The sequence below is a fragment of the Longitalea arenae genome, from assembly GCF_016924755.1.
Classification (GTDB): Bacteria; Bacteroidota; Bacteroidia; order Chitinophagales; family Chitinophagaceae; genus Niastella; species Niastella arenae.
The window spans coordinates 57,402-172,744 of the sequence record NZ_JAFFJX010000013.1; the positions used below are offsets into that span (position 1 = coordinate 57,402).

General features: G+C 45.1%; 87 protein-coding genes and 1 CRISPR repeat array (2 of these 88 cut by a window edge). Of the genes, 39 read left to right on the forward strand and 48 right to left on the reverse strand.

Features of this window, described 5'->3' with window-relative positions:
* The 7 genes from JT717_RS21635 to JT717_RS21665 form a co-directional block, all read right to left on the reverse strand.
* On the reverse strand, positions 1 to 554 hold the beginning of the coding sequence (locus JT717_RS21635; RefSeq protein ID WP_240348340.1) for a S9 family peptidase. 1,648 nt of this gene lie to the left of the window's left edge; the window shows 554 of its 2,202 coding nt (coding positions 1–554); its start codon is at positions 552 to 554; the stop codon falls past the left edge of the window.
* A 160-nt stretch (positions 555 to 714) separates the two neighbouring features.
* Complete coding sequence (locus tag JT717_RS21640) at positions 715 to 3,603, reverse strand: T9SS type A sorting domain-containing protein (RefSeq protein ID WP_205513125.1); 2,889 nt, start codon at positions 3,601 to 3,603, stop codon at positions 715 to 717.
* A 252-nt stretch (positions 3,604 to 3,855) separates the two neighbouring features.
* A complete protein-coding gene (locus tag JT717_RS21645; RefSeq protein WP_205513126.1) occupies positions 3,856 to 7,104 on the reverse strand; it encodes a T9SS type A sorting domain-containing protein in 3,249 nt (1,082 codons plus the stop codon).
* Between the two features lie 311 nt (positions 7,105 to 7,415).
* Entirely contained in the window at positions 7,416 to 9,563 is a 2,148-nt protein-coding gene (gene fusA / locus JT717_RS21650; RefSeq protein ID WP_205513127.1) for an elongation factor G, read from the reverse strand.
* Positions 9,564 to 9,755: 192 nt separating this feature from the next.
* Positions 9,756 to 10,562, reverse strand: a complete 807-nt coding sequence (locus JT717_RS21655) for a M57 family metalloprotease (RefSeq protein WP_205513128.1) — start codon at positions 10,560 to 10,562, stop codon at positions 9,756 to 9,758.
* A 242-nt stretch (positions 10,563 to 10,804) separates the two neighbouring features.
* The gene (locus tag JT717_RS21660) at positions 10,805 to 11,599 is read right to left on the reverse strand and encodes a M57 family metalloprotease (protein WP_205513129.1); all 795 of its coding nucleotides are present in this window, start codon (positions 11,597 to 11,599) and stop codon (positions 10,805 to 10,807) included.
* A gap of 72 nt (positions 11,600 to 11,671) precedes the next feature.
* On the reverse strand, positions 11,672 to 11,845 hold the full coding sequence (locus tag JT717_RS21665) for a hypothetical protein (RefSeq protein ID WP_205513130.1): 174 nt from the start codon (positions 11,843 to 11,845) through the stop codon (positions 11,672 to 11,674).
* Positions 11,846 to 11,874: 29 nt separating this feature from the next.
* On the opposite strand from JT717_RS21665, the gene JT717_RS21670 reads away from it, so the two are divergent.
* Positions 11,875 to 14,496 (forward strand): S8 family peptidase, encoded by a 2,622-nt coding sequence (locus JT717_RS21670; protein WP_205513131.1) that lies wholly within the window; start codon positions 11,875 to 11,877, stop codon positions 14,494 to 14,496.
* A 116-nt stretch (positions 14,497 to 14,612) separates the two neighbouring features.
* Here the strand turns inward: JT717_RS21670 and rpsG are convergent, their stop codons facing one another.
* The 3 genes from rpsG to JT717_RS21685 all read right to left on the reverse strand — a co-directional run bounded on the left by rpsG (position 14,613) and on the right by JT717_RS21685 (position 16,771).
* Entirely contained in the window at positions 14,613 to 15,080 is a 468-nt protein-coding gene (rpsG, locus tag JT717_RS21675) for a 30S ribosomal protein S7 (protein WP_205513132.1), read from the reverse strand.
* Between the two features lie 29 nt (positions 15,081 to 15,109).
* A complete protein-coding gene (gene rpsL / locus JT717_RS21680; RefSeq protein WP_014220863.1) occupies positions 15,110 to 15,490 on the reverse strand; it encodes a 30S ribosomal protein S12 in 381 nt (126 codons plus the stop codon).
* 216 nt (positions 15,491 to 15,706) lie between these two features.
* Complete coding sequence (locus JT717_RS21685; protein ID WP_205513133.1) at positions 15,707 to 16,771, reverse strand: branched-chain amino acid aminotransferase; 1,065 nt, start codon at positions 16,769 to 16,771, stop codon at positions 15,707 to 15,709.
* A gap of 129 nt (positions 16,772 to 16,900) precedes the next feature.
* On the opposite strand from JT717_RS21685, the gene JT717_RS21690 reads away from it, so the two are divergent.
* From JT717_RS21690 to JT717_RS21710, 5 genes are all read left to right on the forward strand, one after another.
* Positions 16,901 to 17,518: a hypothetical protein gene (locus tag JT717_RS21690; protein ID WP_205513134.1), complete on the forward strand. Its 618-nt coding sequence runs from the start codon at positions 16,901 to 16,903 to the stop codon at positions 17,516 to 17,518.
* A 70-nt stretch (positions 17,519 to 17,588) separates the two neighbouring features.
* Entirely contained in the window at positions 17,589 to 18,179 is a 591-nt protein-coding gene (gene rdgB, locus JT717_RS21695; protein ID WP_205513135.1) for an RdgB/HAM1 family non-canonical purine NTP pyrophosphatase, read from the forward strand.
* A 27-nt stretch (positions 18,180 to 18,206) separates the two neighbouring features.
* Complete coding sequence (locus tag JT717_RS21700; RefSeq protein WP_205513136.1) at positions 18,207 to 18,785, forward strand: RNA polymerase sigma factor; 579 nt, start codon at positions 18,207 to 18,209, stop codon at positions 18,783 to 18,785.
* A gap of 1 nt (position 18,786) precedes the next feature.
* Complete coding sequence (locus JT717_RS21705; RefSeq protein ID WP_205513137.1) at positions 18,787 to 19,836, forward strand: hypothetical protein; 1,050 nt, start codon at positions 18,787 to 18,789, stop codon at positions 19,834 to 19,836.
* A gap of 132 nt (positions 19,837 to 19,968) precedes the next feature.
* Positions 19,969 to 20,400, forward strand: coding sequence for an acyl-CoA thioesterase (locus JT717_RS21710; RefSeq protein WP_205513138.1), 432 nt, complete (start codon positions 19,969 to 19,971; stop codon positions 20,398 to 20,400).
* 241 nt (positions 20,401 to 20,641) lie between these two features.
* Here JT717_RS21710 and JT717_RS21715 read toward each other — a convergent pair whose 3' ends face one another.
* The 3 genes from JT717_RS21715 to JT717_RS21725 all read right to left on the reverse strand — a co-directional run bounded on the left by JT717_RS21715 (position 20,642) and on the right by JT717_RS21725 (position 23,982).
* The gene (locus JT717_RS21715) at positions 20,642 to 21,379 is read right to left on the reverse strand and encodes a shikimate dehydrogenase family protein (protein ID WP_205513139.1); all 738 of its coding nucleotides are present in this window, start codon (positions 21,377 to 21,379) and stop codon (positions 20,642 to 20,644) included.
* 188 nt (positions 21,380 to 21,567) lie between these two features.
* On the reverse strand, positions 21,568 to 22,341 hold the full coding sequence (locus JT717_RS21720; protein WP_205513140.1) for a phosphosulfolactate synthase: 774 nt from the start codon (positions 22,339 to 22,341) through the stop codon (positions 21,568 to 21,570).
* A 225-nt stretch (positions 22,342 to 22,566) separates the two neighbouring features.
* Positions 22,567 to 23,982, reverse strand: a complete 1,416-nt coding sequence (locus tag JT717_RS21725; RefSeq protein ID WP_205513141.1) for a tetratricopeptide repeat protein — start codon at positions 23,980 to 23,982, stop codon at positions 22,567 to 22,569.
* 374 nt (positions 23,983 to 24,356) lie between these two features.
* Between JT717_RS21725 and JT717_RS21730 the strand changes: the two genes are divergently transcribed.
* Positions 24,357 to 24,710 (forward strand): hypothetical protein, encoded by a 354-nt coding sequence (locus JT717_RS21730; RefSeq protein ID WP_205513142.1) that lies wholly within the window; start codon positions 24,357 to 24,359, stop codon positions 24,708 to 24,710.
* 7 nt (positions 24,711 to 24,717) lie between these two features.
* On the opposite strand, the gene JT717_RS21735 is transcribed toward JT717_RS21730, so the two are convergent.
* The 7 genes from JT717_RS21735 to purL form a co-directional block, all read right to left on the reverse strand.
* On the reverse strand, positions 24,718 to 25,383 hold the full coding sequence (locus JT717_RS21735; protein WP_205513143.1) for a hypothetical protein: 666 nt from the start codon (positions 25,381 to 25,383) through the stop codon (positions 24,718 to 24,720).
* Positions 25,384 to 25,753: 370 nt separating this feature from the next.
* The gene (gene yidC / locus JT717_RS21740; RefSeq protein ID WP_240348343.1) at positions 25,754 to 27,580 is read right to left on the reverse strand and encodes a membrane protein insertase YidC; all 1,827 of its coding nucleotides are present in this window, start codon (positions 27,578 to 27,580) and stop codon (positions 25,754 to 25,756) included.
* 382 nt (positions 27,581 to 27,962) lie between these two features.
* A complete protein-coding gene (pyrG, locus tag JT717_RS21745) occupies positions 27,963 to 29,612 on the reverse strand; it encodes a CTP synthase (RefSeq protein ID WP_205513145.1) in 1,650 nt (549 codons plus the stop codon).
* 290 nt (positions 29,613 to 29,902) lie between these two features.
* Positions 29,903 to 30,070 carry a hypothetical protein gene (locus JT717_RS21750; RefSeq protein ID WP_205513146.1) on the reverse strand — a complete coding sequence of 56 codons (168 nt, stop codon included), beginning with the start codon at positions 30,068 to 30,070 and terminating at the stop codon, positions 29,903 to 29,905.
* A gap of 236 nt (positions 30,071 to 30,306) precedes the next feature.
* Complete coding sequence (gene proC / locus JT717_RS21755) at positions 30,307 to 31,110, reverse strand: pyrroline-5-carboxylate reductase (protein ID WP_205513147.1); 804 nt, start codon at positions 31,108 to 31,110, stop codon at positions 30,307 to 30,309.
* A 67-nt stretch (positions 31,111 to 31,177) separates the two neighbouring features.
* The gene (rfaD, locus tag JT717_RS21760; RefSeq protein ID WP_205513148.1) at positions 31,178 to 32,176 is read right to left on the reverse strand and encodes an ADP-glyceromanno-heptose 6-epimerase; all 999 of its coding nucleotides are present in this window, start codon (positions 32,174 to 32,176) and stop codon (positions 31,178 to 31,180) included.
* A gap of 150 nt (positions 32,177 to 32,326) precedes the next feature.
* Complete coding sequence (purL, locus tag JT717_RS21765) at positions 32,327 to 34,561, reverse strand: phosphoribosylformylglycinamidine synthase subunit PurL (protein ID WP_205513149.1); 2,235 nt, start codon at positions 34,559 to 34,561, stop codon at positions 32,327 to 32,329.
* Between the two features lie 354 nt (positions 34,562 to 34,915).
* Between purL and JT717_RS21770 the strand changes: the two genes are divergently transcribed.
* Entirely contained in the window at positions 34,916 to 35,830 is a 915-nt protein-coding gene (locus JT717_RS21770; protein ID WP_205513150.1) for a glycosyltransferase family protein, read from the forward strand.
* A 162-nt stretch (positions 35,831 to 35,992) separates the two neighbouring features.
* Here the strand turns inward: JT717_RS21770 and JT717_RS21775 are convergent, their stop codons facing one another.
* Entirely contained in the window at positions 35,993 to 37,138 is a 1,146-nt protein-coding gene (locus JT717_RS21775) for a glycosyltransferase family 4 protein (RefSeq protein ID WP_205513151.1), read from the reverse strand.
* Between the two features lie 136 nt (positions 37,139 to 37,274).
* Here JT717_RS21775 and JT717_RS21780 point away from each other — a divergent pair, with 136 nt between their 5' ends.
* Together JT717_RS21780 and JT717_RS21785 are read left to right on the forward strand one after the other, a co-directional pair.
* Positions 37,275 to 38,534, forward strand: a complete 1,260-nt coding sequence (locus JT717_RS21780; protein ID WP_205513152.1) for a hypothetical protein — start codon at positions 37,275 to 37,277, stop codon at positions 38,532 to 38,534.
* 151 nt (positions 38,535 to 38,685) lie between these two features.
* Positions 38,686 to 40,881 (forward strand): glutamine synthetase III family protein, encoded by a 2,196-nt coding sequence (locus JT717_RS21785; RefSeq protein WP_205513153.1) that lies wholly within the window; start codon positions 38,686 to 38,688, stop codon positions 40,879 to 40,881.
* A gap of 283 nt (positions 40,882 to 41,164) precedes the next feature.
* Here the strand turns inward: JT717_RS21785 and JT717_RS21790 are convergent, their stop codons facing one another.
* Positions 41,165 to 41,779: a hypothetical protein gene (locus tag JT717_RS21790; RefSeq protein ID WP_205513154.1), complete on the reverse strand. Its 615-nt coding sequence runs from the start codon at positions 41,777 to 41,779 to the stop codon at positions 41,165 to 41,167.
* 971 nt (positions 41,780 to 42,750) lie between these two features.
* Between JT717_RS21790 and JT717_RS21795 the strand changes: the two genes are divergently transcribed.
* The 6 genes from JT717_RS21795 to JT717_RS21820 all read left to right on the forward strand — a co-directional run bounded on the left by JT717_RS21795 (position 42,751) and on the right by JT717_RS21820 (position 52,712).
* Positions 42,751 to 43,224, forward strand: a complete 474-nt coding sequence (locus JT717_RS21795; protein WP_205513155.1) for an NUDIX hydrolase — start codon at positions 42,751 to 42,753, stop codon at positions 43,222 to 43,224.
* Between the two features lie 418 nt (positions 43,225 to 43,642).
* Positions 43,643 to 47,845, forward strand: a complete 4,203-nt coding sequence (gene cas9 / locus JT717_RS21800; protein WP_205513156.1) for a type II CRISPR RNA-guided endonuclease Cas9 — start codon at positions 43,643 to 43,645, stop codon at positions 47,843 to 47,845.
* Positions 47,846 to 48,036: 191 nt separating this feature from the next.
* A complete protein-coding gene (gene cas1 / locus JT717_RS21805) occupies positions 48,037 to 48,933 on the forward strand; it encodes a type II CRISPR-associated endonuclease Cas1 (protein WP_205513157.1) in 897 nt (298 codons plus the stop codon).
* A gap of 80 nt (positions 48,934 to 49,013) precedes the next feature.
* Positions 49,014 to 49,319: a CRISPR-associated endonuclease Cas2 gene (cas2, locus tag JT717_RS21810; RefSeq protein WP_205513158.1), complete on the forward strand. Its 306-nt coding sequence runs from the start codon at positions 49,014 to 49,016 to the stop codon at positions 49,317 to 49,319.
* Positions 49,320 to 49,419: 100 nt separating this feature from the next.
* A CRISPR array of direct repeats spans positions 49,420 to 51,590; the repeat unit is 46 nt; unit sequence GCTGTCGCTGATCTAAAGTACCGAATAAATGAAAGTAAATCACAGC.
* 287 nt (positions 51,591 to 51,877) lie between these two features.
* On the forward strand, positions 51,878 to 52,312 hold the full coding sequence (locus JT717_RS21815) for a hypothetical protein (RefSeq protein ID WP_205513159.1): 435 nt from the start codon (positions 51,878 to 51,880) through the stop codon (positions 52,310 to 52,312).
* A gap of 199 nt (positions 52,313 to 52,511) precedes the next feature.
* A complete protein-coding gene (locus tag JT717_RS21820) occupies positions 52,512 to 52,712 on the forward strand; it encodes a hypothetical protein (RefSeq protein WP_205513160.1) in 201 nt (66 codons plus the stop codon).
* Positions 52,713 to 52,790: 78 nt separating this feature from the next.
* Here JT717_RS21820 and JT717_RS21825 read toward each other — a convergent pair whose 3' ends face one another.
* The 3 genes from JT717_RS21825 to JT717_RS21835 form a co-directional block, all read right to left on the reverse strand.
* Entirely contained in the window at positions 52,791 to 54,263 is a 1,473-nt protein-coding gene (locus tag JT717_RS21825) for a T9SS type A sorting domain-containing protein (protein ID WP_205513161.1), read from the reverse strand.
* A 486-nt stretch (positions 54,264 to 54,749) separates the two neighbouring features.
* Positions 54,750 to 55,439: a (d)CMP kinase gene (cmk, locus tag JT717_RS21830; protein WP_205513162.1), complete on the reverse strand. Its 690-nt coding sequence runs from the start codon at positions 55,437 to 55,439 to the stop codon at positions 54,750 to 54,752.
* A 432-nt stretch (positions 55,440 to 55,871) separates the two neighbouring features.
* Entirely contained in the window at positions 55,872 to 58,400 is a 2,529-nt protein-coding gene (locus JT717_RS21835) for an ATP-dependent Clp protease ATP-binding subunit (protein WP_205513163.1), read from the reverse strand.
* Between the two features lie 109 nt (positions 58,401 to 58,509).
* Here JT717_RS21835 and JT717_RS21840 point away from each other — a divergent pair, with 109 nt between their 5' ends.
* The 4 genes from JT717_RS21840 (at position 58,510) to JT717_RS21855 (ending at position 61,726) form a co-directional block, all read left to right on the forward strand.
* A complete protein-coding gene (locus tag JT717_RS21840; RefSeq protein WP_205513164.1) occupies positions 58,510 to 58,884 on the forward strand; it encodes an STAS domain-containing protein in 375 nt (124 codons plus the stop codon).
* 473 nt (positions 58,885 to 59,357) lie between these two features.
* A complete protein-coding gene (locus JT717_RS21845; protein ID WP_205513165.1) occupies positions 59,358 to 60,035 on the forward strand; it encodes a 2-C-methyl-D-erythritol 4-phosphate cytidylyltransferase in 678 nt (225 codons plus the stop codon).
* Positions 60,035 to 60,871, forward strand: a complete 837-nt coding sequence (locus JT717_RS21850) for an FkbM family methyltransferase (RefSeq protein WP_205513166.1) — start codon at positions 60,035 to 60,037, stop codon at positions 60,869 to 60,871. The genes JT717_RS21845 and JT717_RS21850 overlap by 1 nt, the downstream gene beginning before the upstream one ends.
* Before the next feature lie 90 nt (positions 60,872 to 60,961).
* Entirely contained in the window at positions 60,962 to 61,726 is a 765-nt protein-coding gene (locus JT717_RS21855; RefSeq protein ID WP_205513167.1) for a class I SAM-dependent methyltransferase, read from the forward strand.
* A 9-nt stretch (positions 61,727 to 61,735) separates the two neighbouring features.
* On the opposite strand, the gene JT717_RS21860 is transcribed toward JT717_RS21855, so the two are convergent.
* From JT717_RS21860 to JT717_RS21910, 11 genes are all read right to left on the reverse strand, one after another.
* Complete coding sequence (locus JT717_RS21860) at positions 61,736 to 62,644, reverse strand: GNAT family N-acetyltransferase (RefSeq protein WP_205513168.1); 909 nt, start codon at positions 62,642 to 62,644, stop codon at positions 61,736 to 61,738.
* Positions 62,645 to 62,752: 108 nt separating this feature from the next.
* Complete coding sequence (locus tag JT717_RS21865) at positions 62,753 to 65,839, reverse strand: M1 family metallopeptidase (protein WP_205513169.1); 3,087 nt, start codon at positions 65,837 to 65,839, stop codon at positions 62,753 to 62,755.
* Positions 65,840 to 65,944: 105 nt separating this feature from the next.
* Positions 65,945 to 67,525 (reverse strand): M1 family metallopeptidase, encoded by a 1,581-nt coding sequence (locus tag JT717_RS21870; protein WP_205513170.1) that lies wholly within the window; start codon positions 67,523 to 67,525, stop codon positions 65,945 to 65,947.
* Between the two features lie 138 nt (positions 67,526 to 67,663).
* Positions 67,664 to 69,076, reverse strand: coding sequence for a sugar transferase (locus tag JT717_RS21875; protein ID WP_205513171.1), 1,413 nt, complete (start codon positions 69,074 to 69,076; stop codon positions 67,664 to 67,666).
* Positions 69,077 to 69,084: 8 nt separating this feature from the next.
* Positions 69,085 to 70,059 (reverse strand): Gfo/Idh/MocA family protein, encoded by a 975-nt coding sequence (locus JT717_RS21880; protein WP_205513172.1) that lies wholly within the window; start codon positions 70,057 to 70,059, stop codon positions 69,085 to 69,087.
* A gap of 513 nt (positions 70,060 to 70,572) precedes the next feature.
* Complete coding sequence (locus tag JT717_RS21885) at positions 70,573 to 71,328, reverse strand: murein L,D-transpeptidase catalytic domain family protein (RefSeq protein ID WP_205513173.1); 756 nt, start codon at positions 71,326 to 71,328, stop codon at positions 70,573 to 70,575.
* Between the two features lie 526 nt (positions 71,329 to 71,854).
* A complete protein-coding gene (locus JT717_RS21890; RefSeq protein WP_205513174.1) occupies positions 71,855 to 72,250 on the reverse strand; it encodes a hypothetical protein in 396 nt (131 codons plus the stop codon).
* Positions 72,250 to 72,723 (reverse strand): Panacea domain-containing protein, encoded by a 474-nt coding sequence (locus JT717_RS21895; RefSeq protein ID WP_205513175.1) that lies wholly within the window; start codon positions 72,721 to 72,723, stop codon positions 72,250 to 72,252. The genes JT717_RS21890 and JT717_RS21895 overlap by 1 nt, the downstream gene beginning before the upstream one ends.
* 179 nt (positions 72,724 to 72,902) lie before the next feature.
* The gene (locus JT717_RS21900) at positions 72,903 to 73,610 is read right to left on the reverse strand and encodes a LytR/AlgR family response regulator transcription factor (RefSeq protein WP_205513176.1); all 708 of its coding nucleotides are present in this window, start codon (positions 73,608 to 73,610) and stop codon (positions 72,903 to 72,905) included.
* Positions 73,611 to 73,621: 11 nt separating this feature from the next.
* Positions 73,622 to 73,966, reverse strand: a complete 345-nt coding sequence (locus JT717_RS21905) for a DUF4907 domain-containing protein (protein WP_205513177.1) — start codon at positions 73,964 to 73,966, stop codon at positions 73,622 to 73,624.
* On the reverse strand, positions 73,953 to 74,990 hold the full coding sequence (locus tag JT717_RS21910) for a Kelch repeat-containing protein (protein ID WP_205513178.1): 1,038 nt from the start codon (positions 74,988 to 74,990) through the stop codon (positions 73,953 to 73,955). The genes JT717_RS21905 and JT717_RS21910 overlap by 14 nt, the downstream gene beginning before the upstream one ends.
* Positions 74,991 to 75,733: 743 nt before the next feature.
* Between JT717_RS21910 and JT717_RS21915 the strand changes: the two genes are divergently transcribed.
* Positions 75,734 to 77,095 carry a DUF4270 family protein gene (locus JT717_RS21915; protein WP_205513179.1) on the forward strand — a complete coding sequence of 454 codons (1,362 nt, stop codon included), beginning with the start codon at positions 75,734 to 75,736 and terminating at the stop codon, positions 77,093 to 77,095.
* A 9-nt stretch (positions 77,096 to 77,104) separates the two neighbouring features.
* Complete coding sequence (gene bamG / locus JT717_RS21920) at positions 77,105 to 78,355, forward strand: BamG family beta-barrel-assembly machinery protein (protein WP_205513180.1); 1,251 nt, start codon at positions 77,105 to 77,107, stop codon at positions 78,353 to 78,355.
* A 437-nt stretch (positions 78,356 to 78,792) separates the two neighbouring features.
* Here the strand turns inward: bamG and JT717_RS21925 are convergent, their stop codons facing one another.
* Positions 78,793 to 79,689: a hypothetical protein gene (locus tag JT717_RS21925; RefSeq protein WP_205513181.1), complete on the reverse strand. Its 897-nt coding sequence runs from the start codon at positions 79,687 to 79,689 to the stop codon at positions 78,793 to 78,795.
* Positions 79,690 to 79,929: 240 nt separating this feature from the next.
* Here JT717_RS21925 and JT717_RS21930 point away from each other — a divergent pair, with 240 nt between their 5' ends.
* Both JT717_RS21930 and JT717_RS21935 read left to right on the forward strand, forming a co-directional pair.
* Positions 79,930 to 80,574 carry a GNAT family N-acetyltransferase gene (locus JT717_RS21930; protein WP_205513182.1) on the forward strand — a complete coding sequence of 215 codons (645 nt, stop codon included), beginning with the start codon at positions 79,930 to 79,932 and terminating at the stop codon, positions 80,572 to 80,574.
* Positions 80,575 to 80,787: 213 nt separating this feature from the next.
* Positions 80,788 to 81,141 (forward strand): helix-turn-helix domain-containing protein, encoded by a 354-nt coding sequence (locus JT717_RS21935; RefSeq protein WP_205513183.1) that lies wholly within the window; start codon positions 80,788 to 80,790, stop codon positions 81,139 to 81,141.
* Positions 81,142 to 81,287: 146 nt separating this feature from the next.
* Here JT717_RS21935 and JT717_RS21940 read toward each other — a convergent pair whose 3' ends face one another.
* The 4 genes from JT717_RS21940 to JT717_RS21955 all read right to left on the reverse strand — a co-directional run bounded on the left by JT717_RS21940 (position 81,288) and on the right by JT717_RS21955 (position 87,870).
* Positions 81,288 to 83,018 (reverse strand): GMC oxidoreductase, encoded by a 1,731-nt coding sequence (locus tag JT717_RS21940; protein WP_205513184.1) that lies wholly within the window; start codon positions 83,016 to 83,018, stop codon positions 81,288 to 81,290.
* A gap of 515 nt (positions 83,019 to 83,533) precedes the next feature.
* A complete protein-coding gene (locus tag JT717_RS21945; RefSeq protein ID WP_205513185.1) occupies positions 83,534 to 83,839 on the reverse strand; it encodes a hypothetical protein in 306 nt (101 codons plus the stop codon).
* Between the two features lie 136 nt (positions 83,840 to 83,975).
* Positions 83,976 to 85,781, reverse strand: a complete 1,806-nt coding sequence (locus JT717_RS21950) for a cytochrome-c peroxidase (protein ID WP_205513186.1) — start codon at positions 85,779 to 85,781, stop codon at positions 83,976 to 83,978.
* Between the two features lie 661 nt (positions 85,782 to 86,442).
* Positions 86,443 to 87,870 (reverse strand): alkaline phosphatase PhoX, encoded by a 1,428-nt coding sequence (locus JT717_RS21955; protein WP_205513187.1) that lies wholly within the window; start codon positions 87,868 to 87,870, stop codon positions 86,443 to 86,445.
* A gap of 231 nt (positions 87,871 to 88,101) precedes the next feature.
* Here JT717_RS21955 and JT717_RS21960 point away from each other — a divergent pair, with 231 nt between their 5' ends.
* The 10 genes from JT717_RS21960 (at position 88,102) to JT717_RS22005 (ending at position 96,616) form a co-directional block, all read left to right on the forward strand.
* Positions 88,102 to 88,545: a helix-turn-helix domain-containing protein gene (locus JT717_RS21960; protein WP_240348345.1), complete on the forward strand. Its 444-nt coding sequence runs from the start codon at positions 88,102 to 88,104 to the stop codon at positions 88,543 to 88,545.
* Between the two features lie 64 nt (positions 88,546 to 88,609).
* A complete protein-coding gene (locus JT717_RS21965; protein ID WP_205513188.1) occupies positions 88,610 to 88,942 on the forward strand; it encodes a DNA-directed RNA polymerase subunit alpha C-terminal domain-containing protein in 333 nt (110 codons plus the stop codon).
* Positions 88,943 to 89,017: 75 nt separating this feature from the next.
* Positions 89,018 to 89,371 (forward strand): helix-turn-helix domain-containing protein, encoded by a 354-nt coding sequence (locus JT717_RS21970; RefSeq protein WP_205513189.1) that lies wholly within the window; start codon positions 89,018 to 89,020, stop codon positions 89,369 to 89,371.
* A gap of 411 nt (positions 89,372 to 89,782) precedes the next feature.
* On the forward strand, positions 89,783 to 90,247 hold the full coding sequence (locus tag JT717_RS21975; protein WP_205513190.1) for a MauE/DoxX family redox-associated membrane protein: 465 nt from the start codon (positions 89,783 to 89,785) through the stop codon (positions 90,245 to 90,247).
* Positions 90,248 to 90,250: 3 nt separating this feature from the next.
* Complete coding sequence (locus JT717_RS21980) at positions 90,251 to 91,144, forward strand: glycosyltransferase family 2 protein (RefSeq protein ID WP_205513191.1); 894 nt, start codon at positions 90,251 to 90,253, stop codon at positions 91,142 to 91,144.
* 28 nt (positions 91,145 to 91,172) lie between these two features.
* Positions 91,173 to 92,018 carry an AraC family transcriptional regulator gene (locus tag JT717_RS21985; RefSeq protein ID WP_205513192.1) on the forward strand — a complete coding sequence of 282 codons (846 nt, stop codon included), beginning with the start codon at positions 91,173 to 91,175 and terminating at the stop codon, positions 92,016 to 92,018.
* A gap of 45 nt (positions 92,019 to 92,063) precedes the next feature.
* Positions 92,064 to 93,617 carry a hypothetical protein gene (locus JT717_RS21990; protein ID WP_205513193.1) on the forward strand — a complete coding sequence of 518 codons (1,554 nt, stop codon included), beginning with the start codon at positions 92,064 to 92,066 and terminating at the stop codon, positions 93,615 to 93,617.
* A 226-nt stretch (positions 93,618 to 93,843) separates the two neighbouring features.
* Positions 93,844 to 94,152 (forward strand): hypothetical protein, encoded by a 309-nt coding sequence (locus JT717_RS21995; protein WP_205513194.1) that lies wholly within the window; start codon positions 93,844 to 93,846, stop codon positions 94,150 to 94,152.
* 963 nt (positions 94,153 to 95,115) lie between these two features.
* Positions 95,116 to 96,114 carry a hypothetical protein gene (locus JT717_RS22000; RefSeq protein WP_205513195.1) on the forward strand — a complete coding sequence of 333 codons (999 nt, stop codon included), beginning with the start codon at positions 95,116 to 95,118 and terminating at the stop codon, positions 96,112 to 96,114.
* 10 nt (positions 96,115 to 96,124) lie between these two features.
* On the forward strand, positions 96,125 to 96,616 hold the full coding sequence (locus tag JT717_RS22005; protein ID WP_205513196.1) for a TlpA family protein disulfide reductase: 492 nt from the start codon (positions 96,125 to 96,127) through the stop codon (positions 96,614 to 96,616).
* Between the two features lie 670 nt (positions 96,617 to 97,286).
* Here JT717_RS22005 and JT717_RS22010 read toward each other — a convergent pair.
* The 7 genes from JT717_RS22010 to JT717_RS22040 form a co-directional block, all read right to left on the reverse strand.
* Positions 97,287 to 100,340 carry a S9 family peptidase gene (locus tag JT717_RS22010; protein ID WP_205513197.1) on the reverse strand — a complete coding sequence of 1,018 codons (3,054 nt, stop codon included), beginning with the start codon at positions 100,338 to 100,340 and terminating at the stop codon, positions 97,287 to 97,289.
* A gap of 89 nt (positions 100,341 to 100,429) precedes the next feature.
* On the reverse strand, positions 100,430 to 101,824 hold the full coding sequence (locus tag JT717_RS22015; RefSeq protein WP_205513198.1) for a thioredoxin family protein: 1,395 nt from the start codon (positions 101,822 to 101,824) through the stop codon (positions 100,430 to 100,432).
* 261 nt (positions 101,825 to 102,085) lie between these two features.
* Positions 102,086 to 103,603 carry a RagB/SusD family nutrient uptake outer membrane protein gene (locus JT717_RS22020; protein ID WP_240348347.1) on the reverse strand — a complete coding sequence of 506 codons (1,518 nt, stop codon included), beginning with the start codon at positions 103,601 to 103,603 and terminating at the stop codon, positions 102,086 to 102,088.
* Positions 103,604 to 103,659: 56 nt separating this feature from the next.
* Complete coding sequence (locus JT717_RS22025; RefSeq protein WP_205513199.1) at positions 103,660 to 107,100, reverse strand: SusC/RagA family TonB-linked outer membrane protein; 3,441 nt, start codon at positions 107,098 to 107,100, stop codon at positions 103,660 to 103,662.
* Positions 107,101 to 107,449: 349 nt separating this feature from the next.
* Positions 107,450 to 108,667, reverse strand: a complete 1,218-nt coding sequence (locus JT717_RS22030) for a FecR family protein (RefSeq protein ID WP_205513200.1) — start codon at positions 108,665 to 108,667, stop codon at positions 107,450 to 107,452.
* 126 nt (positions 108,668 to 108,793) lie between these two features.
* Positions 108,794 to 109,408 carry an RNA polymerase sigma factor gene (locus JT717_RS22035; protein WP_205513201.1) on the reverse strand — a complete coding sequence of 205 codons (615 nt, stop codon included), beginning with the start codon at positions 109,406 to 109,408 and terminating at the stop codon, positions 108,794 to 108,796.
* A 387-nt stretch (positions 109,409 to 109,795) separates the two neighbouring features.
* The gene (locus JT717_RS22040; RefSeq protein ID WP_205513202.1) at positions 109,796 to 110,557 is read right to left on the reverse strand and encodes a putative periplasmic lipoprotein; all 762 of its coding nucleotides are present in this window, start codon (positions 110,555 to 110,557) and stop codon (positions 109,796 to 109,798) included.
* Between the two features lie 242 nt (positions 110,558 to 110,799).
* Between JT717_RS22040 and JT717_RS22045 the strand changes: the two genes are divergently transcribed.
* From JT717_RS22045 to JT717_RS22065, 5 genes are all read left to right on the forward strand, one after another.
* Complete coding sequence (locus tag JT717_RS22045) at positions 110,800 to 111,630, forward strand: hypothetical protein (protein WP_205513203.1); 831 nt, start codon at positions 110,800 to 110,802, stop codon at positions 111,628 to 111,630.
* Positions 111,631 to 111,922: 292 nt separating this feature from the next.
* The gene (locus JT717_RS22050; RefSeq protein WP_205513204.1) at positions 111,923 to 112,306 is read left to right on the forward strand and encodes a helix-turn-helix domain-containing protein; all 384 of its coding nucleotides are present in this window, start codon (positions 111,923 to 111,925) and stop codon (positions 112,304 to 112,306) included.
* 465 nt (positions 112,307 to 112,771) lie between these two features.
* A complete protein-coding gene (locus JT717_RS22055) occupies positions 112,772 to 113,272 on the forward strand; it encodes a MauE/DoxX family redox-associated membrane protein (protein WP_205513205.1) in 501 nt (166 codons plus the stop codon).
* A gap of 18 nt (positions 113,273 to 113,290) precedes the next feature.
* Positions 113,291 to 114,169: a glycosyltransferase family 2 protein gene (locus JT717_RS22060; RefSeq protein ID WP_240348349.1), complete on the forward strand. Its 879-nt coding sequence runs from the start codon at positions 113,291 to 113,293 to the stop codon at positions 114,167 to 114,169.
* 55 nt (positions 114,170 to 114,224) lie between these two features.
* A protein-coding gene (locus JT717_RS22065; protein WP_205513206.1) for a hypothetical protein crosses the window boundary here: on the forward strand, positions 114,225 to 115,343 show its 5' portion. It continues 432 nt past the right edge of the window; only the first 1,119 of its 1,551 coding nucleotides appear in the window; its start codon is at positions 114,225 to 114,227; the stop codon falls past the right edge of the window.

Below are 115,343 nucleotides of genomic sequence, written 5' to 3' on the forward strand. Positions count from 1 at the left end.
CAAAAGAATTCCTCTTCATATACCCAGTCGAAAGTGCCATTTATCAATTTACGGTTGCCATCCTGAGTAAGCTGTGTCTGCTGTCCGCTGGCCAGGTCTTCCACATACAGATTATATTCGCTTACATAAGCCACCTTAGTGCCGTCGGGCGAAAATTTGGCAAACATCAAGGAGGAAGCCGGCCGGTTTTTGCCCAGCTGTTTCAATGCACCGGTATTTGTATCAAATACCCAGTAATCGCCGCGGGTGTTGAGGCGCCAAACCTTTTTAGTATTGGTGAACAGCAGCACCTTTTTCTCATCGGCCGTAAAACTGAAACTTTGAAGCTTTAACGGGCTTGTTTTTTCTTCCGGTGTCAGCTGCTGTTTTGAAAGTACCGTTGTTTTTGTTTGCTGAGGCAAAGTATATAAAGCCAACTCGCCTTCCTCAAAACGATAATAAGCATTACCGCTTTTCGTCCATTTTATAGCGCCCTGCGCCAACAAAACAACAGGTACAAATACAGTAAGTATTGTAATGATCCATTTCCTGGCTGGTATACGTTTACATGACATGCTGATACAATTTGGGGCAGGAAATTAAGACATAAGCCGCAAACAATCGCTACCGCATAAAAAATCCCCATTCCTTTCCGGCATAGCCGGTATGGAACGGGGCGCTGCATTTATAACTGCCTTTGGCCATCGACAAGCGGCCGCCACTAACTTATTCTTATTACCGGATCAGCAACTTATGCATATATGCTTTATCGCTTACTATTATTTTCAACAGATAGCTTCCTTTTGACAGCTTTCCGAGATCGAGTGGCGTTTTGAACAGCGTCGTATGTTGTTTGCCAAACTGCCTGGTGCCTACCAGCCTGCCCTGTTGATCAAGCACCTGCACCAGTACATTTCCGTCAATCATACCCTCCAGTTTAAGAGAAAGATTGCCATTACCGGGGTTGGGATATACCGAAGCGATTATAGCATCGTCACGCTTTACATTTACCATAACGATAGGGGAAAACGAGTAGGCGCCATCCTGGTCAACCGGTTTCAGCCTGTAATAGTTCTTCCCGGCCAGGGGCGCTTCGTCAAGGAACAAATAGTTTGTTTTCCCGGCCTGCACAAAACCAATCGTGGTAAAATCAATGCCATTGGTGCTGCGCTCTACCTCGAACTCTTTAACATTTTCTTCCACCCCTGTTTTCCAGGTAATGTGTACCGCAGCGCCTTTCAGCGCAGCCTGGAACGATACAAGGGTTACCGGTAAGGGGGTTAATACCAGCACGATGGTGCGGTCGGTATTGGTAATGACGGGTGGATTAAAGTCAAAGTAAATCCCGGCCCTGTTCTTAATAGTGTCGCCTACCTGCACTGTAGATAAGGGTTTAATGCGATAGGATATATAACCGTGACTGGCCGGTTCATTGATACCGGAATATGGAAGCTTGATTTTACTGAACTGCCAGGTCAGTTTATTACCATCTTCAATGGCCAGCTGATAGCTATGACTGGCAGAGATCATTTGCAGGGAATTCCAGTCGAGCCGGCTTTCGAGCGTATCTCTTACAGTTATATTGAAGGCGGTATCCGTTCCCATATTCTGAAACCGGATCAGGTAATGCAGGTATTCTCCTTCATTGACCTGGGCAGGCGTGATCACGCCGGCATTCGCTTCTGTTTTATCATTGGGATCGTAAGAACCCTGTACGAGTTGTTTTAATACAGCCGTATCATCGGCAGGCGTTTCATCGCCGGCTACAGGCCCGATCGCCGCTACAGAACGAACGGTATCGCCGAGATTGGCTCCAGGCATGGCTGCCAGGCGTAAAGTGACCAGGATCGATGCCGAATCAAAGGGATTCAGATTGGTGTAATTCCACGTCACTGTATTACCGGTTACAGCGGCCGGCGCCGGGGATGCATTTTGATAAGTGAATGTAGGATCGAAGCTGAGTTGTATGGTGCCAGAAGGGATGTTCACTGTACCTGCATTCCTGTAAAGTACCTGGTACCGCACCTCAAACCCCGGCCGGGCCGGGTCAACTGCATGCATGGCTATGAACAGGTCTTTTTTGTTTGGGATGGGTTGAACCGCAAAGCCAATAGAATCCTGGTTATAATAGCTGGAGAAGGTATTGGTTTGTGATGCAGGAAGAACCGTATAATATGGACTGAATAATTGTACAGCCGTTGTGTAAGTACCGGTGTCTACATGAAGCATGAACGAGCCGTTATAAGGCATTGCAGCAACCGAAAACGCGTCTTTTTGTGTTTTTACAATGGCATGATCGAAATTCTTTTCACCCCCATCCCGTATTCCATTGCTGTTGGCATCTAAATAAATGGTTCCTTTTATGGTATTGGCATTGCTATACTTTATGATTAGCCCATCGCTGCCGTCGAATGAACCAGGGCTGCCAAAACCGGCGATGGCAAAGTCAACATCGTTGGTGGGCATAACGGCCATGGCATATTCATTATTCACCGTGCCTGAGGCCTTTTGCCAGAGCAATGTCCCATTGGCATCGAGCCTCAGCGTCCAGCAATCGACGCCACCCGCTGCATCTGTCACTTCGCCATCCGCCGATTGGGTAAAACCGGTTACGAACGAACCGTTTGCCGAAGCTGTTTGCAGCCCGAATGAAGCATCGTTGTTTGAACCGCCATACAGTTTCGACCAGAGCAGGTTGCCGCTATCATCAATTGTTATGACCCAAAAATCGGCGCTGCCGTGATTACCGCTTAGATCGCCGTCATTGGAAAAAGAATAGCCGGACAGCGTATAGGTATTATCGGCATTGCGCACGAGGTTATTCAAAACATCCTGTGCGCTGCCCCCGAAATTCTTTTTCCAGACCAGGGCGCCGGTTGCATCAATTTTAAATACCCAGCCATCGCTGGAGCCTTTATTGGCAGGCAGATCGCCATCGGTTGAAGAAGAGGCGCCGCAAACCAGGTATCCTCCATCGGGCATCTGGCAAATGGCATATGCAGTATCTTCCTGAGAACCGCCATAGGCAGCAGCCCATTGCCTGTCGCCATTGGCGTCGAGTTTGATGATCCAGGCATCGCGTTCGCTGTTAACTTTTAACACATCGCCGTTATTCGAATTGGTGAACCCGGCCACTATATAACCACCATCAGTAGTTGCTTTTAGTGAATACGCCCTGTCTTCGCCCGAGCCGCCATATGATCTTTCCCACAAGGCATTACCCGATCCATCGCGTTTTGACACATAATAGTGGGCCGTATCAGGATAGCTGCTTATATAACCGGCGGTGACAAATCCGCCGCTAACCTCCTGAACCGATAAAAGCGCCCCGCCTATCGACCCCATCCATCGGGACCAGCGCAATGTTCCGGTACTATCCAGCCGGGTCATCCATCCCGCCCCGTTATTTGACTTAGTCCATATAAATTCATCTTTATAATTGAACCCGCCGGTGTCGCTACCGATCAGTATATATCCTTTATCGACGGTTCGCTGGCCATCGTAAAAGAACTCCATATCAGGATGCGTTTTAATATATTTACTCCATATAATGCCTGGCGTTTGCGCAGGCGCGGCTGAACAGATCACTAGCAGGCATAAGGCAGGTAGTAGAAATTTTTTCATACCTAATTTTTGTAATGCTTGTATCCGGGAAAATGGGTGATGGAAATGAGAACAGGGAACGGACCACGAGGTTTTTGCCGGAGATTGGTTAACGGGAAGATAATTAAAATGAGTGAATACCACCCCTATGACCATGCAGGAGTTTGCAGCTGCGTCGTTTTCGCTGATAAGCGTGCAGATTTACCGGTTAAGCGTGCAGGTTAAGGCAATAAAAAAGCCCCCGCGTGCGGCCCGGACTTTTGTATTATTGGTTTATTGCTTTATTAACTGTACGGAACCCAACAGCCGGTTTTTTTTCTCATCGTAAATGCTTAACCAGTACACCCCTGCTCCCACTTTAAAGTTTCTGAGTTCAGCTGTGCTTTGGTTAGCCACCCGCTTCGACAATACGATCTGCCCCTGCAGGTTCGCTATTGTGAACATATATGTTTTACCGGTGCTTAACCCATTGATGGTTAATGGACCAGTAACCGGATTAGGATAAATGGTAATTACCTGCCCTGGATAATCAGTATCGGTAATTCCTGTGGACATATCCCGGCGAATGGTAATACTATCGATATTCGTTTGGGCCATGTAGCAATCTTCACTTGTTTTCATTTTTACATATACATTATTATCGCCCAGGGCGAGTGAAGAACCATTTATAGTAAGGGTGCTGATGTTGCTTTCGGCCTGCACTATATTGGTGAAGCTGTTGTTCCAGGCAAAAGTATACAGGGGATTCTTTCCTCCACCGCTTGCATTGGCGGCCGTTACGATCACCGGGTTGAACAGGTTGGTAACATGGGTAATGTTTGCCGACAGATCCACCTCGGGACTAACAGCTGCTGTTACTGTAAAGCTCGCTGTAGTGGTTTTGGTGTCTGTAACATTACTATAAGTAACCGTCAGATTATGCGTACTGCCAGTAATGGCCGAAACGGTGAATGATACGGTGCTATCGGCGGCAATAGTCAACAACTCAGCATCTAATTTAGCCGTGACCGTGATACCGCTGGCTGCAGTCGGCAAATTCATGATCCTGATCTTTTGTTCTCCCGCGTTTTTACAGTAGTTCAACTGTAATCCACTTACTACAGGTGTGGGCGGAGCGGGCACAGGAGTAAGCGCAATTACCGTCTCATGGTTATTTGTTTGTACCGGCAGGTTAAAGTCAAAGTAAATAGAAGCCGAGTTATAGATCTTATCGCCCAATTGCAAACTGTTCCTGGGTTTTATGCGATAAGTGATATAACCATGGCTGGCCGGTTCATTGGTATTATGATCAGGCAACAAAATATCGTTGAATGTCCAGGCAGCATACTTGTTATCTTTTAAACTGAACTGGTACGGATGACTGGCGCTGACCATCTCCAATGCCGCAATATCCAGCTGATCGCTGAGGGTGTCTTTTATTATTATATTGAAGGCCGTATCGGTACCCATGTTCTGAAAACGAATGGTGTACGTCAGCGGCTGACCGGCCTGTAATTGCTCGATATACAAAGTACCGTTATGGTTTTCGTGTTTATCATTGGGATCGAAGGAACCTATGACGGTTTGTTTTAAAGTATCTATATTATCTTCAGGTGTCACATCATTTGCAATTGGATTAATGGCGGCTATGAAAGTGAGCACATCATGCAGGTTTACAGCCGGAGGCGGATCTATTTTCATTTGCAAATTAATATGAGAACCATCGAAAGGAGATAAACTGCCAATATTCCAGACAAGTGTATCAGCGTTCGTTGATGAAGGCGGTATTGATGAAGATATCAGGCTGACAACGGATGGCTTAACTAATTTAATCACTGTATTGGTGATTACGGTTGTACCGACATTTGAATAATCGATCCTGAATCCTCCATTAAATCCGGGCCGCAATGCTCCCATCGACTGCAATGACAACTGCAGATCATTTTTACCAGCTATCGGGACAATTGCAAAGGAGAGTGAATCTTTGTTTTTATAGGAGCTAAAGCTTGATGTTTGTGATACAGGGCTCACTGTATAATAGGGTCTTGTATTCAGCGTTAACCAGGTGATGTAAGTTCCGGTGTCTACCAAATTAATAAAATCACCGCCGTTACTGATGTTTGACCTGTTTACGGCGCCCTCTTTTTTGCTTTCAACAAAGCCGTACTTAAAGAATGGCTCTGCCGGCTCTTTTACCCCATTGCCGTTATTGTCAACAAACGCTTTACCTTTTATTTGATTCAGGGCTTTTACCTTTATAATCCAAAAATCTTGATTTTTAACGCCTGCAGCGACATACTCATCATTCTCCAGTGCAAGAACTGCATTCAAAGCACCTCCGCCATAAGACACCTGGTATAGAAAACCAGCTTGAAAGAACGGAGGAGTTATTGTACTTATTCGATTAAGATTAATAACAGGACTACTGGATACGTATGCAGATAAACATGTAAGTATCGTACTGTCTGGTAAGAGTTGCACAGCCTCGGGACCAGCTTCTTTAACGGTCGAAGAGCCGAGTATTGGTGGTGTCGATGCACTGGCACCAAAGCCATTAATAAATGTTCCGTCTGAACTATTTAATCTGCTAAAACTCCAACTTGAATTAGCAGCTGTTACAAAATTTATCGAACTGCTCACTTTTATCAACTGGTTGCTGGGTAATTCCAGTATACGGCAATTGAAACGCGAAGGCCCCGGATTGCCCGGAGTAAAAAGGGGATATTGTTCCCACAATACATTCCCCTGCCCATCAATTTTTAACGCCGCCTCTTCATAAATGGCATACACGGGAGAACCAGTCACTTGCGGATATCCATTATACTGCTGATACCCGCTGATAATATAATTGTTGTCGCTGGTTACCGTTAAACTCGACGTAAACTGGTGATTGGGATTACCATATGTTTTTTGCCATATCAGATCACCCTGACCGTTAATTTTCAATACCCATATGTCGGCCCCACCATGATTTCCGCTTACATCAAAATCATTTGACCGCGCATCGCCGGCCACCATATAATTTCCATCTTCCGTTTTCCGTATAACCCATCCATGATCTTCTTCACTGCCTCCAAAGACTTTACTCCATTGAATAACACCATAACGATTAATTCTTACCACCCACAGGTCTGAAGCAACATTAGTGCTGGTATGCAAACCCGTTACATCGCCATCGACAGAGCGGGAAGTGCCCACGCAAATAAAATCACCATTACCAACTTGTATGGCATGCACAAACTCATCCGTATTGGAGCCACCATAACTTTGCTGCCACTCTATATCCCCGGAACTGTTCAGTTTGACCACCCAGGCGTCGCTGGAATCTGCAGTTCCATGATGCCCACTGACCTGGCCATCATTTGAAAAGGAAAGCCCGACTACCAGAAATCCGTGATCGGAGGTTGGAACAATAGTTTTGGCCCGGTCTACTTTTGTGCCGCCCACATTTCTCTCCCAGTCAAGCGATCCAGGCAGCTTTTGGGTTTGTGCCGTTACAAACAAGGGAACAATTAAAAGGGTAAAGAGGTAGAATTTTTTCATGGCTTATCGAGTCGTTTCTATATAAATTTAAAATTTAATTCAAGTATCTCAAGCGATTTGTCGAGCCTTCTGTGCCCCAATCAGAGTTAGTCCATTTTTGGGAAATCGGGGATCGTTGTCAATAGCAGGAGTTAAAACTAATTATTAAACCGGTGGATTGGACGAAAACTTAATATCCGTGTCGTTTTCGCTTATAACCGTGCATTTTTGACTGATAAACGCGTAGCCAGTTACCACCAGCCCAGGCAATAAAAAAGCCCCTCCGGGCCGAAGCCGGGAAGGGCGTATATCAAGAGATATGAAAACGCTGATTAGTCAGCTTTCACTTTACCTTTCACCTTGGCGATCACTTCTTCAGCGATGTTGTTAGGTGCAGGCGAGTAATGGCTGAACTCCATGGTGCTGGTAGCGCGGCCAGATGACAAGCTACGCAACTGGGTTACGTAACCGAACATTTCGCTCAGCGGTACTTTCGCTTTAATTACCTGGGCGCCACCGCGGCTGTCCATGCCTTCCAGCATACCACGACGACGGTTAAGGTCACCGGTAACATCACCCATGTATTGTTCAGGAGTAATAACTTCCACTTTCATGATAGGCTCCAGTAATACGGGTTGCGCTTTACGGCCAGCTTCGCGGAAACCGCTTTTGGCGCATAACTCGAACGACATGGCGTCAGAGTCAACCTGGTGGAAGCTACCGTCGAAGATGCGCACCTTCATGTTCTCAACAGGATAGCTGGCGAGAACACCTGTGCCCATGGCAGCTTCAAAACCTTTCTGAATAGGCTGAATGAACTCACGGGGGATAGATCCACCGAAGATATCATTCACGAACTGGAAGCCTTTATCAGGATTTTCTTTCAGCCACTCTTCATCAGCGGGTCCGATCTCAAACACGATGTCGGCGAATTTACCGCGGCCACCGGTTTGTTTTTTCAGGATCTCGCGATGTTCAACCTTTTTCCTGAAAGCTTCTTTATAAGCAACCTGGGGAGCACCCTGGTTAACTTCTACCTTGAACTCACGTCTCATACGGTCGATGATGATCTCCAGGTGCAGCTCACCCATACCACGTAAGATGGTCTGGCCGGTATCTTCATCTGTATTAACACGTAATGTAGGATCTTCTTCCACCAGTTTGGCGATAGCCATACCCATCTTATCAACGTCGGCCTGTGTTTTAGGCTCAACGGCGATCGCGATCACCGGCTCTGGAATGAACATGTTCTCCAGTACGATCGGATGATTCTCATCGCAAAGGGTATCACCGGTCTTGATCTCCTTGAAACCAACCGCAGCACCGATATCACCTGCTTCGATGAAATCGATGGGGTTTTGTTTGTTGGCGAACATCTTCATGATACGGCTGATACGCTCGTTCTTGCCACTGCGCATGTTCTTCACATACGAACCGGCATCGAGGTGGCCGCTGTAACAGCGGAAGAAGGCCAAACGACCTACGAAGGGGTCGGTCATGATCTTGAAGGCCAGGGCTGCGAAAGGCGCTTTCGGATCGGCTTTACGAACTTCAGGCTCTCCGGTCTCAGGGTTGGTACCTACTGTATCTTCGATATCAACCGGTGAAGGCAGGTAGCGGCAAACGGCATCAAGCGCAGTTTGTACGCCTTTATTCTTGAATGAAGAACCGCACATCATGGGAACGATGCTCAGATCGATCGTAGCTTTGCGGATCGCTTCATGCACTTCGTCTTCAGTGATCGAGTTAGGATCGTCGAAGAATTTCTCCATCAGTTTGTCGTCGTATTCGGCAACAGCTTCGATGAGGTTCTGTCTCCATTCGTTCACTTCTTCGATCATATTCTCCGGTACAGGGATCTCATCGAAGGTCATACCTTCTGTTTCCATGTGCCAGATGATACCTTTCATCTTGATCAGGTCAACCACGCCTTTGAAATCATCTTCAGCGCCGATGGGCAATTGCAGGGGAACTGCTTTTGCACCCAGCATTTCTTTCACCTGTTTAACCACCATCAGGAAGTCAGCGCCCGAACGGTCCATTTTATTTACGAAACCGATACGGGGAACCTTATAGCGGTTAGCCTGACGCCAAACGGTCTCAGACTGAGGCTCAACGCCGTCCACGGCAGAGAACAGGGCGATCAAACCATCCAACACACGCATAGAACGCTCAACCTCTACAGTGAAGTCAACGTGTCCCGGAGTATCGATGATGTTGAAATAGTATTTTTTAGTATTGGCATCCGCCTTACCTTTTACGGTAGGAAAGTTCCACTGGCAGCTAACCGCAGCAGATGTGATGGTGATACCTCTTTCTTTTTCCTGCTCCATCCAGTCGGTGGTAGCCGCACCATCATGCACCTCTCCTATTTTATGGATCATACCGGTATAGCGCAAAATACGCTCCGTAGTAGTTGTTTTACCGGCATCAATATGTGCCGCAATTCCAAAATTTCTTTGTAATCGTAAGTCTGCCATGACTTTTGTGTATTTTCTTTTTAATTATCCAGGGAAAAATGCCCTGAAAATGAGCGGGCAAAGGTATGAAAAATTCCATCGAATTTCTTATAGGCCAGGGTAAAAATAAATGACCACCCGCGAGGGTAAAAAGAAAGCCCTGTGTGATTTACAGGGCTTTGCGCTGCAGTAACCAAACGGGTAATGGTAAAATTAATACAGATAATTCAAAGCGGTGATATCGTTGGCATTAAAGGGCCGGTTCTGACCCGATCCAATGCAGGACAGCATCCAGCTGTTAGGGTCAGGTCCGCTGGGGGTACCCGGAATAAGCACCGCGCCTACACCGGCAGAACCTTCATTCACCGGTGAACCGCCGCAGCTATACGAACGGTTCATATAATCGGTATGACGGAAGCCGATGCAATGGCCGATCTCATGCGCCAGAATGGTTGCCACGGTGTTCTGGGGCTGACCGGATACCGCGCTGTTATTGAGGATCACCCGGTTATACGGATTACCACCGGATGGGAAACCGGCCGAAGCCAGGAAACCACCCGATCCGTTCACGATCTGGATATTGCCGCCCGACGACACCCGGGTAAAGGTGATCCTGAGGCCCAGGGCATTATACCGCGAAAGGGCGGTATTCAAAGCGGTAGACCAGGTATTCAAAGCAGAAGACATACTTACGGTAATGTTACGCGGCAGGCCGGTAACCAGATTATTCGTACGATACTGCTCCTCTTCCCCCACCCGTAAAAACTGCATCTCGGGTTTGGCATCCAGTTCCTCCTGACTGATCAAAATATCACCTTCAACAATGTAATTGCCTTTTCCATCTGCTATTACATTTTTGTTACTGAAACCCAGGTTGTAAATTTTTGCCAGTACATCTGCTGAAACATCCGAAGAAGGGGGAGGCGTATCGCTATCGTTGGTTGCATTTTTGCGGCAGGCAAATAAGGTGAGCATGCAGGCTGCCACGACTGCAGTGAGCGCGAAAATAGTCTTTCTCATGTGACTGTAGATTTAAGTTTAATGGTTGGTTACTGCATCTGATCTTCTATCAATTTAATCAAAATTATCTTGAGCAGTATGCAGCAAAATGGCAACTGCGTTGCAGAAGCAGCGCCATTTTACCCAATTACCGTTAGGCATAACCGTTAATGTGGAAAAGTTTTTTACCGAACCACAAACCACAAACTACAAACTACAAATGACAAACGTTGAACGCGCCGGCCGCATTTGCTGTTTGGCTTTTAATATAGATAATTGAGCGCCACCTTATCATTGGCATTGAATGGCCGGTTCTGCCCCGAGCCAATACATGACAACATCCAGGAATTGGGATCCGGATCGGGATTGGTGCCCGGAATAAATACCGCCCCTACCGTGCTCGCCCCTTCATTCACGGGCTGGCCGCCACAGCTGTAGGCGCGGTTCATATAGTCGGTATGGCGGAAGCCTATACAGTGGCCCAGCTCATGCGCCAACACAGAAGCCACCGTCGCCTGCGGCTGACCGCTTAATGCAGCTGAATTCACCTTTACCTGGTTATACGGGTCTCCGCTGCTTGTAGGAAAACCTGCGGAAGCCAGGAAATTGCCATTCCCTTTTACAATAGAAATAGCGGCGCCGGAACTGACGCGTTGAAAACTGATCCGCAGATTCTCCGCATTGAATCGGGCAAGGGCCAGATCCAGGGCAGCTACATAGGAAGCCGGCAGTTTTGAAGAGATACTCACGGTAATGACCCTGGGCAGGCGGGTTACCAGGTTATACGTACGGTACTGTTCTTCACTTCCTACCCGCAGGAACTGAAGATCCGGCGCCGCATCCAGCTGGGCCTGGCTTAATAAAATATCCCCTTCCACCACGTAATTCCCTTCTTCGTCCCTGGTCACCTGTTGATTACTGAATCCGAGTTTATAAATTTTATCGAGGGCTTCATCTGAAACCGTTCCCTGTTCTGTAGCACCATTTTTACGGCAGGAAAACAACACAACAATGCAGGCAGTCAACATCACTGCCATCTTCCCGGGAGATGTTCTCATAAGTGTTTCGTTTTAACAGTTTACAAATTAATAGTACTTTCAATTTAAGGAAATTAATCACATGACCGCCCGCTAATTCAGCAACCGGGTTGCAGATGAAAGTTTCCGGTTCCATAATTCAATGTGTTCTACCAGGATACACCAGAAATTATATGGCAGTTTAGGATGCCCGATCTGGTTAGATGAGATTTTCCCGCCTGGTGCCTGGTTTTGGCCGGCCTGTTTTGTAACATCATTAGTTGTCATTCACTTTCATTTATTCAGTAGATTGTATTATGAAACGAACCGGGCTTTGGCTGCTTATACTAACATTGACCACCCAGCTGGCGCAGGCGCAGCAGCGGGATCTGCTGGCCAATCGCAAATTGTCGCCAGTGCTGTTAACCAACAAAAAACTGTTGACCAGCAAACAGCAACAGGTATTCTGGATTGTTACTTCCAACATCGATTCGGCCCGCACTTATTTCCGCACCAGACAGCCTTCCATACATATCATTCAGGAACATGCGGGCGGCCTGCTGGTGGTTTCGGCCAGGGGTACGCAGATCGACTCTCTCATCCTGACCCAGCCTTTCGTCCGTTTCGTTGATGTGCCCCGTGAGCCACGGGAGGAACTGGCGATTGCCACTTATGATAACAGCCTGAACACTATAAACATGGTGCATGATCAGTTCCCCCAGCTAAAGGGCAATAACATGGTGGTTTCCGTGAAGGAAAACAAACCGGATACCGCAGATATCGATCTCAAAGGCCGGTATATTTCTACCCCGCTTAGTTCAGCCCTTATCTCATCACATGCTTCTTACATGTGCACCATCATTGCAGGTGGCGAGAACTCTTATTATACCGGCGGCGGCGTGGCGCCTGCCGCTTCCCTGATTTCATCCAATTTCGCCAGCCTTTTACCCGATACCGATCATGACTATAAACAACAAGGCGTTTCTGTCCAAAACCATTCATATGGTACCGGTATTGAAAACTATTATGGGGCCGATGCAGCGGCTTATGATGCCAGCATCATCAATAATCCAAGCCTAATGCATGTGTTTTCATCCGGCAACTCAGGCAACCTGGTGAGTACCGGTCCATATGCCGGTATAAACAATATGGCCAATCTTACCGGCAGTTTTAAAATGGCCAAGAACATCCTCACAGTGGGGGCAACCGATTCCTTCGGTTTGGTTTCTTATCTGAGCTCCCGCGGCCCCGCCTACGATGGCCGGATAAAACCAGAGCTGGTGGCTTTTGGCGAAGATGGCAGTTCCGGCGCCGCCGCCCACACTTCCGGAACAGCGCTTTTATTACAACAGTATTATAAAGAGAAACATAGTAACAACCTGCCGCCGGCTTCCCTCATAAAAGCGGTGCTTATAAACAGTGCCGATGACCGGGGCTCGCCGGGACCGGATTATCTCTCGGGATATGGCAGCCTGAATGCCTGGAAAGCCCTGCAGGGCCTGGTGAGTGAGAAGTATATGTCCGGCACCGTAATACCGGGGGGACTGCAAACATTTTCGTTACAGGTACCGGCCAATACGCGGCAGCTGAAGATCACCCTTTGCTGGCTCGATCCGCCGGCCGTTGCAAACGCCCGCAAAGCATTGATCAATGACCTCGACCTGGAACTGGTATATAACGGCAATGGCCAGCTTTGGATGCCCTGGGTGCTGAGCCCGGCCCCCATCATCGACTCGCTGCTCTTACCCGCTGTACGAAAAAAAGACACACTGAACCCGGTTGAACAGATCACGATCCCCGATCCGGCTGCCGGCACCTATACCATCCGGGTAAAAGGAACTGCGATCCCGGCCGGCAATCAATCCTTTTATATAGCCTGGCAGACCGATGCCGCCGATCGCTTTCAATGGCATTTCCCCCTCAGTACCGATGTGATCAGAAGCCGGGAGAACAACCTGGTGCGTTGGTCTTCCACTTTCAATGCAGCAGCCGGCCTGCTGGAATACAGTGTTGACAGGGGCGCCAGCTGGCAACTGATTAACAATGCCGCCTCCCTGACTACTGGCAGTAGCTACTGGCAGGCGCCTGATACCTGCAGCGCGGCCCTGCTGCGCATGACCATCAACGGCCAGGTCTTTATCTCCGATACCTTCACCATTTCTCCTACCCCCGTGGTGCAGGTTGGTTTTAACTGTGCCGATTCAGCGATGTTATTCTGGGACCGCATCCCCGGCATAAGTACCTACCGGGTATACCAGTTGGGTGAAAAATACCTGCAACCGGTTCTTACTTCAGCAGATACCAGCATCATCGTTCGCCAGCCGGGCAACTCAGTGTATTACACGGTAGTACCGGTTACGGGCCAGCGGGAAGGACTAAAAGCATATACGATCAATTACCAGCTACAGGGGGTCGACTGCTACCTGAAAACCTTTTTTGCCGACCTGGTGAATGGCAATACCGGTTCGCTGTATGCCGAGATCGGCACCCAGTTCAATGTAAAAAGCATTACGTTCGAAAAATTGAGCGGCAGCAGCTACCGGCCTTTGCATACCATTCAGCCGGTAACCAGCACCATCTTCGAATATGCCGATCTGAACCTGGTGGATGGAGTCAACACCTACCGGGTAAAAGTGGAACTCGCCAATGGACAGTTCGCTTACAGCAATACCCAAAGCATTTACTATTTCCTTACTACCCGTTATATCATCTTCCCGAACCCCGTGCCGTCAACCGGTTCTTTATGGGTGCTTACGAAAGAAGAGCCGGAAAACACGCAGCTGCTGCTCTTCAATACCCTTGGGCAGAAAGTATTACAACACCGGTTAACGCAAACAGCAGAAGCAGTACCATTACCGGGGCTGAAGAACGGGATCTATTTTATAATTATTCAGAAGAATGGAAAGCGCGAATATTCGGGCAAAGTGATGGTGCGGTGACGAGGAACCATGAACTGGGAACTGTGAACTTTGAACAGTTAAGGTGAAGTAAATACAAACAGAAAAACCCACCGGAAAACCGGTGGGTCGTATATGGTAAGATGTACTTAACTGTGTTATACGCGGAAGTGAGCAAAAGCCTTGTTAGCTTCAGCCATACGGTGTGTATCTTCTTTCTTTTTGAAAGCACCACCTTCCCCTTTGCTGGCTGCGATGATCTCGTTGGCCAGTTTTTCCGACATGCTGCGGCCATTTCTTTCACGGCTGTAGCGGATCAGCCATTTCATGCTCAGGGAAACTTTCCTTTCAGCACGAACTTCGGCAGGGATCTGGAAAGTAGCACCACCAATTCTACGGCTGCGTACTTCTACAGCAGGCGTAACATTGTTCAGGGCTTTTTTCCATACTTCATATCCGTTTTCACCGGTTGTTTTAGCAACGCGGTCCAATGCGGTATAGAATAGGTTGAAAGCTGTATTCTTTTTTCCTTCCCACATCAGGTTATTGATGAACCTTGTAACCATCACATCATTATACCTGGCATCAGGCGCTAAGGGAATTTTTTTGGCTTTTGTCTTCCTCATTTATAAAAATTTGTAGAACGTCTTACTAATTATTTTTTAGCCTTTTCCTTTTTGGTTCCGTATTTTGAACGGCTTTGTTTACGGTCTTTAACACCTGCAGTATCCAGGCTACCGCGAACAATATGGTAACGTACACCTGGTAAATCTTTCACACGACCACCGCGCACCAGCACGATTGAGTGCTCCTGCAGGTTGTGACCTTCACCGGGGATGTAGGCAATTACCTCTACTTTGTTTGTTAAACGTACTTTAGCCACTTTACGCAAAGCCGAGTTAGGCTTTTTAGGAGTGGTTGTATAAACACGGGTGCACACACCACGACGGAAAGGACAGGAGTCTAAAGCCCTGGATTTACTTTTAGCCTTAATGATTTCTCTTCCTTTTCTTACCAATTGTTGTATAGTAGGCATTCTGAACCTTTTGATTTTGGGACGGCAAAGTTAAGCGGATAAAATTTATAACCAAAAAAATCGGCTCCATTTTTCATGGATTATCCCTCCAGCCGCCAGAAATGTGCAAAATAAGTTGAAAAACAGCTGATCTCCGGGTAAAAATACCTGAAAAACATAAAAAAACAGACCCGATCCGGGTCTGTCAGGCATTTTTTTTAACCGGAACTGAGAGACCTACACCTTGAACATCCAGCCATATTTATCAGCTGCCCGGCCTTCCCGGATGGCATCCAGCCGGCTTTTGATCTCCGGTGTAACCTTCCATGTACCGGTATCGAAGGACATCACAAAATCTTTGTACTTCAGTTCGCGGATCAGCGAAACGGTGGCCGCAGTACCGGTCCCGAACACTTCCCGCAACTCCCCTGCCTTATAGGCATCCATCAGCATATCCACAGACACCGGCTTTTCTTCCACCCTCAGGCCCATTTCCTCCAGGATGGTCATAACACTGTCGCGGGTTACCCCGGCCAGGATCGTACCAGCGCTCAGTTCAGGCGTAACGGCGGTATCCCCGATCACAAAGAATACATTCATGGTGCCGATCTCCTGCACATATTTATGCTCATATACATCCGTCCACAAGACCTGGTCATACCCCTGCTTTTTTGCCTGGGCGGTAACATACATGGCTGCTGCATAATTCCCCGCAGCTTTGGCAAAACCTACCCCACCCGGCGCGGCGCGGGTATATTTCTCTTCTACATAAATACGCATGGGCGCACTGTAATAGGGGCCCGTCGGGCTCAAAATGATCATGAACTTGTATTTCTCAGAAGCCCGTACGCCGATCATCTCATCGGAAGAGAACATGAACGGACGAATATATAAAGAGTGATTCTCCTGCGCAGGGATCCAATCCTTGTCCAGCGCTATCAACTGCCGCATCCCTTCGATAAATATATCTTCCGGCACATCCGGCATTTCCATGCGGGCTGCCGACAGGTTAAAACGTTTATAATTATCATATGGCCTGAAAATATAAGCTTCTCCGGCCTCATTCTTATAGGCTTTGATGCCCTCAAAGATCGACTGGCCGTAATGAATGGCTGCCAGGGACGGACTGACCATCAGTGGCTGGTAAGGCTTTATCTCCACATTTTTCCATTCGCCATTTTCATAATCGGCTTCCAGCATGTGATCGGTAAACGTTCTTCCAAAAGGAATGTTCTCGAGCGTAATTCCGGGTAACCTGCTATGCTCAATTTTTGTAACAGGTATACTATAAGCTTCAACCATAATCAAGTATTTTTGAGCCGCAAATAAACAAATAAAGTTTGGCGCTGTCAAATATATTACTAACAACTGTTCGTAAAACAAAGGGAGCCGCTGCTTGTTATTTATTTGATTACGAACATCTTTTGAACAATGAGCTTAACTAATATAAAATTACCCGGTTTTGTTATTGCCGATCTGTACCGCAACTCGCTGATAGCGCCGGAAGGATATACAGCGGGATCCGAAGCAGGAGCAGCCGCCGTGGCAGAACCCGAACCGGTGAAAAAGGAGCCGGCGCCTGTCAACAGAGCAGCCGAACCGGAACCGGTGGCCGTAAAAACGGCCCCAGCGCCAAAACCCGCCGATCTTCCGCCTTATAAATCGCTTGGAAACAATAAGAAACAGATCAGTGTTGTCGTGAACTATCCCAACGAAGTGTTTGTGCCGGAATCTGACCTGCAGTTCCTGACGAAAATGCTGGACGCCTGTAAACTGAACATGGCCGATGTAGCCATCGTGAACCATGCCACGGCTCCGGTAGTCATTGACCGCCTGAAAACGCAGTTACAACCTGCCTTCCTCTTATTATTTGGGGTAGAACCAGACGAAATTCAACTGCCGATCAACTTTCCCTCATTTAAAGAACAACCTTATGCCGGCACTACCTACCTGTTTACACCGGCGCTTAGCCAGCTCAACCAGGAAGGCGATGCAGCCAAGGGACTGAAGAAGAAATTGTGGGAATGTTTGAAGAGAATGTTTCTTTAAAGCGGGCCATTCACCCACTAGCCACTATGCTACTGGTCACCAGACGTTCGGTTAAAATCGCAAACAAACAATGAAACTAATTTTCGCTACCAATAATCAACATAAAGTTCAGGAAATTCAGGCCGCCATTGGCAGCCAGTTAGAAGTGATCAGTCTGAAGCAGGCGGGGATCGATATCGACATTCCTGAACCGCACGACAGCCTCGAAGCGAATGCCAGCGAAAAATCACGCGCCATTCACCAGTTGACCGGATTATCGTGTTTTAGTGAAGATACCGGGCTCGAAGTAGAAGCCTTAAATGGTGAACCCGGGGTTAAAAGTGCCCGTTATGCCGGTGAGGACAAAGCTTTTGACCGGAATATTGATAAATTACTGCAGAAACTGGGCAATGAAGAGAACCGGCGGGCACGGTTCCGGACGGTGATCTCGCTTATCTGGGAAGGCAAGGAATGGCTTTTTGAGGGTATCTGTGAAGGCACTATTGCCCATGAACGAAGCGGTACCGGCGGTTTCGGCTACGATCCGGTATTTAAACCAGCCGGCAGTAACCGCAGTTTTGCGGAAATGACCATGGCAGAAAAGAATGAATGGAGCCATCGCAAAAAAGCAGCTGATAAACTTGTATTATTTTTGCAAAAAGCGGTAACAAACACACAATAGGCATAATTTTATACCTAGAACGATTTTTTGGAGCAGAAAAGCAACTATACCATTTCAGAATCCGACTTAATAAGAGGATGCATTGCCGGGGACCGGCGGATGCAGGAAGAACTGTATCACCGTTTTTCGCCCAAAATGTATGCGGTTTGTTTGCGCTATGCCAGTAATGTGGAAGATGCACAGGATCTGCTGCAGGAAGGTTTTATAAAAGTGTACAGGAATTTACACCATTTCAGGGCCGAAGGCTCCTTTGAAGGTTGGATCAGACGGGTTTTTGTGAATACTTCCATTGAACATTTTCGTAAAAAATCGACCAAACTGTCGATGGTTACCGAAAAAGAGGAAGGCACCATCGAGAATGCCGATATCTCAGCCCTTGAAAACCTGGCAGAGAAAGATATTATTAAAATTGTACAGGAATTATCCCCCGGCTACAGAGCAGTTTTCAACCTGTATGTAGTGGAGGGATATTCGCATAAAGAAATAGGTGATATGCTGGGCATTAGTGAAGGAACCAGCAAATCACAACTGGCGAGAGCCAAATCAGTTTTACAAAAAAAGATAGCCCAATATTTGAGCGATACGCAAAAATCCTACACCCGTTAATATGGCAACGAATATTAAACATACGCTGAACAATCTGGAGGTAACGCCCCCGCCGGGCGTTTGGCCCGATATTGCGGCGCGTTTAAATGCGGAATATGATGCAGACGAGATCCCCGTTGCTAAAAAGATGTATGATCTCGCTGTTATGCCTCCGCAGGGCCTATGGTCCGATATTGCGGCGCAATTAAATACCCCATTGGCAGCAGATGAATTATCAGCTGCTAAAAAGATGCAGGATCTTAGCATAGCTCCTCCTTTTAATGCCTGGGAAAACATCTCGGCCCATTTGGCGCAGCAGGCTGCCGCCAAAAAAGAAGGCCGGGTGATAGCCCTGCATTCCCGCAAAGCCATTGTGGCTGCGGCCGCCATCGTCTTGCTTACTGTTGGCGCCTGGTATTTGCTCGACCGCAACAATACTGCGGACAGGCCGCCTGTGGTAGTCAACACTACAACTCATTCATCATCTGCCGATAAAAGTACCACCGCTCAAAACAGGAAACCGGCCGCAGACACCGAGATTGGTGAAAGGCCTGTTGAACGGGTTGAACGGCTGCATCAGAAACAACTGGCAGCCCTGACCGATGGGGGCGTTTTAACCAAACGCTATGGCAACCGCCTGGGCCGCCGTACCGCTTTTTATGACTACCAGCCTATTGCTACCAGTTATGCAGGTATGGATGATGTGCAGGCCGTTGAGTTTACCGAGATCAATCCACCCGATGTGGAAGCTCCGCTCATTCGCGATGCCAACGGCCAGGTGATCCTCGATAAAAAGCTGATCACCTCTCCCGATAATTGCTATATCACCGTGACCAGTCCGAACGGCGAGCAAACCCGCATTTCTTCGAAATTCCTGCATATCATCAACACCATCAACCAGGATGTGGAACAGCAGGATTATTTTGATTTCATGATGCAGGAGAATAGCCTGTGGAAGATCCGGTTCAACGAATGGAAAGAAAAATTCCTGAACCAGACCTCTTTCGTTCCTACCCCCACCAGCTTTACCGATATTCTGGAGCTGAAGGACCTGCTGATGGCAGAAGAGTAGCTGGCGGGTTGATAAGTTGATAAAGTTAATACAGTTGATACAGGTGGTGGCGGAAAGTGCAGACTACTCAATAGTGGAGCGCCCCATTCACCATTGACCATTCACCATTGACCAATACTAACCCCATAAAGCATGGCCAGAATAAAAGTTGAATTGCCCGAACAATTTGTCTTTTCCACGACTATCCCTGTACGTATAACCGACCTCAATTATGGCAATCATGTGGGCAATGATACCATCCTGTCCATGATCCATGAAGCGCGGGTGCAATTCCTGCAACAACTTGGCTATGGTGAATTGAACCTGGCCGGCGTTGGCCTCATCATGAGCGATGTGGCTATTGAATTTAAAAGTGAGTTGTTCTATGGAGATGAAGTGATCGTTTCTGTAGCCGCCGCTGACATTTCGAAGATCTCTTTTGATCTGTATTATAAACTGGAGAAAGGTTCCGGCGATCCCATGCAGCTGGTGGCTGTGGCCAAAACCGGCATGGTCTGTTATGATTACAGCAAGAAAAAAGTGGCGGCGATCCCTGGGGAAGTGGCTGATAAGTTAAAGGGATAAAGAAAACGTTAGCGGTTGCCGGTTACCAGTTACCAGTTGCCGGTTGCCGGTTACCGGTTGCCAGTTGCCGGTTAGCAGTTACCGGTTGCGTTACCAGGTACCAGTTGCCGGTTACCGGTTAGCAGTTACCGGTTACCAGTTACCAGGTACCGGTTACCGGTTAGCAGTTACCGGTTGCCAGTTGCCTCGTTGCCTCCTTGCCTTTTGCCTCCATTAGCACATCAGCAAATCAGCACATCAGCTAATCGTTATTCCAGATTCTCCAACTCTCCTCCGCCTGAATGATCAGCATATCATGCCCATTCTTGATTGCAGCGCCCTGCTCCTCCCCTCTTTGCAGGAATAATGTTTTCGCGGGATTATACACCAGGTCGAACAAATAATGGGTAGATGTCAGCGCCTCGTAGGGCAAGGGCGGACATTCATTGATGTTGGGGTACATGCCGAGCGGACTGGTATTAATGATCAGCTGGTGGTCTTTGATCAGCGTCTCATCGATCTGATGGTAACCGATCTGGCGGCTCGTAACGGGATTGCGGGATACTTCCAGGAACTGTATGCCGAGTTTATCCAGCACATAATGCACGGCTTTGGCTGCACCGCCTGTGCCCAGCACCAGCGCCTTTTTATGAAAAGCCTGCAGCAAGGGCCTTAACGACATTTCAAAACCAACTACATCGGTATTATGGCCTGTGAGGGTTCCCTGTTCTATTTTAATGCAGTTACAGGCGCCGATCCTTTGTACAACCTCACTCTGTGCAGTAAGGAAGGGAATGACTTTCTCTTTGTAAGGGATCGTAACATTCAGGCCCTGCAGCGCAGGCTGATCCTGGATAAGCGCCGGAAATTCATCAATAGAAGCCAGCGGGAAATTCTCGTATATACAGCCGGTGATATTTTCCCGCTGGAACTTCTCTGTAAAATATTTCTGAGAAAATGAATGGCTCAAAGGATAGCCGATCAGGCCATATTTTTTCATGAGGCTGTTCTTTTAATGGATACTTCCGGAACTTAACCGCGAATCGTGAACCGGCAAAGTTACCGGCTTACCGGTTCCCGGTTACCAGGACTTTATTCGAGAATACCCGCTATATTTTGTATTTCCCCGGAACTGGTAACCGGCACCAATGACTTGTCAACCTGCCGGCTTTACTATACTCAACAAACCTATTTCACTCCATTCCCATTCAGGAACAAATTAAAGGTATCGCCCCTCAGGCCGATACGCATTGTTTCTAAAGGAATAACTTCAGTAGGCGCAATATTACCGAGGTTTACATTACAGCCCAGGAGCTCGATAAAGTACAACTGCTGCGCTTTTTGCGGTGCTTCCCATAAGATCTTTTCACCGGGGATTTGTGTGAGGATCTCCTGAACCAGGCCTTCGCGTACTTCACCGGAACCGCGGTAAATACCTACGTTACCAGCTTCGCGCGCTTCAGCGATCACGTATGAGGAACCGGCATTCAGCTCGGCCCGCATCAGTTCAATCCATTTATAAGGCGGGATAATATGTGCAGCATCTTTACTTCCTACTTCACTCAGCACGGTACCATGTTTGGCGAGCTTCTCAATATAACCGCATTTTTCAGCATGCGGAATATTGATAGAACCATCGCTTACTTCCATATAGGAAATACCATATTCTTTACAAACGCTGATATAATCATTAAACTGGTTACGGATCAGGAACGCCTCAAACAAAGTGCCTCCAAAATAAACGGGAATGTCGTACGATTGATAAACTTCAATTTTTTCGCGCAGGTTCGGTGTTACAAAAGAAGTTCCAAAGCCGAGCTTAACAATATCTATGTGCGGATGTCCAACGCTCATCATGTTTTGCGCTTCTGGAATGCTCAGGCCTTTGTCCATTACCATCGTAATACCGCTGTTGCGTGGTTTCTTAATCCTGTCGGGGATCTGTGTGAGGTTAAAATTCATTCCTTGTTTTTTTGTGCAACAATTTTTAAAGCCGCCGCAAAAATAATGGAAAACAGGTAAGAATCAATTCACAATAGACAATTGGCAATGGGCAAAAAAAATTAGCAACAGTGGTTAAAAACAAGTTAAAGTGAAGCAGGTAAACAATAAAGCCATGGAGCGGCTTTCACCAAACCATGGCGTTTAAAATTCTTGCTTTATCTATTGCTTCCTTGTTGTCTATGCTTATTGCTTCTTTTTGTGATGCGCGATCACATCGATCACCAGCGGATGGCGCAGCACGGCCGGATTGAGGTGGATCAACTTCTTCAACAACTTCGGAGAGGCATTTAATGCGGTTTCCAGTTGCAGTAATGCTTCCTTGGTTTTACCCAGGGCCAGATAGATGGCACTGAGATAATAAATGAAGATCGGCTTCGATTCGGTGATCTTTAATGCGGCTTTTGCCTGCTCTAAGGCCTCTTCATAAAATTCACCCTGGTATAAACAGCGGATAAGCGCTTCCCAGCTGGAAATATTACGCGGCCTTTGTCGTACAACATTAGAAAAATATTGAATAGCTTCCTTGTAATCGCCCAGCTGCATTTTACATTCACCCATGGCCAGGTTATATTCCGGCTGCAGGCGATGGATCTGCATAGCGCTTTCCAGTTGCTTTACGGCCATCGACCATTGCTGTTCGTTGATGTAGGTGCAGGCTATCTTGTAATAGAGTTTGCTATCGCCCTGGTTCAGGTGCGAGGCTTTGCGGTAATAGAAGCGCGCCTGTGCAAAATTCTTCATGCGATCGTAGCAGTGGCCTATGGCTTCATAGATCACATCTTCGGGGCGCGACAATTCAAGCACTTTCTCCAGTACTTCGATCGCGTCTTTGTATTTACGCAAACGGATGTACGCATCGCCCATATTGCGGTAGGCATAATCGAATTTCTCGTCGATGGCAACAGCGTACTTATAGGAATCAATTGCTTTTTCGTAGAGTTTTAAGCCCTGGTAGGCAGCCGCCAGGTTGAACCAGGCCAGCTCGCTGTAAGGGTTTTCATCGATGATGTGCTGATGCAGGGTAATGCTTTCTTCATTACGGCCGGTAAAGTCGGTCCAGAAGCAGATCTTGTACAACGCTTCCTCATTGGTAGGCTCCTGTTCCAGGATGAGCTTGAGGCAGTCGAAGATCTTATCGAACTCTTCGTAATCATCGTACACGTCGGCCAGTTCAAACAGCAATTCTATGCGTTCCTGGCCTTCGAAAAGCTGCAGGGCGTTCTGCAGCAGCTCCACTGCTTTTTCCTGCTGGTCGAGCGCCAGGTATACATCGGTCTTTAAAATGTACAGGTTAATATCGTTGCTATCGAGCAGTTCGGCATGATTCAGTATTTCGAGGGCCTCGTTATAATGACGGGTAGCAATTAAAAGATCGGCTTTTTTAATGAGCAGGGCGGAAGAATAGGGGTATTGCTCAATGCCCATTTCAGCAGCTTCCAGGGCCTGGGGCAGGTCCTCTACATCATCAAAATAGTCGATGATCTTTTCAAAGGCCTCTTCTTCGAGAAAGGAGTTGCCCCGTCCTGCTTTGAGATTCTGGAACTGCTTCACTAACTCACGAATTTCTTCATTATCCTGACGAAACGGATTTTCTCTCATTTATTTAATTAGTAGGTTAATGTAAAATAGAATTTTTAGCGATGGGTACCAATTTTAATTTTATACGGGATGTGAATAATTATTATTAATAATAAAAACCACTTATGCTATACTAACTACCGCCCGTTCTCGTATTATGCTTATCCTGTTAGCAAAGGGCAGTTAAACACTTATTTTTGAATTACAAGGGGTTATGAATAGCGATCAAAAAATTGTAAAAAAACCAACGATTTCGTTATGAAATCCGTAACATTTATGTATCTCATTCGTTAAGGGAAGTATAAACTTTAATCTGAAGGGTTAAAAAAAACTAAATTTTTTTCTATATTTTTGTAATCAATATGCAAGTGAACTCTACGCTAAAACTTAACCACATGCTTAAAAAGACCATCATCAGTTGTGCGATGATCGGGGCATTCGCGCTTGCGCTGGCCAGCAGCGGAGGTGGTGATAAAAAGAAAGCGGAGGCGCTTCGCAAACCCGATTTTACTCCTATAAGAACAACCAATGGCTTTACTTTGAAAGCCGGTCCGGCCTACTCAGGCAGCCACATCCTCAGTAGCGTACGCACCAATAACTACATTACCCACAATACCGTGGTAACGTATCAGCAAGGCAATAAGGTATTCATTTTACCTTATAAAGGCCGGGTGAATGTTTCGTGTGATCATTCCACGTATCGCAACAATCTGAACGCTTTAGATCTGAAGATCCGGTTACGTAAATAATCCCGGATCAATTACTTACGTTCATTTTTTTACTTTCCTCATAGGTCATTTCGCGGTAGCCTGATTTAGGGATGTCGAACTTTGAAGCCGGCACGGGGTTCATGTTGATTTTCGATACCGTGTATTTGATGGTCAGTTTACCCTGTACCAGTTCATATTCAAGAGGCAAACCGTTCAGGTTCTTGAACTGGTAATCGTATTCCTTGTTCTCCGGAACAATATCGGGGGTGTAGAATACGGTGAAATTAGTTCCATCAGGCAATGTAGCCACCGCCTTAATACAATTATAACCGGCAATGGTCTTATTCTCGCTGGTATTGGCAAAAGTTATCCCATCGTAGCGTTTATTGTTTTCTGCCCAATTATCATTGGTCATCCTGATCAGTAGTTTCTGCCCGCTCACTTCTTTCAACACCACCGAGGTGCCTGCTTTGGAGTCATGGATAGTAGCTGAAGAAAACAGGGCGCTGGCTATTTCAGCCCGGCTCATATTTCCTTTGATGTACATCGTTTTGGTATGCCCGTCAAGGGCATCGGCCATTTTAGGCTCTTTGCTGCCGCTGGAGATACTGGCATCATATACCAGGGTAAGCTCGCTTACCTTTCGCTGCGCACTGGCCGAAACCAGCAGGCCCATACAACTAACAAACAGTAACACAAGTCTTTTTTTCATGATCTACGGTTGTAATAATAGCAAGATGCGGACAAGGTCATAATAGTTGCTGCGTAAAATACAAAGACCAGCCAAATTTTAAAAGGTTAAAGCCTCTTTTATAGGCAAAAATGTTAAAAATGAATGCCTTGCGAAGGAAGGCAATTTCTGATTTCTGATTTCGGGATTGCGGAATTGGGGGATTTTGAGATTTCGGGATTGCGGGATTTCGGGATTGGGCGGTTTATCGGATGGTTCAATCCGGAGAAATCTCAAAATCTCAAAATCTCAAAATCTCAAAATCTCAAAATCAGAAATCAGAAATCAGCAATCCAAAAAAAAGTGAGCCCGAATCAAGAGCTCACTTTGCTATAAAAAGATTACTTCCAATCTACTTCTTCTGGCTTCTCTCCCGGGCTTTTTGGGCCTCTTGCTGGGCTGCCTGCATTTGTTCCAAACGCTCCTGCCATTTCGATTTGGACTTTGGCTTCTTACGGTTCTCCTCGATCTTCGCCAGGATCTTGTCATGGTCGATGATATAGTTCTGAATAACGAACTGTAAGATCAAAGTGATCACGTTCGACACGGTATAATACCAGGTAAGGGCCGCCGGCAATCCGTTGAACACAAATAATAAGATGAAAGGGAAAATATATGGCATGTACTTGAGCGCCGGGTTGTTCTGATCGGGCGTCATGTTCATGTTATAGATCGAGATCAGGAAGCTGGTAAGCACCGCAGTAATGGTAAACAAACTGAGGTGATTGCCCAATCCGATGATATTGAAATTCCAGCGAACGATGGCATCATATGCAGCCAGGTTATCGGCCCATAAGAAATCAACCCCGCGCAGATCGATATTCGAGTTAAAGAAACTATACAGGGCAAAGAAGATCGGGATCTGCAATAAGGCCGGGATACAACCACCCAATGGGTTCACCCCTGCTTCGCGGAACAATTTCATTTGTTCTACCCCCACCTGCTGCTGGTCGTTATTGTATTTTTCCTTTAGCTTTTCAATTTCGGGTCTTAATGCCTTCATTTTGGCGCCGCTCAGGTAACTGGTATACACCAGCGGTGAGGTGAGCAAACGGATGAATAAGGTAAGCAGGGCGATGGCAATACCCAGACTAACCCCAAACCCTTTAAAGAAGTCGAACACCGGCATCACAATATACTTGTTGATAGGGCGCACAAAAGCATACATGTCACGTCCCAGGTTCACGATCTTTTCCATTTCCGGGATCTCGTTCCTATGCTTGCGCAGGATGCCATAATCGTTCGGACCGAAATACAATTGCATGGGGAATGTGGCATTCGGTCCCAATGGTAAACGGGTTTGCAGGGTCGTTGTTACTTCTGCTATTTTGCTGGTGGTATCTTCGAGGTTCTTGACGAATTTTACTTCGCCTGAACTGAATTTGTTCTTCGAAATAATCGCCGTATTAAAGAACTGCTGCGAAACGCTTACCCATTGTACCGGCTTTTCAAAGGTCTTGGCAGATTTTGTCTGGATATAATCAAAATCATTGTCCTCATAAAAACCAACCGTGCTTTGGGTACGCTCATACTTTACATCGGTCTCCTGCTGACTGGGCTGTTGTTGCCAGATCAGGTTAAAAGCACCTTGCGTCAGCATCTGGTCGGCACCGGTTAACTGCAGGTCCCAGTCGATCAGGTAATCGTTGGGGCGGATGGTGAACTGGTGGGTGATGTTGCCCTTACCGGGAACAGGCGCCTGGTAGATCACGGTTTGACTGTTATCGGCATTACGAACGACCCTGGGCGCCATGAAATAAATATCGGCCACCTGGGCCGATGTATTGTTGCCGGCATTGATGCTGTACGACCATTTATCGAATGAGCTGTTGTTCAACAAAACCGGCTTGCCATTGATGAGCGATTTATAATTTTTGAGCTCTACCTGTTTGGGTTGACCACCTTTATTGCTAAAACTGATCTTAACTACTTCATTTTCAACAATGGTTAATTGTTCGGCACCCCGGGTGGCCAGTTGGCCGGCTACTGCAGCTGTATCAACAGCCACCGTATCAAATTTGGCCAGGGAATCCTGGATATGCTTTTGTACCCGGGCGACTGAATCTGTGTAGTGCTGCTTTTTTGCTTCCAGTTCGCGACTGTTCTTGGTGGAAATAAAAAGATATACAAACAGTAAAAGCGCTAACAACACAAAGCCAATCACCGTATTGCGGTCCATATTCATTATACTACTAGTTTAGAAGAGGTGCAAAGATAGGGATATACGGGTTTGTGGTTTATGGTTTGTTGTTTGTAGTTGCTACGCGATTTGGCGGTTTGTGGTTTATGGTTTGTTGTTTGTAGTTGCTACGCGCCTTGAACATTCCTACTGAATATCAACTTACTATATCCGCAACACCGCAGAATTAACCTTTTACACGCTACCATATACAAGTTTGTGGTTTATGGTTTGTTGTTTGTGGTTGCTCCGAGCCTTGAAGAAACTGCAATGATTATCAGCCTAATACATTCGCAAAACCATAAACTCATACCACAAACCATAAACTAAACCCTTGCCGCGCCTGCGAACCATAAACGAGAAACTATAAACCATAAACCGTTTATATTATCTCCCCTTGAAGTAAGGGATTTTTTACCGTTGTTTTTTGTTCTGAATATTCTTTCGCGGCTTTCACAAAGTTCACAAAGATCGGATGCGGATTTTCGACCGTGCTCTTTAACTCGGGGTGGTATTGAACACCGATAAAGAACGGATGTGCAGGCAGTTCCACGATCTCAACCAGCTGGTTCTCATTGTTCTTACCGCTGGCCACCATGCCGGCTTCCTGGAACTGGTTCAGGTAGCGGTTATTGAATTCCCAGCGGTGCCGGTGCCGCTCACTGATCACTTCATTGGCATAGATCTGGCGGGCCAGGCTGCCTTCGGTGGTTTCGCAGGAATAAGCGCCCAAACGCATGGTTCCCCCTTTGGAGGTGATGGCCTTTTGCTCTTCCATCAGGTCAATGACCGGATCGGGTGTATTGGCATTCATTTCCGTAGAATGGGCTTCTTTCAAACCCAGTACATTACGGGCAAACTCGATCACCGCCATTTGCATGCCCAGGCAGATCCCAAAGAAAGGCAGTTTATTTTCACGGGCGTATTTTACCGCCAGTATTTTCCCTTCTACCCCGCGGTGACCAAAACCAGGGGCTACCAGCAGGCCATCGAGATTGGCGAGCTTCTCCCCTACATTTTCAGGCGTAATGAATTCACTGTGCACATTCTGGATCTGCACCTTGCATTCATTGAGGGCGCCGGCATGTACAAAAGCTTCGAGGATGGATTTGTACGCATCCTGCAGCTCGATGTATTTACCGATCAGGCCAATGGTCACCTGGTTCTTGGGATATTTCAGCTTATCCAGGAACTCTTTCCACTTGTGCAGATCGGGTTCATGGTAATTATTGATATTGAGTTTCTTCAGACAAATAAGATCGAGCTTCTCGCGCATCATGGCCAGCGGCACTTCATAAATAGTAGGCGCATCGGCTGCTTCAATAACGGCTTCCTGTTTTACATTACAGAAGAGGGCGATCTTGCGGCGCAGATCAGGCGTCATCGTTTTTTCGGTACGGCAAACGATGATATCGGGATGTACTCCTTCCTGGCTCAGCATTTTAACACTGTGCTGGGTAGGTTTTGTCTTTAATTCCTTGGCTGCTTTCAGGTAGGGGATCAGCGTAAGGTGTACCACTACGGTATCTTCCTCGGGCAGTTCCCATTGCAACTGACGCAATGCTTCAATGAAAGGAAGGCTCTCGATGTCGCCCACGGTACCCCCCAGCTCGGTAATGATAATATCATATTCGTTGGTGGTGCCCAGCAGCAGCATGCGGCGTTTGATCTCATCGGTTATATGCGGAACCACCTGTACGGTCTTGCCCAGGTAAGCGCCTTCGCGTTCTTTATTAATGACGGTTTGATAAATACGGCCGGTAGTTACGTTGTTCGCCTGCGTAGTGAAAATATTCAGGAAGCGCTCGTAGTGGCCAAGGTCCAGATCGGTCTCAGCACCATCTTCGGTAACATAACATTCGCCATGTTCGTACGGGTTAAGCGTTCCCGGATCGACGTTGATGTACGGATCGAACTTCTGAATTGTTACCCTCAATCCCCTCGCCTGCAACAGTTTTGCTAGCGAAGCTGCAATGATCCCTTTTCCTAATGATGAAGTTACCCCACCGGTAACAAAAATATGCTTGGCCATAATAATGGTTATTTTTATTAAACGTCTCTATCTTTTTTACTGATTATCGAATCCCACTATAATTTGACCAGCGGAAACTTAAAACTCTTAATGATAGAATAATTCCGGAAGGTCGTGCAAAGTTACGGCAAATTACCGCGTGACAAAAAACCGATTTTAAGCTGTGGAAAACCAGGCCATTCTCTGTGAAATAGCTTTAAAAGCCGGTTAAGATCAATGAGTTAGAAAAGAAAAATGTGCCACGTTCTGGAAGGGTGGCACATTTGATAATAATGTTATGACAGATCAGCCTATTTAACTTTGGTAAGTGTCATCTGGTAAGGCGCGGCCGTGGCTGCTTTTTTTGCGCCGTACAACCTTTTCTCGCCTTCTGATTGCCTGTTCTTAGCAGAATGTAAAAAAACAATAGCTGCTATTTCAACGAAAAGAATAAAAAAACTGAGTCGCTCTTTCTTCATAAAGTGCTTGTGAGTTACTTGGGTACGAAATGATGAACCAAAATTTCGCGCAACAAAAGAACGAAAATTTTGCTTCATCTGCAAGCAAACATATAGCTATTTAATATATTCGTAATATTACGTATATATTACATGTTAGTTGTTACATCAACATAACTGCTATACGCTCACTGTTCCCGGACCGCCGCAAAATTAACGTTTAAACAGATACATAGAACAGCAGCTGGTTGTTTCCGTTAACTGTCCTTGGCAATTTTATCGTAGCTGGCCACAATGCCTTTAATGAGAGACGAGCTGAAACCCTGGTGCTCCATTTCGTTCAGTCCGGCAATCGTGCACCCCTTGGGGGTAGTTACTTTATCGATCTCCTGCTCCGGATGGGCGCCTTTCTTTAATAATAGTTCAGCGGCGCCTTTAACGGTTTGGGCGGCGATGAGGCTGGCAGTGGCTGCATCGAAACCAATTTCAATACCCCCCTGGATATTCGCCCGGATATAGCGCATGGCATAGGCTGTACCGCAAGCGCCGAGCACGGTAGCCGCATCCATCAGCTTTTCGTCGATCCAAACGGCCTTGCCCAGCTGATTGAACAGATCTTCAATATAAGAGATCTGTTCCGGGTTCAGATTCTGCGATCCGGCCAGGCAGGTCATGCTTTCCTGGATGGCGATGGCCGTATTGGGCATCGCCCTGATCACCGGTATTTGTGGCCCAACTGCTTTCTGCATATGGCCTACCGTGATGCCGGTGATCACTGATACCAGTACATGTTTTTCGGGATTGAACAGGGCTTTGAGCTTTCCCAGAATATCATCTACCTGGAAAGGCTTTACAGCCAGGATGATCATATCGGCAAAACGAACGGCTTCTTCATTATTGTCGCTCACCAGTACGCCCCGTTTTTCCAGGGAAGCCAGTGTTTTGATATTCCGCTTGGTGATCAAAATATGTTCGGGCAGGGTAAATCCGCTATTGATCAAACCTTCTGCTATTGCAGTTCCTAAGTTGCCTCCTCCTATTATCGCTATTTTCTTGTTCATCACTTCAGAGATTCATTTTTGTATTTACGCGTCCTGCCATTGGCGTTCAACGTTCAGCATTCGGCGTTTAGTAGTAATTGCCTTTAGCCAGGTAATTCCGCACATAATCATTCACGCCTTCTTCCAAAGAATAGAAAGCATCTGCATAACCAGCATCTTTCAGCTTTTGCATATTGGCTTCCGTAAAATACTGGTATTTGTCGCGAATGTCTTCGGGCATAGGAATGAACTCGATCACCGGTTCCTTGTCCAGCCCCCGGAAAGTGGCTTTGGCCAGGTCTTCAAAACTCCTGGCTTTACCGGTACCCAGGTTGAATAATCCATTGGCCAATTGCTCATTGCCTTTTTCATATTGTTCCATCAGCCAGTAGCAGATCTTCAGCACATCTTTTACATATACAAAATCGCGCAGCTGCTGCCCGTCTTTATATCCTTCTTTATGCGATTTGAACAGTTTCACTTTGCCCGACTGGTTGATCTGCCTGAAGGAATGCCAGATCACACTGGCCATCCGGCCTTTATGGTATTCATTGGGACCATACACATTAAAGAACTTGAGGCCGGCCCAGAAAGGCGGCTGGCTGGTTTGCTGCAGGGCCCATTTATCAAATTCATTTTTTGAAACGCCGTAGGGGTTCAATGGCTTCAACGCATACACAATGGCGTGGTCGTCGTTATAGCCCTCTTCGCCGGAACCATAGGTAGCTGCGGAAGAAGCGTACACCACCGGTACCTTATTTTCTGTACAGTAATTCCAGATCTTCTGCGAATAATCCACATTCAGGTGCTGATGCACCGAATAATCAAATTCGGTAGTATCGGTGCGGGCGCCAATATGGAAGATAAAACCGATCGAAGGTTTTTCTGCCTGCAGCCACTCGAAAAACTGCTCGCGCTCAACCTGCTGCAGGTATTGTTTGCCTTCGAGATTTTTCAATTTCTCGGGCTCGCTGAAATCGTCTACCAGGATCAGGCGCTTATATCCTTTGCTGTTCAGGAATCCGGTCAAACAACTTCCGATGAAGCCGGCGGCGCCGGTCACCACTATAATAGCATCTTTGTTCATTAGTCAATAACAGGTTTAATTCACGCGTTTGTGGTTAGTCATTTGGCGTCTGTCGTTGCTGCCGCACTTCGAGAAGCGATTACGGCGGCCTGTCAGCAATTGGTTATACTGGTTGAACCGGGACAAAACCAAACCATAAACCACAAACTATTATAATGCGCTTAAAGCGTGTTCGCTTTCGTGACCGGCCAGTAAATTTTCGATAGCCGTATCATATTTTTCTTTCCAGGATTGAATGGTGCCCCAATCGCTGCCATCAATGATAACGACGCCACTGGTAACCTGTCCCAGTTCTTCGTATGGATGATTGCCTACCACTTTTTTGAAGGCATCTACTTTATCGGCTTTCACACTCACTACCACCCGGCTTTGCGCTTCACCAAACCAGTACGCATCCTTGCGGATATCGGCTTTGGCCGCTTTTACATCAACGCCCAGGTTGCGGTTGAAGCCCGATTCCAGCAGGGTCACAAACAAACCACCTTCACTGGTATCATGGGCCGAAACAATAACCCCGGCTTTGATAAGCTCAGCGATCTTGTTTTGCAGGGTTGCTTCTTCTTCCAGGTCGAAATGCGGGGCCGGACTGAACTCTACATTCCTGATCTTATGTAAATATTCTGAAGAATTGATATCGTTGCGGCTGGTACCGATCAGGAATAAGCGGTCGCCTGCTGCTTTGAGATCCATTGTCATTTTATCATTCACACTATCCAGCAAACCCACCATTCCAATGGTTGGTGTGGGATATACCGCACCATCCGGGTTCTGGTTATAGAAACTTACGTTACCGCCGGTTACCGGAGTATCGAATTTCTTACAGGCTTCGCTCATACCCTTTATGGCATGCACGAACTGGTAATAGACCTGCGGATCATAAGGATTACCGAAGTTCAAACAGTTGGTGATACCTAAAGGTTGACCGCCACTGCATACGATATTGCGGGCGGCTTCTGCCACCGCGATCATGCCGCCGGTGAACGGATCGGCATACACATAGCGGCTATTGCAATCTGTTGTAAGGGCCAGTCCTTTATTGGTAGGCTTGGCAATCACTACGGCAGCATCAGAAGGGGTATTGGTAGTGGCCGTACCGGCGCCTACCATACTATCGTATTGCACATATACCCAACGTTTATTGGCGATATTGGGAATCGTGATCAGTTGTTCAGCCACGGCTTTCAGATCGGCCGGCACATCGATGCTATCGGCTTTGAATGCTTTTATCTTTTCAAAATAAGCGGGCTCTTTGTATTCGCGGGTATATTGCGGCGCACCACCACCCAGTACCAGATCATTCGCAGGCAATTCAGCTTCCAGCACGCCATACATATAAAAATGCAGGATGCCATCATCGGTCACTTCCCCGATCTCGGAACAGGGCAGGTCCCATTTATCGAATACCCGTTGCACTTCACTTTCACGGCCTTTTTCCACCACCATCAGCATCCGCTCCTGGCTTTCGCTCAGCAGCAGCTCCCAGGCCTTCATATTTTTTTGACGGGTAGGTACTTTTTCGAGATCGATGCGCATGCCTACTTCGCCTTTGGCGCTCATTTCAGCGGTAGAACAGATGATACCGGCGGCACCCATATCCTGCATGCCTACTACAGCCCCGGTCTTGATCACTTCCAGGCAGGCTTCCAGCAATTTCTTTTCCTGGAAGGGGTCGCCCACCTGTACGGCAGGCAATTCTTCCGCACTTTCAGCGGTGATATCGGCCGAAGCAAATGAAGCACCGCCAATACCGTCTTTACCAGTGGCAGAACCCACAAAGAATACGGGGTTGCCGATGCCTTTGGCGGTAGCCGAAATGGTTTCGCCATTTTTTACAATACCCACGCTCATGGCGTTCACGAGGGGGTTGGTATGATAACATTGTTCAAAGTAAATTTCGCCGCCCACGGTAGGAACACCAAAGCAGTTGCCGTAGTGGCCAATACCATGTACTACCCCGGCCAGCAGGTGCTGGGTCTTGGCTTCTTTCAGATTGCCAAAACGAAGGGAGTTGAGTGAGGCAATGGGGCGTGCGCCCATCGTAAATATATCGCGGTGAATACCCCCTACCCCGGTAGCGGCGCCCTGGAAGGGTTCAATAGCGGAGGGGTGGTTATGAGATTCTATTTTAAATACAACGCCATAGCCGTCGCCGATATCCATTAAACCTGCATTTTCTTCACCGGCCTTTACCAGCATTTTTTTGCCTTCGCGGGGCAGGGTTTTCAACCATTTGATGGAGTTCTTGTAACTGCAATGTTCACTCCACATACCGCTGAAGGCGCACAATTCGGTAAAATTGGGCGTACGGCCAAGTTTTTGTTTTATCAACTCGAATTCTTCTTCGGTAAGTCGTAATTGTTTAGCCGTTTTTACTGTTACTTCCATAATTTGATGTAAGTAGCGAGCAGCAAATGCGGGTAGCCTGGAGGCGTTCTAAATGCCTGCTAGCCACCAGCCCCGCCCGGACGACGTTCAGTCGGGCGGGCATTTACCACTAGCCTGAATTTAAAGAAAGCGCAAAAGTACAAACAGTATGTCATCTAATTGATAAATTTATCCCGATTTAGCAGCTCATGATCATTGCTTTGTGCATAACGGAAAACCCTTTTTGCCTGAAACAGAGGCCTGTATCCGTTTCTTTTCCGGCTGCCAGATCAGCTGGGAAGGTGCGGGTCGGAAGGGACGAGTGGGTCATTTACCACCAGCTGTTCTCCACCGGCTTTTCTTAACTTAGCCGCCATGACCATCCGTTTCATTCACCCGCATAAGGCATTTCTGCCCGAGCTCATAGCTTATATTGATTTCTTTTCATCTTACGGAATTACCACCAAAGTGGTTAGTCCGGCCGAATTGACGACAACGGATGGGGACGTGGAATGGCATTTTATGGGGCAGCATCTGCGCCGCCGTAAAAATGTGATCACGATCCATGAATATGCTTCTGCATCGGTTCCACCCCTGAGTGTATTAAAAGACAGCATCAAGAAACTGATCAATGCCAAACCGGATTATCGCATATTCAACAACGACTATGTACAGCAACAGTTCCAAACGAATGACGATATTCCTTTTGGTATCCGCAACTACGGCATTCCGCCCGGTACGGCGCACCTCCTGCCAGGTATTCAAAAGCAATATGATTTTGTATATGTAGGCACAGTAGATAAAGGCAGAAAGCTGGAATTGTTATTCGACTGTTTTGCCAAAGGAGCATTAAAAGAACGCAGCCTGCTGGTGCTTTCGCGGGTGTATGATTCACTGAGCGCCACCTATGAAGGCGCCGCCAATATCACGTTTAAGGGACCAATTCCTTACAATGAAGTGTATTTTCACATCCAACAGGCACGCTTTGGAATTAATTATATGCCTGATATTCTTCCCTACAATCAGCAGACATCTGCCAAATTCCTCGATTATGCCGCCTGCCGCCTGCCCATTATTACCACCGATTATGCCTGGGTGCGCCAGTTTCAAAAAAATTATGGGGGCAATTACTTTTACCTGCAGCCTCGCCTGAACAACTTTACCTGGGAGAACATCAGCCATTTCCGCTATGCCAATCCTGACCTCAGCAGCTGGACCTGGGAGCAACAGATCCGGAACTCGGGGATCCTTTCATTCCTGGAGAGTAAATTTATGGGATTGAAGTTCTGAGTACTTTAAGAGTTCGCGGTTTGCAGTTGGCAGTTCACAGTTGGCAGTTCACAGTTCGCGGTTTGCAGTTCAAATAAGCACCACTTGTCCCGCTCTGCGGGATTAGTACATCAGCACATCAGCAAATCAGCATATCAGCAAATCAGCACATCAGCACATTGCCTATTCCGCCCAATCCGCATTCAGCGTAGCGATATACTCGTCAATCACCAGTTTGATATCGAATTTTTTGATGACCAGCGCGCGGCCATGACGGCCAAGGCGGTTCCTTTCCTCCGCCGGCAAATTGATCATTTTTTCCATTTTATCGGCCAGGTCAAAGGGATCATGCACATGGCAGAGAAAGCCGGTGGTATTGTTCATCACCACTTCCTTACAACCCCGGTTATTACTGGTGATCACCGGTAATTCCATACTGGCCGCTTCCATCAGGCAACGCGGCACCCCTTCATTATAAAAAGAGGGAAATACAAAACAATCGGCCCTTTGCAGGAAGGGACGAACATCTTTGGCAAAGCCGCCATAGTGGATCAATCCCTCCTTTTGCCAGCGGTCGAGGTCTTCCCGCGCAATGGAATCGGGATGATGCTGTTCAAAAAAGCCGATCAGTTCAAAGCGAACATCATAATGCTTTTTCTTGAGAATGCGGGCAGCATCGGCATAGAGACTGATGCCCTTGCTTTTCAGCAGGCGGGTGCTCATTAAAAAAGTAAAAGGTCCCTTGTCTTTTTTCGCACTGCGCTGGGGAAAGGAAAAATAATCGGTATCCACACCTTCGCCGGGCATGACCTTCACTTTTTCAATATTTACAATATGTTCGTTGATGAATATTTTAGCATCTTCATTATTCAGGAACCATACCTCACGGGTTTTACGCAAGGCTCTTTTGTACAGCAGTTTTACAACATGGTAGAGCCAGTTGCGTTTGGCAAATGGATAGCCCAGCCCGGTAATAACGGCCACCGAGGGAATACCAACCGCAGCGGCGGCCAGAGACCCATAAATATTCGGTTTGGCTACATAATGAAAAATAAAATCAGGGCGATACTGGCGGTAGAGGGCATTCAGTTGCCGGTAAAAGGCAAGGTCCGCCACGGGGTTTTCTGTTTTATTGTTGAAATGGAGCGGAACGAACTGGCAACCAGCTTTCAGCAGGTACTGCGCATATTCATCTTCCGGAGCCAGTACCAGCACGGCAAACCCATTGTCAAGGAGGTAACGGATCACATCTAACCGGAAATTGTAGACAGACCACGCGCTGTTTGACACAAAGGCGATCAACTTATGAGGTCCTACCTTATTATACATCAACAGATATTAGTTTCAAATTTATACATTTGAGTGGTATAATCGACCATGTGCAATAGACAAACGCCAGCCGCGTTGTTTTCTTGCCAATGATCAATTAATAATTGTCTGTTCGTTTCTACCAGGAAACAATCTCATGCATTTACTCTTGCTATTAATATATAGTACCGTATTCATATACTTGCTGTACCGGCTTACCCGTAAGAAAGTACCACTCTCCCTGCCCGAACTGGCGGGCGCCTTTTTATTCAAAGTAGCCCTGGGCTGTTTATATGGGTATATCTACCTGCACTTTTATAATGGCGACGATACCTGGATGTATCACCGCTTCGGTTTGGAGAACCTCGAAAAACTGAAACATCATACCCGCTCCTATTTTACCGAATTGCTCCCGGCCGAATCTTTTGCCTGGGCCGGCGGCAGTTTCTGGCATGGGCTCGGCGTATATATCCATACGCTTGAAAACGATGGCATTGCAAAAATATTGAGTATCGCCAATCTCTTCAGCGGGGGTAATTATTATATTAATGTCGTTTTCTTCAATTTCATCCTGTTCTGGGGGCATTACTTGATGTTCAGCCTCTTTGTACAGGAATTCCCTGACAAAAGAAAACCCTTATTCTTCCTCTTCTTTTTCTTTCCGCCCCTGGTATTCTGGCTCAGCGGCATTCGCAGCGATGGATTGATCTTGTTCTTCCTGGCCCTGGCGCTGGTACATTTTCGCCGCTGGTTGTATGAACAGAAAACGGGGTCCATCCTATGGACTGTACTGGCAGCGACCGGCATCCTGATCTTCAGAAGCCAGGTATTATTATTATTGATCCCCGCCTTACTGGCCTGGTATATATCGGTAAAATTCAACCGAAGACCGGTTCCCATTTTTCTGTGCGTATTCGGTTTTGGCGCTTTGGTATTCTTTGCCTCCGCCTGGATCTCGCCATCAAAGAACCTGCCGGGGCTCATCGTTCAAAAGCAGCAGTCCTATATGGCCCTACAGGGTACCCGCTTCCGGCTGGATAGCCTGCAACCTACGGTGCCCGGCTTTATTAAAGTGTTGCCCCAGGCAGTGAGCCATACTTTTCTGCGGCCTTATCTCTGGGAGGCCAAAGGGGCGCTGCAGCTGTTGACTGCCCTTGAGATCATCGTTTGCTGGTTACTGGTACTGGCAGCTATCCTTAAGAAGGAAACCCATTGGCGGCAACTGTGGAAAAAGCCGCTGGTCCCCTTTTGCCTTTGTTTTGGCATCACCTTATATATATTTATAGGGTATACCATTCCATTTCCCGGCGCCATTGTGCGGTACAAAGCCATTCCCGAACTTTTATTGCTGACCATTCCGGTGATCAGCACCAATTGGAGCTTCCCACGCCAGATTAACAAAAAACTATATATTTAAAAAAATCGCATTTTTCGCCTTCATTTTAGTTCAAAAGCCAGTTTTGCCGCCGTTTTTTCTGTATTTTATCAAAAAAACTGCCTCATAAATTCAAAATTTTTTTTGGATACCTTATTTGTCGTTTATTTGCACAAAAGCAAAAATTTTAGTGATGGAATCATTACGTTTTAAAGCAATTAACGACCTGACTGCCCAGTCGAACGGCCTGGATGTAGAAGGTTCAACCAAAATTACCGGCATCTTCGGTGAGAATGTGTTTACTTTAAAAACTGCACGTGAGTTTTTAAGTGATGAAGCGTACAAAAGTCTTAACGCCTCTATTAAAGGTGCTAAGAAAATTGACCGCGCTATGGCTAACCAGATCGCGGCCGGCCTTCGCCAATGGGCAGAAACAAAGGGTGTAACACACTATACACACTGGTTCCAACCACTGACAGGCACTACTGCAGAAAAACACGACTCATTCTTCACTATCAAAGGTGATGGCAGCGCTATTGAAACTTTCGACGGCGATGCGTTGATCCAGCAAGAGCCTGATGCTTCTTCTTTCCCCAGCGGTGGTATCCGTGCGACTTTCGAAGCCCGCGGTTATACTGCATGGGATCCTTCTTCTCCTGCTTTCATTATGGAGATCGGCCAGGGTAAAACACTGTGTATCCCTACCATCTTCGTTTCTTATACCGGTGAAACACTCGACTATAAAGCACCTTTATTAAAATCACTGGAAGCTTTGAACAAAGCAGCCGTGGAAGTGTGCCATTATTTCGACAAGAATGTAACTAAAGTAAACGCTACCCTGGGTTGGGAGCAGGAGTACTTCGTTATCGACGAAGCATTCTTCAATGCCCGTCCTGACCTGGTACTGGGCGGCCGTACTGTATTCGGTCACTCACCTGCCAAAGGCCAACAGCTGGAAGACCACTACTTTGGTGCTATTCCTGACCGGATCTACGCTTTCATGCGCGATTTCGAACAGGAGTCTTACAAACTGGGTATTCCTTTAAGAACCCGTCACAACGAGGTTGCGCCTGCACAGTTCGAGTGCGCTCCTATCTTCGAAGAAGTTAGCGTGGCTGTAGACCACAACACCCTGTTGATGGATGTTATGGACCGCGTTGCCCGCCGTCATAAATTACGTGCTTTATTGCATGAGAAACCATTCGCCGGCATCAATGGAAGTGGTAAACACAATAACTGGTCAATGGCTACCGATACCGGCATCAACCTGCTGGCTCCCGGTAAAACCCCCAAGACCAACCTGATGTTCCTGACCTTCTTCGTGAACACCATCAAAGCGGTATATGATTATTCTGAGATCCTGCGTGCGTCTATCGCATCTGCCGGCAACGATCACCGCCTGGGTGCCAACGAAGCGCCTCCTGCGATCATCTCTGTATTCATTGGCCAGTACCTGTACAAGGTATTGAACGATGTGAAAGAAAGAGTAGGTGGTAAATTCGATGAGCAGGATGAAGCCATCCTGAAATTAGACCTGCACAGAAGCATTCCTGAGCTGTTGCTCGATAACACTGACCGTAACCGTACTTCACCGTTCGCGTTCACCGGTAACAAATTCGAGTTCCGCGCTGTAGGTTCTACTGCAAACTGCGCCAACCCCATGACCACCCTGAACACGATCATGGCTGAAACGCTGAAGAAATTCAAAAAAGACGTAGACACCCTGATCGAAAAAGGCGAGAAAAAAGAGATCGCTATCATGCACGTGATTCGCGAGTATATCGTAGCCAGCGAAAAAGTATTGTTCGAAGGCGACGGTTACAGCGACGAATGGCACCAGGAAGCTGAAAAACGCGGCTTACCGAATGTACGCACTACGCCAAAAGCGCTGGATGCGATGGTAAGCGAAAAATCGAAACACCTGTTCGAAAGCAACAACGTGTTAACGCATGTAGAGCTGGAAGCCCGTCATGAGATCGAGCTGGAAAAATACATCAAGAAAGTACAAATCGAAGCCCGTGTAATGGGTGAGCTGGCTACCAGCCACATTTTACCGGCAGCTATCAAATATCAGAACGAGCTGATCACAAACATCAAAGGTTTGAAAGAGATCGGGCTGAGTGAAGAAAGCTATGCTAACCAGAAACAAATCCTTACCAAAGTTTCTGAGCATGTAAGCAAAATGTCTGAGCTGGTTGAAAAGATGATCCAGGCCCGTAAAAAGGCGAATGCGATCGCTGATACCCGCGAGAAAGCCATTGCTTATTGCGATACTATTAAAGAAGCGTATTTTGATCAGATCCGTTACCATGCCGATAAGCTGGAATTGCTCGTAGGCGATGAGTACTGGCTGTTACCAAAATACCGTGAGATGCTGTTCTTGCGCTAATCACCTTCCCTACCGGGAATATTATATTCAAGAAGGTATACTGACATGACAAGCAAGGGCCCTGTTCTGAATAAGGACGGGGTTCTTCTTTTACCCACCTTTCTGCAAAATACATCTGCGCATTTTTTACCCGGGTGCTGGCCGGCTCCTGGTCCCCTTCCGGGGTTGCTGGTAATATAAAACAACCGATCCCGCCGAAGCAGAACCGGTTGTTACAGTATTCCCTGTTGGCTGCGCAGCCTTCCGGCCTGCCGGAAGCATCTGCAGGTTGCACTCCATTATTTTATTGAATGACCCAGGCCACAGGTGGCGAATACACGGTTTGATTACCCTTGCCGATGGCTAGTACCCGGAACCAATACCTGCTTACCGATCTCAGGCTACTGAAGGTATGTTCCCGGTTGAGCGAAGTTTCGCTTACCCATACGCTATCGGGACCAAGCGGGTCGGTGGTATATTGATGTACATATGACCTGGCGCCCGTTACCCGTTTAACGCGGGTGGTTGCCGTACCAGGTAAGGCGCTTTGAACGGTAAGCTCAGTAATGGGCTGCAGCTCCCGGGACTCGCCTCTTATTCCCACGATCTCAAAACCACTTTGTAATAACATGGTTTTATCGCCCTTACTGGTTGCAGTTACATATTCGTTCAATTCATCCAGGATCGAGATCAGGGCTGCCCGCTTGTCGTTCTTTGCCGATAAAAGCGCCCGGTCCTTTCTACCGGCCATGGATGAAGCCAACCTGAAATCGTCACAGGCTGCCTGTAATACAGACTGTGCCGGTTTGGGATCTGGAAATGCCGGATTCGTTTTCAGCATATCCGAGATCGTATAACTTGATTTCAGCAGATTCGAATCACTGCTGATTCTGTACTTGGTGCTAATTCTGACTGACATATAAATAGATTTAAAAAATTAAAAAATAGTGTTTACATACGCTACTTGTCAAAGCCCTGACCAGTCTGCATACCTTACCCAATCACCGTATTCCGGTAATATTGCCATAGCACAAATGCTAAAGCATGTAACACCAATCAATGAATGTAAGTGAATGAGGCCCGGATGAAGTACGTATTGGCCAATACGGGTGGAACAAGATCTCCCGGCTGTTTTACCGCTGTCACTGCTGGATTCCTTAACTAGTTACAGCAACTTCGGTTATCCGTTCAGGTGCCTTTGTTCATAACAAATATACGGTGGTTGAAAAGTGAAATCCAAATGACAGCACATTGAAACGGGTCAAAAGGGCCGAATATGGTCAATAATGACCGCTTTGGGTCTTGTTTGTCTCGCCCTGAATTGGCCATAACAGGAATTGCGAAGCACATTCAGTTCTACTTTTAACGCACTTGCCTTTGTTATTTCCGAAATTTATGGTCCTTTTGGCAGAAGCTCTCCTGCTTTTATCGAATGCGATCATTTAAATAGTGAATACTATGGTACTTTGATCAATGGCAATGCGCAGGCGTTGATTCACTAAGCGCAATTTGCATTTTTGTGCATCCTTTTCTCAAATGCGTATACAGATTTTCCGAATGAGCTAAGCGCCGCAGCGCAGGAAGTGCCATTATTTTTAAATTACCGGCAGCATATCCATTATGAAGCGTGCTTTTAACGAATAACATGAAATAATGCTGAATAGACTGCTACATTGAACAGATCACCTTATACTTTTAACGAACAGGTTACGCAAATGAACGAATAAGCTACCCGGTTTACTGAAAGTAAACACCAATTTGCAAAAAGAGACCGGTAAAACCGCCAATGGATCATCAAAAACGACAAACAAAAACATCAAATCAATAAAAGTAGAACGCAGGTTGAAAAATGAGCGATCAAATCATGGAAAAGTGAGGTAACTTAATAAGATGAAAAAGCAAAGTGCCGGCATATTACCATACAAGTTTGTAAAGAAGCAGCTACACGTCTTTATAGCGCATCCTGGCGGACCTTTTTACCGCAGGAAGGACAATGGCTTCTGGACGATCGTAAAGGGCGAAATGGATGCAGGGGAAGAACCGCTGGCCGCCGCCATCCGGGAGTTTAAGGAAGAAACCAATCTTGAGATCGATGGCGAATTTATACAACTAACTTCGCGCAGGCAAAAGAGCGGCAAGCTGGTACATGTATGGGCCATCGAAACCGATTTTTCAACCGATAATATTCAAAGCACTACTTTTCCCATGGAATGGCCACCCAAATCGGGCAAAATGATCGATGTGCCCGAGCTGGACAAATTCGAATGGTTTGATGCGGCAACGGCTATGGATAAGCTATTACCGGCACAGGTGGGTTTTGTTGAGGAGGTGATGGGAATGGTGGGAGGAAAAAATAGAACTTAGACCAAGGCAGGATCAAGGAAAAGAAAAATACCTGTCTGTTCGCACACTCATAACTTATTATACAAGAAGTGTATATAAACACCAATCCCGCCTGTTGGCGGGACTACTGTAAAAGTTTTCACTGCGGAATAATCCTTACTGTGATTTACTTCAAAGCAAAGGTAAAAAGCTTTACTTAATTCAACAAGCACCTATCACATTTCTTGATCTATCTCAATAATCAAAAATATTTTCGCGGATTTTGTAGATAATATTTAACCCAAACTGTTTTTATATTAAAGAACGTTTATTGATACAGTTAAAAACAACTGATCCTACTGTTCTAAAGATAATACTTATTCAATTCAATCCGAATTGTACTGTACAAATATTATCTAGCTGTGATTTACTTTTTTTATTCAACCCCTAAACGATTGCTATGCAAAAAATCCTTGGTTTAGACATTGGCACCAACAGCATTGGTTGGGCGCTTGTTAATAATGAATTCGGAAACAATGATAGTAAGATCCTTGGTATGGGTTGCCGCATTATTCCTATGGATGGGGAAATGCTTGGCAACTATGAAGCAGGCGTTTCTGTTTCCCAAACGGCTAACCGACGCCAGGCCCGCGGAGCCAGGCGGCTGAAAGACCGGTATAAACTGAGAAGAAAAAGGCTGATTGCCGTTTTAAAGGTCCTAGGATGGCTGCCGGACAACTTTGCACCAGGCCATGTACTACCCATATTACCAGAAAGACTGGCTGAAATGCACACACTATTTGGCACCACCCAAATAACCCAGGACTGGCTGGTGTATTATTTACGCAAAAAAGCGTTAACCGAAAAAATAGAATTAGCAGAGTTAGCCAGGATATTACTGCACATGAACCAACGCCGTGGCTTCAAAAGCAACCGCAAAGCCAACAACGATGCTTCGGCAGAAAACAATAGTGAACAAGAAGATCAATTGCCATCCAGGGAGAACAAAATAGAAGTAGTTTCTATAACTGCCGTAAAAGATACTGGCGAAATAACCCGCGGGAAAAAAGTATTTGAGATCACTTTAGCAAATGGTATTAAAGGAACTATTAGCAGAGATACTCCGCCGGATTGGGAAGGAAAAGAAATGGAATTGGAGATCAGGACGATTAGAAGTAAAAAAGACCCGACGCCACGATACGAATTTGCCCTGCCAAATAAAAGCGATTGGCAAAAAATGAAAGAAGCACTGCAAAAGGACATTTCTGCAGCAGGATTGCATATCGGCGAATACGTGCTTAATGAGATATTAAAGAACAGGAACTACAGGGTCAGAGAAAGGATTGTCGACCGTTCCCTGTTCATTGCAGAGCTTATGGCTATTTGGGAAACACAACAACAATTCCATCCTGAGCTATTGGCTCGGGATAAAAACAATGCGATAGCAGATGCGCTTTATGTTCACAATAAAGAAAAAAGGAAAGAAATCCAGGCGAATGACCTGTTACATGTGCTGCTTCACGATATCATTTATTATCAACGTCCGCTGAGATCAAAAGTAAGCTCTATTGGTGAGTGTCGTTTTGAAAAAAAATCTATCTGGCTGAAAGATGCAAAAGGCAATGACGTTCAACCTGCGTTAAAAGTTATTCCGGCCAGTGCTCCTCTTTTCCAGGAGTTCAGAATATGGAAAACCATTCACACGCTAAAAATTTTTGTAAAAGAAAAGCAAGTTAATGGCGAGCTGAAAACTGACGTTGATGAAACTTCGATTTATCTAACATCAGCCGTAAAAGAGTCCTTATTTTATTTTTTCGACAACCGCGAGGAAGTTGAATTAAAAGATATTTTAAAATTTTTGAAGTTATCATCCGACACGCATTACATCAACTATCCGGACAACACCAGATTCAAGGGTAATCCAACAAAGTCTCAATTCAGAAAATTGTTCAACCGGTTCAAATTTGAAGCGGGCATTAACTTTATGCTGGACGCAGAAAAAATGAACAGCCTATGGCATCTGGTATATTCAATAGACGACAGCTCAGCCATTGAAAAAGCTTTACAGGGGAAGAGATGGCAATTCCCGGAAAACGTTGCTAAAGCTGTAGCCAATCTACCTGCGTACCTGTCCCAATATGGTGCTTATAGCAGCAAGGCGCTGAATAAAATGTTGCCTTTAATGCGATGTGGAAGACTATGGAGTCCAGCAGCCATCGACAAAGATACACGCGCCAGAATTGAAAAGATAATAACCGGTGAATTCGATGAACATATTGATGACAGAACTAGGAGCCTGCTGACGCATTGTACCAGCCTTGATCAGTTTCAAGGGCTGCCGGAACACCTGGCTACTTATGTAGTTTATGGGAAACACAGTGAAAAGACAGGAGAACCGGTAGAAAATCCCGAGATGGTCAAAGGTTGGGAATACAAGGGGCCGGCCAACCCCATCGTAAAACAGATTGTTAATGAAACGATACAGGTTGTGAAAGCCATATGGAAGCATTATGGCAGACCAGATGAAATAAGGATCGAGTTAGCAAGAGACCTAAAAAAAACGGCAGATGAAAGAAAGGAACTATCCGCTATAAATTTTAAAAACCAGGAAGATAAACGCCGGATCAAAGCGATCCTCAGGGAGCTAAAGATAGGCGACCCTGAATCCCTGTCAGATATCGATAGAATGCGCATATTCGAAGAGAATGGTAACTACGCAGCACAGGCTAATTATTTAAAGTTCTTTAAAAAAGCATCAGAACCCACCCCTGCCGAGATCGAAAAATACAGGCTTTGGGTGGAGCAAAATTGTATTTCTCCCTATACTGGCAAACCTATTCAACTTTCGCGTCTATATACACGTGATTATGATGTAGATCACATAATACCGCGGTCAAGATACTACGATGATTCCATGGCTAATAAGGTAATTGTGGAAACCTGGGCCAATGCAGAAAAGGATAACCTCACTGCCATGCAATATATCCGTAAGGGAAGTGCAAAAGGGGAATTACTGTCTGCAGAACATTATTCAGCTTATGTTAACAAGATCTTCCGCCAGAAAAAACGTCGTCATTTGTTAAGCGATGAAATTCCCGAAGGTTTTATTCAACGACAATTAAACGACACCAGATACATTACCAAAAAAGTGGCAGAGCTGCTGTCTCAGGTCGTTGAAAGCAAAAAAGTAAAAACTACCATTGGGCAAATAACCGACGAGTTAAAACACAAATGGGGACTGAACGACATGATTAAACGTTTGCTGATTGAACGTTTTGAAAGGCTGGAAAAACTCACCGGCGAAAAAAAGGTTGAATATTATACAGATGAGGCCGGTAAACGCCGGCTACACCTGCATGGTTATGAAAAACGTATCGATCATCGCCACCATGCAATAGATGCGCTTGTTGTCGCCTGTACCCTAGATGAACATATTCAATATATAAATACACTCGAAGCACAAACAAAAGATGAAAACGAAAAATATAAATATCTAAAACTGCTTAAAAGCAAAAAGACAAGAGATTTTAAGGAACCCTGGCATTATTTTATTCCTGCCGCCGAAGAAGCGTTGCAACAGATCATTGTTTCATTTAAAAACCGGCATCGGATATTGAACAAAGGCGTGAATAAACACCTTAAATATGTGGAAAAAGATGGCCTATGGATCAAGGATTTCGTAACCCAAACACAAGGGGAACTATGGTCTGTAAGACAACCATTGCATAAGGAAACGGTGTCAGGGAAACTGCAGTTTAGAAGATATAAATCAGGCAGCATTGGAGACGCTATAAAACAGCCGGAAAAAATTGCAGACAGAAAAGTAAAAGCACATTTAGTATACCTCATACAGCAATTTGGACCCGATGAAAAAAAGATTAAAAAAGCGCTTAAAGAAAATCCGGCTTTTGACAGTAAAGGCAATCCCATTGATAAGATAACGATGTGGTACATGAAGGAATACTATGGCAACAGGGTGAATCTCGATGAAACGTTTACAGCTGAAAAAATAAAGGAAAAAATAGCGACCTACAATACGGAGAGTAAAAATGGCTTAAAAAACATTTTATTGACACATCTGGCCAAATGGAATAACGAACCTAAAGCCGCCTTTGCGGGAGAAGGCATGGAAGATCTTACCAAGACTCTTGGCAGGCCGATAACTAAAGTAACCATCTACGAAGATTCTAAAAGCAAATTTGAAATAAGAAAAGGCCAGTTCGTAGAAGCAGCCAAAGGCACCAATCTGTTTTTTGTCATCTATGAGAATCTACAGACAGGAGAAAGGCAATTTGAAACATTGAGACTGGATGAAGTAATCATTGCAAAAGCCAATGGCTGGCCGGTGGTAAAAGCTAAAGAGGGGTATAAGCATTTTACACTTTCACCAAATGATCTGGTGTATGTACCGGAAGAAGGCGAGAATGTAAAAATGATCAACTGGCAAACCGAAAAAGAAAAGATCTCAAAAAGAATTTACAAAGTAGTAAGCTTTACCGGACCTCAATGCTTCTTTGTTCCACATAACTATTCCAAAACTATCATAGAAAAAGTAGAATTAGGTTCCATGAATAAACAGGAAAAATCGCAGGACGAATTAATGATCAAAAAGTGCTGTATAAAATTGAAGGTTGATAGACTGGGGAATGTTTTGGAAATGTAAAATCTATAAAAAAAGGAAAAAGGGGCATTAAAAAATCACGGTATAGAATTGATAGTGTTCAGAAGGCGATAAGTGAGCTTTTGAAAAATAGGTCGTCAAAATTGTTTACAATCAATAATTAGTTTGAATGTCGGCTTGTGAAAAAATAAAGGTATTATCCTGCCCGTTGCAATGAGACAACTCCAGCCTTTATGATAAAGCGAACGCTTTATTTTGGAAATCCAGCCTATCTAAAAACAACCAACGAACAATTGGTTATAGAAATGCATGATAGCGGAGAAACCAAAACAGCCCCTATTGAAGACGTTGGCATATTAATTCTTGATCATCAACAAATAACTATAACTCAAGCCTTGATAGCTAAGCTTTTGGCTAATAATACGGCTGTTATCACCTGTGATCATACCCACCATCCTACTGGCCTGTTATTAAACCTTGATGGCAACAGCCTGCAAAGCATGAAATTTCAGGCCCAAATAGAAGCGTCGATACCGCTTAAAAAACAACTGTGGCAACAAACCGTCTCAGCTAAAATATTAAATCAGGCTGCACTTTTGGCGATACAAAGGGAGCCAAATAAGTATCTGTTAAATTTGGTTTCGACTGTTAAAAGCGGGGATCCAGACAATTGTGAAGCGAAGGCAGCTGCTTATTACTGGAAACATATTATTCCTGAATTTCTCGAGTTTCGGCGAGAGCGGTATGGACCGCCGCCTAATAATCTACTCAACTATGGCTATGCAATTTTACGAGCTGTGGTTGCAAGGAGCCTTGTAATTTCAGGTTTATTACCAACGCTTGGTATATATCACCGCAATCAATATAATGCATATTGCCTGGCTGATGATGTCATGGAACCTTACCGGCCATATGTCGACCAGGTGGTTTGTCAGATCATTCGGGGCAACGGCCGGTTCCTTGAAATGACCCTCAACATGAAAAAGGCATTGTTGGCCATACCAGCAATGGATGTGCAAATTGACGGACAGAAAAGTCCGCTTATGAATGCTGTGCAGCGTACGACAGCCAGTTTAGCTAAATGTTTCGAAGGAAAATCACGAAAACTATTATACCCTACATTGGAATGAGTTTCATCCGATCATATTTCTATCCAAGTGGGGAAGGCGGAGGAAGCCAGTCGTTTGAACGTCTAAATGCCTATCGGATTATGTGGGTACTTGTATTCTTTGATTTACCAACCGAAACAAAAAAGGACAGGAAAATATATGCACGGTTCCGGAAAGATATCCTGGCATATGGGTTTCAGATGTTCCAGTTCAGCATTTATCTGCGGCATTGTAGTAGCAGAGAAAATGCCAACGTACATATTGCCAGGGTAAAAAAGATCCTGCCAGAAAAGGGACATGTTGGAATAATGTGTATTACCGACAAACAGTTTGGTATGATGGAAATTTTTCGTGGACATGACCCGGTCAAAACACCAGAAACGGTACAACAGTTAGAGTTATTCTAAAAAACCAGGTCGATAGGATTTAAAAAAACCATTATTATCCATTTTTTTCATCCTAAAAAACGGCTTAAAAGCACAACAGGACTGGGTTTCATCCAATCCTGCTGTCGCTGATCTAAAGTACCGAATAAATGAAAGTAAATCACAGCTAGTAGCAGATGCCGAGAAATCCGCCTTCTGCTGTCGCTGATCTAAAGTACCGAATAAATGAAAGTAAATCACAGCTAAGAGGTAATAAATCTTACAATGCATGGGGCTGTCGCTGATCTAAAGTACCGAATAAATGAAAGTAAATCACAGCTACATCACAGCACTGGCTTATATCGTTAAGCTGTCGCTGATCTAAAGTACCGAATAAATGAAAGTAAATCACAGCTACCTCGGCGCCAATATCCGTGACGAACGGGCTGTCGCTGATCTAAAGTACCGAATAAATGAAAGTAAATCACAGCGGCCGATTTACAAAGGATTGTCCGAATGAGCTGTCGCTGATCTAAAGTACCGAATAAATGAAAGTAAATCACAGCCGGCAACTGACGACCTTAACCGACACATGCGCTGTCGCTGATCTAAAGTACCGAATAAATGAAAGTAAATCACAGCTATATTTTTTTATTGGATTAAAAATCTTTTTGCTGTCGCTGATCTAAAGTACCGAATAAATGAAAGTAAATCACAGCGATTCACTGAAGAAAGACGGCTTGCCCTTCGCTGTCGCTGATCTAAAGTACCGAATAAATGAAAGTAAATCACAGCAATAGTCCTTAAATTCAGCCTTTAGGGTATGCTGTCGCTGATCTAAAGTACCGAATAAATGAAAGTAAATCACAGCTAAACGCTTCCTGCAAAACGAAGCCCGGTATGCTGTCGCTGATCTAAAGTACCGAATAAATGAAAGTAAATCACAGCAAGCAGCGGCATATATTAACGCTAGAAATAGCTGTCGCTGATCTAAAGTACCGAATAAATGAAAGTAAATCACAGCAGCCCACTAGGGATACGGAATAAAATTGGGCTGTCGCTGATCTAAAGTACCGAATAAATGAAAGTAAATCACAGCCGCTATTTTGTGGCCTGAGAAATTCTTATAGCTGTCGCTGATCTAAAGTACCGAATAAATGAAAGTAAATCACAGCCTTACTATATTGCAGTTGCAAAGTACCCAAGGCTGTCGCTGATCTAAAGTACCGAATAAATGAAAGTAAATCACAGCGCAAAAATTGATGGTGTTGAAATAGTTGTGGCTGTCGCTGATCTAAAGTACCGAATAAATGAAAGTAAATCACAGCATAGACTTCATTCTGTCTATAATCTCCATAGCTGTCGCTGATCTAAAGTACCGAATAAATGAAAGTAAATCACAGCTGTGGGTGATGTTGTAACGGCTGAAGTATAGCTGTCGCTGATCTAAAGTACCGAATAAATGAAAGTAAATCACAGCGGCGTACATAATAGCAGCTATATGGGCAAGCTGTCGCTGATCTAAAGTACCGAATAAATGAAAGTAAATCACAGCTTCGACCGGCATTGTATTGTTGATCGGGTTCGCTGTCGCTGATCTAAAGTACCGAATAAATGAAAGTAAATCACAGCCGCATGGCATTGCCGAATTCCTTATCGACTGCTGTCGCTGATCTAAAGTACCGAATAAATGAAAGTAAATCACAGCGCTGAAGGATGAAGACGCCCGGGAAGATACGCTGTCGCTGATCTAAAGTACCGAATAAATGAAAGTAAATCACAGCAACATATGGTTTTTACAGGTCTGGGAAGGCTGTCGCTGATCTAAAGTACCGAATAAATGAAAGTAAATCACAGCACATTCCAAACTGAACCATCCGTGGATTGTGCTGTCGCTGATCTAAAGTACCGAATAAATGAAAGTAAATCACAGCATAAGTGTCAGAAAATACTTTCTCCGCCTCGCTGTCGCTGATCTAAAGTACCGAATAAATGAAAGTAAATCACAGCTGGTGAGCGATTGACTTTCAACGCTGGGTCGCTGTCGCTGATCTAAAGTACCGAATAAATGAAAGTAAATCACAGCGGAGCAATTGTTAACTAATTTAGGTTACGGCTGTCGCTGATCTAAAGTACCGAATAAATGAAAGTAAATCACAGCATTGCCAGGTAGTGCCGTCTTCAAATGCGAGCTGTCGCTGATCTAAATTACCGAATAAATGAAAGTAAATCACAGCGCGTTGGCAATCTAAGAATGTTCACGTTATGCTGTCGCTGATCTAAAGTACCGAATAAATGAAAGTAAATCACAGCTAAAATTAAATTGATAGGTAATATAAGGTTGCTGTCGCTGATCTAAAGTACCGAATAAAGAAAGTAAATCACAGCACTTAATAATGGGTGGAATCTGTCCGTGTGGCGGATGGGTTCTGTAACGCAGTCATATTTGCAGCAACTGCTTCGCATCTAATATACACAAATTTTGATAATTGCAACTCCTTTCACAACCAACCAGGCCCCGCCACTCATTCTTCAAAAATCCCGGCCAAACCCCACTCTTTGCCCGATATTCCCTAATTTGCCAGCCTAAAAACCTGATAATGGAAATAAAACCTAAATATGGTATCGGCGACTTCACCTTCGGCATGAAGGCAGACCAGGTAGTGGCCAAACTGGGTAAACCCGATAAAATGTACCAGGACGAAGATGATGAGAACCAGGTTCTCTATCAATATAACCAACATAAACTGCGCCTCACCTTCTACCAGGATCACGACGGCAAACTGGGTTATATCAGATGCTCCAACCCAAAGCTTCAATTCCAGGGCAAACCGGTCATGAATACACCGATCGATAAAGTGAAAGACGAAACCTTCAGCTCCCTGATCGAAGAATGGGAAGAAGAAGACTACGACTTCTTTGTAACCTACGTAAATGAAGAAAACTGGATCGTATTGAACGTTGAATACGACGAAGTCACTGAGATCGAACTCGGCGTTCCCGTTAAAAATGACGACGAATACGACTGGAAATAGATCACCCGCCAACCTCTGACGATTCGCTGCCGCTTATGAAGGGCTGCTTGACCGCTATCAACAAATGACCAGCCCCTACTCCCCTAATCACCTGTTGTACACTGGTATATCTTCCTGCCTGCACGAAGTTGTTCTTCGTCAATAGGCCATGCGGCCTATAATTTCTACTTTCCCGCCCATAATTCAAAACCCTCACTTTATGAAACGTATGCTTGCTGTATCCGCCCTGGTGGCTATTGCCGCCTTTGCTACTGCTTTTTCCGGCTATCGTTACCATGTAAAAGATGTAAAAGATCACCACGCTACCTGCAAAGGTTCGCGGTATTGCACTGCCTGTAAAAATTGTAAGTACTGTGGGCACTGCGCCAAAAATGGCGGCTCCTGCGGTGTTTGCAAATAGGCTGATTATTACTTTTTATCACAAAGCCCTGACGTTTCCGCCAGGGCTTTTTCCTGTTCTCCGTTTCAACCTTATTTCCTATAAAACCACAATCTTCTGCGCTAATTTCCCGCTGGTCGTTTTGTTATTTACGATCAGCATATACACGCCGGTCTTCAATCCACTCAACACCAGGTTATCGTCATGATAACTGTTCCATTGCTTTACAATCCTGCCACCGAGATCAGTTATGATAATATCCCTTACCGCACTGCTGCCAAACAATACATTCATATTACCCGATTTGGCCGGGTTCGGATATACAGTGAGTTTACTTAACTCTTCCAGTCCGCGCACGCCTTTGGCTGCTGTCACCGTGCGCTTGCCATCTTTATCGATCTGCACGATCCGGTACCAGCTGTTTGCTTTTGCCAGATTGCTTTCTTTAAACTGGTAATACAAAGGCGCACTGCTGGTGCCATCCACGGACTTGCTGGCTACAAAACCTACTTTCTCAAACACGCCATTCCCCGTGCTGCGCTCGATCTCAAATCCGGTATTATTACTTTCCATATTGGTAGTCCACTGTAAGGTCACATAGTTGCCGCTGCGGCTGCCATTGAAGTTCACCAGCGATACGGGTAATGGTCCGGCCACCGGCCAGTTAATGGTCACCGTAGCATCGTCGTACATATTATCGGCTAATGTATTGATGTCATTGTCTGGACCATTATCCATCATCCGGTAGGTGAATGTGAGTTGCGTCACCGTCGTTGTATTACGGGTAACGATGAAGGTGCCATCGCTGTTTATGGTCACACTGCCGTTCGTGGGCTGCGTTACTACCGACCATTGCAGGTCTGCATATACATCATTCTGATCGTTATCCGTTCCGCCGGCATCTACTGTATTTCCCATGGGATAATTAATATTGGAACCATACAGGGCGCCATTGAAAGAGGTTTCCAAACCATTGGCCCGGGTGAACACATCGTTGAGGGCGATGGGCGGACAATTAGTTCCGCCGCAGATCAACTGCACACCGCTGATGGATACATTATCAAATACATACCGGATACCCGATTGTCCGCAGGCGGCATCAAATGAAATAAATACTTTGAAACTGTTAGCTGTCACTGCGTCCGGGAAAGTAAACTGAAAACAGGTGGTACCGCCATTGGTTGGCAATTCATAATTATCCTGCCGGGCATAAATATTACCGGCTTTCTCCAGATCCTTGGAACTGGTGACCGCTGAATTTACAAACAGGATGTCGGCATAGGTAGCACAGGGAAAAGTCGTTTGGGTATTCAGGTTGGCTTCATACGCATAAATATCAAAACAAACTTTTACCGTGTTGGAGGTTTTGTTCACTGCAGGGGTTCCGATATTGGCAGGGTTATGTCCACCCACACCCGGGGTGATCACCACGCTGTTGCCGTGAACATCGCCATACCCTGCACCTTGTGATAAGATCCAGCCGCTGGGCGAAGTATCGAAACCTTCTTCCAGCTGCGCCTGCGCAATTGTCGTTATAGCCGCAAGCAAAACGAATAGTAAATACCGCTTCATAAATAAATACATTTTGTGGTTAAAAGGAATGTTAGGGGTGGTTTACCAGCGGTGTATTGGTCTACTGTTACTTTTCAAGGGGTATGGGCAATAATATCCTGTACTCCGGCAGCCGGAGTGTATAGTCTTATTCTTAACTGATCATTGGAAATGGTAAGCTGACTGCATTGCAATAGTTGCAGGTATACGCACAGGAGAGGTATTGTGCATACTTTCTTTAACGGTTACAAAGGTCAGGCCCAGCCATTCAGCGAATACTGGTAGCATTTAAATGGAGGTAAACAGAATCAATAGAGGCTTTGTGAACGAAAACGTAGGAGATTTGGATGTAGATGGGTCAAAAATAATATGCGCCGCCAATATATGCAATAGGATCACATATTTAATTGACTTGAAACAAGTGTACATTAAAGTTTCGCACATATATCATTGATCATCAATAGCCGGCCCGCTTCCGGCCGGCTTGTGTAGAAGTTGACTTTTTCATTAAGCAGCAGCCTGCAGGCGCTCTTCCACCCATTTTTTGGCGATATCCAGCTGTTCTTTCATGGTAATATGGGAATTATCGAGCTCCAGGGCATCGTCGGCTTTGCGCAGCGGACTTACTTCGCGGTGAGAATCAATATAGTCGCGCATTTCCAGGTTGGCCCTTACTTCTTCCATGGTAACGTTGGGGTTCTTTTCATACAATTCCTGGAAACGGCGTTTCACGCGGATATCATTATCGGCGGTCATGAAGATCTTTAGCTCGGCCTTGGGAAATACCACCGTGCCAATGTCGCGGCCATCCATCACAATCCCTTTATGTTTACCCATGTCCTGCTGCTGCCGCACGGCAAATTCCCGAACCTCCCTGATGGCGGCTACCTCGCTCACTTTTTCGGCAACCACCAGGTCACGGATCACATATTCCACATTCTCTCCATTCAGGTACATCTCGCTCTGGCCGGTCTTGTGGTTCGACATAAACGTGAGCTTGATATGCTGCAAGGCTTCGGCTACCGCATCGTGATGCGTCCAGTCGACGTGATTCCGTAAAAAATAAAGTGTAATTGCCCGGTACATCGCTCCACTATCTATATAAAGGTATCCCAGCTCCCGGGCCAGCTGTTTGGCCAGTGTACTTTTTCCGCAGGACGACCACCCATCGATGGTGATAATGATCTTTTGTTGCATAGGTATTGTTGCAAAAGTAAAACACAACACATAAGAACCAAGGCCCGGGCCTTTCAATTTTTAACAGGCTGCATAATCGAAAACAATGATTGCTAAGGGACTGGCCTTCCGCCTCTATGCCGCACACCTCTATGCCTTTATGCCTTGTTGCCTTTCAAAAACAATGTCGCCCCTGGTCAGGGACGACATCCAATTTGTAGTGGGACTAAATCGGCACACTACGCTGTGTCACCTGGTTAGCAGTCACCACCTTAGAGGTAACCCTGATAATATGCCGGCACAGCGATAATGCCCCATAGTACCCGGGAATAATGTAAACCGAGGGACGCAGTTATATAAACGCTCCGTTACCTGATTAGTTGTTCAGCGCCCCCGGAAATGCATAAAAAAACCCCGGCGGTAGCGCCGGGGTCGGGTATATTGATCTAATACTTAGTTGTTTGCTTCGGATTTTTCCTTTTCTGCCTTCAGCGTGAACCTGATCTTTGAGTTCTCTGCATCCAGGTCGGCCACCAGGGTGTCGCCTTGTTTAATATGCAGGCTCAGGATCTCTTCTGCAAGGGGATCTTCCAGGTATTTCTGGATGGCCCTGTGCAGCGGACGGGCGCCAAACTGCTGATCGTAGCCTTTTTCAGCAATGAAGTGTTTTGCTTCGGTCGTCAACTCCAGGGTGAATCCCAGGTTGGCCAAACGTTTCATCACTCCTTTCATCAGGATGTCGATGATGCTGAAGATATGGTCTTTGTTCAACGAGTTGAAGATGATCACATCGTCGATACGGTTCAGGAACTCAGGCGAGAATGTGCGTTTCAGTGCCTTTTCAATAACGGCTTTGTTATTTTCATTAGCGCTTTGCGTACGTGCCTGGGTGGCGAACCCTACGCCATCACCGAAATCTTTCAACTGGCGCACACCAATATTCGATGTCATGATGATGGTGGTATTCTTGAAGTCAACCCTTCTACCCAATCCATCGGTGAGCTGTCCATCGTCCAGCACCTGTAAAAGGATATTGTAGATATCAGGGTGTGCTTTTTCAATTTCATCCAGCAGGATCACCGAATAAGGTTTGCGGCGAACTTTCTCGGTCAGCTGGCCACCTTCTTCGTAACCAACATATCCCGGAGGCGCACCGATCAAACGGCTTACCGTGAACTTTTCCATGTATTCACTCATGTCGATGCGGATCAGCGCATCCTCTGAGTCGAACATATAACGGGCCAGTGAACGGGCCAGCTCGGTTTTACCAACACCGGTAGGTCCCAGGAAGATAAAGGTACCGATCGGCTTTTTGGGATCTTTCAAACCCACGCGGTTACGTTGAATGGCTTTCACCACTTTCTCGATCGCATCATCCTGACCGATCACCATACCGCGCATATCTTCGGCCATGCGGCGCAGTTTTTCGCTTTCTGCCTGCACCATCCGTTTAACCGGGATGCCGGTCATCATGCTCACCACTTCGGCAATGGCTTCATCGTCGATGGGATAGCGTTTGTGTTTGCTTTCTTCTTCCCAGCTTGCTTTCGCTTTTTCCAGCTCTTCCTGCAAACGTTTTTCGGTATCGCGTAAAGAAGCTGCTTCTTCGAATTTCTGGCTCTTTACGACCTTATTCTTTTCCACCTTTACATCTTCGATCTTCTTTTCCAGATCGAGGATCTCTTTCGGCACGTTGATGTTCTTCAAGTGAACACGGGCGCCTACTTCATCCATTACGTCAATCGCCTTGTCGGGCAATAAACGGTCGGTAATATAACGGTCGCTTAATTTTACGCAGGCATCGATCGCATCGTCACTGTAAGTAACATTGTGATAGTCCTCGTATTTCGATTTGATATTGTTCAGGATCTGAACGGTTTCATCAACACTTGGTGGTTCTACCATTACCTTTTGGAAACGACGATCGAGGGCGCCATCTTTTTCGATGTACATTCTGTATTCGTCGAGGGTAGAAGCGCCAATGCATTGGAGCTCGCCACGGGCCAAAGCCGGTTTAAAGATGTTGGAAGCATCCAGTGAACCGCTGGCGCCGCCGGCGCCTACGATGGTATGAATTTCGTCGATGAACAGGATCACATCCCGGTTCTTCTCGAGTTCATTCATGATGGCTTTCATCCGTTCTTCAAACTGACCACGGTATTTGGTACCGGCTACCAGGGCAGCAAGGTCTAATGAAATAACGCGTTTATCAAACAATACTCTCGATACTTTACGTTGAACGATGCGCAGCGCCAAACCTTCCACGATCGCTGTTTTACCTACACCGGGCTCACCGATCAGGATCGGGTTGTTCTTTTTACGGCGCGACAGGATCTGGGATACCCGCTCAATTTCTTCTTCACGTCCGACGATCGGGTCAAGGGCACCACTCTCGGCTAAACGGGTAATGTCGCGGCCAAAATTGTCCAGTACCGGTGTTTTGCTTTTTGTATTGCCGGCAGAGCGTGATTTCTGCTGTGAATACTTCTTTTCATCATCAAAATCGTCTTCGTTCTCGTCGGCATATTCACTGCGTACGTCGTTGCTTTTTACAACGCCTAATTCGTTTCTGAATAAATCGTAATCCACGTCGAACTGATTTAAGATTTGAGTTGCTATGTTTTCCTTATTCTTAAGAATGGAGAGCATTAAATGTTCCGTTTCTACAGTGGGACTCTTGAGCGCTTTTGCTTCCAGCACAGTTACGCGGATCACCTTTTCGGCCTGCTTGGTGAGTGGCAAACTGTTTATGTTAGCAATGTTTTTACCGGTCTTGTCTTTTACTGCCAGTTCTACCTCTTTCCGCAATTCGTACAGATCCACATTAAAGCTTTTCAATATACGGACAGCAGTGTTCTCTCCTTCACGGATCAACCCCAGCAACAAATGTTCAGTTCCGATAAAATCGTTCCCCAACCGTAAAGCCTCCTCTCTGCTAAAAGAAATGATCTCCTTTACCTGGGCTGAAAAATTGTTGTCCATTTTATTTATAATTTGTTGTGTGTTATACAATAATAACGAATATTTTTGACATTTAGTTGTTCCCTTTATTAACGGATTCCAGCTAATTAAAAGTACTTAAAAGGTCAATATGCAGTTCAAAATTGATACCAGTGAGAAATTCCATGCCATTCAGATCAAAGAGCCGGTTTTATCTGCTAATATGACAGTAGATTTGGATGCCTGTTTAATGCCCCTCTTGCAACAGGAAGTTAAAAACGTGGTGCTTATTTTACAAGACATTCAAAACATAGATAACGCTGCCGGTGAACACCTGGTGAAGCTGCAGCACCAGTTTTACGAACAAAGTGCTTCCTTCGTGATCTGTTGCCTGCAAAAGCAGGTTGAAAAAGAACTGGACGGGGCCGGACTGCTGGAATTACTGAACTTTGCGCCCACGGAAAGCGAAGCCTGGGACATCGTGCATATGGAAGAGATCGAACGCGAACTGGGCGACTCCCTCTAGTTTGAATTTGACAATTGACCGGTTGGTAAAGAACGGAAAGGAACATCAAAAGGCAGAACCGCCGATGTGTCAGCCGGGGTTGATGTAGATGCGTCCTATTATTGGATATGTTAAAATTGAGAGAACGCGGTTTATAGGGATGTGTTACAGGTTACAAATTGCATGTTACAGGGAAATGCGCCCTAAAAGAAGTGATCCTGGTTATTAAACGTGTGTGTCTATAAGAGGAGCGTTACAGGTTACAAGTTACATGTTACAAGGCAAAGCCGGGTCCAACGCCCTGCAACCAAGAACCTGAAACTTGAAACTTGTAATCCTTGAAACCTGTAACCCCGTGAAACCTGAAACCTGTAACCCTGCAACCTGTAACCTGAAACTTGTAACCCCTGAAACCTGTAACCTGCAACTTGTAACGCATGACCAACACCAGAAAGCCTGCATTTAAATCGAGACAATAAAAGAACGCAAAGCCTTTGAAAAAATACGCTATCATCGTCGCCGGGGGATCCGGTTTGCGCATGGGCACCGCCCTCCCCAAACAGTTCCTGCCGGTAGCCGGAAAGCCGGTATTATGGCATTCACTCAATACTTTCCTCTCTGCCTGGAAAGATCTCGGGATCATTCTCGTGCTGCCATCAGCGCATCAAAACACAGGCCAGGCCATCGTGAACACGACAAGCGATCCAACCCGCATACGCATTACGGTAGGTGGCGACACCCGCTTTCATTCCGTAAAGAACGGTCTTGCCCTGATCCATGAAACATCGATCGTATTTGTGCACGATGCCGTGCGCTGCCTGATCACAACGGACCTCATTCACCGCTGCTACGAGAAAGCCCTGGATAAAGGAAATGCCATCCCCGCCATTCAACCCATCGATACCCTGCGGATCGAAACACCTGCAGGCAATCAGCCGCTCGACCGCGATAAAGTGCGCATCATTCAAACCCCGCAAACTTTTCACAGCGAGATCATCCAAAAAGCATTTGAACAAGCCTACGATGCTTCGTTCACCGATGAGGCCAGCGTCGTGGAAAAACTGGGTATTCCCATTCAGCTGACCGAAGGCGAATCGACCAATATCAAGATCACCCGGCCGCTGGACCTCCTGCTGGCGGAAAAGATCCTGGCCGCAAATAACCCTTCCTGATGCCGGCGCTTCCGCAAATAGTAAAAAGGGTATTCACCGCTTTCAGCAAATTCGGCTTTTGCTGCCGCAGCGCTGCCACTCCGCTAAGCTTCTGGCGTTTACTCGTGCATACGAAAAAAGCAAAGCGCAGCAGGAACAATCCCGCGCTTTACAGCAATGCATTGCAGGTGGCATATACGCTGCAATTGCATAAACATATCCGCCTTTTTTACCTGCGCACCTACCAGGGCGATCTCCAGATCTTTTATGATGTTTTCTGGCGTTCGATCTATCAATTGCCGGCGCCGCTTTTTGCGCGCGCCAAAACCATTCTCGATCTCGGCGCCCATATCGGGATGACCGCCGCTTATTTCAATATTCAGTGCCCCCAGGCAACCATCTATTGCATCGAAGCCGATGAAGCCAATTACGAATTACTCACCAATAACCTGCAACCTGCGATCCGCAATGGTAAAGTAAAAGCCATCCATGCGGCCATCAGCAACAGCAGGGAAACCGTGTATCTGCAGAAAGCCAGCTATTCTTATAATTCGCAACTCTCCGATGCCATTACACCTTTCCCGGTAAAAGGCATCGTCCTGGATCAATTCATCCAGGAACAACATATCACCCATATCGACATCATCAAGATCGATATCGAAGGCGCTGAATCTTTTTTATTACATGATCCACAGCACTGGATGGTCATCACCGATACCATTCTCATTGAAATTCATTCGGAGCAGAACCTGCAGTTGTTCAAGAGCGCCGCCGCCCGCTTTGGTTTCCGGGTGGAAAAAAGAGCGCTGGACTTTGAAAATTTGTATGTTGCTTATAAAGGCACCATTGATTCTTAACCCGGTAAATCCTTTTGTATAAAACAATTACTCATTTCCATACTGAAAAAACTAAAGCTCTATCACGGGCTGCAGGGCAATTACCGGCTTTTGCTCTTTTATGCACAGCGAGGCTGGCTCCGGTTCAGCTACCGTTCGCGCAAAGGCGATCGCTTCACCTGTAACAACTGCGGTAAACAGTACGATGCTTTCGCGCCGCGTTACCCATCTGCTGCCGATAAAAATGCGCTGGAACAATTCGAGGTGGTAGCGGGTTATGGCGAAAATGTGTATTGCCCCTGGTGTATGTGTACCAGCCGCGAACGTTTGATGATCGCGATCTTCTCCACCAAAATACCGGTGGCCGGTAAACGTATTTTGCATTTATCGCCCGAACCTTTTCTCTTCCGCTTTCTGCACAAACAGGCTTCGGTCATTAGCACCGACCTGGTGCCGGGTTTCTACAAGCAGATCGATCCCCATATTCAATATGCCGATGCTACCCAACTCCCCTTCCCCACCCATTCCTTCGACATGGTCATCGGTAACCATATTATGGAACATATTCCCGACGACCGCCGCGCCATGCAGGAGGTCTACCGCGTATTGAAACCCGGCGGAATAGCGGTTTTACAGGCGCCTTTTTCTGAAAGGATTCCGATTACCCGGGAAGAACCCACGATCAATGACCCGCAAAAACAATCGGCGTGGTTTGGACAAAAAGATCATGTGCGTATTTATTCCCTGACCGATTACCTCGAGCGCCTCAAAGCAGCCGGTTTCCAGGTGAACTACTGGTCATACGATTCGCTGAAGGAATATTACCGCTATGCGATCCAACCCGGGGAGGGCTTTATTCATTTGTTGAAAGTGTAAACGAGCCCTTTATTTCTTGAATAAACGCAATGGCCAGGGCAGGCGGTTATAGGTGTAGAAAAAATAAGGCTGATCGATACTGCCGAAATTTTTATAGAAATGCGCAATGCCGGGTTGATCTGAACCTTCAAAGTCAAGGATCAAGGCGGTGCCGGCAAATTCCCTTATCAGGGCATCGATCAGAAAATGATTCGCGCCTGCGGAACGCCCTTCTGCGCCCGTAACAGAAGCCATTAAATAGAGCCGCTTGGCATCCTGCAGCAAGACGGCTGAAGAAAGCAATTTACCATTCGCACTAACCGTTCTTACGAGTAAGCGGCCCTGCTTGTGCAGGTAAGCAAATACTTTTCCCAATCGATCATAATCTGCATCGGTGATATGCTGCAGGCGTTCTCCATATAATGCTTTAAAGGAAAGCAGGGTTTGGCTGTAATCGCCTTCGGCGGAATAGAACAGCTGAAACCGTTCGCAGCGTTTCAGATTTTTAAGCAGGTCGGTTTTATAGTTCTTGCGTAAAAGTTCATAAGGCGCCTGCAGGGGCAAAATAAAATTCGAATGTTTTGGAAGATCAACAACAGGATGTGCATGGTTCAAAAAGACCGCGGCGTATTTAAAATGCAGAGGCAGCAATTCCAGGAAAAGATTCATTAACTCAACGGTTAATGGCAGATCAGTAAATATCCCCAATTGTTGAATAAAAGCCGGTTTATACAGGTATTTGATGCCGCCTTTTTTTCGCCAGGGCAAAGGCATTACCGCTTCATAATCGCCCAGCACCAGGGCATCCCAATGCGTGGCCATTGTATCGAGGAAAAAAGTATGGGCATAGATCAATCCATTCGCAGCGCGTATGATACATCGATCCCATTTGCCGGTATCGAGCTGGTGACGCTGCAGGTATTGAATCTTTCGGTGCATAGTGGGTGATAAATGGGACCTGTCAGGCGCCAGTCAATTTACTAAAGATGCAAACGCAAATGATGCATCTGGCAAATAGGCGGACAAGCTCTTACAGGTCTTCAGGTCTTAGAACGGGATCTTATTTCCCGTTGCCTTACGAATATTAAAGCGATGCACGTCGATGCTGAATGAAAGCTTTTTAAAGAATCCATTTTCATCGGGAACCGTCTTCAGGTTATCCCTGAATTCCTTGCTATAGAGCACCGGCGCATAGATCTGTAAAAGGTCTTTGAACAGGCTGAGCTGCAAACCGGCTACATATAAAAAGCGGCTGGTAGCGGCATTCTTCTTCCAGGCCTCGGCATAAGTGCCTGCATCGAAGAAGATCTTTATTGGTGGATTAAAAGGCAATAAACCCTTGGGCAGCGTAGTGTTCAGGTTCATCGAAGCCACCCAGTTGTCTGACCGCCCCTGCAATCCCTGGAACAGATCGGTGCGCAGTTTCAGGCCGCCATCCCGCATCATGATCTGCTGGCTGCTGATCCCATCTGTTTCATTACGGCCGATAAAATAATTGCTATAGGTATAATCTTCATTGCCCCGTACCGCGGTGAGCTTGGGCTGGTAGATCGAAGTCTGCGCCTGCTTGAACACGGTCTTCTCGCCCAGATAACCAAACTTGGCGGCAAAGACCCGCATTTGCAAACCACCAGAATTCGCATAGTTGAAGAAATAATGGCCCGTGGCAGAAGCGCGATAGAAACCTTCCCCCTGCTGTACCTGTAATAACACATCGTACGGATATAAAGCCCGGTAATCGGTGATATTAAAACCAAGCTGGTTCAAATAGCGATGGGTTGATGTGCCTTCTGTGGGATAGAATTCCCCATCCTCGCTTTTCAACACATAGCGGAAATTCTTTTCCCAGAGCAGGAAGCTGCGCCATTCCAGCCATTTTTCTACAGTGCTGCGCGGGTTCGCATTCGCAAAAGTAAAACGCAGCGCAGGCGTTATTTTCTGCACACCCGCATGTACTTTATGCGCGTTGCTATCGACCCCGGCGCGGGTTGAAAAGCGGGCGCCGCTCACCGAGAGATCAATTTTTTCAAAGGCGCCATCCGGCCGCCAGGTATAACCGACGCGGCCCAACCCGGTAAATTCCTTACTGCTGGGCGCATACATGGGCGACAGGAAGAACTGCAGTTTATGCGCAGGCATCGTATAGTTATGCAGTATTAAACCGACCATCCATTTATCATACACATTATAGCCCAGGGCCGGCATCCAGTTTACATAATTCACCTTGTCATAATCTTTCAGCGAGAACATAAATGCCGGCCGCAATTTCTTCCGTTTGGCATCGGCATTGATCCCGCCCGTTGTTTGCAGGGAATCAAAAAAGGCATTTACCGCCTTGCCATCGCCAACGGTAAAATGCTGTTTGAAATCGGCCGGTGAAGGATGTTTGAATTGCCATTGCTGGTAATAGGCCTGCATACAGCTATCGAAGCGGGCGGTGCCCATGGCCTGCTCCAGGTGCTCTAACAGGATCGCCGTTTTCATATAGGTCATGGCCGCATAATTCAAATAGGTAAAATCGGCGGAAGGCGTAGCAATGGGTTGATCTTTTTTGATCTTTGCCAGCGCATCGATCAGGAGCTCTTCTTCCCGCCGGGGTATTTTTTGCTGCACCCACCTGATCAGATCGGATTTCGGGTATTTGAGCGCTTTATACCGGTTATCATAATAAGAATTCACGCCTTCATCGAGCCAGGCATGTTCGCGTTCATTATTGGCCAAAATGCCATAGAACCAGTTATGGCCCACTTCATGTTCGATGGTCACATCGAGTTGTTTGGCATCTATGCCCGGACTGATACTCGTGATGGTCGGATATTCCATTCCACCGGCAGAACCCATTTTGGCTTCCACCACACTCACTACATTATACGGGTATTCGCCAATCAACCTCGACCGGAAATGCACCGCATCCTTGATATACTGTATACTGTTTGTCCAGCCCTTACTCTCCGCCGAACGGTAAAAGCTCATGGCCTGCACTACTCTTCCTGATGGCAGTTGGATGGTATCTTGTTGTACGATGAAATTGGAGTCGGCAAACCAGGCAAAATCGTGGATCTTATTTTGTATGTATCTCAGGGTTTTGGTAGTCTGTGGTGTTAGGATGGCTTTTCGTTTAGATGCAAGCGTTTGTGGTTTGTGGTTTGTGGTTTGTGGTTTCGCGGCCTTCGTTTTTTTGGCTATCGTTTTGTCGGCTGGCGCCTCCTTTGCCGCTTTCTTTCCTACCCCTTTAGCCACTACCTCCTTTTTGTCCCTTGCGGATTGCCTATTGCCTTTTGTCAATTGTTCATTGTCCCTTGCCGATTGCCTATTGCCTTTTGCCAATTGTTCATTGCCCCTTGCCGATTGCCTATTGCCTTTTGTCAATTGTTCATCGCCCCTTGCCGATTGCCTATTGCCTTTTGCCAATTGTTGATTGCCGATTGTCGATTGTCCATTTCTCATTGCCGCTTTTCCTTTCAGCCACTCTTTTTCGCTTTCATTCTGCAGCTCGCCAGTCGCCGCTACTACATACTGATCGGGTACGGTAATGCGCACGTCAAAACTGCCGAACTCGCTGTAGAATTCGCCCTGGTCCAGGTAAGGCATGGGATGCCAGCCATAACGGTCATAGACCGCCGGTTTGGGATACCATTGCGTGACCTGGTAAGAATGTTTTGTATGTCCGCCCCGGGAAAAATTCGCCGGCAGCTGCACATGAAAAGGCGTGGTGATCTCAGTTTCCTGTCCGGGCAATAAAGGCGCCGGCAATACCACTTTTACAATATCGATGTATTGGGGATGATCTTCCGTTTTAACCGTATTATTGCCCACCCTGAAATCGAGGCGGTTGATATACCCTCTCTTCTCGCGGGCAGAAAAATAAAAATCCGTATTACCGTTCGCCAGCGTCTGCTCCGTAAAAGCCGTGCGGTCATTCTTGAACGCATTGGGCCAAAGATGGAACCAGATAAAGGTGAGCGTATCGGGCGAATGATTGATATAACGCAGCTTTAAAAATCCATCCAGTGTATGCTCGCGGTCGTTCAGGCTTACATCAATGGTATAATGTACTTCCTGTTGCCAGTAAGATTGGGCAAGACCCCGCATGCCAATCAGGACGATCAATATAAGCAGGTAAAACTTTTTCATAATGTGCTAATTAGCTGATGTGCTAATGTGCTGATATAAATACAGATGAGGTTCTGAAAAAAAGGTGTTTTCATTAGCTAATTAGCATATTAGCACATTAGCTAATTATTTCACGAGTTTGCCTTCCTTATCCAATAAAGCAAAGTACTCACTAAGATCGCGTCCACTCACCTTCTCGAGTTCCCGCTTCAGATCTTCCGGGGTCGGATGTTTAAACTGCCAGTTGGCAAAATAGGCTTGTAATCCTTTATCCAGCACATCGCGGCCCAGCACATTCTCCAGGATATACAACCATACGGCAGTCTTAACATACACTACCAATCCATACTCATCCTTATTATTAAAGCCGGTAGAACCGGTGCTGATCGGCTGATCGGCCGGAATGGAATTCAACACATCGTAGATCCTTGCCTGAAAAGCCGCCACATCCAATTCCTTCACATCTTTGGGGATCATGGATCCGAACAGGCTGTTGGTGCGGTATTTCTCAGCTTCATAACGGAACTGGAAATAGGTATTTATGCCTTCATCCATCCAGGGAAAATCGCGCTCATTGGTGCCCAAGATGCCCATGAACCAGTTATGCCCTACTTCATGGGTGATCACCGCATCCATTTCTTCTTCTTTGGCGTTCGGACTGGTAATCAAAGTGATCATCGGGTATTCCATGCCGCCGGAAGAAAGGTTCTTGGGACCTTCCACGGCCTGCACCACCGGGTAGGGATACTGCCCGATCCATTTGGAATAATGACGCACCGCGTCTTTAATATAGCTTACGCTGTTCTTCCAGGTCTTATTACCAGCGGGTTGTCCGTAAGAAAATACATTGATGGCGGTATCGCGGCCGCTCAGTTGCAGGGTATCATACCGGATGATATAATCCTTGCCCGCAAACCAGGCAAAATCATGAATGCGTTCGCCGGCATATTGCAGCGTCTTCGGTTTACCAGGCGTGGTTGTTTTATAAGTAAGCGTTTTGAGCCCTTTGTTATTCTCCATGCCCAGCTGTTTGTATTTATTCAGTTCGCTTTGGGTTAAGAGGGTACCCGTTGCGCCCACTACATATTCAGCCGGTACGGTGATGTTCACCTTGAAGCTGCCGTATTCGCTGTAAAACTCGCCCTGGTCGAGATAAGGGAAAGCATGCCAGCCCGTACGGTCATAGACCGCCGGTTTGGGATACCACTGGCAGACCATGAACTGATCGCCGCTGTAGCCGGAGCGGGAATAATAGTTCGGCAGTTTCACATAAAAAGGCGTGGTGATGGTCACCTGTTTGCCAGGCAATAAAGGTTGCGGCAGCAGCAGCTTCACCACATCGATATTTGAATCGCTTTGCGCGGTGATGGCTTGTCCGTTCACTGCAAAACGCAGGCTGTCGATATAACCGGGTTCGGTCTCCGTGATCTTTTTGTCGTGGCTTTTATCGGCTGCCAGTTGTTTGGCCAGGGCGGTATTTTTATTTTTATACGCATTGGGCCAGATATGGAACCAGATATAAGTCAGCGTATCGGGTGAGTGGTTGATATAATCTACCTGCAGGTTGCCTTTGAGGCTATGCTGTTTATCGTTCAGCGCCACCTGGATATTATAATGCACTTCCTGTTGCCAGTAAACGTTAGTCTGCGAGAAACCCATTTGTGGCAATGCCGCTATCATCATCAATAAACCACAGAACGTTTTCATTAGAAAATTCTTAGTTAAAAGATTGTATTTAATTATCACATTAGCTAATTATCACATTGCCATCAGCACAGCAGCTAATTTGTATTTGTATTTTGTATTTCCATTAGCACATCAGCACATTAGCACATCAGCACATCGCTACCGCCCCTTCCCCATAAAGATGATCCGCAAGGTATGCACCATGATCTTGAAATCCAGCGCCAGGGAAATATTCTCAATATAGATCAGGTCGTATTTCATGCGTTTGATCATTTCATCTACATTTTCAGCATAGCCGAACTGCACCATCCCCCAGGAAGTTAAACCGGGTTTCACTTTCAGGAGGTAGGAATAATAAGGCACTTTCTGATGAATACGATGAATATAATAAGCCCGTTCCGGCCGGGGCCCTACCAGGCTCATTTCCCCCTTAATGATATTCCATAACTGCGGCAGTTCATCGAGGCGCCATTTCCGCATCACCCGCCCCCAGGGCGTTACGCGGGGGTCGTTCTCTGAGGATAACTGCGGACCATTCTTTTCCGCCGGATGGTACATCGAGCGGAATTTATAAATGCGAAATTTCCGGCCTTTATACCCGATCCGTTCCTGCGAATAAAAGATGGGACCGGGTGAACACATCTTTACCCGGATGATCACATATAACATCAGCGGCAATCCGAAAATAAATGCCAGGATGGCCACCGAAACATCGATCACCCGTTTGATATTCTGCTGCCACTCAGGCATCAGGCCCGATTTAATGTCAATGAGCACGGCGCCAAAGAGGCTGCTGGTCTTCACCGAACCGGATAAGATATCCAGTACATCGGGCACGATCTTCACTTCCACATCCATTTCGCTCAGGCGGTTCACGATCTTTTCCACCTGGGCCTTTTCTTCTTTTTCCAGCGCGATCACCACCAGCTGAATATGATGCTTCTGCACCACTTTTTCCATATCGTGCAGCTGCCCATGCCAGTCGAGGTGTTTGCGAATGCCATTGGGCTCGCCGGTGCAAATAAATCCGGTATAATGGTAGCCGGCGATGCGCAGGCCGTCGCGGGTTTCCAGGTAGATCTTTTCGGCAATACTATTACCCCCGATCAGCAAGGTATTGAAACGGATCTCGCCTTTGCGGATCTGTTGTTTTACTTTATCGAGGATGATCACCCGGCCGATCCAGGTGAAGACGAGCTGGGCGGCAATATAGGTTGACAGCGCCTTGTAATAATAGGTATAATCTTTCTGCGGGTCATTGATCACGATGGCAAAAAAGATGACCGTGCAGCCAATGATACAACAGAGTGTGGTAATCACGAATTCGTTCAGGCGGCTTTTATGGTAGAGCGAATGATAGGCCCCAACGAGGGTGTAAAAAATGATCCAGGTAATGGGGATGGCCGTAATGCCCCACCAGAAGCGGTCGTTCAGGAGCAGACCATCCTCAACAATAATGTGTTCGTGTAACAAATAACGCCGGGAGAAGTACAACACGATCCAGGCCAGGATGGCCGCCAGGTAGTCGCCAAGCAGGTACCAGGTACTATGGATGCGTTTTACGGATGGCATGTAAAGGGTTACACGATAATATTATTGTTTTTTATCTTTTGCAAGATCTGATGTGCTACATCCATGGCCCGGTAGCCGTCAACTTCGGATACCAGTGTAGGGGTATTGTTCAGGATCGCATCTCGAAACGATTCCAGTTCTTTTTTTATTGCATTTACTTCCGGAACCTGCGGATTCACCACGGCAATGGTCTTTTTACCGTGCACGGTATCGAGGTCGAAGGAAAAGGCGTCGATATCCTGGGGCGATTTCAGTTTGATGACCTCCGAGGTCTTGGCCAGGAAGTCGATGCCGATATAAGCATCTTTCTGGAAGACCCGCATTTTCCGCATTTTCTTCATCGAAATGCGGCTGGAAGTAAGGTTGGCTACACAGCCATTATTGAATTCGATGCGTACATTGGCAATATCAGGGGTATCGGTCATCACCGCCACGCCGCTGGCCGAGATCTGTTTCACCTCGCTTTTTACCAGGCTGAGAATGATGTCGATATCATGGATCATGAGGTCGAGGATCACGCTCACTTCAGTACCACGCACATTGAACTGCGCCAGGCGGTGCACTTCAATGAACATGGGATTCAACTCCATATTTTTTACGGCCAGAAAAGCCGGGTTGAAGCGTTCTACGTGCCCTACCTGTAATTTAATGCGGGATTCCTTCACCAGGTTCACCAGTTCCTGGGCTTCCTGCATGGTATGGGCCATGGGTTTTTCCAGGAACACATGTTTGCCTTTGCGGATGGCCATTTTGGCCAGTTCGAAGTGATGGTTGGTGGGAGCGATTACGTCAATGACATCTACGGCGTCGATCAGCCGCTCTGCATCGAGGAAACGGGGAAGCTGGTATTTTTCAGACACATCCTGGGCCGCGTCATCGGAAGGATCACAAAAACCTACCAACTCTACACCCTTGATCTCCTTCCAGTTATTCAAATGAAATTTACCGAGATGTCCTACACCGAATACACCGATCTTTAGCATACGTACAATTAAAGGCGCAAAGATAACGGCTTGCACCTTTTAGCCCTTAGCTTTTTTATAACCAATAATTATATTGGATGTTAATAAGTTAGATGAAGAAATTTCTGATTTCGAGATTTCGGGATTTCGAGATTTGAAAACCAAAATCCAAAAATCGCAAAATCTCAAAATCGAAAAATGTCGATAATGTTAATCAGAAATCTCCAAATCAGAAATCAGAAATTCCCAGTCTATCGGGATTTCGGGGATTCAAAAATCGCAAAATCTCAAAATCGCAAAATGTGTAAATCAGAAATCTCCAAATCAGAAATCAGAAATTCCCAATCTATCGGGATTTCGAGATTTAAAAAACCAAAATCGAAAAATCTCAAAATCTCAAAATCGAAAATGTCGATATATGTAAATCAGAAATCTCTAAATCAGAAATCAGAAATTCCCAGTCTATCGGGATTTCGGGGATTCAAAAATCGCAAAATCTCAAAATCTCAAAATCTCAAAATCGTTCAACACTGTTTATCTGACAAATTGTGACCTGCTCAGATAGGCTGTACTAGGATGATAGATAAACAAACAGGATCCTTCTTTTAGCAGGTCGATCAGCTGTTGCGACAATTCCGGCGCTACGGCCGGGCAGCCCCAGCTGCGGCCGATATACCCCTGGCTATTGATGAGGTCTTCATTTACATAATCCGCCCCATGGATCACAATGCCGCGCCGCATGGCGTAGTCATTGATGCCCTTTTCCATCCCCTTCAGCTTCAGCGAATAACCATTACTGCCCTGGTAGGCATAACCGGTTACATAAAAACCCAGACTGCTTTTATTACTCGCGGGCTTATTACTGAAAGAAACGGCTTTTTCTTTGCCGGTCTTCATACCATGGGCCACCCACGTATTGAAGAGGAGTTGGCAGGCATTCAGATCGATGACGTATAAGCGCTTGTTCACGCTGGGCTGACTGAAATCGACGATCGCCAGCAGGTTGTCTTTGATCTGTTTGCTGCGCACCAGTTTGGCCATGCCCTTGAGGGCCATGGTAAAGATCTTTTTCGACAGGCCCGCTGCATCGAGGTGCAGGCTGTCGTACACATTCAATTTATTTTTGATAGAGAAAAAAGAAGAAGTGGCCGGTGTGGCAGAAGTATCAGAAAAGAGGGCACCCGCTCCCGTGCCTGCCTGCACTGGTACGGTGGCGCATAATGCTACCAGGCTGAATGCCATAGCCAGGCATAGCCGTTTTCCCGGTTTTACGATTAATGGTTTTCGCATGGATCCGTTCCCGTTTTGTGGATAGTTGTACGAAATAGCCCTTTAGTAACAATAATCAGTCCGGTAACGACGATCCCGATGCATTAATTATATCCCTCAACCGTTTTTAACTTTTTTACAAGCGGCTTTACGTGTAATTGTGTATAAATAAATAGATGGTTCAGTTTGGAAGGGTTACAAGTTAGGTTCCAGGTTGCAGGGGGCAAGGGTTGCAGGTTGCAGGTTCCAGGTTGCAGGGGTTGGAAGGGTTACAAGTTTCAGGTTGCAGGTTGCAAGGGTTGCAGGTTTCAGGTTACAGGTTGCAGGGCCCTTACCCGGCTGTTACCTTGTAACATGTAACCTGTAACATCCCGTGTAAAAAAGGTCCCACGTTTCATATGAAAGATCTTTCTTTTAAGGAGCGTTTCCCTGTAACTTGTAACATGTAACCTGTAACATCCCGTGTAAAAAAGATCCCACGTTTCATATGAAAGATCCTTTCCCGGTAACCGGCAACCGGCAACCGGTAACCGGCACGAAGCCACGCTTAGGTAGACTTCTCCTTATTAAAAAGGTAATTCACCACCACATAGAAAAACCCAAACACATTGGCCGTCGTCGTCGTAATAAGCGCGATCAGCACCCCGTCAGACAGCGTGAACACGCCGCGGCTGCACTGCACCACGATGAAGAGCACCAGGAACATCCATAAAACGGTGATCACAAAAATGATAACGCTGAAGACCTTGCGGGCCCTGTTATCATCGAGCAACCTTTTCAGTTGGGCCCGCGAGAACTCCTCCTCCATATCCAGCACCTTCACCTCCTTCACATTCGCATCCTTCACATTCACCCGCGTGGCTATCGATTCTTCCAGCAATGGCTGCAAAAGACCCTTTGCCTCGTCAACCGGGGCAACGACAGGATTGGGTGGTGTTTTCATTATGCCCTGATTAGCAATTTTTCGAAGTATTGTTTGATCTCCTCGTTGCTGATGGGGGTTGATTTTACCTCGGGGTCGTATACTTTTGACCAGGGCCCGTTGGGCTGGTGCGTCCAATTGCTCAGCGACATGGCCGAGAAATCTTTTAAGACCCCCCAGGTATAATTGATGGTATCGAGGGCTTCGGCATCGAGGTGGAATGGCGGGGTATAAGTGGATGAAGGGGTGAATTCAACGGTATCGGTGATGGGCCGGCTGCCGTAGAGTTTAAAATCCTGGTAGATCTCGGGAATGACCGGACCGTACATCCAGGCCTGGAATGTTTCATTGATAAGGGGCTTGTGGTATTTGGCCAGGTGGTAACCCTGGGCAAAATAGACCAGTTTTTGCAACTTCATTTGGGTTACAAATTTGCCCTCATCGATGCCTTTTTTTACAAAGGCAAATGCTATGAGTGATGCTGGATAAGACATTCGGTTATGGCAGGTTTTTGATTTCCTTTCACACCAAATATAAGTATTTATTTTTAATTACTAATTTTCTTAGCTAACGGACAACCAGTTCCGAAGTTATTAAGTTCCTAAACTATTAAGTTAAATACACTCGCGAAACTCAATAACCGAATAACTCAATAACCGAATAACTCAATAACTCATAACTTCTCCCCGATCACCGCGTACAGCATATTCCTGTAATGCTCACTACAAGGCAGCTCCGTTTCCCCCAATAACACCGCCTTGCGCGAAACCGTATCTACTTTCCGCAAAGAAATAATATAAGAACGGTGAATGCGAATGAACTCATCCTGCGGCAAACGGGTCTCGAAGTATTTCAGGCTTTGCAGGGTAATAAAAGGTTTCTTGCTATCGACAAGATGAATGCGGGTATAATCTTTCAGTCCCTCCAGATAAAGTATATCACTATAAAAGATCTTCTGGATCTTATGCGCCGTCTTAATAAAAAGGAAATCGTCTTTTTTCGGTTGAGCCCGCGCCTTTCTATAGCTGATATGTTCATACGCTTTATGTACAGCCGCCAGAAAACGATGGAAGGGTACGGGCTTCAGCAGGTAATCGATGGCATCCTGTTCAAATCCTTCCAGGGCCAGATCATTATGCGCGGTTACAAAGATCACGGCGGGTTTGCGCTTCAGGCTTTTCAGGAATTCTGTGGCGCTGAGCTCTCCCATCCTGATATCGAGCATCACGAGATCGATTACATTCTTCTCGAAATAAGGGAAAGCCGATCCCGGGCCATCGCAGCGGGCCACCAGGTTCAGGTAAGGTACCTTGCGGATGAAATCTTCCAGGAGATCGAGTGCTGAGCTGTTGTCGTCGATGATAATGCAGTTAATTGTCATGCAAGTTCAGATTACTTTGCATGAGCGCCGGAGTCGGCGCGACGTTGCAGCGGGGGCCGCCCAAATAAGGGGTCGTTGCCTGATTTTATACTTTCTATAACAGTTTTCGCAACAGTGGCGGCTTGCTCTTTGGTGGCAAAACCATCGCCGCCCGATTTGCCGGGGATAAAGGGCTGATGAATAATAATGCGCTCATTAAAGAGCACATCATAACCCCAACCCCGTTCGGTCTTAAAACAACTATAGTGTAAACCTTTGGGCTCAGCCGGTTTCAGTACCAGCATAAAAAAAGTACTGCCGGCTGCAAAAAGGATTGCCGCCAGCAGTACCAGTTTATGTTTTTTAGAGATTGTCATCGTCATCATCAGCTGCACCAGGCTGCAGTTCGTACATATTGTCGAAAGGCGCTGTACCGCTGCGGCCGCTCACTACAAAACCACGGTTCTTCAGAGTGAAACCAATGGCGCCGGTACGGGCAGTTCCACTGAAATTGGTCTTTTCATCCCAGGTATCATTCGCAGGATCGTATTCCCAGGTACGGTTGTTCAGGCTGCCGCTTTCACCCGTTACCAGGTAACCTTTGCCATCAATTACAAAAGTAGCGCCATTGAAACGGGCGATGCTGGTATAATCATCATCAAAGGTTTCATCAGTAACATTGGTCAGCTTACGCAGCGTCGTCCAGCTATCGGCATTCTGATCATAGACCTGCATATCGTTCAGCGCAGAACCATTGTTCTCACCGCTGATCAAATACGCTTTATCATTTATTACGAATACCTGTGCCTGTTTTCTTTTAGAACCGGAGATGCCGGCTTTCTGGATCCAGGTGTCGGAATTGGCGTTGTATTGCCAAACATCTTTCAGGTAGGCATCATCAAAACCGGTAGCCACATAAGCAGTGCCGCCTACTACAAAAGCAACTGCTTCTGCACGGGCCGTGCCGCCGAAATCTCTTCTGGGCGCCCAGCCATTGCTGTCGGGACTATACTGCCACATGTCTTTTTTATAGTTGGCATCCAGGTCATAACCGGTTCCAACATAACCTTTGCCATTTACGGCAAAACCGATGGCTGAACTGCGCTCACCGCCTTTGAAATCGGCGATCTGCGTCCAGTATCTTTTATCCAGGGAATATTTCCAGAAATCTTTAAAACGTCTTGTATTGGTATTGGTGAAACCGGTGCCCACGAACACCGTATCATTGATCGTGAAAGCAACAGCTTCGCTGCGGGCCGGACCATCAAAATAATCGCTGATTGCCCAGTTACCCACCAGGTCGCTTGTACTGTCAGAGGAGCTCTTACTACAAGCCGGAATGATCAGAATTGGTGCGGTAGCAATCACAAGGGCCAGGGAGTAAACTAGAACATTCTTCATTTTTGTTTTATTTTCTGTTTGTTTTTTTTAGTACATCACCGGTATCCGGGGATCCCGGGCGACCCGCATTTACTTGCGTTCGCTAGTTAATCTATTATTTCGACAGGTAAAAATATTTCCGTGTGTTCCTAACAAGTTTATAAAATAGATAGACAAGGTTATTGGCTCGACCAACCGGGCGCAAAAATCTTTATTTTTTTGGACCACGCCCCATTTTGACAAGTTTTTCTTATTAAAAGCTGCCAACTTACATAAACAACCAACATGTTAAATATTGTAAACCACAAGATTAACCAAGTATTAACATATCTGTTCGCCCATATCATTTTCAGCGCTGCACTTTTGCAGCCGGCGCCGGAGATTTCTCGCGAAGTTTACCCGGCTTATTATAAATTTGCAAATTTGCAAAATTTCGGTTGCCAATCAGCCATTTAATTTCCACCGGCAAAAATAAACGCTTCGTCGATTATCCGGTAGAAGCCATATATGTTAACAAAATTTGGTATTTCGCACCCGGTAATTTGCTGGCCTGAAAAGATAATGGAAACGCAGCAAGCTATAGCAAGAAGCGGGGAATTGAACACAAAGAGGTGTTAAAATGAAAACAAAAATGCCGGCTGCGAAAACTGTAAACCTTATATTCCATTACTTTACAGCCGCCAAAACCATGCGGTTTCCATATGCAGCCATTAACCTGTAAACCTAAAACGAATTCAGCTTAACAATCACTCACTAACCATAATATGTATATACACAAAAGGGCGCCTTTTATTCTTACTTGCTGTATCCTTATCACCGGCCTGTTCTCATCGTGTTATAAAAAAGATATCCAGGTGGGTATCGAACGGGCGGAAAGCCATACCCGCATCATTACCGTAGATACCGTGGGCGTTTTATTATCCAGTTTTGTACTGGATTCTTTCACCACCAATAACAACCAGTTTGCCCTCATAGGCAATTACCACGATGCCTACACCGGCAAGACCAATGCAAGTACTTTCTTTCAACTGGGCCTGCCTACCCTTTCTGAAGACGCTGCTACCCTGCTGCCCAAAAGCGCCGTTTACGATTCCCTGGTCATCTATATGAAACCCAGCGGTTACTATTATGGCGATACCACCCAGCCTTTTGCCATCTCGGTATACCAGCTGGCCGAACAACCGACCGCCAAAACGGTCAATAACCGCCAGGTGATCTATAACAAGACCAGCTTCCCTTTAAAAGGCGCTTCCCTGGTAACCTATTCAAAACTTGTTCGACCCAATAACGACCGGGATTCCATCATCATCAAATTGCCCCAGGACATGGGCCAGGATTTTTATACGAAGATCCAGACAAAAGCTTCCCAGTTCACCAGCGCCGAGAACTGGCTCGACTTTTTCCGCGGCCTCTGCATCCAGCCTTCCAACAATAACGCTGGCGCGGTATACGGGTTTAATATGGGCGACAGCAGTATCAGCATGCGCCTCCATTATCACCTCACCCTGCCCAGCAAACAGGATAAAGTACTGGAATTTGTGCTTACCAATCCAACGCTGCAGTTCAACCGCATTTTGACCGACCGCACGGGTACCATCCTGCAACGCAGCTTTGCCAACCAGCAGGAATTCTTTGCTACCAATACCAATCCATTCGGCATTACCCAAAGCGGAACCGGCGTATTGCTGAAAGTTCGTTTCCCTTCCCTGCGCGATGTGCTTAAGATCAATGAAGTGGTGCGGCTCATGGATGCCCGGCTGGAATTAAAACCCATCAGGGGCAGTTACGGGATGTACGATAATAAACTGCCCGGCTCCCTCCACCTGCGAACCACCGACGTGTCGAATGCAGTGGGCGGCGCCCTGCCCGATACCGTGGGTAATATGCAGCAGGTGCGGACCCCTGAAATTGATTACCTCTATGGCACCGCTACCCGGTATCAATTCCATATCACCAGTTACGTGAATGCCTTATTAAATACCCCCGGCAGCATCGAGAACGGCCTCTTTATCATGGAAGCCGATCCCGAAACCGCCAAACAGATCAACCGCGGCGTCATCGGCAGCCTGCACAATGCCACGAACTACCAAACCAGACTGATCTTAAATCTTTTGACAATCGAATAACCACCTATAATGAGAAAAATATTTATACTGAGCGGGATCTTCGTGGTGCTTGTGGCAACAGCAAAAGCGCAGAATATGGCCTCACCGTATTCAGTATACGGTGTGGGTGAACTGCAGGAACTGCATCCCGACCGCAGCAGTGGTATGGCCAATACCGGTACTTCCCTCATGTCGACCCCCGGTTTTATCATCAATAAGAACCCGGCTTCGCTGGTCGGCCTCGAAAGAAGCCTGGCCCAGGTAGATCTCGGCATCGTGGGTAAAACGGTTTCCTTCAAAGGCAACAATATCAATGGCGATAACAGCTCTACGAAAGACGTTACCATCAAACGCATTTCCATCTCGGCCAAACTGAACAATCACTGGGCCAGCAGCGTGGGTTTTATGCCTTTCAGTTACGTGAACTATTCCTTCAACGCCCAGAAGACCGTGGAAGGTTCTCCCAATACATACACCGGCCTCTATGAGGGCAATGGGGGTTTGAAGCATGTTTTCTGGACCAATGGTTTTGCCCTCGGCAAACACCTGGCCCTGGGCGTACGCTCTTCCTTTATCTTCGGTTCTATTAACCAGATAGAGACCCTCACCGGGGGTGGACTCAGCTCGAATGTGGTTTCCCAGGTGACCGATTATTACAGTGGTTTCCGCTTTGAAGGCGGCGCCATCTATGGCGCCAAGATCAATAAGAACTGGCGTTTTTCTTTGGGCGGAAAAGTGACCAGCAAGAGCGATCTCAATTCCAATAAAACACTCACGGTGACCGAAAGCGGTGGCGTGGTGGAACAGGATAAAGAATTAAGCGATGGCAATTTCACCCTGCCCTGGCAATACGATGCCGGGATCAGCCTCACCAATAAAGGCCGCACGACCTTCACCGTTGATTATACCTATGGCGACTGGAACAAGATCAATCCCGGCGGCGGTACCTGGACCATGGTGAACAGTGAACGCGTATCGGCGGGTGTACAGTTCTCCAGACAGGTACAACGCTTTGGCATGGTGGCCGAGAAAAGTTATTTCTCTGCCGGCCTCTTCTCTGATAAATCGTACCTGCAGGTAAAGGGACAACAAATTGAAGGCTATGGCGCTACCGTTGGTTATGGCGGTTACCTGAGCCGTGGACTGGCCTACAACTTAGCCGTAGAAGCCGGAAGACGGGGAACGCTTACGAATAATCTGGTTCGGGAGAATTACTTTCAATTCACTTTGTCTTTGTCATACCGGGAAGTGTTGTACAGTAAGGGACGCAAATATGACTAACAAATTGCCTCCTGGTTGGGAACGGGATACCGTTTAACAACATGCGTTACAGGTTACAAGTCGCAGGTTCCAGGGCGGTTCAAAGTTCTTAGTTCTTAGTTCACAGTTTTAAGTTTATCACAGAAAAAGGGTGTCCCGATTAATATATCGCGACACCCTTTTTTATATTTAAGTTATAAGATTTCGGTTGTAAAAAAATAATAGGAAAGCTAGGGTATTCTGCTATAATGACGACGCCTGTAGGTTATTGAAAATCTAACCATAAACTATAAACCACAAACCAAAAACAAGGTTATAAATATCAGGTTGTAAGCAGATAATAGGTAAACAAGTAGTATTTCGCTATAATGGCAAGACTCGTTGGTTATTGAAAATCTAACCACAAACCACAAACCAAAAACCATAAACGCTCACCTAGAAATCGTAAACAAGACGTTCTATTGTCTTCCATAATAGTACAGCTTTACACTTGAAGACAGCGCTTTTTCAGATAGCGTATAGTACCCGGTATTGTTATTATCAAAAACAATCGACTCACCTTGTGGCTCCTGGATATAGGGTAGCTTCGTTGGCTCTTTCAATAGCGCCTGAACTAAACTCTCCGACGCGGATCTTTGATAATAATAGATTGCGTCATAGGTTTTCACTACAATCTCTTTCCCATTCGGCGCAATGGCCGCGCTGACGGCATAATTGTACGACAGGGTGCCCACCTCTTCTACCCTGTTCATATGCGTCGTGCTGTAGGGATATTTCAGGCGGAAGATCTTCGAGCGGGTCTCGGTCTTGGTAATGATATAGATATCTTTTGATTCGGGATCCACTAAAATGGCTTCGGCATTATGGCTGCCATCGGGATAAAAAAAGGCGATGCGGTCGAGATGCTGTACGGTATCCGTAGCCGCCAGGGGTTCCTCGAAGCGGTAAATCGCATAGTCGTTATATACCAGTAAATTATCGCCGGTCTCGGCAATATAGAGGTAGTCGGTAGCCGGTTTGGGACCACCCGACAAGACGATGTCCTCCCAATCGCGGTTGATCACATGGGCCAGGCGGATGGTCTTGCCAACACTGCCATCCTTTTTTACCAGGGAAATCTCGGGCGGATTACCACTGTCCTGCTGCACCCATAAATAGCCGGGATTTGCTTTGCTGTCGGCAATGCCCGACACTTCATTCAGCCTGGGATCTTTGACAATAGCCTCCTGCGGCGTATTGGCAAAACCGATGATTTTACTGTTCGGCTTAACCTGGTTACAGGCCAGGAAACCGATGATACCAAGGAGCAACCAATACCGGCATCCGGCCAGGTGCTGAAAACGCTGTATACCCATACCGGCCGAAGGTATTAAATAATCCGGCAATTGGGCTGCCAAAACGAATATGCCATTGTGAATTAGTCACGCGATAAATATTTCTCCCGATTTCATAATCAAAAGCGGCTGCGGTTAATTATATTGCCGGAACCGCGGGCAATGGCGGCTACTCAACTACTTCACCCGGCAGAACTTCACAGGTTCACGGGTTCTTATTCCCTTGATCGAACCAACTTCCCGTTTGAAAATGCTATTGCCATGAATACAACCTTATCGTTATACAGTTCCTTACTGCCCGACAATAAACACGGTGCTGTTTACACGCAGTCCTTTGCCAGGGGAAAGGTCACCATTACGCTTCGCCCCCTTTCCCTGGGGGACGACTGGCCCTATATCTCCCGCTGGTTATTACGCGAGATCGCGCGTAAGCTGCCCAGTGCCGGCCACCTGCCCGAAAAACATTTGCGCGAGACCTATAATATCATGCTGCAATGTGATTTTGCCCAGCCTTTAATGGGCCTGATCAATGATCAGCCGGCTTTCGTGATCGAGATCTGCGATGGCGATAAACAGGGTTCCGGCGTAGATGAAGGACCGCATGAATACCTTCCCGGCGATCATGCCATCCGTTTATTATTATCTCCCACTGTTACCCATATACGTCAGGGTGGCTACTATGCGATCTTCAGCTGCCTGCATTATTTCTTTTCGCATACGAATATTCAACGTTTGGTATGGGAACTGCATGAACGCGACAAGCATTACATGCAGCTGGCCAATCATACGGGATTCGACAAAAGTGCCGCCCGCAAGTGGCGGGGCATACAGGTTTTTCTGTATACGCGGGAAAAATATGGGCTATTTTCGGACATCTACCCCCGATATGCGCAGAAACAAACGTAAATTAAGAAAAGGCAAAAAAGGCAAAAGGCAACGAGGCATAGACGCATAGAGAAAAGGCACAAAGGCATACAGGCATAAAGAAAGGCATCAAGGCAAAGGCATAGAGAAAAGGCAAGGAGGCATAGAAAAAAGGAGAAGCGCCTAAATTTTCTTAACTTCGTATGTCAATAACCGTTCTACAGTAGATCAGACAAGCGGTTTAAACCTTATTTTATGTCCTTAAGTAACCAGGATATGGCGAATATCCAGCAGGCCAGAACGATCCTTGCCGAAAATTTCGACAAGCACATTACGATACCGCAATTAGCCCGGCAAACCGGTATCAATGAAGCAAAACTCAAAGAGGGATTTAAAGAATTATTCGGGCAAAGCATTCATACCTACCTGCAGCAATTGCGGCTGGAGAAAGCCCAGCATTTACTGCGCACCACCGACCTCACGGTCACCGATATCACCTATTTTATTGGCTACAGTCACGTGACGCATTTCACCAGTCTGTTCCGTAAAGAAACCGGCTTCACTCCTACCGAATGGAGAAAGAAGTATAGAGAACAACAAGACCTGTAAGGTCGACAGCGGCCGTTTGCATCGGCAGTAAGTTGCGTGGACCTGACAGGTCGAAGCTATCGAAAAGCAACAGACCTGTCAGGTGCGCTTATGCTTAACAAACAAGCTGACTCATGCAGCGCACCTTACAGGTCTGCAATATCTATCTAAATATTCCCCTTCTTCAATTCATCAACCGCATAGTTAGCAGCACGAGCAGTCAACGCCATATAGGTCAACGACGGGTTCTGACAAGCAGAGGAAGTCATACAGGCTCCATCGGTGACGAAGGCGTTCGGCGCATCCCAAACCTGGTTATGACCATTGAGCACAGAAGTTTTAGGATCCCGGCCCATACGCGCAGTGCCCATTTCATGAATGCCCTGGCCAATGGCATAATTATCGGCATTCCAGGTGCTGATGTCCTTCACACCGGCCGCTTCAAACATGGCCACCAGTTCTTTCAGGATATCCTTGCGCATCTTGAATTCATTCTCTTTCAGCTCGGCATCCATGGCCAGTACCGGCAAACCCCATTTATCTTTTACGTTGGGATCGAGGGAGATCTTATTCTCGTGGTAGGGTAAGACTTCTCCAAAACCGGTGGCGCCGATATGCCATACGCCGGGTTCGGTGAGCGCTTCTTTCAATTCAGCGCCAATGCCGAGTTCGGCCACATCGCGGGCCCAGTTATCGCGGCTGGCGCCGCCCTGGTAACCGTAACCCCGCAGGAAATCGCGTTTATCGCCGAAGAGATTGGCAAAACGCGGAATATAAAATCCATTGGCGCGACGGCCATAATAATATTTATCTTCAAAACCTTCCACATAGCCCTTGGCGCCCAGCATATAATGATGATCCATCACATTATGACCCAGTTCGCCACTACTGCTGCCCAATCCGCCCGGCCAAATATCCGTAGCCGAGTTCATCAGCACCCAGGTAGAATTTAAAGCGGAAGCGCACACGAAAACGATGCGGGCATAATACTCATAGGTTTTATTGGTTTGTGCATCCAGCACTTCTACGCCTTTGGCTTTTTTGGCGTCTTTGTCATAAATGATCTTTGTCACGATGGACCATGGCCGCAAGGTAAGATTACCGGTTTTGGTAGCGGCCGGCAAGGTAGAAGACTGGGTGCTGAAATAACCACCGAATGGACAACCCTCCCAGCAGCGGTTGCGGAACTGGCATTGGCTGCGGCCTTCGATGGGCGCGGTGAGGTTGGCCACGCGGCCGATGAATAAATGCCGTTGATTCTTATAATGGGCTTTGATGCGGGCAGCTACTTCTTTTTCCACGCAGTTCAGGTCCATGGGCGGCAGGAATTGACCATCGGGCAATTGCGGCAGGCCTTCTTTGGAACCGCTGATGCCGGCAAAACGTTCTACATGATCGTACCAGGGCGCCAGGTCGCGGTAGCGGATGGGCCAGTCGACCCCATAACCGTCTTTGGCATTGGCTTCAAAATCAAAGTCGCTCAGGCGATAACTTTGGCGGCCCCATAGGAGCGAGCGGCCGCCGACCTGGTAACTGCGCCACCAGGTAAAGGGCTTTTTCTCCACGTATGGGCAATCTTTCTCGTTGGTCCAGGAGCTGACATTCTCTTCATGTACGATGGTGCCGCCGGCCCAGTCACGGGTGGCTACGGGCAGATCGAGTTTTGTTTGTTGGGTGGTTTTCCCGCGGTGGGCGAATTGCCACGGGTCGTTGGTAGCGGTCTTGTAATCTTTGATATGTTCTACGTTGCGCCCGCGTTCGAGCATGAGTACTTTGAGGCCTTTCTCGGTGAGTTCTTTGGCGGCCCAGCCCCCGCTGATGCCTGAACCGATAACAATAGCATCATACGTGTGTTGTTGAACAGCCTTGCTGTTAACCTGCAGTGAATCCCCTGGCATAGCAAAAGTTTGGTTAGAAGTCCAATTTACTTATTCAGGGGGAATTATCGTCAAATTGACGATAATTTTTTCATGGATGTAGTGAACAGGTGTCAGGCGCCAGGTTTCAAGTCACCGACACGCTGTAAAAAGATCAGGCCTTAACCAAAGCCGGGGCCAACCAAAAAGCCCCTGTAACCTGTAACCTGAAACCTGTAACTACTTCTATTAAAGATGCAAACGTTTCATATCAGAAATCATTTCTTTTACCAAGCGCTCCCCTGTAACCCGCAACCTGTACCCTGTAACTACTTCTGTAAAAGATGCACACGTTTCATATCAGAAATCATTTTTTACCGAGCTTTTCCCTGTAACCTGCAACCTGAAACCTGTAACAAATTCTGTTAAAGATGCACACCTTTCATATAAGAAATCATTTCTTTTACCAAGCGCTCCCTGTAACCTGAAACCTGCAACCTGTAACACCTTCCTATAAAGAAACGCTTCCACGCAAAAGAAAGACATTAATAACACAGCTACAACCTAAACTCATGCGCTTCCGCCGTATCAAACACCGCCTTCAATCTTATATTGGAGTACTCTTGCGGACTGGTCACTTCCGTTCTCAACAAGGCATCAGTCTTTGTGGCAAATTCCTGGCGATAGGCAAGGTATTGTTCTTCGGTAATGACGCCCTCTTTCAGGTATTTGTCGAGCTTGCGCATTCTTTTCTCATAGGCCTTGATGATATAACTCTTGGCCTCGATCACCGCATGTATAAAGATGGGTTGCTTGGCAGGCCGCCCATTATTGTTTGAAGAAGCGCCCATAGCAATCAGCATTAGTTTATCAAAGGTATCGATAAACGCATTCCATCCGCAGCATAGTTATTTTAACCATATATAGATGACTGTTACTCGATGAAAGAAATATTTTTTATTTACACATAAAGGAAAAGGCCGCTTAAGTGTACTGCGCTTATTGATCGGTTAAAGCGCCCAGGAAAGCTACAATGGCTTTTTGTTCGGCAGTAGTAAGTGATAAAGAATCGAAAGGTAATGACTGGTGCGGCAGTTCGATGCCAATGCCGCTTCCCCCACCCTTGTTGTAAAATTGCACCACATCATTAAGGTTAGTGTAAACGCCATTATGCATATAGGGCGCGGTGCTGGCGCTGTTGCGGATGCCCGGGGTTTTGAAGGCATACATGAGTTCTGCCATTTGATTGATCGCATACCGCCCCGAGTCGGCATCGATGCTTGCCTGCTGCCATAATGGTTTGGCAGGCACCCCAATGATCTCTGATTCTGCCTTGGTAAACCAGGGCGGTGTAGTGCCATTGAAGAGCGGCATAAAATGACAGGTGCCGCATTTGGCCTTGCCCATAAAAAGATTGAAGCCGCTGATGGCTTCGGTAGTTAAGCGCTGTTTATTACCGCGCATATATTCATCGAATCGGGAAGCAAAAGGATTCAACGAACGTACATAAGCCGCAATCGCATTGCGGATCTCGTAACCGCCGATCTTTTTTCCAGCACCATAGATCTTTTCCAACTGTGACCGGTAGGCCGGATCGGCCAGCAGTTTTTCCGCGGTCGTATTCGCATTGGAAGCAAATTCATCCGTATTCTTCATTACTTCATTGATCTGGTCTTCCAGCGAAGTGGAGCGTTGATCATAGAACTGCGCGGCCTGTAAGGCGGCATAATATAGAGAAGGTGTATTGCGTGCTAAGGAACCCCCATGCACCAGGTTACCGGCTTTGGCGAGACCGTCGGTAAAAGCCAGGTTTTCTTTATGACAACTGGCGCAGCTGATTTTGCCCGAAGCCGAAAGCCGCCCATCGGCAAAAAGCTGTTTACCCAAGGCCACTTTCTCTTTGGTAGTAACCGCATTCGCATACCCGGCATAGAAATCCGGGTTCCAGGCCCGGCCTTCCATGAGGTCGGCAAAAGTTCCGTAAAAAGGTTTTGATAAGGCCAGGCTATCTCTTTCCACCCGCGCGGCGATCCGCTGATCCAAGGATCTGCTCAGGGGCATTAAATAAGCAGTAATAAATTCCATTCGATTGAATGTATTGAAATCGCGAGGCGCTTGCAGGTAACCCACAGTCTTGTTCAGGTTCTCCCCTACACCATCCTTCATAAGTTCCGCCCCAAAATAAGCGTTGCAAAAGCCCTGGATCCCTTGTAATGCATCTTCTGATTCCGGCAGGGAAGCAAAACTCACCGGGGCGTCAAAACCCGTAATACCCAAGGTAGCGATCCGGATCAGCTGGTGTTGCACCAGTTCCCTGGCATGCCGCGGCAGGATCGCATGCTGCGGCATATTCGCTTTTACAAAACGCAGGTCGGTCAGCAAGAGCTTCACTTCATTGGAGACCGTGGCGCGCAGGGAATCATGGAAGCTGCCATACAAATATTGTTCAATCACCTGGAAGCCATGGGGCGGCCATACCTGGCCATCTTCTGTTTTAATATCGGGCAGGGCCGGACCGTTGATCCTGCGGGTCAGTCCCTGGAAATAATATTCGGTTATACCTTCTGCCCTTTTATAAATACGGCGGCAGTTGGCAAAGGACCGGCGCAGTGTGGGCGTATCCACGCCTTGTTTGATCAATGTATCGAGATGGGTCAATCCAGTCATCAGGCTATCCAGCTGCTTTTTATACAAGGCTTTCGCAGCGGCTTCGCCGGTGGGTGCTTTTTGTTCATCCGAACAGGAAGGAATATAGAACAACACTGCAAGAAAAAAGCAGCTGATAGTAAAGGTAGCGCGTTTCATGTTGGTGGTAGTATATAAATGACCTGTAAGGTGGACTTAGGGATTCTTTAAAGTTCGGACGGATGAGTCCACCTGACAGGTCGTTTATTTGATGGTCTTAATCTTTGACCTGTCAGGACCACATAACCCACTGCAATTGCAAATGACCGCTGTGGACCTTACAGGTCATTTGTCATTTCAGACCTGTAAGGTGGACTTAGCGATTCTTTAAAGTTCGGACGGATGAGTCCACCTGACAGGTCGTTTATTTGATGGTCTTAATCTTTGACCTGTCAGGACCACATAACCCACTGCAATTGCAAATGGCCGCTGTGGACCTTACAGGTCATTTGTCATTTCAGACCTGTAAGGTGGACTTAAGTATTCTTTAAAGTTCGGACGGATGCGTCCACCTGACAGGTCGTTTATTTGATGGTCTTAATCTTTGACCTGTCAGGTCCACATAACCCACTGCAATTGCAAATGACCGCTGTGGACCTTACAGGTCATTTGTCATTTCGGACCTGTAAGGTGGACTTAGGTATTCTTTCAAGTTCGGACGGATGAGTCCACCTGACAGGTCGTTTATTTGATGGTCTTAATCTTTGACCTGTCAGGACCACATAACCCACTGCAATTGCAAATGACCGCTGTGGACCTTACAGGTCATTACAATAAAAAATTACCTCGGCACACCGGTCAGCACCAGTGTTTGTCCGCCGGAAGCATAAGCCTGTACCGAATTCGCTTTACTCGGGTTCAGGAACTTGGTGCCTTCCACCCAGGTATGCGAATGAATATTGATGAGGAAGGTGCCGGCGACGTCTACATCTTTGGAGATATCAATCATGGCGCCGTGTTCCCAGGTACCAAAACGCTGGTCACTGGTGGGATTATATTTGGTGCCGGCCAGGGTTTTGTTCTTCAGGTCGATAAATACTTTTTTGGTGCCGGACGCAATCGAATGCTGCCAGATCAGGGAATTATGCGTAGCGCCGGGGAAATAAGAATCCCCGTCTTCCTGGATATAGACATAGTTTTCGGTTACACAAAGGTTATCGGGATTGATGATATCCTTACCGCCATTGCTATCACCGTCTTCAATGATCGAAAGTTTGCCTTTCAGCGGATCATTGGCATTCATACTCAGGTGATATACGCGGCCCCAATAGGTTTTTTCAGGAACCCCACTTACACCCGTAGCCGTGAAATACACTTCGCGGCTTTTGGCGCCACCGCCTTTCTGGTAATCGAGGTCTTCTACGCGGGCGAACTGGATCGATTTCAGGGAAGTATTCAACGCTTCGATCTCGGCGCCGGACAAAGATTTGGCATTGGGCACTTCCACGAATTCAACATCGTAGGTATTGCCTTTGGTCATGGCCGTTTCAATCTGGTTCAGATCGGTGCGGCGCAGTACATAGAGTTTACCATTGTCGAGGTCGCCGGGGGTGTTAGACACATATAAATAGACCTGGCCGTTGCTGGCGTCTTCGCCAAGGATGATCACGGTTTTACCGGGATAGGCATCTTTATGCAGGGGCACTGAATTCTCACCGCTGAATTTGCCCAGGGCCGGTTTTACGCGGGAGTTGTCGGAAGGCGTAGCGGCGGCAATGGGATCGATGGCATGGGTCATGGCGTTCACATTGCTTTCTCCGGTGCTCAGGAACATATGTTTGGGAAAGCCATGTTCTTCGGGGGTGGCCAGGGAGCCGGAGCAGAGGCGGAACATGCCGCCGTCGGTATTCACGATGTATTCGCCTTTAACAGGGTTTAGTTTATGATCGAGGTATACGCGGGAGATGGCATAGGTATTTTCGTGGTTGGTGACCATGATATAGCCGCTGCCATCGGGATTTTTAAGAAAGCCCTGGCCATCGGGGGCGCCGCCGTACACGAAGTTCGGATAACCGGGAATGGTATCGCTGCTGCTGATGAGGGTATAGGCTTGTACGGAAGAAGCAAAGGCCGGATCGATGGTCACAAATGATTCGGCATTGGACCTGTTCTTAAACTCGGGCTTTTCGGTATTGTCGTTGTCGTCGGTTTTATCGCAACCTGCAAATACCATGGGAAGCGCGAGCGCAGCTAGTAATCTTTTTAACATGCTTATCTGGATTTAGGCCGCAATTAAAACCCTTGTTGTTACCAAATCGTTACCCCAGTATTATGGAAATATATTTCAAAAGCGTGCAAACTATGTTCTAAAATGGGCAAAACATGATGTTTTTGAGCAAAAAGGTAAAAAACACCCCTGTAACTTGCATTCAAAAGGCATAAGGGCTCCGGCTGACTGTGCCCGGAAGAGCTGTAGCGTCGAATTATTGAATTGCCTGGTATGTACCATTCCACACACTCACTACATACAGCAAGGAAGATCGATCCGACAGATTATAACACCTGCATATATAAAAAGCCCGGTTATCAATTTGATGCGATGTGCGAAACCCATCCATATTCAATCTATGTGCGAAATGCTGTAGCTGCGGTGAAACAGCAGATCGACCGCTATCCCCTGCGGTACAGGACCTGCCGGGAGCTGCTGGAAGCTACCAGCACCATTAACCGGAGGATGCTGGAGCGGGCCTTCAAGTATGAATATGGGTTCCGCATTAAAGAATACCAGGTGAAACAGCGCCTGCTCTGCGCCAAAACTTTCCTGCTCGAAGGCATGCCCATCAAAAGGGTGGCCATTAAGTGTTATTACCGCTCCCACAGCGCTTTCTGCCGCGCGTTCAAACGCGAATTTAATATTACTCCCTCCATGTGGCTGCGCAGCTAAAATGTATAAGAATCGTACAAAATGGTATAACTGCAACCGGTACCTTGTGTATGTTTCCCGAGTTATGCAGCAACGAGACCATGATATAGCCCGTGTGCAGGACATCTTACAGCATTTGGATGTAAGCCGGTGCCGGCAGGTAGCCGGCTGGTTACAGGATCATATACGGGCGCTGGAAGTAGATGACGCCATGTTCAAGCTGAGTATACAACAGTTGCGGTTGAGTAACCGAACCCTGAATGTATTACAGCAAAACAAGATCCATAGTATCGGGCAGTTGTTGAAGAAAGCATCCGATTGGGATAATATCAGGAAGTTGCGGGGGGCCGGTGATAAAGTGTTGCAGGAGATCAGGGCCACGGTGGAGCAGCTGCAGGCGGGAAAAATAGTGAAATGAATGACCAGGCATTATGCCACACAATGATAAACCTTACTTAGCTAAAACCTGATTTAGTAAGTAAAACCTTGTCCCATGCTCAGGAATCTAAAGCCTTATTCGAAGTATGTGCTGGATGCCGTTAAAAGTATCAAAGAGCACATAGATGCCAATCCTTTTCAGTACAAGACGGCCTCCGCCTTGTTGGAGCATGTGAGTGGGCCGAACCGCAGCGCCGTGGAGAAAGCGTTCAGGGATGTATATGGCGCCGGTATTAAGGAATACCAGGTGCGGCAGCGCCTGGAAGCATCAAAGCAGTTTTTAGAATCAGGCATGACGAAGAAGCAGGTAGCGGCCAAATGTTATTATAGTGGCCAGGCGGCCTATTGCCGGGCCTTTAAGAAGGAGTTTAATATTACGCCTACCGAATGGCTGAATATCTATTGTTAGTATCCCCGCACAAAATCTTGCAATAATGCAAAAGAATCTTACAAGAAAGCAAAATAATCGCGCAAAAATGAGAAATAAAGCCCTGTAACTTGCATTACGTAATCAGTTCACAGTTGTAAGTTCAAAAAACAAAATGCACAGTTCACAGTTCTAAGTTCGCAGTTCACAGTTCAAAGTGCTAAGTTCAAAGTTGGTAAGGCCGGATCTACTACAAGGGATCATCATTAAAATCTATTCTGTTACCATATAAAGGTTTTATCCAAAACTGGATAAGGTTTCGGCCGGTACGCCGCGGTTGTCCAGCTGCAGCAAAGCCGGCAAGCCCCCCTACACCAATACTTATTGTTCGTATTAACTATTAAACATTATCAACCATTCATCATGGAAGGGCCTGCTATTCAAAAAAGGAGTATGCTATCATTTGCCTGGTTAACGAAAGCCACTCTTGTCGAGATCATTTCCATTTTATTTATCATTTTATTCCTCTATACCGGCATCAGTAAGCTGATGGAGTATCCGGTGTTTAAAGAACAGATCGCAGAATCACCCATCTTAAAACCCGTTGCACCATTTATTGCATGGTCACTACCGTTAACAGAGTTCCTGGTATCCTTACTATTAATAATACCCCGCTGGCGCCTGAAGGGTTTATATGCATCGCTGTTACTGATGATCGCCTTCACTATTTATATCGGCGCTATTATGACGTTCGCGAAGGAATTGCCCTGTAGTTGTGGCGGAATTATCTCCTTGTTATCGTGGCAGGGGCATTTGATCTTCAACAGCAGTTTTATTGTGCTGGCTTATTTAGGCGTGCGATTCGAAAAGCAGCTACGCCGGAACAGGATACAATCATTTAACCTGGAAAACAGCTAGTATATGGAAAATACAATTAAACAGGGCGGTTTTGTGGTGACACCAGGCGATGGCGGGCTGTTCGCCCAGGCGGAACAAACCGAACTAAGCGTACATGCAAATGCTTCAGAAGAAAATGCAAAGGCAGTAGCCATTAGCCGTTTGTCGATCATTATCCCGGCCTATAATGAAGAGAAGACGATCGCTTTGATCCTGGATAGGATCAATGAAGTGAAGTTATTGCGGAATATAGAGAAGGAGGTGATCATTGTGAATGATTGCAGTACGGATGGAACGGAAGCTGCTGTGCAGGCGTATGTAGCGAAGAAAGAGAATTTAACGATCAATTATTTCAAATATATCAAGCATGAGGTAAACCAGGGGAAGGGTGCGGCTATCCATACGGGCATTGCGGAGGCAACCGGCGAGTACCTGTTGGTGCAGGATGCCGACCTGGAGTACGATCCGGGCGAGTACAACACACTCTTGAAACCCATTGTACTTGGCTCGGCAGATGTGGTATACGGCTCACGTTTTATGGGCGGCAATCCACACCGCATCCTGTTCTTCTGGCATTCGATCGGAAATAAGTTCCTGACCTTCTTAAGCAACATGTTCACCAATTTGAATCTGACAGATATGGAGACCGGGTATAAGATGTTCCGGACGAATATCATTCAACGTATCCGGCTCGATGAAAAACGGTTTGGGTTTGAACCGGAAGTGACGGCGAAGATTGCGATGGTGCCGGGCGTGCGGATCTATGAAGTAGGCATTAGTTATTATGGTAGAACGTTTGCGGAGGGGAAGAAGATTGGGTGGAGGGATGGGATGAGGGCTGTTTATTGTATAATGAAGTATTCATTATCTGGCGCCAGCAAATGCATAAACAAGGGCGTAAAGGTAACCGTGGAATAAATATGATAATAGATAATAGAAATAGAATATGAAATCGACATCCAAGCGATTGCCATTATCACTAAACACCTCGTTTAGTAGTCACATCGTCAGAACACCATTGTTTCAAACAGGCTGGCACCAACATATAGAATATGAACTGATTTTATTTATACAAGGTTCTGGTAAAGTATGTATTGGCGATTATGAAGGGCATTATCAAGCAGGCGATATCTATTTTATTGGAAGTAACCTGCCACATGCATTTAAAACAGCAATCAATACAGCAGTAAGCGCCTTGACAATTCAATTCCGCGAAAACTTTCTGGGCAGTCATTTTATGAACGTACCTGAATGTAAAACAATAAAAGAATTATTAAAAAAGGCTACTGGAGGAGTACAGATTACAGAAAAAGCCAAAACTAATCTCTCACTGTTGATGCATGCATTAGAGAAAAAAAAGGGTATAACCCGCATTATTTTATTACTACAATGTTTCGAAATCATGAGCTTGAATGACAATTACAACATCTTGGCGGCAAAAAAAGCTCAGAGACCAATTGATAGAAACGTTGATTCAATTGACAAAGTAATTGATTTTACATTGGTCAGTTTCCATGACCGTATATCCTTATCACTAGTAGCAACCCTTGCCTGTATGAGCATACCATCGTTCTGTCATCATTTTAAACAGAGTACAGGAAAATCATATATAGATTTTTTGAATCAAGTGCGGATAGAGAACGCCTGCAATCAGCTATTAAAAACCGATAAACCGGTAATAAATATTTGTTATGAAAGCGGTTACAATACGGTGGCCTATTTTCACAGACAATTCTTACGTATAAAAAAAATCACCCCTTTAAAATATCGAAAATCCACTCTAGTCGTATAATACACAAAAAGGTTATTGAATGATGAATGAATAAATTAAAACTGTATGAATTATTTACAAACTTCTCCTTTTGAACAATCCTTCAAGGATTTTTTATTCAAGAATCGTTTCAACAGGCTCATTCTATACCTGGCAGCAACCGCAATCATCATCCAGTTTGGTATATTCAAATATTTTTATCCGTTTGCCAGCTATATACATGGGGATTCCTTCTCTTACATTAATGCAGCTCATTCGAACCTGACCATCAATACATACTTAATCGGGTATTCGAAGTTTCTCAGGCTCTTTAATATTTTTGCCAAGCCTGACTATATGCTAGTGGCCTTTCAATACTTATTCATTCAGTGCGGAGTTCTATTTTTACTATTTACCATTTTTTATTTTTACAAAGCGAGACGGATTACACAAATCATCTTGTTTTGCTTTATGTTGTTTAATCCATTGTTCCTCCACCTCGGTAACATGGTTAGCAGTGATGGATTATTTTTAAGCTTAAGCTGTATATGGTTCAGCTTACTACTTTGGCTTATTCATCGACCCACAAATAAAATTATCATATGGCATGGCATCGTGTTATTTATTGCTTTCACCGTTCGTTACAATGCTCTGATCTATCCCGTTATTGCAGGCTTAGCATTTTGGATGTCTAATATATCATTACGAAAAAAAATAACCGGCTTGGCCTTTGGACTTCTCCTATGTGGGTTGTTTGTTGGTTTCACCATGTGGCGTTATAAAGTATTGACCGGGTATTGGCAATATTCACCCTTCAGCGGCTGGCAATGGGCCAATAACGCAATGTATGCATATCGCTATGTTGACAGTGCTGAATGGAAACCAGTACCCCAACGATTTAAAGCGCTGGACAATATGATTAGGCAAATGTATGCCAGAACCAAGAATTTATTGATGGATCCCAAAGAAAGAGAGCAAACGAGCACTTTTTATATGTGGAGCTCTGGCTTGCCGCTTATGCAATATCGCGATAGCCTATTTAATTTAAAGGATACTCAAGCCATAGAATTAAAGAAGTGGGCTAGTATGGGACCATTGTATACAGCATATGGCTTGCACATCATTCGTCAATACCCCCTGCATTACTTGCGTCATTTTGTTTGGCCTAACAGTCATAAATATTATGCACCGCCGGTTGAATTTCTAGCAGAATATAATGGTGGAAGAAAATATGTAAACGAACAAACAAAAAGGTGGTTTGGTTATAAAAGCACTAAAGTCAGAATCAGGATGGACGACAATAAAGTAATTGTTCTTAATTTTTATCCATACCTAAGCGGTGTGATAAACTGGGTAATGTTCTTTGGGCTCATATTCTATTTGTTGTTGAAAGGTTGGAAATTTAATTCAGTCTTTAACAAAACAATATTGCTTGCAGCCTTTTTATGGTTAACCAACGCTTTTTTTACTATTTGTGCTTCTTCGGCTGCATTGCGCTTTCAGTCGTTTCCCATCATCTTGACCACCACATTTTCTTTACTAGTTGTTGACTGGATGTTCCAATTGATGAATAAAATGAAGCATGAAGAGAATAAACAGAAGTCAATGCAGGAGAGGTTACAAGGCGAAGCGATAGCATAAATAAAAGAAGTAATAACTTCTTTACAATGAAACGAACGAGTAAGTTGTGACCATTTGAGCCGCTGAATAGTATCTTCACAACTTCCTTTTTATTTTCATTGCTAATGGTTCATTCTTTGCAAAAAGAAATAAAAGCACAACTCAAAGATTGCAAAAGAAATATGAATCAATAAACATTATCCTTTTGCTACCTTAGTAATAAGCTGGTTAAATAAAAACTTAAATCATGAATAATACTAAAGATATAAAAATTATGTTGTTATCACTTGCAATATTTTCAATAATCGGCGGTGCATTGGCATTTCGCGTAAACCTTGATGTGAACTATTGTACCACATTACCAAATTTGACTTTTGCTTGTGCTAATGGACTAGGAGGAGTAAGGAAATGCCCAAACCCAATGTTTGGCAAAACGCCTTCCGGTCAATCACAGTTCTTCTTCTATTGCTACACTGTAACTAATAATCCTAACAATTGCAACACAAATACAAATTGTCAAACAACAATCTCAACTAAATTCACTAATGATTACTGAAAAGGGAATAGACAACTAATCGGTACATTCTCTTTTATAAAATAATATATACTTATGAAAAGAATCAAACACATGTTGCTATCATTTGCTTCATTTGCAATCATTGGAGGTGCATTGGCATTTAAAGTTAAATTACTATGGACTATTGCACCACAGTAACCCATGCAATCTTTGTTTGTACGCAAATCAGGTAAGGAAATGTCCAAATCTGATGTTTGATAAGCACCTTAGAATGGATGAAACTTTCCATTTTATTGTTATACTATAACAACTTACCCTAAACTTCGTAACTCGATTACCAACTGTCAATTCACAACTTCCACAAAATTCATAAACGACTAAAATCCGAAAGTCACCGACTTCTATGCTAGCATTTTAACCACATAAACTCAAAAAAACACTCACTAACTACATAAAAAAATGCTGTTTCAACACTTCATAACCAGCTTGCCATTTAAGCAATGGTGTTTTCACGACCAAGAGAATAAACGCCTATTATGGTTTTCTTTCGCAGTAATGATCATTTCCTTTGGCTGGCTTAAATACTTATATCCCTTTCCCAATTTCATGCCTCCAGATTCACATAGCTATTTGAATGCGGCCCAGGAAAATGACTTTATCAATATTTGGCCAATAGGATACTCCAAATTTTTACGCCTTGTAAGCGTTTTTACCACTTCCCATTTGATATTGGTAATACTCCAATACTTTCTATTAATGGCCAGCATCTTATACTTTTTATCTACTATTCGTTACCTTCTGTCTCCTAGCAAGTGGCTGTTTAGAATTGTCTGTTTATTAAGTATTGGCAACCCTTTATTACCACACATTGCCAATTTTGTGTCTAGTGATTGTCTATTTGTTACCCTAAGCCTGATATGGTTTACACAATTATGCTGGCTATTGTGCCAACCAACCCTAAATCTGATATTAATACATGCAATTATAGTGCTCTTGTCTTTTATGGTGCGATTTACCGCTATTTGGTATCCGGTTATCAGTATAGGCATCATTGTATTCACCCACTTACCAAACAAAATAAAATGGCTTGGTGTTGGATGCATAACATGTTACATCCTAGCTTTTATCGGCCGTACGCAATATGAATACAAAATTAGAACCAACACCATTCAATATGCAGCTTTTGGGGGTTGGCAAATAGCAGCTAATGCCTTATATGGCTATGCAAATGCCCGCCCAATAGATCCGGAAAATGTTCCACACCCATTTAGGATGTTGCATTCGCTCGTCAACCACCATATGGATTCACTCAGCAAACTTACGGTACGACCCGATGAAGAAATTGGTGTATACTATCAATGGGATTTTAGTTCTCCACTACGGGTATATAATAAGGAACAATGGAAGAACGATAAAAATACACCCTTTTTTATACAATGGGCTTCAATGGCGCCTTTCTATGCTTCCTACGGGCGCTGGTTAATCACCAAATATCCATGGCCATTTATTAGGCACTACGTCTGGCCTAATCTTATACGCTATTATGTTCCACCATCCTATTTTATGGGGAGGTACAATATTGGTAATCGAAACGTTGACGCAATAGTAGTTTCCTGGTTCAAATGGCAAAATGACCAATTGCCAACCCGTACCAAAGACAGAAACATTCGTACAATGGATATATTTCCAAATCTGCTGGCGATTATTAACCCTGTATTTTTACTATGTAGTTTAATTTTTATTGGATCCGCAGGTTTAAAAAAATGTAACCCAACCAGCAAACGCGTCATCACCTGTATGCTTTTAATTTGGTTTACCAACACCATTTTTAGTATTCTATCGGCTCCGATTGAACTGCGCTATCAGATTTTCCCAATCGCTGTTACATTACCTTTCGGATCATTTTTATTTTCTTGGATTATTCAATCACTCAAAACTGTATCAAAAAGTAAAGAAAGCCAGAGTATCCATATTCCTGAACCCGTGATAAAAACAAATTAAAATAGAGAATATGAAATACATCATTTTAATTTTTATCATAGCCTGTTTGGCTGGTTGTTTTGGAGCCGAACCACAAAAAACAGGTAAAGAAGGTCAACCTATGCCGGAATTTTCTTTATTGCTAACTGACAGTCTTACTGTACTAAATACAGGTAATATATCAACAGGAAAACCGGTAGTTCTTTTTTATTTTAGCCCTTACTGCCCTTATTGCAAAGTGCTTACAGAGGAGATCATTGAGGAAATAGATGAGTTAAAAAACATCCAGTTTTACTTTGTCAGCATCTACCCAATATCAGATCTGAAGTTGTATTATAACTATTTCAAACTTGCTAAATTTCCAAATATCACAATAGGCCAGGACATTGCACAATTTGTATCAACTTATTTTCAAATGCCAGGAGTACCCTATACAGCAATATATGGAAAAGATAAAAAACTAAACAACGCGTTTATAGGCAAGCTAAGCGCCAATCAATTAAAAAGAGTAGCGGAACAATAAAAATTATTGCGCAATACCCTTATGAAAACAAACTGCTTATCCGAAGCAAGGGCCCGCTGGTGGCTAAGCAGTAAGCATTAGTAAGCCTGAAAAGGTATGCCTGTTAAGTCCTGTTTTAAAACAGCCAGTTTTCAGGAATGCAGTAACCTTAGGCAAAACAGTGCTTGATTGTAAAAAAAATCTGACGGTGTACTGCCTGCCGCAGGTAAATTGACTACATACAGGCAGAATTTAATAACTAAAGTTTAGCTTTTTAAATTTAAAAAAGCATTAATTTATGAAAAAAATAAAGATTATGCTGCTATCGCTCGCATTATTTGCAATCGTTGGTGGGGCATTGGCGTTCAAAGCAAAATTTGATGTAGACTATTGTACTACAGTAACAAATAGCTCATTTATTTGCACCAATGGGTCGGGAGGTGTTAGGAAATGCCCGAATCCAATGTTTGATAAAGTACCTAGTGCTCAATCAGGATTTCCGTTTTATTGTTATACAATAACAAATAATCCTAACCTTTGCAACTCAAATACTAATTGTCAAACAACAATCTCAACCAAATTTGTTAATGACTTTTAAATTGGAATCGAAATTGTAATATAAGTGGCTGCCTAAACAAAATTTTAGGCAGCCTTTTTAATATGACTGCAGATTTATTATTAAACAATCGGCCTACCTTTTTTGCCTCAATCTTATATTACAGAAAGTGCAAGTGTTACCACAAATCCCAGTCGGATCCAATTCATACCTACTTTCAATACCTTTTAACTTAAATGGTATTCCCGATGTCATCCAGCGAGGGGCTGGCGCACCTTTTAAATAGTGATCGAAAAATTGCGTATATCGAATGGTTAAATCCCTGGCATTATCGCCGGCCACGGTGTGATAACCATCGTCATATTGCAACCACCATACTGATTTTCCCAGACGGCGAAGTGCAATATACATTTCCAGTGCAGAACCTGCGGTAAACGCACCATCCCTTCTATTATGAAACATTAATAAAGGACAAGTGACCTTATCAGCATTTAACACAGCGGAATGATCTAACCACTTTTTTTTGTTATTCCATAAATTATCAAGTCCACCAGAGCCATAAGCATTTTTCTCAGCCCATTCCAAAGTGCTTTCACCTCCGTCGGTATTTCTTCCCCATAACTTTAATGCTGAACTTATTATATTAGTTACTCCAGCACCCATTGACATGGCTGCAAATGAGGAAGAATGAGAGAAAAGATAATAACCAAACCGTCCTGAATTACTATGCCCTACTGCCCCTAAATGCTGGTTATCCACGTAAGCCAGGCTTTTAAGATAACGAGCTGCGCCTTCTATCGTATTCATAATACTAAGGCCCCAATTACCATTTATAAAATACACATCCGGCATAAATACGAGATAACCGTGACTCACCATCCACGCAGGCCTATCAAGTATATTAGGGCGGTTAATATAGGTAGGAATGGGAAATTGGTACAATTGATCAGTAACAGTACCATAAAAAGCAATTATGACTGGATATTTTTGGGAAGAATCGAAATTTTCAGGTTTATATAAAATTCCTTGACTTATATGGCCGTCTAACTCTTTAAAAGAATGTAATTCAGCTGAAAGCCAGTTATAATTTTTCTGCGGCTGGAAATTTGTTATCCTTTCGTACGATCTAAAATCTTTCGTTATGAAATAGTTTGGTGCTTCAGTTGCCGTTTGCCGTTGCACTAGCCATACATTCACATTGGTAGCTTTTATTGGATTCATTCCATTATTAATACCATTAGCCATTTGATCTAATCTATCCATAAAACAAGCTCCCATATATAAGAGCTCAGGATCACCATTTGTTCCCAATATCTTTCGGCAGTAACCGTTAAACTTTGTTTTTCTGTTAAATGCCTTAAGAATCAATGTATCTCCCCTTGAATAAATTTTCATAGTAGAAGAATAGCCAATTATCTGTAACAATGTATTGTTTAAATGACCATACCTGTTGGTAATGTTTATAGGCAGTTCTTTACCTTCCAGATCCAGTTGCCAGATATCATAAAGATCGGATACCAACACCTTTTCTCCCCCTAACCATCCGATTAATTGGGAGGGCACAATCATAGCGGGCAATTGATTATTCGTCCTTAAAAAGCTACTTTTGTAGGCTAACTTGCCTGGGATATTTTTTGAGATATTTGTTAGCTTTCCATTTATTACATTATAGCTATAATAATGTCCCCCTTCGTTTCCGTTAAAAAAAACTAGGTAATTCCCTTCCGGAGAAAACCTAAATACAGAATTGCTACCTTTTCCAGTTGCAGGAATATATTTCCTTCGGCCATCTTTTAATGATATAATCCAATTACTATCGTTTTTATTATTCTCCTCCCAGAATTTGTCGCTGGTAGACAACTTTGTGACAACTGCATAATCACCAGATATATGAGAGGCAAGTTTTTGGCTCACATTCTCCAACTGTACCGAATTATTCAAGTCCAAATCAAATGCGGCTGCATAAATTAAAGGTTCTTTTAAAAGCGCCTGACTTGATTGAATTATTTCATCCTTATGACTCCATAACTCCATTTGTACAAATCCTTTATCAGCAATCTGCGTATCGATATCTGATTCTACATAATAAATAATAAACTTTCCATTGTCGGTAATTGAAGCGGGGCCTGTAATCTTTAGCTGAGAATTTGAACCTACTAAATGATTATTCAATTTCATTAAAGCCTTATCCATACCCACCTTCCAATACCAAATAGAACTTTCAGGCTGTTTTGAGTTATCATTTTGCGTTTTCTTACTTGTATCCACTTTGTTAATTAAAAAAACCACTTGTTGGCCAGATCTATCCATGCTATAACTATCCAAGAGCAAACTATTGTTCGCACTAGACCAAATTGTTTGCGTCGTATTATTTAAAGTATCGTTATTATAATTAAGGTTGACATATTTCAAAGCTACTATCGTATCACTGCCAACCTTCTGCTCTGTTTTTAACAACATGTATTTACCATTGTTATGAAACATATAAGTTTCCACATACTGGAAACGAGATTCCTTTTGCGATGTAATGTTATAAAGGAGCAGTTCGTTTTTATCGTTGAATTTGATAGCCAGCCATGTGCCTTCGTCATCAAAGTTAAAGTCGGCAACATCAACGAACCGATTTTCCATGCCTGTAAGTAGATTACATAAAATGACCTCATTATTCTTTCTTTTCCAGGCAACCCACACATGCTTACTTGTCAACTGATCAGCAACAGGGACTTTAATATCCAAGATTTCTTTCTCGCATCGTGTAATTGAATTACCTGGATTCAGAAAACAAAGTTCGCCGTTTTTACGGAATACATAACACTTGCTATCAGCAGAGAAAAAACCTGGCTCAGCATCACTAAATGCCAGCCTCCATGTATCCGTTGTCGATTGTATCACCAAACTGTCAATATTACCGCTACGATCTATTGTATAAGCTATGAACTTACCATCAGGACTAATAGATGTAGCATTCGGCCTATCTGACAGACCGATCCAGTTATCAATTGCTTCAAAGTCAAGCAATGCTTTTGCAGGTTTGGATGGCTTAATATGTGCATGACTCCATACATATTTATCCAAGTTCCAACGCTCACTCCCTTTGGTTGCTAAATTTTCTGAAATTACTGTACTGTTTTGCGCCCAACAAATATTAAAAACAGCGATCTGCAAAAAACTTGTAACAAATCGTTTCATATCAACTATTTTATGACAACAGTAAAAAAACGTTCCAGAAGGAAAGTATACTTTTTACTAAAAAAACTATCCAAAATTTTAGATATTGATTATTTAATTCGAGACCAAATGGCACCGCGATCCAAGTAAGTTTGCTTTCCTTGTTTCATATCTTCCAACGTCTTTTGCCTCCCTCTACGCTCGGGAGCCAACTCAACCGCTTTTTGCTGCCAATAAATTGCCTCTTTCCTCTTACCTAATTTGTATAATAAATTGGCATAAGTATCTAAATAAGACCCTTGATTAGGCATTATTTTTATAAGCCCTTTCATCCACATAGCATATTCATTTAAGAGTTTTTTATCGTTAGATATTAAAAAAGCGGTCCAGGAATGCGAATTAATTTTCATATCACTGATGTGCCATTTCTTTAATTTAATTGCATTTTTCAATAATTGATCATAATTTCTATGACGGTCGTACCATTCTACCTTGGCTTCTATAAGATTTCTTCTTGTCGTATTTTTATCAAATTTGGCAGCAATTCGTTTCTCCAGTTTAGACCAATCTGCTTCACTTGAATCTGTTTGTAACTTTCCAACAAAACTTCCCAGATACATCCCAGACATGGCAATGGTTTTGCTTTTGTTTTGCTCATTATAAAAAGGCATTATGATCTCGTTTTGAATTGCCATATCCACCACTCTTGCAGCATATCCCTTTTCACGCATCGCCTTGTCAATCAATTTTCCGTCACGATAAAAAAAGCCGAATAATCGAGTAGAGGTGCCCAATGGTGCCTGACTACAAGCCTCAATCCTTTCTTTCGTGTATCTCTCATTTCGGTTTAAACCAGCCATATACTGGCTCAACTCTTTCAACAACATTTTCCAATTATCCCAATCACTCAAGTTGTACGCCGTTTTCACCATTAATGGATACTTTTCATAATTACGTTTTCCATTTTTATAATCGGTCATTAATTGTTCGTATTCTTCATAAGGATCAACATACACATTTCCCGGCTGGATGACACCTTTCGCCATTTCAATAAACATAGCTGGTTTCCTGTAACCTACCTCTTTAAGTACAATAGCGCCTCCTGGGGAAAGAAATATAAATGTTGGGTACTCTTCGACATGGTACTTTTTGGCAATAACAGCTGCATTTTCGTACCAACGCTTTATTTCTTCATTGTCATGCGATGTTTTATCCATTTGCACCTTAATTGAAATAAAATGAGTATTTAAGAAGTGACCTACGGAGTCATTGGAAAACGCTTCTGTGTCCATTAGCTTACATGGGCCACACCAGGTGGCATAGCAGTCGATGAAAATGTATTTATTTTCCTGTAAAGCTTTTTGTTTTATTTGATCCCAGCTTAATCCTTCTGTCCATTGGATAGCACTTCGATCGATACTTTCTGGCTTCAAGCTACTTGTACTCGGTGTTTGCGCTCGGAGCATTACAGGTGTTAAGGCTAGAAAATAGATTAAGTATTTCATCAGAACGTTATTTTTTTTGCTGTCAGCACATTGATTAAGCGATATTTTACCCAAGACCCCTTCGTCTAACAACATGACTATTATAAATCACTTCTGCTAGTGGCTAGTTTAAATTCTGTATTTATTCTTTGATTCACAACAAAACCGATTAATAGAATGCTTATTAGCTTTTAAAAAACAGAACTGGTGACAAATGCCTTGAACTGAGTAAACTTGAATGGTGGGAAAGTGTAATGCAAATTTATAAAGTTCACTCGGCTTCTAATAGCCAGCGTTCTGTTTCAAATTTGGTGCAGATCTTAATTCACTTAATGGGATAGGATATAACTGTTTATAACTTTGCCAAGCGTTTCCATTTGCCTTCAACGGTGTTACCACTTCCATTACTTCGTCAATTTTACCTGTACGCTTAAGATCAAACCAGCGATGCCCCCATTCACTGAACAACTCCACTTGACGCTCATGTAGTATTGCAGACAGCAAAGAATTCTTATCCACTACAGTTGTCGGATCCAGGCCAGCACGATTGCGAATGGTGTTCAGGTCGTCTTGTGCACCATTAATATCACCCAACTGTACTCTTGCTTCTGCTCGTATTAGATATTGTTCAGCAAGACGCAACACCATAAAATATTCATTCATATTAGATGTACCTGAACTGGTAGTGATGTTTGGGTCGTTTTCAAACAGTTTATATTTAAAAACATAAGCCATCGTGTCATCTTTAGTGTCAGTCACTTTAAAAATGGTAGTATCAATCCAATTTCCATAAACTGCACGATTATCATTTTTCTCAAAACTGCTTAGCAATTGCTTGCTCACTAAAACTGAATTTAAGTCTAATATGGGGCCGGTGGCAGGAATAATTAAATTTCGAGCTTCCTGGGTATTAAAATTTATCTCGGTTGGTTGAATCTGCCATATCGCTTCCTGACTATTCTTAAGAAAAACAGAATTTAAATCAGGCAATTGACTGCCAAATAAAGTTGTATTATTTATTACAGCTGTTGCGTTATCGGCTGCTTTTATAAAGTCGCCGGTATATAAATAAACCCTGGCCAACAAAGCTAACGCCGCCCACTTAGTTGGACGAGTTCTTTCTGTAGTATTTTTTAAAAGTGTTGCATCTAAGTAATCATCACTTAACATAGTTATCGCTTCTTCTAAATCAGTAATAATTTCTTCATACACCTTTTCCGTTGAGGAGCGCTCCAGTAGCGAGTTGATCTTCGCATCTGTCGTCAGCGCCAATGGCACATCACCAAATAAGTTTACCAAATAGAAATAACAGAACGCCCTGATAAACTTTGCTTCACCAATTAATTGCATTTTTACTGCGGGCGTTATTTGGGAAGATCCACTTAACCCCTCAAGCGCAGCATTGATTTTAAAGATAAAACCGTACAAAGGAGCCCAATGCTCACCGCCAGAAACCAGGACTGGCGTCAATTGCTTCAATTCATTTCGATAATAATCAACATAATTGGGAAAATCACTGATCAAGGTATATTCGTCAGCCGAAAGACCAGCAAATAAAGATATACTACCATCAATCCCTCCTACCTGAAAAGGACTGTTATTCATTGCCCCATAGATTGCGGTGAGCACCGAAATGGCTGTGACATCTGAAGTGTATACCGCATCTTCTGTTATCCTGTTTGGAGGTGGCGGAATTTCCACAAACTTTTTGCAAGATGAAAAAGAGAAAAAGATGAAAAAAAGAAAATGAATCATTTTCCACTTGCACCCGGAAATTTTCTTATTATGTTTAGGTAACATTTTTTAAATTTTATATAATCATTAATACACTCACCATGTTCCATTATAATGGGACCTTATAGTTCAAATTTCATCCCTACGGTCCACATTTGCAACGGCGGTAAAGTGGTATGAGTTTGTGTTTCCGGATCAAGACCGCTATACTGGCTTATTGTAGCCAGATTATCCCCACGGAAATACAATAAACAACTTTGTAATTTTATTCTGTTAGTAAATTGAGAAGGCATCTGCCAACTTATTGAAACATTTTTTAAACGGATGAATGATGCATCATAACTATAATCAGCGTTACTATTTGTCATAGTTGCTCCGTTAGATGACATGGTGGTAAATCGGTTGATCGCCGCGATATCGCCCGGCTTTTGCCAACGATTTAAAATGGTAACAGGCTGGTTGTTAGCTCCACTTGATGAATACCGTCCGGGCACCACTATGCCGTTTGAGAAATAAAGATGCTTGAACCCATTTTGATACACAAATTGAAATAAAAAATCAATCTGAAATCCTTTAAAACTGACGCTGTTCAACCAACCACCATAGTATTTTGATTGTACAGGTACTAAGGCGGTCATATCTTCGATGCTATTAGGATCCAGAGTCGGTTGTCCATCTTTGTTAAACACCAAATACCGGCCAGTAAGAGCATCCACCCCGGCATAACGATATACTTTATTTACGCCAAGAGGCTGTCCAACAATTACACCATCAAAACCAAGTGCATAACTGGTTTCTTCTATGTCCGGAAAGCTAACTAATTTGTTTTTGGGTATCGTGAAATTAATATTGCTTGTCCAATTAAAGTCTTTTTCTTTCACAATAAAAGTATTCAAAGTGAACTCCCAATTCGTATTACGGATGACGGCTGGAAAATTTTGAACTGTAGAAGGGAAACCAGTAACAGTAGGCAAGATGTATGATATAATTTGATTAGTAGACTTGTTTAATGCATAGGTAGCTCCTAATACAATCCGATCATTAACAAGACCAAAATCGATGCCTCCCTGCCATTTACGGGTCTCCTCCCATTGAATGTATGGATTAGGAATACTGGTTACCTGCAAACCAGTTGTATTCTGATAAGGTATTGGGGGGTTAGTAATAGCATAAGTACTAACATATAAGTAATCAGGGATTTGGTCATTCCCCGTAGTGCCATAGCTGGCTCTGAGTTTTCCAAAACTTATAAAGGGTATATTTTTTTTAATTAATGGCTCTTGGCTAAAAATCCATCCAAGTCCTATACTACTAAAGTTGTGAAATTTGTTTTTATCACCAAAACGGCTGCTTCCATCCCGGCGAGCCGTAAGATTAACCAGGTATTTTTCATCCCAATTTATACTCAGCCGACCAAAAAAGGCATTGTATTTATATAACAAAAAATTGGAACTGTTTACATTTTTTACATTGGCAGCTAATATTGATTGCATCATCTGATCATTTGGATAACCAATTCCATCAAACTGCAACATATCGCTACTGTTTTTTTGCCACGTGCTACCTATCAACGCTTCAATTTTCCCTTTATTTAAATTAGTAGTATACCGGATCTGGGGCTCAATGATCCAATTACTCATGTTTCTTTTTCCGTAAGATGCAATTCTGTTATAGAAGGGTCTGTTTTCAGGTTTATATAATTCTAACCTCATTGGAAGAAATAGGTCATTTTGCATATTTGTATACCCAAAACTACCTGCCACTTCAAGCCCTGACAGTAATCGATAGGTAACTCGCGCATTAGCCAGCAGATTCTTTGTATTATTAACAAAATCAGTACTGACCGTATACGCCATTGGATTATCCCATGTAGAATTACCAGCAGCATTAGGCGCCCAATGCAAAGTACCATCTTCGTTATATATATTTGGTGCGTTAGGCGCCAACAAAACAGCATTCTGGGTGAGATCGGTACCAGGCAAATGGTTTTGATCATACATATAACTTCCGCTTAGCTGCACTTGCAGTTTTTGATTTTTTGAAGCAGCGTTAATGTTAAAGTTTAATCCGCCCATTTTATCATCAAAATCGCCTGGAAATACCGTAGTGCGCCGGTTAAATGTAGCTCCAATCAAATATTGTACGATGGAAGTTCCAGCGGAGATACTGGCATTTATATTGGTATAATGCGCGGTACCACCAATCAATTCTTTTTGCCAGTCTGTATAACGGGTAGTATCCCAGACTGTCAAATCATATGTCCTGCTGCTGGGTGTAAGCGTTGAGATATCGATACCATCGTTTTTATAAGCCTCGTACCGCATTTCCAGGTATTGCTTTGTGTTCAACATTTTGGCCCGGCGTGTTACTTTTCCCCAGCCTTGTTGCAGATTGAAATTCAATTTCGCAAGCCCACTGGCCTTTCCTTTTTTGGTTGTGATTAAAATGGCCCCGTTTCCGGCTCGTGAGCCGTAGATAGAAGTTGCATCCGCATCCTTTAATACATCAATAGATTCTATATCATTTGGATTAATGTAATTCAACGGGCTCCCGCCCTGCACGAGGTTGTCCAGAAAATTACCATTGTCAAAAAGCTGATATGCATAAGGAACCCCATCTATCACAATTAAAGGTTCAAGGCCACTAAGTCTAAGGCTATTTCGACCTTGAATGCGCACTGTAACACCTCCTCCCGACAATCCGGTCAGCTGGGTAACCTCTATTCCAGGCACCCTTCCTTGCAATGCCAACAATGGATTTTGTATTGGACGTTTTTCAATGTCCGTAGCTTTAACAGTTGAGATATTCCCCGTACTAAACCTCCTACTCGTCGTCCCATAAGCAATCACCTGCATCTCATCCAAATTCCCAACAGCCACCTTTAACTTTAGCGATAAAAAGTCCTTGTTCTTAACAAGTACTTCCTGCCTATCATACCCCACCGACGTAATCAACAACACTGCATTCTCTGCAACGTCACGAAGGACAAACTCCCCCTTCAAATTAGTTGTCGTCCCCTTGCTGGTACCTTTCACCATTACGTTCACACCACTTGCCGGCGCTCCATTCTCATCAGTAATAACCCCACGCACCTCAATGGGATCTCTGAGATCTGTTAATGAAAGTTGTTTGGCGGGTTGTTCCCTCCTCGGCCTCACCACAATAGTCTTCTCATTCACCTCATAATCCAGCCGACCTTCCTTAAATATCAGCGCAAGCACATCGTGCACGCTGGCATCTCTAACGGATACCGTAACGCGGGGTGCGCCCTCCAACAACTGAGAAGTATACAGGAACTTATAATCCGTTTGTTGCTGGATCTTTTTAAAGACGCGTTCCAGGGGAACGTCCTTCTCTGAAAGCGTGATCCGCTGCCCATACCCTGCAGCATGGATCTGTAAACAAACTCCCAGTATTAAGATAGCAGTGAGCTTCATAATTCTACCTGCTTGTCGCAGCATTTTGGTGGCGCCACCGTAGTGGCGGATGCTTTGTTTTGGTTCAGGTGCTTTATTGTCTATGGCGGGCAATAAATGCACTAGTTTGCAAACGATAATTTGCATACCTTTGGGTTAAGTGTTAACGAATGTGATGCCTCGTAGTGTTGCAGGTAGTTGACATCCCAAAGCCGGCAATGTGACAGCATCGCTGGCTTTCTTGTTCTAAGCAGTTAATTATAGCAATCGTAGCTACAAGCAGGCAGTCAATTTTCCCTACAATTAAAAATGGGACATGGCCTAATGTTTAATGGGATCAGCTCCCTCCGGCAGGATCCGGTTATATATTGATAAGGCAGGCGATCAAATGATAAGGCTGGTCAATATCAGGGCTGCGAATTACACTTCCAGGGTATTGCATTAATACGGGGCAGGGCTTAAAAATATCAGCGTAGGTTTATGGTCGTTTAATTTCTTATAATGGTTTGACAGTAATTTTTTTTCCTTCGACGGTGAACTTTACTGAGCCGGTCTTCTCCAACAACTGTAATACTTTCGAAGCATTGTTATAGCGCGAGATCTCCCCATTGAACTCCCATTGCTTCACGGTTTTGCTTTCATAGCGCGTAGGCTCGAGATCATACCATCTTTCCATTTGCCGCATGATCAGCTGGATATTGGTATTGCTAAAAACGAATTTCCCCTCCTTCCAGGCCATCACCTGTTCCAGGTCTACATCGTTGAGCACATCGATACTGGCTTCGCTTAATACGGCCTGCTGCCCGGGTTTTATTAATCGTTCGGCTTTCGCCAACTGCACTTTTACACTTCCTTCCAGCAGGGTCACTTTTATATTCGCTTCATTCGCGTAAGCATTCACATTGAAGCGGGTGCCTAATACGACGACGTTCATGCCCCCATTCGATACTATAAAACGCTTTTTCAATGATCTGCTTACTTCAAAATACGCTTCCCCGGTAATCTCTACCCGGCGCTCTTCTTCTATGAAGGCTACGGGGTAGCGAATGCTCGACTCCGCATTCAACCATACCTTACTCCCATCGGCCAGCTGCAAATACACCACATCACTTCCCCGGGGCACCGTTACGGTATTATAGATCAGCTTTTGCTCCTTGCCCTTACCGCCTGTATACCGTAATACCCCATCCTGGTCCTTTGCCACCTGGGTGCTGCCCTGGGTGGCGAGTAAACCGGTTGCGCTGTCTAACAGAATAGTCTGGCCATTATCCAGGGTTAAGTAAGCGGCCTGGGTCCTGGGCTTCACTTCCTGCTGGATGTTCTGCACCACCACAGGCACGGTGGCCGGCTTATTCGACCGAACGAAGTAATAAATAACAAAAGATACCATCAATAACAAACCAACCGCTGCTGCGGCATAACGCCACCAGGTGAAACGAACGATCTTTGTGGCTGGTGCTTCTTCCTGCATGTCCTCCGGCAAACCCAATGCCCGTAGTTTCTCCCAGGCCCTATGTACATCCACGGCCTGCATCCTTTCCTGCCGGGCCGTTGATTCCTTTAACACATACACGGCATCACTCACTTCATGGAAGAAGATCTTATTTTCTTCCGATTGCTGTACCCAGCTTTCCAGCTCCACCTGTTCGGGCGGCGCCAGTTCATTGGTCAGATGCCTGTAAATAAGGGTTGCTATATGGGATGATTCAGACATGCGTTTCTTGTGCGGTTATTCGATCGGCGAAGAAATAACCTTTTAATAACGTGTTGGTGACATTCACATCCTATAAAACGCCTAACTGTTATGGAATCTCTAAGCCATTGGAGAATTTATTTTTCACTAGATGGTGAGCGCACAGATCCTGGCTTTTTGTGCAGCCAGCAGCACAAATAAGAACCAGGCAATCTCCAAAGTGTTTTCGCGCAGGTGCAGGCGCAGGGCTTTCAACGCGTTTTGCTTTTGGTTGTACACCGTACTGGTGCTGATATGGAGGATCTCGGCCACTTCGGCAGGCTTTAGTTCATCAATATAAAGCATTTTAAAAATGCGGCGGCATTCCTCGGGCAGCTGATCAATGGCGGCCTGTACCTTATTATATATTACATCCCTGATCTCATACTCATACACAAAACTGGTATCGTTCTGAATGAGCTTCACCAGCTTTTTCTGATGATCACTCATCGATCGCCGCTGGCGGATATAACCCAGGCAGCGGTTGCGCACACTTACATACAGATAAGCCCGCAGATTTTCTTCGGTGGAAAAGCCTGCCGCCTTCTCAAATAGTTTGCGGAAAACAACGATCACAATATCTTCCGCTTCATCTGAATGCTCGATCAGCTGTACGGCAAAATCAAATAGTCTTGGATAATAGGCCTCGAACACCCGCTGAAAGGCGGCATGTTTCCCTTGTTGAAAATCCAGTAAAACCTGCTTATCTAAGATCGGAGCCATGTACAATGAATTCCAGAATTAAGCGCTGCCCCAAAAGCACAGGGGGCAGACAAAAAGTGCTACTAATACCTGATAAGGAATTTTCAGAGAAAGCGGTTTGTTTGTTCCGGCTATGGAACAGAGCATCTAAGGGCGACCATTTTATGGTTACAAAGAAAGCAAATGTAAATCGCAGGGTAATAATACAGTAGAGGTCTTACATACTGATTGGCCATACAAACTTACGGGGATTCAACCGAAATCAGGAAAATGATGATGAGAAAAAATCAATCCAGCAAAAGGTTCAAGCAAAAATGATTGACCTGTATCAATTGCTCCATAATAAAAAACCCCGCTCCAAAAGCGGGGTCTTCGAATGCCAGTTGGGCTGGTACTTTATTTCACTGGTTAATTGTCCAGATCAGCTGCTTTGATGAACTTCAACTCCGTAGGTTTAAAACTTACCTGCGATGCCAGGGCCGGATCGGAGATCACATTATGCACCCCATCGATGCTCGACTGCATGATGCCGAACCCTTCTACATCAAACGGTTTATCCACCACCGGCTTAAAGAATTTTACCAGGGGCATACCGGTGAGCCCATGGGTTTGTAAACTATAATAGACCTGGGTCTTATTGCTTTCCACTTCCACATTGGCGGCTACTACCGGCAATTTCGCCAGGCTGATATTCTTTTTGATCTTCTTCACCAGCAGGTGAACGGAATAACCGCATCCATACACCTGGGTGCCGGTATCGCATTTTACCACTTTGGGTTCTACATAATAAACATGATAACTGGCTTCCGTACGCCCGAGGGTAGTGCCGCCAAAACCAGGTACGGCCATGCCCGCATTTAAGTTTCCATTAAAGACCTTTACAATGGTCTTTAAACTGGTCAGGTCCTGCCTGCCCCTGGGTACGTCATTACAATTGGCAAGGCTGCCATCCGGTTTCTCCAGTTTGTCGATGCCCCCGATAGTATCCATTGTAAATTGCCGGCTGCTATCCAGGATGGCATTGATCGCTTTGGTGAGCGATGATTCATCCAGGGATATTTGTGCCCCTGGAATGGATCCGGTCTCTGTTTCGGGAATAGCAGCCTTTTTTTTGGAGACGCAGGCAGTAAATAAGAAAACACTCAGAAAAAAACACAGGTAATTTCTCATAATAATCATTTTGAGGAAAAAATAGGTTAACAATATGACTACTAATGAGCGCTTACCTTATAATTAAAACCAGGATGGTTCATGAATGCATGTAAATTTATACCTATATAACACTCCCCCAACAGGTGTTTTTCCCGTATTTTTTGATCAGGGGCGAAAATTCGATGATGAACTGTTTATTCACTACACAAAGCAAAGCCACGGTTCAAGTACTTTTGCGGTCATTTATGAAAATAGCAACTATGACCAAGCAATTCCCCGCCTTGTTACTCCTGGCTTCCTTGTTAAGCGTGTTTACGGCCTGTGATAAAGACGACCCCATTGACGAACCCGAATTGAACCTTCCGCAGTATCATTTGAAAAGTATAGAATGGAATAATGGCCTGAAAGGCGCCTTTGTATACAATGCCGACAGCAGCCTGCAACGCATCGATTATACCTACCGCAATGTAGCCGGCAGTACGGAATATGGCTGGCAGGGCAATAAACTCGTAGAAATGTATGATGACCGTTCTTCTTACAAGAACGTCTTTGAATACGATGCCGGCGGCAAAGTAGTGCGTATGATCAATAGGGAAAAGGTACCTACTTCTGACAGGCATTACACGTTCGATTTTATCTATAACAGTTCCGGTAAACTGGATAGCCTGCGTTATTCCATCACCAATGAAGCCGGTACTTCGGTAAAGACATTGAGCAGGTACTATTACAATAGCGCCGGCGAGCTGGAGAAAGTGATCACCAAGCAGGGTAATAATGAAATAACGCATACCATCGATAGCTGGTCGCCCCTGGTAAGTTTTGAACCGGCTAATTACCTGGATCCCTCGCTGGTGGAGAACTACCCGGTGTATAACCTGGCCCTGGTGCTGCAGCTGCACAAAATAAAGAAGCTGCCGGCGAAGGTGACCCGCATCGTACAATTAGGCGCCGACCCTTCCTTTGTTGATAAGATAGAAGAGCATGTATATACGGTAACCGATTACCGCATCGAGAAAGTAGCTTCTACCACCCGTTACCCGCAGATGCCCGATTATACCGTGCACCTGGATGCGGTGTATCACTACTATTAATAAGCGGCCGGCGGCCGTTGATATATTCCAAGCACTGATTGGACAAGGCAAAGGAACCGGTTGAACGGCGTTTCCTTTGCCTTTTTTCATGGAAAGCCGTGCCAATTGTTGTAAAAGCGGTGCTAATCGAGCAAACTATGTCATCTTTGGGCAAAACATGAACTGATTTTTTATGCAAGGGATGGGCGAAGCTGTAAATTTGGTGAGTAGACCTTTTTTCTTATAACCTTATTTGAAATGTAGAACGATGAGAAGCCGGCTATTTTCTATTAACAAGATAAATCGTTCTGCCATGCTCAACACGAAACCTTATTCAAGCTATGTGCTTGCGGCGATCAATTCCATTAAAAAGCACATCGATACCGATCCTTTCCGGTACCGCAGCGCCGCCGACCTGCTCGAAGAGATCAGCAGCCCCCACCGCAATTCGGTTGAAAAAGCATTTAAAGAAGTGTACGGTTACCGCATTAAAGAATACCAGGTAAAGCAACGCCTGCAAATTGCCAAGCTCTATTTAAAGCAGGGCTTATCTAAAAAGCAGGTAGCCACCAAATGCTTTTATGGATCTTCCAGCGCCTTTTGTACGGCCTTTAAAAAAGAGTTCGGCATGGCGCCTACCGAATGGGAAAAAGCCTTCCAGGAGCATATGGCCGCCCTGGACAATGCAAAAAGATAAAAGAATACTGCAAAAAGAAAAAACAATGCAGCAAAAAGATAAAATGGACCAATGTAACTTGCATACAGAATGAAAGAAGCTCCGGTGATTGCCGCCGGAAGAAATAAGGAGAACAGTTAAAGGCCATTTGTAGTTGTTCAGCACTCACCTCAGGCAATACAAATTCAAAGAGTCATCTAATTAAATAACAAGAACCCGGTTTTCGTCCGGGATTTTCACCAATCTATTGAACTGCCTGTAGGCAGGTAAATGTAATCTATCCTAAATGGATAAGGTTTCCGCCGGTACGCCGTGGCTTTCTAGCTACAGCATAAACGGCTACTAACATCGAAGAGAATGTGATCATTCTATCGACCCCTTTCACCACTAGCTGTTACAAGATACATAATGAAACGATCCTACTCGTCTCCGCCCGCTGGCGGAAGGCGAACGGGAATACCATTAAACATTATCAACCATTTTATCATGGAAGGTCCTGTTATTCACAACCGGAATACAAAGATTTTATCCTTCAGCTGGCTCACGAAAGCTACCATTGTAGAAACCATTGCGCTATTATTTATCATCCTCTTCTTATATACTGGCATTAGTAAATTAATGGAGTATTCCGTATTTAAAGAGCAAATTGCCGAGTCACCTATCTTAAAGCCTGTATCATCATTTATCGCCTGGGCATTACCCATCACCGAATTCATTGTATCCATTATGTTAATGGTGCCCAGATGGCGTTTGAAGGGATTATATAGTTCGCTCTTCTTAATGATCGCATTTACTATTTATATAGGAGCCGTGATGACCTTCTTTAAAGAACTGCCCTGCAGTTGCGGTGGGATCATCTCTTTGCTCTCCTGGAATGGCCATTTAGTCTTCAATAGCATCTTTATACTACTAGCCGCCATTGGCGTACGGTTGGAAAAACAGATCCGCCGCTCGATCAAAGCAGATTGGAGCAGGGTTCAATTGTAAATCTTGAAAATATGCCTTATGCCTGATACAATACAAACAAGCAACAGTTTGATGCCACAGCCTATGCCGGAGACACTGCAACAAGCAGCGGAGTTATACAGCGAAAGCGGAAGCACATTACAAACTGCGAATGAAAAAGCCATCGGCATTAACCGTTTATCGATTATAATTCCGGCTTATAATGAGGACAAGACGATTGCATTGATCCTGGACAGGATCAATGAAGTGAAGTTGATCCGGAATATTGAGAAGGAGGTGATCATTGTGAATGATTGTTCGAAGGATAATACGGAGGCGGCTGTGCAAAATTATATTGCCAATACACCGAATTTGACGATCAATTACTTTAAATATATAAAACACGATGTAAACCAGGGAAAGGGTGCGGCTATCCATACAGGCATTGCCCAGGCAACCGGCGAATACCTGTTGGTACAGGATGCTGACCTGGAGTATGACCCGGGCGAGTACAACACACTCTTGAAACCCATTGTACTGGGCTCGGCAGATGTGGTATACGGCTCAAGATTTATGGGCGGTAATCCTCACCGCATCCTGTTCTTCTGGCATTCGATCGGGAATAAGTTCCTCACCTTCTTAAGCAACATGTTCACCAATTTGAACCTGACGGATATGGAGACGGGATATAAGGTGTTCAAGACTTCTATTATTCAACGGATCTCCTTAGCGGAAAAAAGATTTGGGTTTGAACCGGAGGTGACGGCGAAGATCTCTATGGTACCTAATGTTCGAATATATGAGGTTGGGATTAGTTATTATGGGAGAACGTTTGCTGAGGGAAAGAAGATTGGGTGGCGAGATGGTTTAAGAGCAATCTATTGTATCCTGAAATACGGCTTTCTAAGTACGCCGCTTGCGATTTTTAAGCAAAGATAAGTGAGACGAAAACCATACACCTCATGATTCTTCATCAATCACAATATAACAGCCTATGACGGATTGCACCAAAAATACTAACGTTTCCTTCAAGGACTTTCTTTTTAAAAATAAAAACAATAAATCACTTTTGTTGTTATCAGGAATGGCAGCATTGATTGGGTTTGCTCTGTTTAAATACTTCTATCCTTTTGCTAGTTTTATTCACGGAGATTCCTTTTCTTATTTAACAGCCGCCTTTTATAACTCAGGTATAAACACCTATTTAATAGGCTATTCCAAATTCTTACGCTTGTTCAGTGTTATTAGCTCTTCCGACACTGCACTAGTGGCATTTCAATACTTTTTTATCGAAGCTTCAATAGTTTTTCTATTATTTACATTATTTTACTTTCACAATATAAATGCGATTACAAAAAAGATATTACTACTCTTTATGGTATTAAATCCTTTGTTTTTGCATTTAGCAAATTTAATCTCAAGCGACAACTTTTTTCTTGCAACTAGTTTAGTCTGGTTTACCCTGTTAATATGGATTATATATAGGCCATCTAACGTAATTATCACCTTAAACATCATAATGCTCTTTATCACTTTCACAACCAGGTATAATGCATTAATATATCCATTTATTACGGCTGTTGTTTTGCTCTTATCAAACATTTCACCAAGAAGAAAACTCATATGTATTGCTGCTTGTTTTCTTTTTTGTGGCACTTTCGTTTGTTATACTTCCTACAAATACAAAAGACTTACAGGACACTGGCAGTATTCACCTTTTGGTGGTTGGCAACTAGCCAACAATGCAATGTATGCCTATAGATATGTTGACAGTTCTAATCGCAAACCTGTACCTAACAAATTTTACGCATTGGACAAAATGATCAGGCAATACTTTGACACCACCCGCGATGTAAATAAACATCCCCAGGAGGCACTTAAAGCAAGCACTGTATATATGTGGACACGTGAATTGCCACTATTTAAATATAGAGACTCATTGTACGCAAAAGATACAACTTCTGGAGAGTTGAAAAGATGGTCATCTATGGCACCGCTCTACAAAGACTATGGACTTTATATTATAAGGACATATCCATGGCAATTTGTTGAACATTTTATCTGGCCGAACTTTAAAAAGTACTATGCACCACCAGTCGAATTTTTGGAAGTA

What these genes read in the sequence shown, in the direction of transcription:
- JT717_RS21640 (WP_205513125.1), bottom strand. Translation starts at nt 3,603, where the DNA reads ATGAAAAAATTTCTACTACCTGCCTTATGCCTGCTAGTGATCTGTTCA.
- JT717_RS21645 (WP_205513126.1), bottom strand. Translation starts at nt 7,104, where the DNA reads ATGAAAAAATTCTACCTCTTTACCCTTTTAATTGTTCCCTTGTTTGTA.
- fusA (WP_205513127.1), bottom strand. Translation starts at nt 9,563, where the DNA reads ATGGCAGACTTACGATTACAAAGAAATTTTGGAATTGCGGCACATATT.
- JT717_RS21655 (WP_205513128.1), bottom strand. Translation starts at nt 10,562, where the DNA reads ATGAGAAAGACTATTTTCGCGCTCACTGCAGTCGTGGCAGCCTGCATG.
- JT717_RS21660 (WP_205513129.1), bottom strand. Translation starts at nt 11,599, where the DNA reads ATGAGAACATCTCCCGGGAAGATGGCAGTGATGTTGACTGCCTGCATT.
- JT717_RS21665 (WP_205513130.1), bottom strand. Translation starts at nt 11,845, where the DNA reads ATGACAACTAATGATGTTACAAAACAGGCCGGCCAAAACCAGGCACCA.
- JT717_RS21670 (WP_205513131.1), top strand. Translation starts at nt 11,875, where the DNA reads ATGAAACGAACCGGGCTTTGGCTGCTTATACTAACATTGACCACCCAG.
- rpsG (WP_205513132.1), bottom strand. Translation starts at nt 15,080, where the DNA reads ATGAGGAAGACAAAAGCCAAAAAAATTCCCTTAGCGCCTGATGCCAGG.
- rpsL (WP_014220863.1), bottom strand. Translation starts at nt 15,490, where the DNA reads ATGCCTACTATACAACAATTGGTAAGAAAAGGAAGAGAAATCATTAAG.
- JT717_RS21685 (WP_205513133.1), bottom strand. Translation starts at nt 16,771, where the DNA reads ATGGTTGAAGCTTATAGTATACCTGTTACAAAAATTGAGCATAGCAGG.
- JT717_RS21690 (WP_205513134.1), top strand. Translation starts at nt 16,901, where the DNA reads ATGAGCTTAACTAATATAAAATTACCCGGTTTTGTTATTGCCGATCTG.
- rdgB (WP_205513135.1), top strand. Translation starts at nt 17,589, where the DNA reads ATGAAACTAATTTTCGCTACCAATAATCAACATAAAGTTCAGGAAATT.
- JT717_RS21705 (WP_205513137.1), top strand. Translation starts at nt 18,787, where the DNA reads ATGGCAACGAATATTAAACATACGCTGAACAATCTGGAGGTAACGCCC.
- JT717_RS21710 (WP_205513138.1), top strand. Translation starts at nt 19,969, where the DNA reads ATGGCCAGAATAAAAGTTGAATTGCCCGAACAATTTGTCTTTTCCACG.
- JT717_RS21715 (WP_205513139.1), bottom strand. Translation starts at nt 21,379, where the DNA reads ATGAAAAAATATGGCCTGATCGGCTATCCTTTGAGCCATTCATTTTCT.
- JT717_RS21720 (WP_205513140.1), bottom strand. Translation starts at nt 22,341, where the DNA reads ATGAATTTTAACCTCACACAGATCCCCGACAGGATTAAGAAACCACGC.
- JT717_RS21725 (WP_205513141.1), bottom strand. Translation starts at nt 23,982, where the DNA reads ATGAGAGAAAATCCGTTTCGTCAGGATAATGAAGAAATTCGTGAGTTA.
- JT717_RS21730 (WP_205513142.1), top strand. Translation starts at nt 24,357, where the DNA reads ATGCTTAAAAAGACCATCATCAGTTGTGCGATGATCGGGGCATTCGCG.
- JT717_RS21735 (WP_205513143.1), bottom strand. Translation starts at nt 25,383, where the DNA reads ATGAAAAAAAGACTTGTGTTACTGTTTGTTAGTTGTATGGGCCTGCTG.
- yidC (WP_240348343.1), bottom strand. Translation starts at nt 27,580, where the DNA reads ATGGACCGCAATACGGTGATTGGCTTTGTGTTGTTAGCGCTTTTACTG.
- pyrG (WP_205513145.1), bottom strand. Translation starts at nt 29,612, where the DNA reads ATGGCCAAGCATATTTTTGTTACCGGTGGGGTAACTTCATCATTAGGA.
- JT717_RS21750 (WP_205513146.1), bottom strand. Translation starts at nt 30,070, where the DNA reads ATGAAGAAAGAGCGACTCAGTTTTTTTATTCTTTTCGTTGAAATAGCA.
- proC (WP_205513147.1), bottom strand. Translation starts at nt 31,110, where the DNA reads ATGAACAAGAAAATAGCGATAATAGGAGGAGGCAACTTAGGAACTGCA.
- rfaD (WP_205513148.1), bottom strand. Translation starts at nt 32,176, where the DNA reads ATGAACAAAGATGCTATTATAGTGGTGACCGGCGCCGCCGGCTTCATC.
- purL (WP_205513149.1), bottom strand. Translation starts at nt 34,561, where the DNA reads ATGGAAGTAACAGTAAAAACGGCTAAACAATTACGACTTACCGAAGAA.
- JT717_RS21770 (WP_205513150.1), top strand. Translation starts at nt 34,916, where the DNA reads ATGACCATCCGTTTCATTCACCCGCATAAGGCATTTCTGCCCGAGCTC.
- JT717_RS21775 (WP_205513151.1), bottom strand. Translation starts at nt 37,138, where the DNA reads ATGTATAATAAGGTAGGACCTCATAAGTTGATCGCCTTTGTGTCAAAC.
- JT717_RS21780 (WP_205513152.1), top strand. Translation starts at nt 37,275, where the DNA reads ATGCATTTACTCTTGCTATTAATATATAGTACCGTATTCATATACTTG.
- JT717_RS21785 (WP_205513153.1), top strand. Translation starts at nt 38,686, where the DNA reads ATGGAATCATTACGTTTTAAAGCAATTAACGACCTGACTGCCCAGTCG.
- JT717_RS21790 (WP_205513154.1), bottom strand. Translation starts at nt 41,779, where the DNA reads ATGTCAGTCAGAATTAGCACCAAGTACAGAATCAGCAGTGATTCGAAT.
- JT717_RS21795 (WP_205513155.1), top strand. Translation starts at nt 42,751, where the DNA reads ATGAAAAAGCAAAGTGCCGGCATATTACCATACAAGTTTGTAAAGAAG.
- cas9 (WP_205513156.1), top strand. Translation starts at nt 43,643, where the DNA reads ATGCAAAAAATCCTTGGTTTAGACATTGGCACCAACAGCATTGGTTGG.
- cas1 (WP_205513157.1), top strand. Translation starts at nt 48,037, where the DNA reads ATGATAAAGCGAACGCTTTATTTTGGAAATCCAGCCTATCTAAAAACA.
- cas2 (WP_205513158.1), top strand. Translation starts at nt 49,014, where the DNA reads ATGTGGGTACTTGTATTCTTTGATTTACCAACCGAAACAAAAAAGGAC.
- JT717_RS21815 (WP_205513159.1), top strand. Translation starts at nt 51,878, where the DNA reads ATGGAAATAAAACCTAAATATGGTATCGGCGACTTCACCTTCGGCATG.
- JT717_RS21820 (WP_205513160.1), top strand. Translation starts at nt 52,512, where the DNA reads ATGAAACGTATGCTTGCTGTATCCGCCCTGGTGGCTATTGCCGCCTTT.
- JT717_RS21825 (WP_205513161.1), bottom strand. Translation starts at nt 54,263, where the DNA reads ATGAAGCGGTATTTACTATTCGTTTTGCTTGCGGCTATAACGACAATT.
- cmk (WP_205513162.1), bottom strand. Translation starts at nt 55,439, where the DNA reads ATGCAACAAAAGATCATTATCACCATCGATGGGTGGTCGTCCTGCGGA.
- JT717_RS21835 (WP_205513163.1), bottom strand. Translation starts at nt 58,400, where the DNA reads ATGGACAACAATTTTTCAGCCCAGGTAAAGGAGATCATTTCTTTTAGC.
- JT717_RS21840 (WP_205513164.1), top strand. Translation starts at nt 58,510, where the DNA reads ATGCAGTTCAAAATTGATACCAGTGAGAAATTCCATGCCATTCAGATC.
- JT717_RS21850 (WP_205513166.1), top strand. Translation starts at nt 60,035, where the DNA reads ATGCCGGCGCTTCCGCAAATAGTAAAAAGGGTATTCACCGCTTTCAGC.
- JT717_RS21860 (WP_205513168.1), bottom strand. Translation starts at nt 62,644, where the DNA reads ATGCACCGAAAGATTCAATACCTGCAGCGTCACCAGCTCGATACCGGC.
- JT717_RS21865 (WP_205513169.1), bottom strand. Translation starts at nt 65,839, where the DNA reads ATGAAAAAGTTTTACCTGCTTATATTGATCGTCCTGATTGGCATGCGG.
- JT717_RS21870 (WP_205513170.1), bottom strand. Translation starts at nt 67,525, where the DNA reads ATGAAAACGTTCTGTGGTTTATTGATGATGATAGCGGCATTGCCACAA.
- JT717_RS21875 (WP_205513171.1), bottom strand. Translation starts at nt 69,076, where the DNA reads ATGCCATCCGTAAAACGCATCCATAGTACCTGGTACCTGCTTGGCGAC.
- JT717_RS21880 (WP_205513172.1), bottom strand. Translation starts at nt 70,059, where the DNA reads ATGCTAAAGATCGGTGTATTCGGTGTAGGACATCTCGGTAAATTTCAT.
- JT717_RS21885 (WP_205513173.1), bottom strand. Translation starts at nt 71,328, where the DNA reads ATGCGAAAACCATTAATCGTAAAACCGGGAAAACGGCTATGCCTGGCT.
- JT717_RS21890 (WP_205513174.1), bottom strand. Translation starts at nt 72,250, where the DNA reads ATGAAAACACCACCCAATCCTGTCGTTGCCCCGGTTGACGAGGCAAAG.
- JT717_RS21895 (WP_205513175.1), bottom strand. Translation starts at nt 72,723, where the DNA reads ATGTCTTATCCAGCATCACTCATAGCATTTGCCTTTGTAAAAAAAGGC.
- JT717_RS21900 (WP_205513176.1), bottom strand. Translation starts at nt 73,610, where the DNA reads ATGACAATTAACTGCATTATCATCGACGACAACAGCTCAGCACTCGAT.
- JT717_RS21905 (WP_205513177.1), bottom strand. Translation starts at nt 73,966, where the DNA reads ATGACAATCTCTAAAAAACATAAACTGGTACTGCTGGCGGCAATCCTT.
- JT717_RS21910 (WP_205513178.1), bottom strand. Translation starts at nt 74,990, where the DNA reads ATGAAGAATGTTCTAGTTTACTCCCTGGCCCTTGTGATTGCTACCGCA.
- JT717_RS21915 (WP_205513179.1), top strand. Translation starts at nt 75,734, where the DNA reads ATGTATATACACAAAAGGGCGCCTTTTATTCTTACTTGCTGTATCCTT.
- bamG (WP_205513180.1), top strand. Translation starts at nt 77,105, where the DNA reads ATGAGAAAAATATTTATACTGAGCGGGATCTTCGTGGTGCTTGTGGCA.
- JT717_RS21925 (WP_205513181.1), bottom strand. Translation starts at nt 79,689, where the DNA reads ATGGGTATACAGCGTTTTCAGCACCTGGCCGGATGCCGGTATTGGTTG.
- JT717_RS21930 (WP_205513182.1), top strand. Translation starts at nt 79,930, where the DNA reads ATGAATACAACCTTATCGTTATACAGTTCCTTACTGCCCGACAATAAA.
- JT717_RS21935 (WP_205513183.1), top strand. Translation starts at nt 80,788, where the DNA reads ATGTCCTTAAGTAACCAGGATATGGCGAATATCCAGCAGGCCAGAACG.
- JT717_RS21940 (WP_205513184.1), bottom strand. Translation starts at nt 83,018, where the DNA reads ATGCCAGGGGATTCACTGCAGGTTAACAGCAAGGCTGTTCAACAACAC.
- JT717_RS21945 (WP_205513185.1), bottom strand. Translation starts at nt 83,839, where the DNA reads ATGCTGATTGCTATGGGCGCTTCTTCAAACAATAATGGGCGGCCTGCC.
- JT717_RS21950 (WP_205513186.1), bottom strand. Translation starts at nt 85,781, where the DNA reads ATGAAACGCGCTACCTTTACTATCAGCTGCTTTTTTCTTGCAGTGTTG.
- JT717_RS21955 (WP_205513187.1), bottom strand. Translation starts at nt 87,870, where the DNA reads ATGTTAAAAAGATTACTAGCTGCGCTCGCGCTTCCCATGGTATTTGCA.
- JT717_RS21960 (WP_240348345.1), top strand. Translation starts at nt 88,102, where the DNA reads ATGTACCATTCCACACACTCACTACATACAGCAAGGAAGATCGATCCG.
- JT717_RS21965 (WP_205513188.1), top strand. Translation starts at nt 88,610, where the DNA reads ATGCAGCAACGAGACCATGATATAGCCCGTGTGCAGGACATCTTACAG.
- JT717_RS21970 (WP_205513189.1), top strand. Translation starts at nt 89,018, where the DNA reads ATGCTCAGGAATCTAAAGCCTTATTCGAAGTATGTGCTGGATGCCGTT.
- JT717_RS21975 (WP_205513190.1), top strand. Translation starts at nt 89,783, where the DNA reads ATGCTATCATTTGCCTGGTTAACGAAAGCCACTCTTGTCGAGATCATT.
- JT717_RS21980 (WP_205513191.1), top strand. Translation starts at nt 90,251, where the DNA reads ATGGAAAATACAATTAAACAGGGCGGTTTTGTGGTGACACCAGGCGAT.
- JT717_RS21985 (WP_205513192.1), top strand. Translation starts at nt 91,173, where the DNA reads ATGAAATCGACATCCAAGCGATTGCCATTATCACTAAACACCTCGTTT.
- JT717_RS21990 (WP_205513193.1), top strand. Translation starts at nt 92,064, where the DNA reads ATGAATTATTTACAAACTTCTCCTTTTGAACAATCCTTCAAGGATTTT.
- JT717_RS21995 (WP_205513194.1), top strand. Translation starts at nt 93,844, where the DNA reads ATGAATAATACTAAAGATATAAAAATTATGTTGTTATCACTTGCAATA.
- JT717_RS22000 (WP_205513195.1), top strand. Translation starts at nt 95,116, where the DNA reads ATGGTGCGATTTACCGCTATTTGGTATCCGGTTATCAGTATAGGCATC.
- JT717_RS22005 (WP_205513196.1), top strand. Translation starts at nt 96,125, where the DNA reads ATGAAATACATCATTTTAATTTTTATCATAGCCTGTTTGGCTGGTTGT.
- JT717_RS22010 (WP_205513197.1), bottom strand. Translation starts at nt 100,340, where the DNA reads ATGAAACGATTTGTTACAAGTTTTTTGCAGATCGCTGTTTTTAATATT.
- JT717_RS22015 (WP_205513198.1), bottom strand. Translation starts at nt 101,824, where the DNA reads ATGAAATACTTAATCTATTTTCTAGCCTTAACACCTGTAATGCTCCGA.
- JT717_RS22020 (WP_240348347.1), bottom strand. Translation starts at nt 103,603, where the DNA reads ATGTTACCTAAACATAATAAGAAAATTTCCGGGTGCAAGTGGAAAATG.
- JT717_RS22025 (WP_205513199.1), bottom strand. Translation starts at nt 107,100, where the DNA reads ATGCAAATTATCGTTTGCAAACTAGTGCATTTATTGCCCGCCATAGAC.
- JT717_RS22030 (WP_205513200.1), bottom strand. Translation starts at nt 108,667, where the DNA reads ATGTCTGAATCATCCCATATAGCAACCCTTATTTACAGGCATCTGACC.
- JT717_RS22035 (WP_205513201.1), bottom strand. Translation starts at nt 109,408, where the DNA reads ATGGCTCCGATCTTAGATAAGCAGGTTTTACTGGATTTTCAACAAGGG.
- JT717_RS22040 (WP_205513202.1), bottom strand. Translation starts at nt 110,557, where the DNA reads ATGAGAAATTACCTGTGTTTTTTTCTGAGTGTTTTCTTATTTACTGCC.
- JT717_RS22045 (WP_205513203.1), top strand. Translation starts at nt 110,800, where the DNA reads ATGACCAAGCAATTCCCCGCCTTGTTACTCCTGGCTTCCTTGTTAAGC.
- JT717_RS22050 (WP_205513204.1), top strand. Translation starts at nt 111,923, where the DNA reads ATGCTCAACACGAAACCTTATTCAAGCTATGTGCTTGCGGCGATCAAT.
- JT717_RS22055 (WP_205513205.1), top strand. Translation starts at nt 112,772, where the DNA reads ATGGAAGGTCCTGTTATTCACAACCGGAATACAAAGATTTTATCCTTC.
- JT717_RS22060 (WP_240348349.1), top strand. Translation starts at nt 113,291, where the DNA reads ATGCCTGATACAATACAAACAAGCAACAGTTTGATGCCACAGCCTATG.